The sequence below is a fragment of the Rhodanobacter sp. B2A1Ga4 genome (assembly GCF_018101315.1).
In the GTDB taxonomy this organism is placed as follows: domain Bacteria; phylum Pseudomonadota; class Gammaproteobacteria; order Xanthomonadales; family Rhodanobacteraceae; genus Rhodanobacter; species Rhodanobacter thiooxydans_A.
In genome coordinates this window covers 1,358,844-1,469,893 of sequence record NZ_JADBJR010000001.1, presented here as the reverse complement: position 1 = coordinate 1,469,893, position 111,050 = coordinate 1,358,844, and the positions used below count along the sequence as shown (strand labels likewise).

Here is a 111,050-nt window from a genome sequence, read left to right as displayed (position 1 = left end):
CATCCTGTCCGGCTATGACCTGACGAAGATGGATGCCGCCACGCGCGTGCACTACATCGTCGAGGCGATGCGCCGCGCGTTCCGCGACCACAACGACTACCTGGGCGATCCGGATTTCGTGAAGATGCCGCTGGACATGCTGCTGTCGCCGTTCTACGCCGATGGCCTGCGCCAGGGCATCCTGCCCGACAAGGCCACGCCGTCGTCGATGCTGCCGCGTGCCGAGGCACCCGAGCCGGGCATGCACACCACGCATTTCTCGATCATCGACGCCGACGGCAACATGGCCGCGGTCACCTCGACGGTGAACTACACGATGGGTTCGAGCTTCGTCGCCGCGGGCACCGGCGTGCTGTTGAACGACGAGATGGACGATTTCGCGCTGGTGCCGAACAAGCCGAACGTGTACGGCCTGCTCGGCAGCGTGGCGAATGCGCCCAAGGGCGGCAAGCGCATGCTGTCGTCGATGTCGCCCAGCATCGTGATCGGCGCCGACCGCACCGCGGTGATCGGCTCGCCCGGCGGTTCGACCATCATCACCCAGGTGCTGGAAGGCATCCTGCATTTCATCGACGGCGAGAGCGCACAGCAGATCGCCGCGCACAAGCGCTTCCACCACCAGTACCTGCCGGACGTGGTGAACGTGGAAGAGGGCACGTTCGACCCCGCCACCAGCGACGCGCTGACCAGGATGGGCTACACGCTGAAGCCGCGCGAGTCGTGGGGCTTCATGAACGTGGTGACCTGGGATCGCAAGACCAACAAGCTCGACGCCGCCAGCGACCCGCGCCGGCCGTCGGGGCTGGGCAAGGTGCAGTAGGGTCAGCCATGGAACTGTTCTCGATTCAGGGCAACTCGCAGCAACTCGATGGTGGTGCGATGTTCGGCAATGCGCCGAAGGCGCTGTGGTCGCGCTGGATCGAGCCGGATGCAGAGAACCGCATTCCGCTTGCCTGCCGCTGCCTGCTGGTGAAGGATCTGGACGGGCGCAACGTGTTGTTCGAGACCGGCATCGGCGCATTCTTCGAGCCGGCGCTGCGCGAGCGCTACGGCGTGGTCGAACCGCGGCATGTGCTGCTGGACTCGCTGGCCGAGGCCGGGCTCACCCACGAGGACATCGACGTGGTGGTGCTGTCGCACCTGCATTTCGACCATGCCGGCGGCTTGCTGGCGGCATGGGAAGAGGGCCAGCCGCCGCGGCTGCTGTTCCCGAACGCGCGTTTCGTGGTGGGTGCGGAGCACTGGCGCCGCGCCACGCATCCGCACCCGCGCGACCGCGCCTCGTTCGTGCCGGAGTTGCAGCCGTTGCTGGAAGCCAGCGGCCGGCTGGAGCTGGTCGAGGGCGAACATTCGCAGACGCTGGGCGAGTCGGTTCGCTTCTTCTTTTCGGACGGCCATACGCCGGGCCTGATGCTGGCCGAAGCCGGCGGCGTGGTGTTCTGCGCCGACCTGATCCCCGGCCGCTTCTGGGTGCATCTGCCGATCACCATGGGCTACGACCGCTGGCCGGAGAAGCTGGTCGACGAGAAGCGCGTGTTCCTGGAAGACAAGCTGGCGCGCGGTGTGCGACTGTTCTTTACCCATGACCACGAGTGCGCGCTGGCGCGGGTGACCCGCGACGAACGCGGCCGCTTCGGTACCGCCGACGAGCAGCGTGCGTTGCGCGGTGTCCCGCCGCAGCATCGGACCGGGGTGGCCTGATGGATTTTCGCAGGAGGATATCCATGCGCGGGCTGCTGCTGAACATCTTCGGCGCGCTGCTGGTGCTGGCCGGCATCGGCCTGGTGGCGATGACTTCCCGCAGCCTGCTGAACTACCGCGCGGTGGCCAGCCTGCATGGTGGCGAGGTGATCGACCTGGGGGCGAACTCGCCGCCGAGCGGCGGCCAGCACGGCGCCATGGCGCGGGTGGTCGGCACGCCGACCGTGGTGGAGGCGCCGCGCGACCCTGATTTCAACCTGCTGGCGAATACCCCGGTGCTGGTGCGCCACGTGGAGATGTTCCAGTGGCGCGAAGTGCGTGTCGGCAGCAGCGTGCACTACGAACTGGACTGGGTCGACCACCTGCTCGATGCCGGCCATTTCGAGGAGCCGCAGGGCCATGCGAACCCGGCCAGCTTCCCGCTCAGCGGCAAGCAGTTCGACGCCGGCCTGGTGCGGCTCGGCGGGTTCGGGCTGGGACCCGTGCTGCTGCATGCGTTGCCGGGCACACAGCGGGTCACGCCGGACCCTGGCGCGCTGCCGGCAAACCTCGCGGCCAGCTTCACCCGCTACCAGGATTACCTGGTGACCAGTGCGCGGCCGGGCGATCCGCGGCTGGGCGACGTGCGGGTGAGCTGGAACGAAGTGCCGCTGCAGCAGTTGACCGTGGTCGGCCGCATCGACGGCGACCGGCTGGTGGCGGCCAGCGATGCGGCCGACGGCAAGGGTTACGTCGTGCAGGTCGGCGACGTGCCGGTGCTGGACATCTTCCCGGACCTGCCGGTGCCGCCGGAATACGTGCTGAGCTGGCGGATCCTGGCCGTGCTGCTGGCGTCGCTGGGTGCGTTTGCGCTGCTCTCGGCCCAGCGCGACCGGCACGATCCGCTGCTGGCTGTTGGCCTGGGCGCGCTGGTGGTGGGCAGCGTGGCCAGCGTGCTCTGGCTTGGCAACGACACAGGGACCATGTGCGGCTGGCTGGCGCTGACGGTACTCGGCCTGTTGCTCACCGGGTGGCGGCTGCGTCGCGCGCGCGGCACAGCCACGCCTTCTTTCATGCGCTAGCCGACTTGCCGCCCGCGGAGGCGAACACCTGGTCGGCCCACTGCGTGGCGCCCAGGTAGATCGTGGCCATGCGCTGGATGCGCTGCGGTACGGCGTGTTCGCTGGTCAGCTCGCCAGCTTCCCAGGCGATGATCTGCTTCAGCAAGGGTGCGAACGGGCCACCGCGACCGGTCAGCGCGTCGCTGATCTCCGGCACCAGCCGCAGGTGGGTCAGCAGGAATTCCATCGGCGCGCACATCAGGGTGTCGAGCAGGGAGAACAGGCCCACGGTGAAGGCCATCTCCGGATAGCCGTTGGGCATGCCGGTGGCCAGCTTCTCGCACATGTGCGCGCGGATCAGTGCGGCGCGCAGCAGCTCGGGTGGGCGGTCGTCCATGCCGCACATGGACATGGTGTCGATCCAGTTGCGCATGCGCGTGACGCCGAAGAAGATCGCGGCCTGCTGCACCGACTTCAGCTGCCGCGGCAGCGCGAAGTAGGCCGAGTTGACACAGCTCAGCAGCTTGTAGCTGAGCACCGCGTCGTCGCGCACGATGTTGCCCAGTTCCACCGGGCCGGGGTTGCTTTCCTGCAGCACGCGCATCAGGCGCAGCATGCTCAGCCGGTTGGCGGTGAGCACGGGCACCGCCACCGGTTGTGGGATCAGCAGGTAGCGCCCCTGGATCGCCTCGAATGGCAACTCCAGACAGCGTTCGTAGGTGGGGTGGTCATTGACGTGGCCGGCAACCACCTGGATTCCGCGCAGGTGCAGGTGCTCGGCATGTTCCTTCAGCCGCTGCGGGGTCAGATGGCTGGCATCCAGCCGCACCAGCTGCACCATCTGCAGCAGCGTCTCGAGCGACAGGCTGCTTTCCAGGTCGACGCCGCTCGCGTCGAGCATGAACTGGCACCCGCGTTGCGCCATCTGCTGCAGGCGCTTCATCAGTGGCGCGTCGTTGGCCACGTCCGGCTGCAGTACCACGCCGAGGCGCGGCTGGTGCAGCAAGACGTCGGAATCTTCCGGCAGCAGCTCGGCCGGCATGTTGAGGAACGCGCGGTTGCCGCGCACCAGCCGGGTCAGCGCGCCGTCGGTGATGGTCGACAGCACGCACTGCAGCAGGGTCTGTTCGTCGCCTGGTTCGCGATGGAACACGACCTCGTAGGCGAACAGCTGGCGTTCGCGATCGAGCATCGGCACGCGCAGTACCGGCAGCGGCGCCGATGTCGGCATGCCGTCGTAACCTGGCGCGCCGATGGAAGGGGAGGCAGCGATGGAGGCGTTGAGGTTGCTCATGATCGGTCGTCGTGAGTTAGGGCGAGGGCATGCCGCAGGCGGCTGCTCCGCGGTCAGTGGGAAGGTCGCCTGTGTGGCCGGTGGCGCTGCCATCGCTCATCTCGGCGTCACACCGCCGCCAGTACCTGTGAGCGCAAACTGGCGTGCAGCTCGCCGGAGCGTCCGTACAGCTCGCTTTCGCCGGCATGGCCGGTCAACACCGCCAGCGCCCGGCGCGTCTGGCCCAGCCGCTGGCTGACCACGCTGCCGTTGCGCTGGTTGAGCAGGTGGCAGTACTGCAGCCGTTGCACGACCCTGCTCCAGGCCGACGTCGCTGCGGCCGCCGCGGCCGGCTGCTCGAAGGCCAGCTGCTGGCGCTCGGCGTCGAGCTGTTCCAGTTGCAGCATAAGGGTCTGCTTGCGCGTGCCGGCCTGGCCCAGGGCGTCGCTGTCGCGCGTGTCCAGCGCGGCGCGCTCGGCCTCGAGCACCCGGGCGAGCTGGTCGACCGCCTGCTGCATGTCGCCCAGCACCGCGGCGAGCGCATCGTCCAGCTCGTGCTGCAGCTGCTGGTTCATGCCTTGCCCGTGCCGCCGAGTTGCTGCTCCAGTGCGAGCATGCGGTCGGCGATGCGTCCGGCATCGACCTTGTAGCTGCCGTCGGCCAGCGCCTGGCGCAGCCGTTCCACCCGCTGCGAATCGATCACCGGCGCGTCGCCGGCGCGGGCCGCCTGCTGCAACGCAAGGGCCGAGTCGGTCAGCCTGACCTGGTCATCGGCCTTGGGCGCGGCAGCGGTGGCATCTGGCGGATTGGCGCCCGCGGTGGACGGGCCGTTGCCCGAGCTGCCGGTGGCCTGCGTGAATTTCGGCAAGCCGTTGTTGGAAATGGTCGTATTCATGGGTCCGTTCTCGCTGGGGGTGTGGCCCTGTGACTGTCAGATCGGCCGGTTTCGCGGAAACTTTAGGGGCGCCTGGAGATCAGGAACAGGTCCTCATGGCAGCGCGACCACCACGCCGGGCGCACTGACCATCGCGTCGACCACCTTGCCCGAACTTTCGTTGCGCACCCGCAGCCGGGCGCCATTGTCGCCGCTGCCCATCGCCACGCCGGCCGCGCGCACCTCGATGCCGTCGAGCCTGGCCACCATTTCCACATGGTCGCCGGCGCGCACCATGCGGCGGCCGCCCAGCGCACCGGGCGAGAGCACGCTGCCGCCGGCCAGCGTGCGGGCCAGCGTGCGGCCGGCCACCTGGTCGAGATTCTCGATGTAGCCATAGCCGAGCCGGGTGATGTCCCGTTCTTCGGCGCGCACGTCCGCGGCGCTCACACCGTCGCCGCGCTGCAGCGCCCGGCTGGCCACCAGCACGCTGCGGAACAGCTGCAGCTGCAGCGGCACCCGCACGGTCCAGCCGCCGTCCTGCGGGCACTGCACCCGCACCGTCATGCGCGAGGAAGCCGCCGCCTGGGGGGGAATCATCGCGCGCAGCGGCTCGCGGCAGGCAGCCAGGTGCAGGCGCAGGTCGAGTGGCGTGGAGCTGACCACGACGCGGCTGCCCGGCAGCGCGTAGTGCTCGCGCATGGCCTGTTCGGCCACGGCACGCACGCTGTCGGGCGATTGCGTCGCGGCCGCTGCACGATCGGCATGGGCGCTTCCGGGCCACGCTGCGGCGGACCACAGCATGGCGACCAGCAAGCCGGTGACGATGCTCCGGCGTTGCTTCATGCGTCTGCCAGCAGGGCGCCGAGTTGCCCCAGCAGGGCCTCGCGCCCGGACTCCATCTGCTGCGAAAGCGCGGTGGCCTGTTCGAGCTGGCCATCGCACAGCAGCGTGACGAAGCGGCTGCCCTGTTCGCACAGCCGGGCGCCGCCATCGTTCAGGCCGGCGCTGGCGGGATGGCCCTGGTACAGGGCACCCAGCCGGCTGGCGCTGCGGTTGATCGCATGGGTATCGAACCAGCGCCGGTCCAGCGCGCCCGGTTCCAGCAGCGCCAGTTCCGCCGCCTGACGCAGGTTCAGCGCTGCCTCGCGCAGGGTCAGGCTGAGGCTGGCCGGGTCGCGGCCGCTTTCACCCTCCAGCCAGTCCAGCCCCAGCCGGTGGGCCAGCAGGGCAGCACGATGCAGCGAGTCGGACTGGCGGCGCGCCTCGTTGCCGCGACGTTGCAGCGCGCCGAGCGCGGCCTGCGCCGCGGTGGCGCGAGCGTGTTGCACGTCGTGGTTTTGTTGCAGCTTGTGGATGCGCCCGCTGGCGGCCTGCAGGACTTCGCGGCCCTCGCGCAGGGTGGCGCCGGACTGGCCGACGCCGGCCTGCGCACGCTCGAGCTGCTGCAGGCCGTGCTGCACGTCGCCGTCCAGCTGCAGCGAAAAATCGCCGATCGAACCGGTGACGGTCTCGATTTCGGTCGTGGTGAGCGTGGTCTTTTCCGCCAGCTGCTTGACCTCGTCGGCCACCACGGCGAAGCCGCGGCCCGCCTCGCCGGCACGCGCGGCCTCGATCGCCGCGTTCAGCGCCACCAGGTTGGTCTGGTGCGCGATCTCCTGCACCACGCCGGTCAGCTTGCGGATCTGCGCGACCTGCTCAGCCAGCTTGCTCTGGTTGCGGTTCATCGCCGACAGCGCGCTGCGCAGCAGCCGCAGCTGGCCGTCGAGCTCGCTGACGCTGCGTTCGCCAGCCTGCCCGGCCTGTCCGGCCTGGTCGAGATCGGCGCCGATCTGCTGCAGTGCCGTCGAGATACCGGCGCTGCCGTCCGTCAAACGATCGACGCTGCCGCGGCCTTCGCTGGCGGCCTTCTCCAGTGCCGCCTGCTCGCGCGACAGTTGCTGCACCGCGCCGAGTACCAGGCTCTGCTGTTCCACCGTCTGCAGCGCCACGGAAGCGGGCGGGCGGCTGGCGACGCGGGCAAGCAACGGCGCCAGCGCCAGCGCCGCGCGCGGGTAGCGGCGCCGCAACGCCGCGAGCTTCACGTCGTCGCCCGCGGCAGCGGCCTCCACCAGGGCAGTGAGGTGCTGGTTCCAGATCAGGCTCATGGGGTGGAGATCACCTTGTGTATGGCGCGGGAGTGCAACCGGTGCATCGACAAAAACCTTTGGAACTTGAGGAAGCAAGTCGCATGCCATGGAGATTGCGCGGCAATGGCCGCTCAAGCGCGCCGGGTTCCGGCCGATAGCCAACGCGGACAGCCGCCATGGCGGCAACGCACCCGAGGAGTCCGCATGGGCGGCACGTTGCTGGAAAAAGTGGAACAGCACACCCGGCTGGCCGGGCACAACCGCGTGGCCATGCTGCTGTTCCGGCTCGGTGACGAACAGCTGTTCGGCATCAACGTGTTCAAGGTGCGCGAAGTGCTGCGACGTCCGCCGCTGGAGCGCATGCCGGGCGTGCATGCCTTGCTGGCCGGCAGTTGCGACTACCGCGGGCAGACCATCCCGGTGATCGACCTGGCCGCCGCGCTGGGCTATGCGCCGTTGCGCGAGGTGGAGTCGGCGCACCTGATGGTGACCGAGTTCAGCCGCTCGGTGCAGGGCTTCCTGGTGGCGGACCTGCAGCGCATGGTGCAGTGCGCGGGCGAGACGCTGGTGGCGCCGCCCGGCAACCTGGGCTTCGGCGCGCGGGTCAACGCGGTAACCCGCATCGACGGCGCGCTGATGGCGGTGGTCGACGTGGAGCACGTGCTGGCCAGCATCGACGCGGCGCCAGCCGAGCTGTCCGTGCAGATGCAGCGCGCCGCCGACACCCGCGCGCTGTCGTCGCGGCGGGTGATGGTGGTGGACGATTCGCTGATCGCCCGTCGCCGGCTGGTCGGCCTGTTCAAGCAAATGAACATCGAGTGCGTGGTGGCGACGGATGGCCGCGAGGCGCTCGAGCGCCTGCAGCAACTCGCTGCGGGCGATCCTGCCGATGGGGTCAAGCTGGTGGTATCTGACATCGAGATGCCGCGCCTGGATGGCTATGCGCTGACCCGCGCGATCCGCGAGACGCCGGGCCTGCGCCAGCTCAAGGTGGTGCTGCACAGCTCGCTCAGCGGCATCTTCAACGAGGCGATGGTGAAGGAGGTCAAGGCCGACGGCTTCGTCGCCAAGTTCCAGCCGGACCTGCTGGCGCAGGCCGTGCTGGAGCTGCTGCCGGAGCCGGCGGAAGCGCCGGCAGGCTGACTCCGGCGCAGCTCGCGCCAGGCAGCGTCAACAATCCGTCTTTTCGCCGGCGCCGCCTTCGTCACATCGCGGGCATGGCCTCGCCAGCCCAGCTGCAGCAACGCTTTCCCCCGTGGTGGCATGCAATTTGCCTCCAGCTCCGTGCGGCAACTGCACGCGGAGCGAAGCGATGTCCCTGACCCCTGACAACCTGTTCGGCATCCACACCCAGGCGCTGGATCTGTGGCAGCGCCGTACCGAAGTGCTGGCCAACAACCTGGCCAACGCCGATACACCCGGCTACCTGGCCCGCGACATCGACTTCCGCAAGGTGCTGGCCGCCGCGGGTGGCGCTTCGGACACGCTGCCGTTGCAGGCGACCGGGCCCGGCCAGATCGATGCGGCCGGGCCGGCGGCGGACGGGTTGGCGTACCGCGTGCCGACCCAGCCGAGCATGGACGGCAATACCGTCGATGCACAGGCCGAGCAGGCTGCCTTCGCCGCCAATGGCGTGCACTACCAGGCCAGCCTGTCCTTCATCACCGCGCAGATCCGCATGCTGCGCACCGCCATCAGCGGAGGCCAGGGCTGATGTCACTGTTCTCGATTTTCAACGTGGCCGGTTCCGGCATGGCGGCGCAGTCGCTGCGCCTGAACACGGTGGCCAGCAACCTCGCCAATGCCGACAGCGTGGCGACCACGCCGGAAGCGGCCTACCGCGCGCGCGAACCGCTGTTCGCCGCGGTGAAGAACCGGCTGGACGGCAGCGATGCGCCGGGCGAAGGCGTGCAGGTGCTCGGCGTCAGCGAGAGCCAGGCGGCGATCCCCAGCCGCTACGAACCCGGCAACCCGCTGGCCGACGCCGACGGCTACGTCTACAGCAGCAACGTCAACCCGGTGGACGAGCTGGTCAACATGATCTCCGCCTCGCGTTCGTACCAGAACAACGTCGAGGTGATGAATTCCACGCGCCAGCTGATGCAGAAGACGCTGGACCTGGGCAAGTGAGGCGGCGAACCATGAGGCATGCGGCATGAGCGACATGAATGTTTCCGGCGTAGGCTCCAGCGCCGCGCAGGCGGCCAGCGTGGGCAAGGAAAAGACCCTCGGCCAGGCCGACTTCCTGAGCCTGCTGGTGCAGCAGATGCGCAACCAGGACCCGACCAAGCCGATGGATTCGTCGCAGATGGTCAGCCAGCTGGCGCAGATCAGCCAGGTCTCGGCGACGCAATCGCTGCAGACCTCCTTCGACAGTCTGGGCAAATCGCTGCAGGGCAACCAGATGCTGCAGGCCAGCGGCATGGTGGGGCGCAGCGTCACCGTGCCATCGGCGGTCGGCCAGCTGCAAGCCAGTGGTCTGGATGGCGCGGTGAACGTGCCCGATGGTGGTGGCACGGTGCTGGTGCAGGTCACCGACGCGAGCGGCAACGTGCTGCGCACGCTCAACCTGGGTACGCCCACGGCAGGCCTGGTGGCGTTCCACTGGGACGGCAAGGATGAAGGCGGCACGACGCTTCCCGTCGGTGCCTACGGACTCAAGGCACAGGCCGGCAGCACCGCCGTGGCGACTTACGTGGCCGGCAGGGTCAACGGCGTGGGCATGACCGGCAGCGACGGCGTCTATCTGGATGTGGATGGTTTTGGTGGGGCCCTGCTGAGTCAGGTCGCGCAGATCAACTGATGGCCCCGCGGGGCTTCAACACAGAGGAATTACTCGGATGCCTTTCAACATTGCATTGAGCGGTCTCAACGCGGCCTCCTCGGATCTCGAGGTCACCGCCAACAACATCGCCAACACCGCCACCACCGGCTTCAAGGGTTCGCGCGCGCAATTCGCCGAGCTGTTCAATGCCGCCGGCCCCAACCTCAGCGCCACCCAGATCGGCAGCGGCGTGCGCTTGACCAACGTGGCCCAGCAATTCACCGGTGGCAGCGTGGAGACGACCAACAACAGCCTCGATTTCGCCATCAGCGGCGAAGGCTTTTTCACGTTGCATGACGGCAAGGGTTACTCCTATACCCGCGCCGGTGCATTCCAGAAGGACCAGGCCGGGTTCGTGACAAACGCCAACGGTCAGCGACTGCAGGTGTTTCCGGCGCTGTCCAATGGCACCTTCGACACCAGCACGCTGACGGACCTGCAGTTGCTCACCTCGCAGAATGCCGCCAAGGCCACCAGCACCGTGCAGATGTCGCTGAACCTGCCCTCCGATGCCGTGGCGCCCGCCACGCCGTTCGATCCGCGCAACGATCCGACCAGCTACAACCAGGCCACGCCGTTCACTGCCTACGATTCGCTCGGCGCCACCCACAGCGGCACCGTGTACTTCGTCAAGGATCCGGCCGCCAACGTGTGGAACGCGAACCTGTACATCGACGGTGCCTCGACCGGCGCATCCCAGTCCATCACGTTCAACAGCAGCGGCGCGCTGGTTGCGCCCGCCAACGGCAAGCTGAGTTTCCCGGCAGTGACGGTCAGCCCGGGCTCCAATCCCATGCAGCTGACCCTGGACATGAGCAAGGCAACCCAGTTCGGCAATACCTACGCCGCCAGTGCAATCAATACGGACGGCTATCCGACCGGCGTGCTGGCCAGCATCGATGTGTCGCGCGAGGGCGTGGTGCAGGCGAAGTATTCCAATGGCCAGACCACCGCACTGGGACAGCTGGCCATGGCGCAGTTCTCCAACGAGCAGGGCCTGCGCCAGCTGGACAACACCAACTGGGCCGCTTCCTACGATTCCGGCACGCCGGTGATGGGTGCCGCCGGCAACGGCACCTTCGGCAGCGTGCAGGCCGGCGCGCTGGAGGCCTCCAACACCGCCGACCTCACCGCGCAGCTGGTCAACATGATCAAGGCACAGCGCAACTACCAGGCCAATGCGCAGGTGATCTCCACCGACAACCAGCTGACCCAGACCATCATCAACATTCGCAATTGAGGGGATGGGAATAGGAAATGGGAAACAGGAGAAGCGGATCGCCGCACCCTGCCTGTTTCTCGTTCTCCACTGACCACGCCCGGGAATCCACATGGACAGATCGCTTTACGTAGCCATGACCGGCGCCACGCAGATGATGCGGGCGCAGTCCGAGGTGGCGCACAACCTGGCCAACGCCGACACGGTCGGCTTCAAGGCGCAGCTGTCGGCGTTCCAGCCGTTGTCGGTGCAGGGCCCGGGCATGCCCACGCGGATCAACGGCGTGGCGCAGGGCCTGGGCGTGGACATGCGCGAGGGCGGTCAGGTCGAGACCGGCCGCGAACTCGACGTGTCGGTGCAAGGGCAGGGCTGGATCGCGGTGCAGGGTGCTGACGGCAGCGAGGGCTATACCCGCGCCGGCGAGCTGCGGCTGACTCCCGACGGCCTGCTCACCGACGCCCGCGGCAACCTGGTGCTTGGCGAGGGCGGCCCGATCAGCGTGCCGCAGAGCGCGCAGATGAACATCGGCGCCGATGGCACCGTGTCGGTGGTGCCGATGGGGCAGGGACCGGAGACGATCGCCGCTGTCGGCCGCATCAAGCTGGTCAACCCGGCAACCGACCAGCTCGCGCTGGGCAGCGACGGGCTGATGCATCTGAGCGGCGGCGGCACGGCAGATGTCGACCCGGCGGTCACCCTGAAGTCCGGCGTGCTCGAATCCAGCAACGTCAACCCGTCGCAGACCCTGGTGCAGATGATCCAGCTGTCGCGCCAGTACGAATTGCAGATCCGCGCCATCCACAGCGCCGACGAAAACGCGCAGTCGGCTTCGCGCCTGCTGCAGATGACCTGATCCATACGTATTTCATAAAGACATCCAGACGTCCAGACGGAGTCCATCGACATGTTCTCATCCCTGTGGGTAGCCAAGACCGGCCTCGATGCGCAGCAGACGCGCATGGACGTGATCTCGAACAACCTCGCCAACGCCAACACCACCGGCTACAAGAGCGCGCGCGCCTCGTTCCAGGACCTGGTCTACCAGAACCTGCGCCAGCCCGGTGGGCAGACCACCGAGCAGACCCAGGCGCCGGCCGGGCTGATGCTGGGCACCGGCGTGCGCGTGGTCGGCAGCGAAAAGCTGTTCACCCAGGGCAACATCGAGCAGACCGGCAACTCGCTGGACGTGGCCGTGCAGGGCCGCGGCTTCCTGCAGGTGACGATGCCTGACGGCAGCATCGCCTATACCCGCGACGGTTCGCTGCACCTGGACCAGAACGGACAGATCGTCACTGCCAACGGCTACGCGGTGGACCCGGCCGTGAGCGTGCCGGCCAATGCGCAGAGCATCACCATCGGCAGCGACGGCACCATCAGCGTGAGCGTGCCGGGCCAGGCCGCCACGCAGCAGATCGGCACCGTGCAGCTGGCCGACTTCATCAACCCCGCCGGCTTGCAGCCGAACGGCGACAACCTCTATCTGGAAACCGCCTCCAGCGGTTCGCCACAAATCGGCCAGCCGGGTCTCAACGGCCTGGGCACGTTGGCGCAGGGCGCGCTGGAAAGCTCCAACGTCAACGTGGTGGAGCAGATGGTCGACATGATCGAAACCCAGCGCACCTACGAGATGAATTCCAAGGCGGTGTCCGCCGCCGATTCGATGCTGCAGTTCCTCACCAACAAGACCTGAGGCGCGCCATGATGTCCGTTCGTCGCTATCCCTTAGTGTTGTTCGTGCTGGCCGTGCTGGCCGTGCTGGCAGGCTGCGCCAGCGGCCCGCGCGCGCACGACGATGCCGAGTGGGCGCCGACGCCGCCGCCCGCGCCGCAGGTCGCGCCGGCGCAGGCCGACGGCTCGATCTATCACGACCAGCAGAACATGGAGCTGTTCACCGACCCGCGCGCGCACCGCGTGGGCGACATCCTCACCGTGGCGCTGGTCGAGAGCACCCAGGCCAGCAAGAAGGCCACCACCAGCACCAGCAAGACCGACAAGGCCAAGATCGCCTCGCCCACCGTGCTCGGCCAGAACCTGTCGATCGGCGGCAAGCTGGCGAACATCGGGCTGGACGGCGAGCGCAGCTTCGACGGCGCCGGCTCCAGCACGCAGAGCAACCAGCTCACCGGGCAGATCACCGTTACCGTGGCGCAGCGCCTCAGCAACGGCAACCTGCTGGTGCGCGGCGAGAAGTGGCTGACCATCAACCAGGGCCAGGAACTGGTGCGCATCTCCGGCATCGTGCGCCCGCAGGACATCGGCCAGGACAACGTGGTGCCATCCACCCGCGTCGCCGACGCGCGGATCAGCTACACCGGCCGCGGCACGCTGGCCGACGCGAACTCGCGCGGCTGGCTGTCGCGCTTCTTCAATTCCAAGTGGATGCCGTTCTGATGAGCACCATGAACGCCACGTCGCATGTTTCTGCTCCCTCCCCTGCTCGCAGGGGAGGGTTGGGGTGGGGTGCTCTTCATCTTGACGTCAAAGGCGCTACCCCCTCACCTGAAGGACTCCCCTTCGGTCGCCAGCCTCGCCCTGCAAGCAGGGGGAGGGGCATCGTCGCCGCACTGCTGGTGTTGCTGCTCGGCGTTGTTGCCCCCGCCCACGCGGTCAAGATCCGCGACCTGGTGCAGGTCGCCGGCGTGCGCAGCAACCAGCTGATCGGCTACGGTCTGGTGGTGGGCCTGGACGGTTCGGGCGACCAGACCACGCAGGCACCGTTCACCACGCAAAGCCTGGAGAACATGCTGCAGCAGTTCGGCATCACCGTGCCGGCCAGCGCGCGGCCGCAGCTGAAGAACGCCGCGGCGGTGATGGTCACGGCGGACCTGCCGCCGTTCGCCAAGCCCGGCCAGACCATCGACGTCACCGTGGCCTCGATCGGCAACGCCAAGAGCATTCGCGGCGGCCAGTTGCTGATGGCGCCGTTGCGCGGCGCGGACGGCAACGTCTACGCGGTGGCGCAGGGCAGCGTGGTGGTAGGCGGAATCAGCGCGCAGGGCAAGAGCGGCTCCAGCGTGCAGGTGAACATCTCCGCCAGCGGGCGCATCCCCAACGGCGCCTCGGTGGAACGCGTGGTGGCCTCCTCGTTCGCCGGCGGCGGTGACCTGATGCTGAACCTCAACACCGCCGACTTCACCACCGCCGCGCGCATCGCCACCGCGATCAACCATGCCTACGGGGCTGGCACCGCGCAGCCGGTGGATGGTGGGACCGTGTCGGTACGCGGCCCGCAGGACCCGGCGCAGAAAGTGGCGTGGCTGGGCGCGATCCAGAACCTCGACGTGCAGCCGGGCGACGCACCGGCGCGGATCGTGGTGAATTCGCGTACCGGCACCGTGGTGATCGGTTCGGACGTGCGGGTCAGCGCCGCCGCGGTGGCGCATGGCGCGATCCAGGTCACCATCAGCGAGCAGGCGCAGGTCAGCCAGCCCGCGCCGTTCAGCCGTGGTGGGCAGACCGCGATCGTGCCCAGCAGCAGCGTGCAGGTCAGCGAAGAAGGCGCGCATATGTTCAAGTTCGGCCCCGGCGTGAGCCTGGATACCATCGTGCGCGCGGTGAACCAGGTCGGCGCCACGCCGAGCGACCTGATCTCGATCCTGCAGGCGCTGAAGCAGGCTGGCGCGCTGCATGCCGACCTCGTGGTGATCTGACCTGAGTGACGGGACCATGACGCCGATCAACAGCCCATCGCGCGCGCTCGATACCTGGACCGAACTGTCCGGCTTCCAGCAGTTGCGTGCGCAGGCGCGCAGCGACGGCGGCAAGAGTGCGCTGCCGGCGGTGGCCAAGCAGTTCGAGGCGATCTTCACCCAGATGATGCTGAAGTCGATGCGCGACGCCAATGCCAGCATGGGCAGCGACATCGCCGGCAGCGAGCAGGTCGATTCGTATCGCGACATGTTCGACCAGCAGCTGTCGCTGAGCCTGGCCAATGGCCGCAACGGCCTCGGCATCGCGAAGATGCTGGTGCGCCAGCTCGGCGGCAAGCCGCATGTGGCCGCCGGCAATGTCCATGGCCCGTTGCCGGCACCCGTCGCCGACGTGACCAACGCCAACGTGCGCGCCCTGCTGCAGCTGGGTGCCGACGATGCTGCTGCGGACGGCGCCGACGGCACGGCTGGCAGCAGCGGCATCATGGCGAGGCCCTCGACCGCCGATGCCGGCTCGGCGTGGCGCCAGGCGCTCGACCGCATGGCGCAAGGCGCGCTCGACGTGGCCGACACCGCGGCGAAGCTGCTGCCGGGCGGTGACCCGGTGGGTTTCGTCCGCGCGCTGGCGCCGCATGCCGAGCTGGCCGCGAAGAAGCTCGGCGTGTCGGTGCGCGCGCTGTTGGCGCAGGCGGCGCTGGAAACCGGCTGGGGCGCTCACCTGCCCAGCCACGGCGACGGCAGCAGCAGCTTCAACCTGTTCGGCATCAAGGCCGGCAGCAGCTGGGACGGCGACAAGGTCAGCGTGCCCACGCTGGAATACGAGAACGGCGTGGCGGTGCGTCGACGCGACCAGTTCCGCGCCTACGACTCGCCGGCCGATTCGTTCGCCGATTACGCCCGCCTGCTGGCCGACAGTCCGCGCTACGCGCAGGCGCTGGGCCAGGGCGAGAACATCGCCGGCTTCGCGCGGGCGCTGGTACACGGCGGCTACGCGACCGACCCGTCGTACGCGGCCAAGATCACCGCGATCGCCAACAGCCCGCAGATGCGCGAGGCGCTGGCGACACTCCGCTCGTCGGGTGAATTCAAGTGAACGCCCGTGCGGCCGTTACCGTGACCACATACCGTGCCGTTCCGGCGGCGATCCAGGTGTCGAGGATGATTCATGGCTGACATGCTTTCGACTGGCGTGTCCGGGCTGCTTGCCGCGCAGATCGGGCTCAGTACGGTAAGCCACAACGTGGCCAATGCGAACACCGATGGCTATAGCCGCCAGCTGGTGTCGTTCGGCGCCCGGCTGCCCGAAGGACAGGCCAATTACTACGTTGGCACCGGCGTCAATACCGTGGCGGTGCAGCGTGCCTACAGCCAGTTCCTGAACAGCTCGCTGTGGTCGGCCACGTCCGCGCAGGGGCGCGCCAGCAGCATGGCCAGCCTCACCGGCCAGCTCAACGACCAGCTTTCCGGCAGCAGCAACCTGCAGACCTCGCTGGACAGCTTCTTCGGCGCGGTGCAGGACATGGCCAACGCGCCGTCGGACGCGGCCTCGCGGCAGGTGCTGCTGGCCCGCGCGGGCGGGCTGGCCAGCACCTTCCGCGCGCTGTCCGGCCAGTTCAACCAGCTCTCCGGCCAAGTACAACAACAGATCGGCGACGCCGTCGACGCGATCAACAGCGACAGCCGCTCGATCGCCAAATTGAACGGGCTGATCCGCTCCTCGCAGGCCACCGATGGCACCCCGCCGGCCGACCTGCTCGATCAGCGCGATGCGCTGGTGAAGAAGCTGGCTGGCCAGGTCGGCATCAGCGTGGTGCCGCAGAACGACAACACCATCAGCGTGTTCGTGGGCAACGGCCAGGCGCTAGTCACTGGCACCGAGGCGCATGCGCTGGGCACCGCAGCCAACGCCTACGACGCCACCCGCAAGGAAGTGGTGGGCGCGGACTCGGGTGCGGTGCTGAGCGGACGCATCGGCGGCGGGACCCTGGGTGCGTTGCTGGATTTTCGCGGCAACGTGCTGGATCCCGCGCAGAACCAGCTGGGTCGAAGCGCGCAGGCGTTGGCCAGCGCGTTCAATGCGCAGCATGCGCAGGGTGCAGACCTGCAGGGCAAGCTTGGCGGTGCGTTCTTCGATGTCGCCGGTCCGACCGTGCAGGCGGCCAGCAGCAACAGCGGCAGCGGCACGCTGGATGCCGCCATCGGCAACATTGGCGCGTTGACCGGCAAGGACTATGTGCTGAGCTACGACGGCAGCAACTGGAGCATGCGCGACACCAACGGCAACAGCGTCGCGCTGGCCGGCAGCGGCACCGGCGCCGATCCGTTCATCGCTGCCGGGCTGAGCCTGGTGGTGGGTGGCAGCGCTAGTGCCGGCGACAGTTTTCGCGTGCAGCCCAGCCGCGACGCCGCCGCGAGTTTCTCGGTGGCGATCGACGATCCCGACAAGATCGCCGCTGCCGCACCGCTCAAGGCCACCGCCGCGGCAGGCAACACCGGCACGGCGGCACCCGGCGTCAGCATCAGCAATGGCAGCGACGCCAACCTGTTCAACGCCAGCTCCGTGGTATTCGCCTCGACCACCAGCTACAGCATCGATGGCGGCCCGGCGCAGGCCTTCACCCCGGGCCAGCCGATCACCCACAACGGCTGGAGCATGCAGCTCAGCGGCGCACCGCAGGCCGGCGACAGCTTCGGCGTGCAGGCCAACAGCAATGCGCAGGGCGACAACAGCAACGCGCTGATGCTGGGCAAGGTCGCCAATCTGGGCGTGCTCGACGGCGGCGTCACCAGCACCGGCCGCGCCTACAGCCAGCTGGTCAGCCAGGTCGGTAGCGCCGGCGCGCTGGCCAACGACGACCTGAGCACGCAGACCGCGGTGTACCACCAGGCGATGAGTTCGCAGCAGAGCGTCTCCGGCGTGAACCTGGACGAGGAGGCCGCCAACCTGTTGCGCTACCAGCAGGCCTACCAGGCTTCCGCGCAAGTCATCAGTACCGCCAACAACATCTTCGGCGCGCTGCTCAGCGCCGTGAAGGGGTAAGCCATGCGCGTCTCTACCAGCTGGATGCAGCAGCAATCCGTCGGCAGCATGCTGGAGCGGCAGGGCGACCTGTCCGACCTCAACATCCAGTTGAGCACCGGCAAGCGCATCAATCAGCCATCCGACGATCCGGTAGGCGCAGCGCGTGCGCTGGAGCTGACCCATCTCGGCGCCGACAGTGCGCAGTACCAGCGCAACATCACCACGGCGAACGCGCGGCTGGGGCTGGAAGACCAGACCCTGTCCAACGTCAGCGGCGTGCTGGGCCGCGTGCGCACACTGCTGCTGCAGGCTGCCAACGGCTCGCAGACCGACGAGACGCGCGGCGACATCGCCGCGGAGATGGTGCAGTTGCGCCAGCAGTTGCTCGGCCAGGCCAACAGCAAGGACGGCCAGGGCGACTACCTGTTTGCCGGCAACCGCACCGGCACTGCGCCGTTCGCTTCGCAGGACGGCGTGAGCTACCTGGGCGACGACGGTCAGCGCATGGTCGCCGCCGGCCCCGGCCTGCAGGTGGCTACCGGCGATCCGGGCAGTGCGGTGTTCGCCGATATTCCCACCGGCAACGGCAAGTTCGCGATCAGCGCCAGCGCGGCGAATACGGGCAGCGCGGTAGCCGGCGCCAGCAGCGTCAGCGATCCCAATGCGAATCCCTCGGCGTGGGACGGTGGCAGCTACAGCATCGTGTTCACCGCCGCCGATGCGTATGAAGTACGCGACGGCGCCGGCACGGTGCTGGACAGCGGCAGCTATGACGCAACCGGCGGCGGCAACATCACCTTCCATGGCGCGCAGGTGGCATTCAGCGGCGAGCCCGGCGCAGGCGACACCTTCTCGCTGGGCGCGTCCGCCAAACAGGACGTATTCACCACGCTGGACAACATCATCAATACGCTGCGCCAGCCCGGCGGCGGCGCCGACATGCAGAACAGCATCAACACGCAGTTCGCGAATCTCGACCAGGCGATCGACACGATCACACGTACCCGCGGCATGGTCGGTGCGCGCATGAATGCGCTCGACCAGCAGAGTGGACTCAACGACGACCTGACCCTGCAGTACAAGAGCGCGCTGTCGAACGTGCAGGATCTGAACTACTACGACGCGATCAGCCAGCTTGGCGCGCAGACCACGGCGCTGCAGGCGGCGCAGCAGACGTTCACGAAAATCCAGGGTTCGAAATTGTTCGATTATTTGCGTTGACAAGACTCAAGTTTCGGTGTGGTGGGTCGAAACAGTTCACAAGGCGGATGCATTCAATGGTGAATCCCCGCCGGATTGTCTGAGCCGACTCACATCGGCACACCACCCCGATTCGGAGAATTCCCATGGTCATGAGCGTCATCACCAACATCAGCTCGCTGAATGCCCAGAAAAACCTGGCCACCTCGCAGAGCAAGCTCGCCACCGCGATCGAGCGTCTGTCCTCCGGCATGCGCATCAACAGCGCGAAGGACGACGCCGCCGGTCTCGCCATCTCGACCCGCTTCACCACCCAGATCAACGGCCTGAACCAGGCGGTCAGCAATGCCAACGACGGCATCTCGCTGGCGCAGACCACCGAGTCGGCGCTGAACGAGGTGACCAACAACATGCAGCGCATCCGCACCCTGGCGGTGCAGTCGGCCAACGCCACCAACTCCGACAGCGACCGCGCCGCGCTCGACGCCGAAGTGCAGCAGCGTCTGGCGGAAATCACCCGTATCTCCACCCAGACCAGCTTCAACGGCCGCCATGTGCTGGACGGCAGCTTCGGCAATGCCGCGTTCCAGGTCGGTGCCAACGTCGGTGAAACGATTTCGGTGAACCTGAGCCAGGGCGCGCGTGCCGATCAGATGGGTTCGCTTGCCACCGGAACCGGCGGCGCCGTAACGACCAGCGCGCTCGTGGCTAGCAACCTGAAAATCCAGGTGGGCACCGGTGCAGTCACCAATATCGCGGCCTCGGTGGCCGGCCCCTCGGCCGGGCAAGGCGCCGGAAGTGCGTACGCGAAAGCCGCAGCGATCAACGCGTCCAATGTTTCCGGTTTGACCGCCACGGCCAGCAACTCGGTCAGCGGCGCCTTCACCAGTACCGGTGGCGCTGCCGGCAATACCTACGCGTTGAACATCAACGGTCAGGATATCTATGCCGCAGGTACGGATACCTCGGGCGGTGCGTTGACGGGCGACAAGGTGGTCGCGCAGATCAACGCCTACTCCACCCAGACCGGAGTGACCGCCAGTGTGGACGCTGGTGGCAACATGACCCTGTCGACTGTCGATGGCCGTGATATCAACGTCACTCAGACGGTAGGCGGCGGCGCCACGGGTGGCCTGGCAGCAGGCATGGTCACGGATACCTACGGGAAGCTCACGCTGAGCGCTGCATCCGCCATCACGTTCTCGGGTTCGCAGTCGGCCGACATCGGCTTCTCGGCGAATATCGCGCTCGACACCACGAAGACTCTGGCATCGGCGAACGTGCTGACCGTGGACGGCGCCAACTCCACCATCAACCGCATCGACGCGGCGCTGGCGACAGTCAGCGGGATGCGCAGCAACCTCGGCGCGGTGCAGAACCGCTTCAGCTCCACCATCGCCAACCTGCAGACCATTTCGCAGAACCTGAGCGCGTCGCGCAGCCAGATCCAGGATGCCGACTTCGCCGCGGAAACCGCGAACATGTCCAGCGCCAACATCCTGCAGCAGGCCGGTGTCTCGGTGCTGGCGCAGGCCAACGCCTCCACCCAGAGCGTGCTGAAACTGCTCGGTTAACAGCTTGACCCGAAACGGCCGCCAGGCATGGCGGCCGTTTCCTCCATTTTGAGGAAACCCGCTCATGGCAATCACCGTTGGCTCCACCACACCGACCACGGGTTTGCTGACTTCACTGGGCGTGGGTTCCGGACTCGATGTGGCCTCGCTGGTCGACAAGCTGGTGGCCGCCAAAAAAGCGCCGCAGCAGGACCAGATCACCAACCAGGCCCAGGTTGCCAATACCCAGCTTTCCGCGCTGGGCCAGGTCGGCGCCGCGCTTTCCGCGCTGCAGTCGGCGATGGCTTCGCTTACCGACGGCAGTGCGTTCGCCAGTCGCACCGTGACCAGCAGCGACACCACGGTCCTTGGCGCCGGCAGCGACGGCACCGCCGTCAGCGGCAGCTACAACATCGCGGTAACCAGGCTGGCCAGTTCGTTGAAGGCGTCTTCCGGAGCGTTCGCCAGCGCCAGCACCGCGGTCGGTACCGGTACGCTCACCCTCGCGGTGGCGGGCAAGTCGATGAGCCTCACGCTCGACAGCACCAACAACTCGCTCGCCGCGGTGCGCGATGCGATCAACAAGGCCAGTGACAACCCTGGTGTGTCAGCGACCATCGTCACCGGCAGCGATGGTGCGCATCTGGTGCTGAGTGGTACGCAAACCGGTGCGGCGAACAGTTTCACGGTAAGCAGCAGTGGTGGCGATGGCGGCCTTGCCGCGTTGAACTACGACGCAGCTGCCACAAGTGGCAATGCGCTGAGCGTGATCAATGCGGCCAGCGACGCGAATTACACCATCGACGGACTGTCCGCCAGCAGTGCCAGCAATACCGTCAGCTCCGCTATCGACGGGCTTACGCTCAATCTCATCAAGGTCGGCAGCAGCACGCTCAGCGTGTCTAATGATTCCTCCAAGGCGACCAGCGCGCTGACCAACCTGGTCAGTACGTACAACAGCTTCGTGGGCATCTACCAGAACCTCACCAGGTACGACGCCACCAGCGGAACCGCTGGCGCGATGATCGGCGATGCCACGTTGAACAGCATCAACAGCACCTTGTCGAGCATTGTCGGCGGCACCGCGAACGGCACGACGCTGTCATCCATCGGCATCTCGCTGCAGGTGGACGGCACCCTGAAGCTGGACAGCAGCAAGCTGGCCACGGCGTTGTCCGATGGCGGCAAGACCGTCGGCAACCTGTTTGCCGGCACTGGCGGATTCGCCGCCAAGCTGAACACGTCATTGAACACCTGGGTCGGTGATTCCGGCCTGCTGGCCGGGCGCACCACCAGCCTCAGCGAACAGTTGAAGGACCTGTCGAACCAGCAGACCACACTCAATAGCCGCATGGATGATCTCACCGCACGCTACCAGGCGCAGTTCACCGCACTGGATACGTTGATGAGCAAGCTCAACAGCACCAGCACTTACCTGCAGCAGCAGTTCGACGCGCTCAACAACAGCAACAAGAAGTAAGGGAGACGATCATGGCATTCGGCTACGGCGCAGGCGCCTATCAACGGGTCCGTTCGCACGGCGGCGTGGAATCGGCGGACCCGCACGGGTTGATCACGCTGCTGATGGACGGCGCGCTGGAGCGACTGGTGAAGGCGCGTGCGCACATGCTGCGCGGCGAGGTTGCGGCGAAGGGCGAGGCGATAACGCGCTGCATCGAGATCCTCGGCGGCTTGCGCGACAGCCTCGATGCCAAGGTTGATCCGGCAATGGTCGAGCGGCTGGATTCGCTCTACGACTACATGAGCCGCCGCCTGCTGCAGGCCAACCTGCGCGACGACGCCAACCTGATCGACGAGGTCAGCAACCTGCTGCAGCCGATCCGCGACAGCTGGGTGAAGATCGCCCCCGCCGTCGTCGTCCAGCCTGGGGTTGGCGCGTGAGCACGGACGTGCTGGAACTCGCGCTGCAGCTGACCCGCAGCATGCTGACCGCCGCGCATGCGCAGGAATGGTCGCGGCTGATCGAGCTGGAGGCCGAGCGCGAGCCGTTGCTGCTGCGCCGGCATGCGTCCGACCCGGACAGCCTGGCCCGGCTGGACGAGATTCTGGCGTACGATCGCCAGCTGCAGACGATCGTCGGCAGCGCGCGGAACTCGGCGGCCGAGCAATGGCAGCGGGAAACCGATCGCGCCCGCGCGATCGCCGCCTACGCGCAGCCGTGACGGGTCGCGGCTGCTGAGTTCCATCGCCGAAAGCCGCCGGCGTGGCGGTTCGGCATCACCGCGTCGCGGAGCCACGCCATGACCTCAGACAGCACACCCTCGGGCAGTACCCCATCGGATAGCGCCGCGGCGGCCGGCTGGGACGATTTCGAGCATCGGGTCAGCTGCGAGGAGAGCCTGCATGCCGACTGCGAGCCGCTGGCCTGGCCGCCGTCGCCGGCGTTGCTGCAGCAGCTGGCCGAACGCAACGCGAACGTGCTGGCCGCGATCGCCGCGCTGGAAGAGCGTCGCGCCGACAGCGGCGAAGACGACAGCCCGCTGATGCAGGAAATGCTGCGGATGGACGCCAAGCTCACCGTGCTGGTGGAGATCGTCAACAACCTGCTGGTACCCGGCAGCGTGCTGCCACCGCGGCAACTGCTGCGCTTCAATGCGATCGGCGCGATCCTGCCCGCGGGCCTGGCGCCGGCCGGCGGCGGCCTGCTGCTGCGCATCCGTTTCGACCTGTGCCGCAGCCTGCCGCTCGAACTCGCCGCACAGGTGCAGCGTCAATTCGACGATGGTCGAGTGTTCGTGATTTTTGCGCCATTGGGCGATGCACTGAGTGACGCAATTGAGCGTCTGGTTTTCCGCCATCACCGACGCAAAGTGGCAGGGGCACGCCAGCCGGTGGTGTGAGGGGCGACCTGGTCGATGCATCAGATGTGATGCAGTTCGCAATTGCGAAACCCCGCCGGCGCTTCTCTCCACGTCGGTCACATTTGGCATGTGCGCAAGGCCATGCCGCGAACGCCGCGCAAACCATCCATGTTTCATGCAGTTAGGGAACATGGTTGCGCCTATTTGTCGATGCGGTGGTGGTGGTTTTTCCGACAGGTGACATTTTGTCACCACGCTGGCCGGAAACATTGGCCTCCTAATTGCTTATGGTTCATCAGGCCGGCAACGGAAGCCCGGCATCGATGAAAAAGCGTTCCCGCTGGAAGCATGGGGCCGCCAAATAAGCAGTGTGGTAAGGAGAAAGCAGTGCAGAAATTCGACTTCCTGGTCATCGAATCCGATGAGGCGCGTGTGGACTCCGTGCTTTCGGCACTTCACTTCCTGGGCTACCGGCCGCAACGCGGCGCCGCCTGCAGCGGGACGGATGAATCCACCCACGCATGGCGCGCCGTGTACATCGGCAGCATCGACGACGACGCCGAGGCGGAGCGCCAGTTCGCCCTGCTGGGTGCCGCGGCGTCGCACGTACCGGTGTTGCTGGCCGGCGATTCACCCTGGCTCGAGCGCTTCAGCGCGCCGGCATCGCCGTTTGCCGCACGGATGGCCACGCTGGCATTCCCGCTGCGCTACGAGAAGATGGCCGAGGCCATGCGCAACATCTATGCGCGGCTGCTCGGCGGCCAGTCCGGCGCGCTGCGCTTCGTCGGCAACGCGGCGTCGATGCTGCGCGTCAACGCGCTGATCCGCCAGGTCGCGCCGTTCGACTCCACCGTGCTGGTGCTGGGCGAGTCGGGCACCGGCAAGGAAATGGTGGCGCGGGCGATCCACGAGCATTCGCCGCGCCGCGACAAGCCCTTCGTGGCGATCAACTGCGGGGCGATTCCGGCGGAACTGCTGGAGAGTGAACTGTTCGGTCACGAGAAGGGTTCCTTCACCGGCGCGATCAGCGCACGCAAGGGCCGTTTCGAAATGGCCGAAGGCGGCACGTTGTTCCTCGACGAGGTCGGCGACATGAGCCTGCCGATGCAGGTGAAGCTGCTGCGCGTGCTGCAGGAGCGCGCCTACGAGCGGGTCGGCGGCAGCAAGACGATGCGCTGCGATGTGCGCATCATTGCTGCCACCCACCGCAACCTGGAAGAATCGATCGCCAGCGACCGCTTCCGCGAGGACCTGTTCTACCGGCTCAGCGTGTTCCCGCTCGAACTGCCGTCGCTGCGCGAGCGGCTGGACGACCTGCCGGTGCTGGTGGCCGAGTTCAACCAGCGCCTCGCCCGCCGCGGGCTGGGCGTGGTGCGCTTCAGCGCCGGCGCGATGCAGGCGCTGCGCACGCATGCCTGGCCGGGCAACGTGCGCGAGCTTTCCAACCTGGTCGAGCGCATGGCGATTTTGTTCCCGCACGGCGAGGTGCGCGGCAGCGACCTGCCGAAGAAGTACCGCGGCCAGCAGGCCGTCGACGAAGTGCATGGCGCTGCGCTGCTGGCGCTGATGGACGACGAGCTGCCGCCGCGCGAAGCCGGTCTGCAGCCGGTGGCCGAGGCGCTGCGCACGCTGCCGGAGCAGGGTCTGGACCTGAAGGATCACCTGGCCGACATCGAAGTGGGGCTGATCCGCCAGGCGCTCGACGTCACCGGCGGCGTGGTGGCGCATGCCGCGCGCCTGCTGCACATGCAACGCACCACGCTGGTGGAAAAACTGCGCAAGTACGGCTTGCAGAACAGCCTGGCGGCGTGAGCGTCGGGATTGGCTCCTGCCCTGCTTGTCCGCAAGGGAGGGGGCAACCCACGGCGCCCCCAATGGCACGCCTCGTGCAACCACTCACTTGAAATCCCGTCACGCGTCGGGAATCCGTCATGAGGACGCATCGCGATGAGCACCATCGACGTCAACAACCTGCTGTCCCAGATGCGCCAGATGACCGCGCAGGTGCGTGCGCCGGAAGCGGCGGTGAAGCCGGCGACCAGCATCGGGCAGGCCGATTTCTCCGACGTGCTCAAGCAGTCGCTGTCCGCCGTGGGCCGCAGCCAGCTGGAAGCTGGCCGCATGGCGGCGAGCTTCGAGCGTGGCGATCCCGGCGCAGACCTTGGCCGCACGATGATCGCGGTGCAGAAGGCCGATCTGTCGCTGCGCACCGTGGTCGAGGTGCGCAACAAGCTGGTCGACGCCTACAAGGAAATCATGAACATGCCGGTCTGACGCACATGCGCCGAACCGGTTCCGCCCCCTAGCCAAAGAGCAGCAGCATGGCCGACAACGCCATCGCGACGACCGCCAACAACGGTACGCGCCTGGACCCCTTCAAGCAGCTCGCCCGCAACCCGGCGACGCGGCAGCTCGTGCTGCTGGTGGCGGTGGCCGCGGCGGTGGCGCTGGGCGTGGCCGTGGTGTTGTGGTCGCGCGGCCCGAACTACGGGCTGCTGTACGCCGGGCTGGAGCAGAAGGACGCCTCGGCGATCACGCAGGAACTGCAGGCGGGCAACACGCCCTACCAGCTGAACAGCGACGGCTCGTCGATCATGGCGCCGGCCGCTGACCTGGCCGCGCTGCGACTGAAGCTGGCCGCGAAGGGCCTGCCGCAGGGCAGCGCCAGCAGCAGTGCGCTGCCAGCCACTGACTCGCCGTTCGGCATGAGCGACCTGGCCGAGCGCACGCGCTACCAGCAACTGCTGGAAGCCGACCTGGGCACCACCATCGGCGGACTGCAGTCGGTGCGCGCCGCGCGCGTGCACCTGGCGCTGCCGAAACCCTCCGCCTTCATCCGCGACAATCGCGAAGCCAGCGCCTCGGTGCTGGTCACGCTGTACCCGGGCCGCCAGCTCGACGCCGGCCAGGTGGCGGCGATCGTGCACCTGGTGGCGGCCAGCGTGCCGAACCTGGAAGCGCGCCAGGTTTCGGTGATCGACCAGCAGGGCCAGTTGCTGACCACCGACCCGGAAAGCCCGGGCGCGGTGGGCGACAACCGCCTGCGCATCGCCACGCGGATCGAGAACACCTACGCCCAGCGCATCGAGGAATTGCTGATGCCGCTGGTCGGTCCCGGCCGGGTGCACGCGCAGGTGCATGCCGACCTGGATTTCAGCCGCACCGAGAAAGCGACCGAGACGTTCGGCCACGACCACCCGGCGCTGCGCAGCGAGCAGACCAGCAGCGAGCAACACGGCGCCGATGCCGCCGGCGGCGGCGTGCCCGGCGCACTCAGCAACCAGCCGCCGGCCACGGTGGCGCAGCCCACCGCGGCCAGGCCCGATGCCGGCAAGGCCGCCACAGCGACGGCCACGGCAACCGCCGGCAACCCGGGCGAAAATTCCAGCAGCGCCACCCGCAACTACGAACTGGACCGCACCATCAGCCACGTCAGCGATCCGGCGGGGCGGCTGGCCCGGCTGACCGTGGCGGTGGTGCTGGACGACAAGCTGGCCAGTCCCGCCAGCCCGGACGCCAGTGCCGACGAACCGGCGGCGGCGCCCAAGAGCGTGCCGTTCAGCACGCAGGAACTGCAGCACCTGACCGAGCTGACCAAGAATGCGGTCGGCTTCGATGCCGCCCGCGGCGACAGCGTCAGCGTGGTGAACCAGGCGTTCCAGCGCGGCGCGGCACCGGAGGCGCTGCCGGAAACCCCGTTGTGGGGCCGGCCCGGCGTACTTGACCTGTTCAAGCAGGGCGCCGGCGTGCTGATCGCACTGCTGGTGGCGTTCGGCCTGCTGCGCCCGCTGCTGAAGGGCCTGCTGCGCGGCGAGCCGGCGACGCGCGCGCTGCCCTCGCCGATGCCGCAGATCTCGGTGCGCGTCGACGACGAGCCGGCCGCGAACGAACCGGCCCGGCTCGGCGGTGCCATGCCGACGCTTTCCTACGAGCAGCGCGTCGGCCAGGCCCGGCGGATGGTCGGCGAAAACTCCAAACAAGTGGCGCAAGTCGTGAGGAACTGGGTGAGCGAAGATGGCAACTAATCGTTCCGATGCGCCCGTCAATGGTGCACAGCGCGCGGCAATCCTGCTGCTGACGCTGGGTGAGCAGGATGCCGCCGAGGTGCTCAAGCACTTGAGTGCGCGCGACGTGCAGGCAGTCGGCACCGCGATGGCCGGGCTCACCAGCGTCTCGCGCGAGCATGTCGAGCACGCACTGGCCCGGCTCAACCAGGACATGGGCCAGCAGACCTCGCTGGGCGTCGGCACCGAGGAATACATCCGCAAGATCCTCACCAACGCGCTGGGCGAGACCAAGGCCGGCGGGTTGATCGACCGCATCCTGCTCGGGCGCTCCAGCAAGGGGCTGGAGTCGCTGAAGTGGATGGAGAGCCGCGCGATCGCCGAGATGATCAACCAGGAGCACCCGCAGATCATCGCGCTGGTGCTGGCGCACCTGGAGCCGGACCAGGCCGCCGAGGTGATCGGCTACCTGCCGCCGCGCGTGCGCTCCGACGCGGTGATGCGCATCGCCACGCTCGACGGCGTGCAGCCGCATGCGCTGAACGAGCTGGACGAGATCATGGAGCGCCAGTTCTCCGGCAACACCAAGAAACTCAAGTCCGCCAGCGTGGGCGGGCTGAAGGCCGCCGCCGACATCCTCAACGCGATGGAAACCAGCCGCGAAACCGAGCTGATGACCGCCATCCGCAGCCAGGACGATGCCCTGGGCGGGCGCATCGAAGACCTGATGTTCGTGTTCGAGGACCTCGCCGAGCTGGACGACCGCGGCATGCAGACCCTGCTGCGCGAGGTGCCGTCGGGCACCCTGATCACCGCATTGAAGGGTGCCGAGCCGGAGGTGCGCGAGAAGATCTTCGCCAACATGTCCAAGCGCGCCGCCGACATGATGCGTGACGACCTCGAAGTGAAGGGGCCGGTGCGCCTGAGCGAAGTGGACGCGGCGCAGAAGGAAGTGCTGGGCATCGCCCGCAAGCTTTCCGACGCCGGCCAGCTCAGCCTCGCTTCCGGTGGGGATGAATTCGTCTGATGGCTGCCAGCATCCACGACGTGGCGGCGGAGTTCCAGCGCTGGGAGCTGCCGAACGTGGGCACCCGGCCGACTGTGACGCCGGCAGCCAATGCGATGCCACAGCCGACCGTGCGCGAGCTGGCGGCGCTCGAGCAGCAGGCGCGCGAAGAAGGTTACGCGGCGGGCCACGCCGAAGGCGCGGCGGCGGCGCAGCAGCAGCTGCGCCAGCGCATGGCCGAGCTCAACGCGCTGTACGACGCGGCGGCGCGCCCGCTGCAGGTTCTCGACGAGCAGACCGGGCAGGAGCTGGCGCGGCTGGCCATGGTCGTGGCGCAGCGGGTGATTGCGCACGAGCTGCAGTTGTCGCCCGCGCTGGTCATCCAGGCGGTGCGCCAGGCTGCCGCCGCGTTGCCGGCCGCCACGCGCGAATTGCGCGTGCACCTGCATCCGGCCGACCTGGCCTTGCTGCGCGAATCGGGCGCAGCCGAAAGTCATTGGCAACTGCTGGCCGATCCCGCGCTGAGCCGCGGCGATTGCCGTCTGGAGAGCGAACGTTCGCGACTGGACGCGCGGGTGGAAACCCGCCTGGCGGCGATGATCGATGCCGTACTGGGCGAGGATGCCGCTGACGGAGTGGCCGGCGCATGAGTATCGACGCCGTCGCCGCTGCCCGGCAGACGCGCTGGCAACGGCAGCTGGCGCGCCGCAGCGCGCGGGCCGAAGCGCAGCGCACACTGGTGGTGGAGGGCAGCCTGCGCCGGGTGGTCGGCCTGACCCTGGAAGCGGAAGGCTGCGAGGCCGCGCTCGGCGCGCGCTGCCTGGTCGACACGGCCGACGGCGCCACGCTGGAGACCGAGGTGGTCGGCTTCGCCGACGAGCGCCTGCTGCTGATGCCGGTGGGCGACATGCACGGCGTGCTGCCGAATGCGCGGGTGCGCCCGTACGCGCGCAGCGGCGGCCTGCCGGTTGGCATGGGCTTGCTCGGCCGGGTGGTCGGCGCCGATGGCGTGCCGCTGGACGGCTTCGGTCCGCTGGAGTCGGACGAGCACGCCGCGCTCAAGCGCGAACCGATCAACCCGATGGCGCGCAAGCCGATCGACGCGCCGCTGGACGTCGGCGTGCGCGCGATCAACGCGCTGCTCACCGTCGGCCGCGGCCAGCGGCTGGGCCTGTTCGCCGGTTCCGGCGTGGGCAAGTCGACCCTGCTCGGCATGATGACCCGCTACACCAACGCCGACGTGGTGGTGGTCGGCCTGATCGGCGAGCGCGGCCGCGAAGTGAAGGAATTCGTCGAACACACGCTGGGCGAGGAAGGGCGGCGGCGCGCGGTGATCGTCGCCGCGCCGGCCGACGCGCCGCCACTCAAGCGCCTGCGCGGCGCGCAGTACGCCACGGCGATCGCCGAATGGTTCCGCGACCGCGGCCAGCGCGTGCTGCTGCTGATGGATTCGCTGACCCGCTACGCGCAGGCGCAGCGCGAGATCGCGCTGGCGATCGGCGAGCCGCCGGCGACCAAGGGTTACCCGCCATCGGTGTTCGCGATGATGCCGGCGCTGGTCGAGCGCGCCGGCAACGACGCCGACGGGCGCGGCTCGATCACCGCGTTCTATACCGTGCTGACCGAGGGTGACGATTATCGCCACGACCCGATTGCCGACGCGGCACGCGCGATCCTGGACGGCCATATCGTGCTGTCGCGCGACCTCGCCGAAGCCGGCCACTACCCGGCGATCGACATCGAGGCATCGATCAGCCGCGTGATGCCGGCGGTGGTGGCGCGCGAACACCTGCGCGCGGCGCAGCGCTTCCGCCAGGTCTATTCCGCCTACCGCCAGCAGCGCGACCTGATCGCGGTGGGCGCGTACCAGAAAGGCTCCGACCCGCAGGTCGACCAGGCGATCGAGCTGTGGCCGCAACTGCGCGCCTTCCTGCAGCAGGAAGTCGACGAGCCGATGACGCTGGAAATGGCGATCGAAACACTCGATGCCCTCGCCGGGCAGGTGGCCGGATGAGTTCGCGCGCACATCAGCTGGAGCCCGCGGTGGAGCAGGCCAGGCAGCGCAGCGAAGACGCGCTGACGCAGCTGGCGGTACAGCAGCAGGCGCTGGCCCGGGCAGAGCACCAGCTCAGCGAGCTGCACCGCTACCGGCTGGAGTACGCGGCTGCCGGCGATGGCGCGCAGAGTGTGACGGCACTGCTCAACCGACAGCAGTTCGTGGAACGGATCGACCGGGCGATCGTGCAGCAGGAGGCCGAGGTGGCCCGGCAGGACCGCCAGCTGGTGCAGGTGCGCGATCACTGGCGGCGTGCGCATGCTCGCGAAAGCGCGCTGGTCAGCGTGGTCGCACAGCACCGCGAAGAAGAACGCCGGGCCGCGGACCGCCACGAGCAGGCCGAGGTCGACGAACGCATGCAATACCGGCGACTGCGATGAAAGCTCCGCTCGCCTCGCCGCTGCCGCCCCGCCCCTGCGCTACCCTGCCGCACCTTGCGTGGCCGGCCGCACGTGCATCCATGACAGAAGGATGGCCCCCGCCATGAGCGCTCCCGTCACCGCCACCGCTACCGGACCCGTCGCCACCGCAGGGCCGCGATCCACCACCGCGGGCGAGCTGCGCGACAGTGCCGGCAACGGCGCGGCGAACGAGTTCGACAGCCAGTTGCACGTCGCGCGACAGCAGCATGACGCCAGGAACACGGACGATGCACCGGGCAACCAGGATGACGGCAAGCGCATGCCGGCAACATCGCTATCGACGGACCGGCAGCCGGTTACTGCCCGACCGGCTGATCCGGGCACGTCGCCGGCATTGCCGCCGGCAACACCCGTGAGCGTGCCGGCGGCCGGGACGGTCGCGTCGGCGACAACCGCGCACGCAGACAAGAACGAGCCGGACGGCCAGCCAGCGCCCGCCGTGGCCGCCGCCATGCTCGCCCTGCTGGGCTCGTCGGTGGCGGCTGCGCTGCAACCGGCAACCGGCCACGCCGGTGTGGGCGCCGGCTCGTCGGGGTCGGCCGGCAAAGCCGTGGCCGGCGGTGTCGGGACTGTCACCATGTTTCAGCTCGACAGCGTCGGCAGTCCGGGCGCCGCGCCTGCCGGCACGCTGCCGCTGGCAGCCAGCCTGCCAGCGATGGCAGCCACCGCCCTGCCGGCTTCGACCGCCGCCGACAAGGATTCAGCGGAGGGACGCGGCTTGCTGATGGCGATGGCGCTGCCGGCCCCACCCGCTGCCACCACGGCACCGGCGGCACCGCATCAGCTGCAACTGCCGGCGTCGCCGGGGAGTCCCTCGTTCGCCCAGGACCTGGGCCAGCAGGTGGCCTGGCTGGGCGGGCAGAGCATCAAGCAGGCGCGAATCCGCCTGCACCCCGAGGAGCTGGGCTCGCTCGACGTCAGCGTCAGCGTGAACCACGGGCGTGTCGACGTGGTGTTCAGCGCACAGCACGCGGCAGCGATCCCGGCGGTGCAGCAGAGCCTGCCGCAACTGGACCAGATGCTGGCGCGGCACGGCCTTTCGCTCGGCCATGCCGAAGTCGGCCAGCATGATCGCGGCGACCGCCGCGGCCATGCCGAAGGCGGTGGCACGGCCGCGCTGGACGAAATCACCGACGTCCACGGTGGCATGCCGTCGATGCTGGGCAAGGTCGGCCTGCTCGACGCGTTCGCCTGAGTCCCGTTCGCCCCGGTTCCCTGCACCAGCCTGACGCCCGCGCGATGGCTTCGCCGCGGCACCGGCCGGTGGATTGTCGCGTGCGGAGCGGCCCGCCGTGATCGCGTCGCGTCGATGCACCGGCGGGCGTCAAGAAAGCGCCGCGTGCGTGGCGCATCCGCCGCGGAACCAGCTGGGGCAACACTTTCCGCCGATGGCACGTGGTTTGCTTTTGATGCAAGGCACGTGCACTGCACATGCCTTTCAACTATCTGCAGATCGAGGTTTTCATGGTCGACGAGGAACAAGCTGGCGAGGTGGCCGATGCCACGCCCGAGCGCAAGAGCCGCAAGCCGCTGGTGATCGCGGTGTCGGTGCTGCTGCTGGCACTGGGCATCGGTGGCTATGCATGGCAGTCGCGCCAGTCCGTGCCGGGCAAGGCCGGCAAGTCGACGCCGAAGATTGCCCAGGCCGAACTCTACCTGCCGCTGGACCCGGCCTTCGTGGTGAATTTCCGCGACGCCGAATCGCTGCGTTACCTGCAGGTCGGGGTCACCCTGATGTCGCATGACCCCGCGGCGATCGAGGTGGCCAAGGCGGCCGACCCGGTGATCCGCGATGCGTTGGTGGCGCTGTTCAGCAACCAGGACTTCGCGATCATCGGCGATGCCGCCGGGCGCCAGAAGCTGCAGGCCGATGCGCTGACCGCCGTGCGCAAGATCGTCAAGGCGCGGCTCGGCCGGCCCGGCGTCGACGCGCTGTACTTCACCAGTTTCGTGATGCAGTGACGAAGAGGCCGCAGGCATGAGCGATCTGCTTTCCCAGGACGAGATCGACGCGCTGCTGGACGGCGTCAGCGGCGGCGCGGTAGCCACCGGCGGCGACGAGCCGCCGCCGGTCGACGCGGTGATCGCGTATGACTTCACCCAGCAGGACCGCATCGTGCGTGGGCGGCTGCCCACGCTGGAAATGGTCAACGAACGCTTTGCGCGGTTCTTCCGGCTGGGCGTGTTCAACGTGTTGCGCAAGACCTGCGAGGTCTCGGTGCTGGGCGTGAAGATGGTCAAGTTCGCCGAGTACGTGCACAGCCTGGCGGTGCCGAGCAACCTGAACCTGGTGCGCATCAAGCCGCTGCGCGGCACTGCGCTGGTGGTGTTCGAGCCGCGCTTGGTGTTCACCGTGATCGACAACTTCTTCGGTGGTGACGGGCGCTTCCACGCGCGTATCGAGGGGCGCGACTTCACCGCCACCGAGAACCGCGTGATCCAGATCATGCTGGAGGAACTGTTCGGCGCGATGACCGAGGCGTGGGCGCCGGTGCTGGGCCTGCAGTTCGAGTACCAGAACTCCGAGATCAACCCGCAGTTCGCCAACATCGTCAGCCCGACCGAGACGGTGGTGGTGTCGCGCTTCCACGTCGAACTCGACGGCGGCGGCGGCGAGATCCACCTGAGCCTGCCGTACGCGATGGTTGAACCGATCCGCACCCTGCTCGACGCCGGCGTGCAGAGCGACCGCGCCGACCGCGATGACCGCTGGGCGGAGATGCTGCAGGAGGAGGTGTTTGACGCGGAGGTGGGCCTCAGCTCGCTGCTGCTCGACCTGCAGCTCACCCTCGGCGAGTTCCTGCACCTGCGCCCGGGCGACGTGATCCCGGTGCAGTTGCCGGAGCTGGCCACCGTCTACGCCGAGGACGTGCCGGTGTTCCGTGGCCACTACGGCCAGTCCGGCGGCCGCAACGCCGTGCGTTTCCATGCCCAGGCCGGGCGCCGCGAGAAGCGCGCGGCCGGCGACAACTTCAAAGAGAAGACCCCCGCATGAACCAGTCCGCTGAAACCTTGTCCGCCACCGCCGGCGAGCGCGTCGAGTTCGATTCGCTGCACGGCCTCGCCGCCGGCAGCGGCGACGTCAACCTCGACATGATCCTGGATGTGCCGGTGACCCTGGCGATGGAAGTCGGGCGCACCCGCATCAGCATCCGCAACCTGCTGCAGCTGAACCAGGGCTCGGTGGTGGAGCTGGACCGCGCCGCCGGCGAGCCGCTGGACGTGTTCGTCAACGGCACCCTGGTGGCGCACGGCGAGGTGGTGGTGATCAACGAGAAGTTCGGCATCCGCCTGACCGACGTGATCAGTCCGGCCGAACGCGTGCGCAAGCTGCGCTGATGGGCACCCTGGCCCTCATGCTCGCCGTTGCGCCGGCGGCCACGCCGGAATTCAATGCGGCCGGCGAACTGGTGCGCGTGGTGCTGAGCCTGCTCGGCATCATCGGCCTGATCCTGGCCGCCGGCTGGCTGACCCGGCGGATGCAGCGTCGCCATGGCGTGGCCGGGCGGCGCATCCGCTGCGTGGAAACGTTCGCGGTGGGCGCGCGCGAGCGGCTGCTGCTGCTCGATGCCGACGGCAAGCGCCTGCTGATCGGCATGGGTCCGGGCGGCATGCGCACGCTGCACGTCTACGATGGCGCAGCGGCCGAGCCCGTCGTGATCGAACAACCTGCCGCTCCGCCGCTGCCCGCGTTTGGCGAGCTGCTGGCACGCTGGAAGCGCAGCGCATGAGGGCGTGGCGCTGGATCGCCGTCGCGTCGCTGCTGCTGTTGCCGCTGGCGGCGCTGGCGGCGCCACCGCCGGGCATTCCGCTGGTCAACGTGCAGAACGTGCCCGGCGGCGGGCAGAGCTGGACGCTGTCGCTGCAGGTGCTGGCGCTGATGACGGCGTTGACGCTGCTGCCGGCGATCGCGCTGATGATGACCTCGTTCACCCGCATCATCATCGTGCTCGGTTTCTTGCGCCAAGCGCTGGGCACGCAATCGACCCCGCCGAACCAGGTGCTGCTGGGGCTGGCGCTGTTCCTCACCCTGTTCGTGATGTCGCCGGTGCTCAACCGCGCCTATGCCGATGGCGTGAAACCGTACATGGACGGCCAGCTCGCTGCCGAGCAGGCGCTGCCGGCGGCGTCGGCGCCGTTCAAGCACTTCATGCTCGACCAGACGCGCGAGGCCGACCTGGCGCTGTTCACCCGGCTGGCCGGTGAAAAGCCCTATGCGAGCAAGGCCGACGTGCCGTTCAAGGTGGCGATGCCGGCGTTCCTCACCAGCGAGCTGAAGACCGCGTTCCAGATGGGCTTCCTGCTGTTCATCCCGTTCCTGATCATCGACCTGGTGGTGGCCAGCGTGCTGATGTCGATGGGCATGATGATGGTTTCGCCGATGATCATCTCGCTGCCGTTCAAGATCATGCTGTTCGTGCTGGTGGATGGGTGGACGCTGTTGCTGGGGACCCTGGCCGGGAGCTTCTACACGTGAGCGCCCGCGCCTCTGTAGGAGCCCGCTCATGGGCGATGTTCTGGTCTGTCTCCGCATTTGGAGCGAAGAGCTTTCAAAGCAGGAGCTTTCAGAGCAAAGGCTTTCGTCTGCCTGCGGCAGCCGAGTTACTTTCTCTTTGCGTGGCCAAAGAGAAAGTAACCAAAGAGAAAGGCCACCCCGCTTCCGCGCTTTCCGGGCATCCTGCCCGGAAAGTTCGCGGCCGGGCTACGGGGTTTGTCGACAGGGCATCCTGCCCTGACGACAAACTGGTTCGCATCCCTGCGAACCACCCTGCGGGCTTTCCTTCGCCCGCCCGCCGCTGCAGAGGGGCCCCGGGTAGAGCAGCGGGCCATCGTGGCCCGCACTCTTCAGAAGGGCCAAAGCAACAGCCAGAGCAGCAGCCAAGGCAACAACCGCAGCAAGGCAGCAGCAGTGTGGGACTCCGCTTTGCAGTTTATGCTTTCGCTTCCCAGCTTTATCACCGAGTGCGGGCCAGGAAGGCCCGCTGCTCTACCCGGGGTCCCTTGCGCGGCGGTGAGACGGGGACGACAGGCCGCGCAGCGGGCGTTGCCATGGATGGCAACGCCTTTTCGCGCGGGCAGGATGCCCGCTCGAAAAGCCCGGCCCCGGCTCACGGACTTGCCGGGCAGGAGCCCGGCAAGCGCCAAGCGGGGTGTCGTTTTCTCTTGGTTACTTCTCTTTTGGACAAGCAAAAGAGAAGTAACTCGGCTGCCGAAGGCAGACGAAAGCTCTTCGCTTTGAATGCAGCAAGAGCATCGCGTACGACCTTCGCCACTGCTGCGGCAAAGCACGCCACCGGAGCCCGCGCATGACCCCCGAATCCATCATGGAAATCGGCCAGCACGCGCTGTACGTGGCGATGCTGGTGGCCGCGCCGTTGCTGCTCACCGCGCTGGCAGTGGGCCTGCTGGTGGGCGTGATCCAGGCCGCCACGCAGATCAACGAGATGACCCTGAGCTTCATCCCCAAGCTGATCGCGATGGCGCTGGTGGCGCTGATCGCCGGGCCGTGGATGTTGCGCCTGCTGGTGCAGTACACCGCGCAGCTGATCGAGAGCCTGCCGGGCGCGGTCAGATGACGGCGCTGGACCTGGCGCAGTTGCCGCTGTGGCTGGGCAGCCTGTTCTGGGCGGTCGGTAGGGTGAGCGGGCTGTGCCTGGTGGCGCCGGTGTTCAGTGCAACGGTGGTGTCGGCACGTATTCGCATCGGCGTGGTGGTGGTGCTGTCACTGGTGCTGGCGCCGCTGGCGCCGGTGACGATCGACCCGCTCAGCGGCGACGGCGTGGCGACGATGGCCGGGCAGGTGTTGATCGGCGCGGCGGTGGGCTTCGTGCTGAAGCTGGTGTTCGAGGCGGTGTCGTTCGGCGGCGAACTGGTGGGGCAGAGCATGAGCCTGGGCTTCGCCGAGGTGGTCAATCCGCATGCCGGTGGCAGTTCGAACGTGCTGAGCCAGTTCTACCTGCTGCTGGTGACCTTGCTGTTCCTGGCGATGGACGGCCATTTGCGCCTGATCGCGCTGCTTGCCGACAGCTTCCGCAGCCTGCCGCCCGGCGTGCCGGCGATCGACACCAACGGCCTGCACGCGGTGGTCGGCTTCGCGGCGGAGCTGTTTTCCGGCGCCGTGCGCGTCGCCCTGCCGGCGATGACTTCGTTGCTGGTGGTGAACATCGGCTTTGCCGCGATCAGCCGCGCGGCACCATCGATGAACCTGTTCGCGGTGGGCTTCCCGATCACGGTGTCGCTGGGATTCATCGCCTTGTGGCTGTCGCTACGCAGCCTGCCGGGTGCGTTCGAGGCGCTGCAGGATGACGCCTGGTCACTGATGCGCAACCTGCTGGGGAGCTGACGGCGATGTCGGACGACAGCGACCAGGAAAAAACCGAACAACCTACCGAAAAAAAGCTGCGCGAATCGCGCGAGAAAGGGGAGGTTCCGCGATCGCGCGACCTGTCCGGCGCGCTGGTGGTGTTGGCTGGCGTGGCGGCACTGCTGAACAGCGGCGAGAGTGCGTTCCTGCATGCGCGGCGAATCTTCTCGCTGGGCCTTGGGTATTCGCGCGAGGCGCTGTTTTCCGACGCCTTGCCGGGACGCACGCTGCATGCGGCGTTGCGCGAGGCGCTCGACCTGTTCGCACCGGTGGCGGTGGCGACGATGCTGGCCACGCTGGCCGCGCCGTTGTTGCTGGGCGGGCTGAACTTCAGCGCACAGGCGCTGCAGCCGAAGTTCGAACGACTCGATCCGATCAAGGGACTGGGCAAGATTTTCGCGATGCGCGGCCTGGTCGAGCTGGGCAAGGCGCTGTTGAAGCTGCTCTTCATCGGCGCGGTGCTGGCCCTGCTGCTGCGGCACTGGCAGGGCGAGTTGCAGGCCACCGGGCGCGGCTCGGTGATGGCCGGGATCGTGCAGTCGATCGGCCTGCTCGGCCGCGCCGCGCTGTGGTTCGGCTCGATGCTGGCGCTGATCGGCGGCATCGATGCCCTCTACCAGAAGTTCGACCACGCGAAAAACCTGCGCATGACCCGGCAGGAGATCAAGGACGAGATGAAGGAGAGCGAGGGCAATCCCGAAATGAAGGGGCGCATTCGCCAGGTGCAGCAGGCACAGGCACGCCGCCGCATGATGGAGGAACTGCCCCGGGCCGACGTGGTGGTGGTCAACCCGACCCACTTCGCCGTGGCCCTGCGCTACGACGACGGCCGCATGGGCGCGCCGCGGGTGATCGCCAAGGGCGTCGACGTGCTGGCCGCGCAGATCCGCCTGGTGGCGGGCTCGCATCGCATCCCGCTGGTCGAGGCGCCGCCGTTGGCACGCGCCTTGTATGCAACCACTGAACTGGGTCGGGAAATCCCCGCCGCGCTGTACGTGGCGGTGGCCCAGGTCCTGGCCTACGTGTACCAGCTGAAGCAAGCCGCGGCGCAGGGCGAGACACCACCGGCAGCGCCAACCCCCGAGGTCGATCCCGACCTGATGGGGCCTTACCGCGAATAACCACGAGTCAAATCCATGACGGGTGCAGATGTACTAGGCAACTTCAAGCACCTGGCGCGACGGGGTATTGGCGCGCCGGTGATGATGCTGGTGATGCTGGCGATGCTGATGTTGCCGTTGCCGCCGTTCCTGCTCGACATGCTGTTCAGCTTCAACATCGCGCTGTCGCTGGTGATCCTGCTGGCTGTGGTCTACGTGATGCGGCCGCTGGAGTTCGCCGCGTTCCCCACCGTGGTGCTGATGGCGACCCTGCTGCGGCTGGCGCTGAACATCGCCTCCACCCGCGTGGTGCTGCTGCACGGCCACGACGGCCCCGGCGCCGCCGGCAAGGTGATCGAGGCGTTCGGCGAGTTCGTCATCGGCGGCAACTTCGCGGTGGGCCTGGTGGTGTTTGCGATCATCGTGGTGATCAACTTCGTGGTGATCACCAAGGGCGCCACCCGCGTGTCGGAAGTGACCGCGCGCTTCACCCTGGATGCGATGCCGGGCAAACAGATGGCGATCGACGCCGATCTCAACGCCGGCCTGCTGACCCAGGAGCAGGCCCGCGAGCGTCGCCAGGAAGTGCGCGAGGAGGCGGACTTCTACGGCTCGATGGACGGTGCCTCGAAATTCGTGCGTGGCGACGCCACCGCCGGCATCCTGATCCTGTTCATCAACATCGTCGGCGGCTTCTTCGTCGGCGTGATGCAGCACGGCCTGTCCGCCAGCGAGGCGGCCAAGACCTACACCCTGCTGACCATCGGTGATGGCCTGGTGGCGCAGGTGCCGGCACTGATGCTGTCGATCGCCGCGGCGATCATCGTCACCCGCGTGTCCAAATCGCAGGACATGGGCAAGCAGGTGATCGGCCAGGTGTTCGGCCAGCCGCGTGCGCTCGGCGTGGCGGCAGCAGTGCTGATCGTGATGGGCGTGATCCCCGGCATGCCGAACGTGGCGTTCCTGCTGCTCGGTGCCAGTTGCGGCGGGGTGGCGTGGCTGCTCCTGAAGCGCGAGCGCGAGACCCGCGCCAGGCTGGCCGAGTCGGTCGCCGAGAAACCGGTCACCACCGCGCCGGCCGAGCGTCTGGAGCTGGGTTGGGAGGACGTGGCCAGCGTCGATCCACTGGGCCTGGAAGTGGGCTACCGGCTGATTCCGCTGGTCGACGTGCACCAGGGCGGCGAGCTGATGGGGCGGATCAAGTCGGTGCGCCGCAAGCTGTCGCAGGAGCTCGGCTTCCTGGTGCCGGCGGTGCATATCCGCGACAACCTGGATCTCGGTCCGAACACCTACCGGATCACCCTGATGGGCGTGCCGATGGGCGAGGCCGAGGTGCACAACGAGCGCCTGATGGCGATCAATCCCGGCCAGGTGCACGGCACCCTGCAGGGCATCGCCACGCAGGACCCGGCATTCGGCCTGGAGGCGGTGTGGATCGAGAGCGGCCAGCGCGAGCTGGCGCAGAGCTACGGCTACACCGTGGTCGACCCGGCCACGGTGATCGCCACCCATCTGTCGCACATCCTGCAGGGCCACGCGCACGAATTGCTCAGCCACCAGGACGTGCAGCAGCTGCTGGACCGGCTGGCTGCCAATGCGCCGAAGCTGGTCGAGGACCTGGTGCCCAAGCGCATGGCGCTGGGCGTGGTGGTCAAGGTTCTGCAGAACCTGCTGGCCGAGCGGGTGCCGATCCGCAACATGCGCAGCATCGTCGAATCCTTGGCGGAGCATGCGGGGCAGAGTCAGGATCCCGGCGTTCTGACCGCCGCCGTGCGCGTGGCGCTGGGCCGGCAGATCGTGCAGGAGATCACCGGGCTGGGCACCGAGGTGCCGGTGATCACGCTGGCGCCGGAGCTCGAACAGATCCTGCTCGGCTCGCTGTCCGGCGGTGGCGGCGTGGCCGGAGCCGCGGTGGAACCGGGCCTGGCCGACCGCCTGCAGCAGAGCGTGGCCGACGCCGCGCGGCGCCAGGAATTGAGCGGTGAGCCCGCGGTTTTGCTGGTCGCGCCGCTGCTGCGGCCGTGGCTCGCACGCTTCACCCGCCACGTGGCACAAAACCTGCACGTACTCGCTTACAACGAAGTGCCCGACAACCGTCGGGTGCGACTGGTGCAGGCCTTGGGGCGATGAGAAGCCGGGAATCGGGAGCAGGCATGGTGAATAGGCAGAACAAAAAACAAAGGCGTCGCAGCTTCGCCGTGAGCCGCTCTTCCCATTCCCCATTCCCCACTCCCGAATCCCGTTTGCGGAGCAAGCATCAATGAAGATCAAGCGTTTCGTGGCGCCCGACATGCGCCAGGCCATGCGCGAAGTGCGCGAAGACCAGGGACCGGAAGCGGTGATCCTGTCGACGCGTCGGCTGGACGAAGGCATCGAGCTGATTGCAGCGATCGACTACGACGAGGCGCTGATGCGCGAAGCCGCCAGGCACGGTGCGCCAGCGCCCGAAGTGCCGTCGGTCGATGCCGAGTCCGAGTCCGCGACGGCGCCGAAACCCCGCGTGGCAACGATCGAACCCGCGCTGCGCCCGCCGGCCACCGTGGACGCACCGCCGCCCGCGCGTGCGGCGAAGGCCACGCTGGCGATGCACCCGCTGATGGAGCGCACCGCGCAGGACACCGCACAGATGCGCAGCGAACTGGGCGACCTGCGCGAGATGCTGGAAATGCAGCTGTCCAGCCTGGCCTGGAACGACATGGAGCGGCGCCAGCCGCTGCGCGCGCGGATCCTGCGCGAGATGACGCGGCTGGGCATCGAGCCCGACGTGGCGCGGGCCCTGGTGGCCGAGCTGCCCGAGCCGATCAACGCCGAGCAGGCGCGCTACCTGCCGCTGGGCATGCTCAGCCGCAGCCTGATGGTGAGCGGCCGCGACCTGTGCGGCGACGACAGCGGAGTCATCGCGCTGGTGGGGCCGACCGGCGTGGGCAAGACCACCACCATCGCCAAGCTGGCGGCACGCGCGGTGATGCGCCACGGTGCCGACCAGGTGGCGCTGGTCAGCACCGACCACTATCGCATCGGTGCCGCCGCGCAGCTGGAACACTACGGCCGGCTGCTCGGTGCGCGGGTCTACCCGGCCTACGACGCAGCGAGCCTGCGCAAGGTGCTGGAGATGCTGCACGGCAGCCATACCGTGCTGATCGATACCGCCGGCGTTGCCGGCAGCGACCCGCGGCTCAACCAGCAACTGGAAATCCTTGCCGATGCCCGCGACCTGCGCGCCTGCCTGGTATTGGCGGCGAACGCACAGTCGCAGGCGCTGGACGAGGCAGTGCGCGCCTACCTGCCGTTGAAGCCGCACGCCTGCATCCTGACCAAGCTGGATGAAGCCCCGGCCCTGGGCGGCGCGCTGTCGGTGCTGATCCGCCACCGGTTGCCGCTGGACTACACCACCGACGGCCAGCGCGTGCCCGAGGACATCGCCGCGGCGGATGCGCGCGTGCTGGTGTGCCGTGCCGCGCAGTCACTGAAGAGCCCGCCGCCCGACGACGGCCTGATGGCCGAACGCTTCGGTTTCGCGGTGGCTGGCGCATGAGCGGGGTATTGGCAATGGACCAGGCTTCCGGGCTGAAACGGATGCTGTCGGGCATGAGCGGTCGACCTGTGGCGGAGCTGCCGTCCACGCACCAGGCCAGCAGCCTGCTGGCCGCTGCGCCCGCCGCGCGCCGGCATTGCCGCACCATCGCCGTGGCCGGCGGCAAGGGCGGCGTCGGCAAGAGCACGGTGGCGGTGAACCTGGGCATGGCGCTGTCGGTGGCCGGGCGCGACGTGGTGCTGCTGGATGCCGACATGGGCCTGGCCAACGTCGACGTGATGCTCGGCCTCACGCCGTCGCGTCATATCGGCCACCTGCTCGACGGCGAGTGCACGCTGGACGAACTGATGCTGAGCGCGCCGCGCGGCCTGCGCGTGGTGCCGGCCGGCTCCGGCGCGCGCCGGCTGGCGCAACTGGACAACGGCGAGCACGCGGCGATCATCCGCGCCTTCGACGAACTGGCGCAGCCGCCCGAATACCTGCTGGTGGATACCGCCGCCGGTCTCTCCGACAACGTGACGATGTTCGCGGCCGCGGCCGCCGAGGTGATCGTGGTGGCGTGCGACGAACCGGCGTCGCTGACTGACGCCTACGGCCTGACCAAGGTGCTCAGCCGCGACTTCGGCGTACGCCGCATCCGCATGGTTGCCAACATGGTGCGCAACGAGGGCGACGCGCGCGCGCTGCACCAGAAGCTGGCGCGGGTCAGCGACCGCTTCCTCGACGTGGTGATCGAGTTCGGCGGCTGGGTACCGCATGACGAGCGCCTGCGCCAGGCCATTCGCCGGCAGTGCGCGGTGGTCGACCTGTGGCCATCGAGTCATTCCGCGCTGGCATTCAAGAATCTGGCGGGTGCGGTCGATAAGTGGGTGGAACCCGACCGCGCGGGTCTCGACCGGATTGCTTTTTTTGGTGGCCGGACAACACCGGTAGGTGGGGTGCCGAGATGAGCGTGGCTTCGGAATATCTGCAACTTTCCCGCGAGAGTGCCGACGAACTGGTGCGTCGGCACGCGCCGCTGGTCCGACGGATCGCCTATCACCTGATGGGGCGGTTGCCGGCCAGCGTCGACGTGGGCGACCTGATCCAGGCAGGAATGATCGGTTTGCTGGAGGCGGCGCGCCATTTTGCCCACGACAAGGGGGCCAGCTTCGAGACGTATGCGGGCATCCGCATCCGTGGCGCGATGCTGGACGAATTGCGCCGTACCGACTGGACCCCGCGCTCGGTGCACCGCAAGACCCGCGAAGTGGCCGAGACGATCCGCCAGATCGAGACCGAGACCGGCGCCGAGGCCGACGATGCCGAGGTGATCCGCCGGCTCGGCATCAGCGCCGAGGAGTACCACCAGGTGCTCGCCGATGCGGCCTGCGTGCGCCTGCTCAGCCTCACCGCCTCGGACGACGGCGAGGAAGGCACGGTGCTCGACGTGGCTGACGAAGGCAGCCTGGGGCCGTCGGAGAACATCGAGCGCGACGGCATGCGCGAGGCACTGGCCGAGGCGATCGGCAGCCTACCCGAGCGCGAGCAGCTGGTGATGTCGCTGTACTACGAACAGGAATTGAACCTCAAGGAAATCGGCGCCGTGCTCGGCGTGAGCGAGTCGCGCGTCTGCCAGATCCATGGGCAGGCGGTCATCCGGCTTCGCGCAAGGCTCACCGGCTGGCGCAATTGATCCAGTGAACCCCATGAATCCCCGCGGCCGGACCTCGGCCTGTACCGCACGTGGAGAAAGCGTTTGGACAAGAACATGAAAATCCTGGTGGTGGACGACTTTTCCACCATGCGGCGGATCGTCCGCAACCTGCTGGTCGAGCTGGGTTTCAGCAACCCGCTGATCCAGGAAGCCGACGACGGCGAGAACGCGCTGACGATGCTGCGCAGCCAGCCGTTCGACCTGGTGGTGACCGACTGGAACATGCCGAACATGACCGGCATCGACCTGCTGCGCGCGATCCGCGCGGAGGACTCGCTGAAAGGCCTGCCGGTGCTGATGGTCACCGCCGAGAACAACCGCGACCAGATCATCTCCGCCGCACAGGCCGGCGTGAACGGCTACATCGTCAAACCGTTCACCGCGGTCACGCTCAAGGAAAAGCTCACCAAGATCTTCGAACGGATCGCCGCCAGCGGAGTCAGCGCATGAACGTCTCTTCCCCCCTCGCCATCGACGAGACGCTGCCGCCCGAACTGCGCGACCTGCTGAACAGCCCCGACGGGCCGGCGTTCGAGCAGGCGCTGGACGTGATGGTGCGCCAGCGCGAGCAGCACCTGTTCCGCGCGCTCGGCCAGCTGGCCCGCGACCTGCACGACGCGGTGCGCCGGCTCGGTGGCGATCTGGCCCAGGACGGCGTACCGGCCATCGCCGACGCGCGCCAGCACCTGCAGGACGCACTGGAGATGAGCGCGCAGGCCGCGCATCGCAGCCTCGACTTCGCCGAACGCATGCGGCCGCAGGCCGAGTCGCTGACGCGCAATGCCGGCCAGGTGCTGGAGTGGACCAACGGCAACGACGCCGCCGCGGTGCTGGCGCGCGAGGCGGTGGCGTTCGCCGGCAGCTGCCGCGACGGCCTGGCCGACATGGTGCTGGCGCAGTCGTGGCAGGACCTCACCGGACAGCGCATCAAGAAGGTCGCCAGCTTCATCGGCACGGTCGAATCGTCGCTGCTGGAACTGGTGCGCCTGACCGGCGCCCTGGCCGGCAGCGAGGCGCCGGCCAAGGCGGCCAAGGTGTCCAGCCAGGAAGATGCCGACCGCCTGCTCAGCGAATTCGGGTTTTGACGAGCCGCCGGCCATGAATGCCGAATTCGACAGCGAGCTGCGCCAGGATTTCCTGGTCGAGGCCGGCGAACTGCTGCAGCGGCTCGACGAGCAACTGGTCGGCCTGGAAGCGGCGCCGGGTGACGGCGAGCTGCTGAATGCCGTGTTCCGCGCCTTCCACACCGTCAAGGGCGGTGCCGGGTTCCTCGCGTTCGAGCCGATGGTGGTGCTGTGCCACCACGCCGAGGACCTGCTCAACGAGGCCCGCAACGGCAAGGTGGTGCTCGGCGCCGTCCACATGGATGCGCTGCTCGAAGCGCTCGACCTGCTCAACGGCATGATGGCGGCGGTGGGCGCCGGGGCCCCGCTGGCGATGCCGCCGCCGGCGTTGCTGGAATCGCTGTTGCCGGGAGCCCGGCCGGCTGCGGTCGTGGTGCCGGCGGCTGCGCCGGCTCCGTCGGCGGACGGCGGCGCGATCGACGATAGCGAGTTCGAGGCCCTGCTGGACAGCATGTACGGCACCGCCGCGCCGGGTACCATCGCGCCGGCCGCGTTACCGATCGCGCCGATCGCGTCCGCGTCGATCGACGACGACGAGTTCGAAGCGTTGCTGGACGCCTTGCATGGCAAGGCCGGGCAGCCCGCCGCGGCAGCCGTGGTGGCGCCGGCGGTAGTGGCCGAAACGGTTGCGCCGAAACCCGCCGCGGCCACAGCGGCGCACCATGCGGCACCGGCGGAAAACAGCGTGCGGGTCGACACCGCGCGGCTGGATGCGCTGGTCAACCACGCCGGCGAACTGGTGCTGGTGCGCAACCGCCTGCTCAGCCTGGCCGCGCGCCATGACGGCGAGGCCCTGGCCGCTGCGGCCAGCGAGCTGGATCGGGTCACCGACGAATTGCAGAACGCGGTGATGGGCATGCGTATGCAGCCGGTAGGGCGGCTGTTCCAGCGCTTCCCGCGGATCGTGCGCGACCTGGCGCGCCAGCTCGGCAAGGACGTGGAACTGGTGTTGGAAGGCGAGGGCACCGACCTCGATCGCAGCCTGGTCGAGGCGCTGGCCGACCCGCTGATCCACCTGCTGCGCAACGCGCTCGACCACGGCGTGGAGCTGCCGGGCGAACGCGAGCAGGCCGGCAAGCCGCGCAAGGGGCGGGTATGCCTGTCGGCCAGCCAGCGCGGCGAGCGCATCATGATCGCGGTGCGCGACGACGGCCGCGGCATGGACCCCGACATCCTGCGCCGCAAGGCGGTGGAGAAGGGCGTGATCGATGCCGTGCAGGCCGCACGGCTGAGTGAAGGCGAGTGCTACGAATTGATCTTCCGTCCCGGCTTCAGCACTGCGGCGGTGGTGTCCGACATTTCCGGCCGCGGGGTCGGCATGGACGTGGTGAAGACGCGCGTGGCCGAACTCGGCGGCACCTTGCAGGTGCGCTCGAACCTGGGTCACGGCAGCGAGCTGGAACTCGCCGTACCGCTGACCCTGGCGGTGCTGCGCGTGCTGATGGTGCGCGTGGACACACGCCTGCTGGCGTTGCCGATGGGCAACGTGGAGGAGGTCTTCGAACTCGACGACGGCCAGGATTGCTTGCTGGACGGCCGCCTGGTCGCACGCCACCGCGGCCGTGCCCTGCCGCTGGTCAACCTGGTCGGCTGGGCCGGGGCAGCGACGACCGCGACCGCGGGCCGGCATGTGGTGGTACTGCACATCGGCCACCAGCGCCTCGGCTGCCTGGCGCACGAGGTGCTCGGCCGCGAAGACGTCATCGTCAAGCCGCTCGGGCCGCTGTTCGACGGCGTGCCGGGCGTCGCCGGGGCCACCGTCACCGGCGACGGCCGGCTGGCGCTGGTGATGGACCTGGCCGGCCTGGCCAGTGATAACGGGCAACTTTCCACCTCACTGCAACTGACTGGCTGATCAGCATGGATCTGGTAAGCATCATCGGCACCATTCTGGCCTTCGTGGTCATCATCGTCGGCACCATCCTCAAGGGTTCCACCGTGGGTGCGCTGTGGAATCCCGCGGCGTTCGTGATCGTCTTCGCCGGCACGGCCGCCGCCCTGCTGGTGCAGAACCAGGGCAAGGTGCTCAAGCAGGCGTTCAGGATGCTCTCGATGGTCTACCGGCCGCCCCGGCACCAGCCGAGCGACCTGATCAGCCGGATCGTCGGCTGGAGCGAAATCTCGCGCCGGCAGGGCTTGCTCGGGCTGGAGCCGCAGATCGAGGCGGAGGTCGACCCGTTCGTCAGCAAGGGTCTGCAATTGCTGGTCGACGGCGGCGAGCCGGAGGCGATCCGCAGCGTATTGGAAGTGGACCTGGAAACCCGCGAATCGATCGAACTGGCCGGTGCCAAGGTGTTCGAAATGGCCGGCATCTATTCGCCCACGCTGGGCATCATCGGCGCAGTGATGGGATTGATGGCGGTGATGCAGAACCTGGCCGATCCGAGCAAGCTCGGCCATGGCATCGCCGCCGCCTTCGTGGCCACCATCTATGGCGTGGCGCTGGCCAACATGTTCATGCTGCCGATGGCGGCGCGGCTGAAGGGCCTGATCAGCAAGCAGACGCAGATGCGCGAGATCCTGATCGAGGGCCTGGTGTCGATCGCGCAGGGCGACAACCCGCGGCAGATCGAGGCGCGCCTGCAGGGTTACGTGGCATGAGAAGGCACAAGCACGAGGAACACCAGAACCACGAAGCCTGGGCGATTCCCTACGCCGACCTGATGACCCTGCTGCTTGCGTTCTTCGTGGTGATGTATGCAGTCTCGGTGGTCAACGAGGGCAAGTTCCGGGTGATGTCCGAGTCGCTGATCGAGGCGTTCAACGGCTCCAGCCACGCCATTGCGCCACTGCCGCCGACGCGGATCCGGCCGCACAATATCGACCCGGCGATCGCCGCACCGGCGGGCCAGTCGGGGGCGTCGGTGGTGCCGATCGCGGTGCCGATTCCGCCGCACCCGATAGCGATGCGCGGTGGCAACGGGCGCGACGTGGCCCATCGCGCCACGTCGTCACAGCAGAACCTGGGGCGCATCGAGAGCGAGGTGCGCAAGGCGCTGCAGCCGCTGATCGACCGCAAGCTGGTCAACCTGCGCAACAAGGTGGACTGGCTGGAAATCGAGATCCGTACCGACATCCTGTTCCCCAGCGGCGTGGCCCAGTTGTCGACATCGGCGCAGGGCATCCTGCACAGCCTCGCCGGGGTGTTGGGGGAGTTCACCAACCCGGTGCGCATCGAGGGCTTCACCGACGACATGCCGATCAACACCGCGCTGTATCCATCGAACTGGGAACTCTCGGCCGCGCGCGCGGGCAGCGTGGCGCGCCTGTTCGCCGTCAACGGGGTGGCCCAGGACCGGCTTGGCATCATCGGCTGGGGCGAGATGCATCCGCTGGCCGACAACACCACCGCGGAAGGGCGCAACCAGAATCGCCGCGTACTGGTGGTGGTGATGGGCAACAGCTCGCTGCCGCCGCGCGAGCACAGCGACGCCGACGACCTCGGCCAGCATGCCGGCGTGGCCGAGGCATCGGCCCCCGGCGTGCTGCCCACCGTGCGCGCCATCGTGCCGCTGACGCCAGTGCCGCCCGGCACCGGCGCGGCAGACAGCGCGCCCGCCGCCGTACCGGCTGCCGTCGCGGCGGCGATGCCGAACGCCGGCGCTCCTCCGGACAGCCGCTCCGAACGCACCCCCCCGACCCGCTCCGTCCGATGAGCGGGCCGCACGATCGTGGAGTCATCGCATGAACGTCACTGCCGCTGACCGCGCCGCGGAGGGCCGCCACTGGCTGTCGTTCCGGATCGGCACGCAACTGTATGCCGCGCCGCTGGACGAGGTCAGTGAAGTCATCCGTGACGGCGAGCTGACGCCGGTGCCGGGCGCCGCCCCTGACCTGCTCGGCGTGCGCCACCTGCGCGGGCGCATCGTGCCGGTGATGGACGGCCGCCGGCGGCTGGGCCTGCCGGTGCTGCCGGCGGCGGAGCCGGCCACGGTGCGCGTGGTGATGCTGTCGCAGGCGGGGCAGTGGGTCGGCCTGCGCGTGGATGCCGTCGGCGAACTGCTGTGCAGCGACGGTATCGACATCGCGCCGCCGCCGCCGGGGCGGGCCAGCCGCGACGACGATCCGGTCAGCGGCGTGCTGGCCTGGCAGGGCGGCTTCGTGGCCTTGCTCGACGTGCGCCGGCTGTGCCGGGCCGACGACGGGAACGGTCATGTGGCTTGAAACCGGCGTGGGCGTCCTGCTGTTGCTGGCGCTGGCGCAATCGGCGCTGCTGTTCCACGGCTGGCGCCAACTGCGCGAGCTGCAGCGGCGGATGGCCGAACTGTCGCACGACGCAGCCCATGCCCGCACCGACGTGCCGACCTCGATGCTGGTGATGGCGCTGGGGAGGCTGGAACGCCAGCTGGGCCGGATAGAGCGGCAACCGTCGCCGACGGTGCCGCGGTCCTACGAACTGGCCCAGCAACTGGCGCGCGAAGGCGCTGACGTGGAACAACTGATCAGCCGCTGCGGCCTGTCGCGCGACGAGGCGCAGCTGGTCCTGCGGATGCATCCGGCCAGCCCCTGAAAGCGGTGCGCGGCGTGAGTCGGGTCGGTCATTCTTCCGCTGCGTCGTAGACGGCCGCCAGTACCGAGGCCGCCGCGGCGTAGAGCAGCACCGGCACATCCTCGCGCAGCCGCAGCGAGGCCAGCAGGGCGGCGATCTGCGGATCGTGATGCAGCGGCAGGCCCAGCACCTGGGCGCGCGCCAGCAAGGTGTCCAGCGACTCCGGCGGCATCGGCTTGATCTCGGTGTGGTTGCCGCTGGCCAGCCGCAGGCTGACCCGGCGCGAGGGTGGCGGCGTATTCATGCGGTGGCCTGCAGCAGTACGGCGCTGTGCCGGCCTGGCGGCTGCGGCAGGCCGACCTGGCAGCTCAGCTGGTCGAGCAGGACGCCGCAGGCAGCCAGCCGCTGGCGCAGCGGGCCAAACTGGCGTTCCAGCTGCTGCGCGGTCTGTGCCTGTTCGGCCCACAGGCGTACCGCCAGCCGTGGTTCGCGCAGTTGCAGTTCGCCCTGCACCGGGCCCAGTGCAGGCAGGTCCAGCGCGAAGCCGAGCGTCCAGCCGTGGCTGCCATCGGCGGGATCGCTGGCGAACTCCAGCTGCAACTGCAGCACGTCGCGCCCGCCCTCGCCCTGCAACGGAATCTCGATCATCCACGCCGGCAGCGGGCTGGCGCCGGCTTCCAGCTGGGCCACCTCCACCCGCGCCAGCGCTGCCTTGACGTCGCCGTGCAGGCGATCCAGCAGCGGGGCCACGTCGTCGTCGGCGGCTACCAGCGGCAGCGGCACGCGCGGCTGCGCCTGCATGCCACGTTGCAGCATCGGCGGTGCGGCATCGCTGCGGTTGGGCGCCGCCGGCGCCGGCGCACGCCGGTCGAGCAGACCGGCCAGGCGCAGCAGGGCACCTTTCCAGTCATCCTCGGCCAGCGCCGCCAGGTTGCCGTGCGGGCTGGCCAGCCGGGATTCGAAGAACAGGCCGCTGCGGCTGATCGCCTCGCGCAGGCCTTCGCCGCGGGTGACCTCGGCGGGCGTGCGCAGCGATTGTTCGAGCAGGGCCAGCGCCGTGCGCAGGTCCGGCGGCAACTGGCGCAATACCGGCCGCTGGGCTAGCGTACCCAGCGTGGCCAGCAGGGGGGCATAGCCATTTTGCTGGGGCAGGCGCTCGCGCAGCACGCGCTGGAAGGTCGGGTCGACCGGATGCGCCAGCACCTCCAGCTGCGGCTGCGCACCCAGGCTCAGCACGCGCACCTGGAACTGCGCCGGCAACTGGCTGCTGGGTAGTTCCGTCTCCACCGCCAGCGCGCCAATCTGCAGCACCAGCAGCCCCTGCGGGTTCACCCCCAGCGGCCGCGCCGACAGCACCGTGCCGATGCGCCAGCTTTGTGCGCTGGTGCCGGAAGCGGCACCGGCCCAGGTGAGGGCGGCCAGGCTGGTCGGTTGGATGATCAAGTGGGTTCCTGCACGCGGGCCGTGTGCGATCGGGTTCGTCCAGCAGGACATCGGCCGCGCGCGGGCGAACTTGAGCCGTGTTCGACCCCGGGCATGGCCGGCGATCCCTAAAGCGATCGTGGCGACGGCCGATAAGCAACTCGTCAGCGCCAACGAGCGCGCGTGGAGTGGCGGCATGGCCGGCAAACGGGCGGTGAAGCAGCAACAGGACGAGCGGCAGGCGGCACCGGACGGCGCCGCCGCGGTGGTGCTTCCGGCTGACTGCCGCATCGCCGCCCAGGCCGCGCTGAAGGCGGAACTGCTGGGTGCGCTGAAGCAGGGCGCCAGCGTGGTGCTGGATGCCAGCCAGGTGGAGCGTGTCGATACGGCGGCGCTGCAGCTGCTGGTGCTGTTGCGGCGTGAGCTGCAGACGCGCGGCGGCGCGCTGGACTGGCGCGGCGCGAGCGAGGCGTTCAACGAGGCGGCTGGCCTGCTCGGCCTGGCGCGGATTCTGGAACTGCCGGCCGCAGGGCCGGCCTGAACGAGGTGGCAGCATGGCAAAGATTCTTGCGGTAGACGATTCGGTCTCGATGCGCGGCATGGTGGCGTTCACCCTGCGCGGCGCCGGGCACGAGGTGGCCGAGGCCGAGAACGGGCAGCTGGCGCTGGACGTGGCGCGCGGCAGCGCGTTCGACCTGGTGCTGGCCGACGTCAACATGCCGGTGATGGACGGCATCGCGATGGTGCGCGAGCTGCGCACGATGGATGCCTACAAGGGCGTGCCGATCCTGATGCTGACCACCGAGTCGCATACCGAGAAAAAGATGGAAGGCAAGGCGGCCGGCGCCACCGGCTGGCTGGTCAAGCCGTTCGATCCGGAACAGCTGCTGGCCACCGTCAAGCGCGTGCTGGGCTGAAGGAAGATCCATGGGCGCCGTCGACCTGACTCAATTCCACAAGACCTTCTTCGAGGAAAGCCTGGAAGGGCTGGATGCGATGGAGGCCGCGTTGCTGGCGCTGGACTCGGGTTCGACCGATCACGAGCTGGTGCACACGATCTTCCGCGCCGCGCACTCGATCAAGGGCGGTGCGGCGACCTTCGGCTTTGCGGACGTCGCCGCGTTCACCCACGTGGCCGAATCGCTGCTGGAGGAAGTGCGCAGCGAACGCCGCGCGGTGGATGCGGAATTGATCGACCTGCTGCTGCGCTCGGTCGACTGCCTGCGCGCCATGCTGGCGCGTTCCGCCGACAGCCAGCCGGTGGCCGATGCCGACAGCGAGGCGCTGCGCGGCGAGCTGGTGCGCCTGGTCAGCGGCGAGGCGGCGCCGGCGCCGGCTGCGCCCGCATTGAATGCCGCTGCGGCGAGTGGCTGGGACATTCGTTTCGTCGCACTGCCGCACCTGCTGCAGACCGGCAACGATCCGCTGCGGCTGTTCCGCGAACTGCAGCAGTTGGGCCGGCTGGAGGTGCGGCGTGCCTTCGTCGTCGATCGGGCGCCGGCACGGCTGGCCGATCTCGATCCCGGCGAATGCCATCTCGGCTGGGAGCTGCGCCTGCATGGTGCGGTGGCGCGCGGTGACGTCGATGCCGTGTTCGACTGGCTAGACGGCGACTGCGAGCTGGCCATCGCGGCGCTGGCCGAGGAAGCGCCGGCGGCTGCGGCTGCACCGGTGGCGGTTGCCGCCCCCGCCCCTGCGCCCGTGGCGACGGCGCCCATGCCCGCCGCCGCGCCGCTGCCGCGCGAGGCGGTCGCCTCCGCCGAGGGCAGCTCGATCCGCGTGGGCATCGACAAGGTCGACGCGCTGATCAACATGATGGGTGAGCTGGTGATCACCCAGTCGATGCTCAGCGACATCGGCGAGAACTTCCAGCCCTCGCAGCTGGAGCGCCTGCGCGAAGGCCTGCTGCAGCTCGAACGCGCCACGCGCGAGCTGCAGGAGAGCGTGATGCGCATTCGCATGCTGCCGATCGGTTCGGTGTTCAACCGCTTCCCGCGGCTGGTCCGCGATCTGGAGCGCAAGCTCGGCAAGCAGGTCAGGCTCGAGCTGCACGGCGAACATACCGAGCTGGACAAGACGGTACTGGAGAAAATCGGCGACCCGCTGGTGCACCTGGTGCGCAACGCGATCGACCACGGCCTGGAAATGCCGGCTCTGCGCAAGGCCGCCGGCAAGCCGGAGACCGGCCTGCTCAGGCTCGATGCCCACCACGAAGGCGGCAACATCGTGGTACGGATCAGCGACGACGGCGCCGGGCTCAATCATGCCGCGATCGTGGCCAAGGCGCAGCAGCGCGGCCTGATCGCTGCGGGCCAGGAACTCGGCGACGCCGAGGTGGCCGAGCTGATCTTCCAGCCGGGCTTCTCCACCGCCGCGCAGGCCACCGACCTGTCCGGCCGTGGCGTGGGCATGGACGTCGTGCGGCGCAACGTGCGCGATCTGGGCGGCAGCGTCGGCGTGCGCAGCGTGTCCGGCAAGGGCAGCACGTTCACCATCACCTTGCCGCTGACCCTGGCGATCATCGACGGCCTGGTCACGGCCGTGGGCCACGAGCGCTACATCGTGCCGCTGACCTCGATCGTCGAGTCGCTGCGGCTCGACGCCGTGGCGGTGCGGCGGATCGCCGGCGGTGGCGAGGTGTTCCAGTTCCGCGGCGAATACCTGCCGCTGATGCGGCTGCACCGCGCCTTCGACTGCGCCGACGCAATCACCGAGGTCGAGCGCGGCATCGTGGTAGTGATCGAGGACGACAGCCGCCGCGTGGGCCTGCTGGTGGACGACCTGCTGGGCCAGCAGCAAGCGGTGATCAAGTCGCTGGAGAAGCACTACCAGCGGGTGCAGGGCGTGTCTGGCGCGACCATCCTCAGTGACGGCTCGGTGGCGCTGATCGTCGACGTGGGTGGCGTGGTGCGGCTGGGACAGCGCAGCAAGGCAGCCTGAGGCGCGTCGTTGCCGCGGCGGCTGCGGCGCAATGAAGGGCGCGAACGGAGCGGGTGCTTCCGCTGGCGATGGGTTTTGGCGTCTTTGCGCGCCACCCCGCATGGCTGTCATGGCCGGCGGGTTTCTTTTCCGAAGTCGAGGTTTGCGACATGTTGTCCGTGATACGTGGGTTCTTCGATCGGCTCAGCCTCAATGCGCGGCTGGTCATGGTGGTGACGGTGGTCGTGCTGGGGCTGTTCGGCCTGACCGTGGTGAATGCGTTGCAGAGCCGCGCCAGCCAGATGGAAGGTCTCGAACGCCTGCTGCGCAGCGAGATCGAGTCGGCAGTTTCGGTGGCCAGCGGCTTCCACGAGCGTGCGACCAGGGGCGAGTTCGGCGAGGCCGAGGCGCAGAAACGGGCACTGGCGCAGATCCACGACATGCAGTGGGACAAGGGCGCCGGCTACGTGTTTGCGTTCGATGACAGTTACGTGCTGACCGAGCACCCGGTGATGCTGGACAAGCTGGGCACCAGCGTGCGCGACATGACCGACCAGAACGGCAAGCCGATCTTCCAGGCGATGCACGACGTCAACATGAAAGACGGCCGCGGCGTCACCTACTACGACTGGCTCAAGCCAGGCAGCAAGAAGGTCGTGGGCAAGGTCACCTACAGCGAGCGCTACCAGCCATGGGGCATGCACTTCGGCGCCGGCGCCTATTTCGACGACATCGATGCACAGTTTCGCCACACGTTGACGGCGAACCTGGCCAAGGCAGGCCTGCTGGGCCTGCTGGTGATCGCTCTGGTGTGGGTATCGATGCGCAGCATCCGCCGCAGCATCGGCGGCGAGCCGGCTTTCGCGGTGGCGATGGCCACGCGCATCGCCGACGGCGACCTCGGCAACGATGACGACGGCGGCGGCAGGCGTTTCGCCGTCGGCAGCCTGCTGGCTGAGCTGGTGCGCATGCGCGACAAGCTGACCGGCATCGTGGGCGAAGTGCAGCACGGTTCGCAGGCGGTGAGCAGCGCCGCGCAGCAGATCGCCAAGGGCAACGACGACCTCAGCCAGCGCACGCAGGAACAGGCGTCGAGCCTGGAGGAAACCGCCGCCTCGATGGAGGAGATGACCTCCACCGTGAAGCAGAACGCGGAGAACGCCGGCTACGCCAACCAGCTCGCCAGCGGTGCGCGCGAGCAGGCCGAGCGCGGCGGCGAAGTGGCGGCGCAGGCGGTGGCGGCGATGAGCGAGATCAACGCCTCCAGCCGCAAGATCGCTGACATCGTGGGGCTGATCGACGAGATCGCGTTCCAGACCAACCTGCTGTCGCTCAATGCGGCGGTGGAGGCGGCGCGCGCGGGCGAGCAGGGCCGCGGTTTCGCCGTGGTGGCCAGCGAGGTGCGCAGCCTGTCCCAGCGCAGCGCGGCGGCGGCGAAGGAGATCAAGGGGTTGATCAACGAGAGCGTGCAGCGGGTGCAGGCCGGCAGCGCGCTGGTCGACCAGTCCGGTGCGGCGCTGACCGGCATCGTCGAGAGCGTCAAGAAAGTCACCGACATCGTGGCCGAGATCGCCGCGGCCAGCCAGGAGCAGTCCGCCGGCATCGACCAGGTGAACCGCGCGGTGATGCAGATGGACGAAGTGACCCAGCAAAACGCGGCGCTGGTGGAAGAGGCTGCGGCGGCGGCGCGCGCGATGCAGGAGCAGGCCGGCGAACTGCAGCGGCAAATGAAGTTCTTCCGGCTTGACGGCGCGACGGCAGAGCACGCGGCAGCACCGGCGCCGGCTCCGGCGCGCGTGGTGGCGTTGTCGCGCAAGTCGGCAACCCGCACGGCCGAACCGGCCCGGGCGGTCGTGGCGGCCGGCGGCTGGACCGAGTTCTGAGAGCGCTTCTTTGCCGTGAGGCGCCCGCGGCAGCTCCGCCCGGCGGCGGTGGCGTACTCAAGTCCTCCCCGGCAAGGCCGATACAGGCATCGAGGCCGGGCGTCCGCAGGCGCCCATCACGAGGTAGACGATTCATGTACGAAGACAACGCGGCCACGGCGCCCACCGTCCAGCAGCTGACGTTCGGCCTGGCCGGCGAGGAATACGGCGTCGACATCCTGTCGGTGCGCGAGATCCGCGGCTGGTCGCGGGTCACCCGCATCCCGCAGACCCCCGACTACCTGCTGGGTGTGCTCAACCTGCGTGGCGCGATCGTGCCGATCATGGACCTGCGCCTGCGCTTCGGCCTGGCGCGCGAAAGCTACGGCGACAGCACCGTGGTGATCATCGTGGCGGTCGCCGAGCGCTTGTTCGGCATCGTGGTGGACGCGGTGTCCGACGTGGTCGACATCGAGCCGGCGGCGATCAAGCCGGTGCCCGACATGGGCGCGATCGTCGACACGCGCTACCTGAAGGGCCTGGCCACCCACGTCGAGCGCATGGTGATGCTGCTGGACGTGGAGAAGCTGATGCGTCCGGAAGACGTTGAAACGCTGGATGCCGCGCTGACGGACGTCCGGAATATCGAAGTTGCCGCCTGATCCGATCCGGGAATCACGATGAACATCAAGAAATTCATGACACGTTTCACCAGGTTGCCGACCCTGTCCGTCAAGGCGCGCCTGATCGGCGTGTTCACGCTGCTCGGGCTGATGCTGGCGGCCGGTGCGGCGGTCGGCCTTGGCATGATGTCCTGGCAGAACGAGGGCATGCGGCGCAGCTACGAGGAGGCGATGGTGCCGGCGCAGCTGATCGGCAGCCTGCGCGCCAAGTCGCTGACCAACTTCATCGTGCTCGGCGAAGCGGCCGGGGCGATCGGCAAGCCCGACCAGGTGAAGCAGAAGGTCGCCGAGTCCGAGCGCCTGCAGAAGGAGATCGCCGAGACCAACAAGACGCTGTCGGCGATGCCGATGAGCGCGGACATCACCGCGAAGTACAAGGCCTATCGCGCCACCGACGAGGAATACCAGGGCGACCTCAAGGACATCTACGACGCGCTGGCGCAAAACGATGGAGGCACCGGCGACCTGCTGGAAATGCAGGTGCGTCCGGAGCTGATGCTGCGCGTGGACACCATCAACAAGCTGATGCAGGCGCAGAGCGACGAGGTGAGGCAGATCTATCAGGCTCAGGTCAGCCGCTACAAGCTGGTGCGCAACCTGGTGCTGTTCGCGTTGCTTGGCGGCCTGCTGTTCGCGCTGCTGGTGTCGACCCTGCTGGTGCGCTCGATCAGCGGCACGCTGGCGCATCTGGTGAAGGTGGCACATGCCATCGCCGAGGGCCGGCTGGGTCATGACATCAGGGTCAAGCGGCACGACGAGCTAGGCCGGCTGCTGGACGCCTTCCGCAGCATGGACGAGCGCCTCGGCGCGATCGTGGGCGAGGTGCGTCAGGGCTCCGATGCGGTGTCGAGCGCGGCGCAGCAGATCGCGCGCGGCAACGACGACTTGAGCCAGCGCACGCAGGAACAGGCTTCCAGCCTGGAGGAAACCGCCTCGTCGATGGAGGAGATGACCTCCACCGTGAAGCAGAACGCGGAGAACGCCAGCCACGCCAACCAGCTGGCCCGCGGCGCCCGCGAGCAGGCCGAGCGCGGCGGCGAAGTGGCGGGCAAGGCGATTGTCGCGATGGGCGAGATCGACGCCTCCAGCCGCAAGATCGGCGACATCGTGGGGCTGATCCAGGAGATCGCGTTCCAGACCAACCTGCTGGCGCTGAACGCGGCGGTGGAAGCGGCGCGCGCCGGCGAACAGGGCCGTGGTTTCGCGGTGGTGGCCAGCGAGGTGCGCAGCCTGGCGCAGCGCAGCGCCGGCGCGGCGAAGGAGATCAAGGGCCTGATCGCCGAGAGCGAGGAGAAGGTGCGCTGCGGCTCGGAACTGGTCAACCAGTCCGGCAAGGCACTGGCCGAGATCGTCGAGAGCGTGAAGAAGGTCACCGACATCGTGGCCGAGATCGCCGCGGCCAGCCAGGAGCAGTCCGCCGGCATCGACCAGGTCAACAACGCCGTGATGCAGATGGACGAGATGACCCAGCAGAATGCCGCGCTGGTGGAAGAGGCCTCGGCCGCTGCCCGCGCCATGCAGGAGCAGGCTGGCGACCTGTCCAGCCAGGTGGGCTTCTTCCGCCTGGCCGACGACGACGCGGCATCGCAGGCGGCACCGCCGGAGCGCGCGAAGGATGTGGTTCGTGCCACCGAGGCGGTGTTCGCCGCGGTGCGCAAGGCGCCGCCACGCGCCGCCGCCGTCGAGGCAGCGGATGCCGGTGCCTGGAAGGAGTTCTGAGCGTGAGCACCGCGGCCGGCATGGTTCAAGGCGATGCCGTGCCGGCGGATGGTGGCGGGGTCGCTCTTGGCGATGCCGAGTTCCGCTTCCTGCGCGACTTCGTCTACGAGCATTGCGGCATCGCGCTGGGCGAACACAAACGCCAGCTGGTGCAGGGGCGCCTGGCGCGACGCCTGCGCGCGCTGGGCCTGCGCCACTTCGGCGCGTACTGCGAGCTGCTGCGGCGCGACCCGCAGAGCGAGCTGGACAACCTCGCCAGCGCGATCAGCACCAACGTCACTTCGTTCTTCCGCGAGTCGCACCATTACGACCTGCTGGTCGACGAACTGCTGCCGCAGTGGCTGCAGCAGAAGCGCCGCGGCGGCGACCGTCTGCGGATCTGGTCGGCCGGCTGCTCCACCGGCGAGGAGCCGTACGCGCTGGCGATGGTGCTGGCCGAGGCCCTGGAGCGGCATGGCGCGGCAGGCATCGACGCGAAGATCCTCGCCACCGACCTGTCGCCGCAGGCGCTGGAAACGGCGCGCAATGGTGTGTATCCACTGGACAAGCTTGAGGGCATCAGCGAGGAACGCCGGCGCCGCTGGCTGTTGCGCGGCGACGGCGAGTACGCGGGCTACGCCTGTGTGCATCCGCGCCTGCGCGAGCTGGTGACCGTACAGCCGCTGAACCTGCTGCACGAGTGGCCCATGCGCGGTCCGTTCGACGCGATCTTCTGCCGCAACGTGGTGATCTACTTCGACCAGCCGACCAAGCAGCGGCTGTTCCGCCGCTACGCCGCGCTGCTGCCGGCCGGCGGCCACCTGTTCCTCGGCCACTCCGAGTCGCTGCACGGCATCAACGACGATTTCGAACTGATCGGCCGCACCGTCTACCGGAAGCTCGGATGATGCCGGTAGTGACGGCCGAGCGCCGCAGCGCCACGCTGCCCGAGGCCATGCCCGGTTTCGAGCACCTGCGCCGGTTCTGGGACCCGGCCCAGGGTCGCATGGTGGTGCGGGTGCTGCCGGGCGAGTTCTACGTGAGCGGTAGCGACGAGCTGGTCAGCACCGTGCTCGGTTCGTGCGTGTCGGCCTGCATCCACGACGCCGAACGCGGCGTCGGCGGCATGAACCACTTCATGCTGCCCGAGCCGATGGGCGAGCGCGACAGCTGGTCGCCGGCCATCGGGCGCGCCGCGCGCTACGGCAGCGACGCGATGGAGCAGCTGATCAACGCGATCCTGAAGGCCGGCGGCCAGCGCGCGAACCTGCGCGTCAAGGTGTTCGGCGGTGGCCGCGTGCTGGCCCAGCTGAGCGACGTGGGCCAACGCAACATCGACTTCGTGCATCGCTACATCGAGGCCGAGCGGCTGCAGTTGGCGGCCGAGGACCTGGGCGACGTCTACCCGCGCCAGGTGCAGTTCTTCCCGCACAGCGGCCGGGTCCGCGTGCGCCAGCTGCGCCGCAGCGACGACGTGGCGCTGGTGGCCGACGAGCGCGGCTACCTCAAGCGTTTGGCAAACGATCCGATAAAGGGTGAGGTCGAGCTGTTCTAGCGCCGTGGTTCCGGCGTGGCAATCGATCGGGCCACCGTCGCGGGCGACGGGGCCGTGGCTGCATGGCAAGGTGAGCAATGGATAGAGTGCGTGTTCTGGTAGTCGATGATTCCGCATTGGTGCGCAAGCTGATGTCGACCATGCTTGCCTGCGATCCGGACATCGAGGTCGTCGGCACGGCGGCGGATCCGCTGATCGCCCGCGACAAGATCAAGCAGCTCAACCCCGACGTGCTGACCCTGGACGTCGAGATGCCGCGCATGGACGGGCTGACCTTCCTGGAAAACCTGATGCGGCTGCGGCCGATGCCGGTGGTGATGGTGTCGTCGCTGACCACCCAGGGTGCCGAAGTGACGCTGCGCGCGCTGGAACTGGGCGCGGTGGATTTCCTGGCCAAGCCGAGCAGCGACCTGGCCAGCAGTTTCGGCGAACACACGCTGGAGATCTGCGCCAAGGTGAAGCAGGCAGCGCAGGCGAAGCCGCGCGCGCGCACCACGGTGCGCAAACTGGACGTGGCGCCGCGGCTGTCGGCCGATGCGGTGCTGCCGCGCGCGCAGACCGCAGGTACGCGCGGCGGCAGCCCGATCATCGCGATCGGCGCCTCCACCGGCGGCACCGAGGCGGTGCGCGTGGTGCTGGAGGCAATGCCGCCGGACGCGCCGCCGATCCTGGTGACCCAGCACATTCCTGCCGCCTTCAGCGGCCCGTTCGCTGCGCGTATGGATCGCTGCTCGGCGATGCGCGTGTGCGAGGCGCAGGACGGCCAGCCGATCCAGTCCGGCCATGCCTACATCGCGCCCGGCAGCCACCACCTGCTGGTGATGTGGGACGGCGCCAAATACGTGTGCCGCCTGCACGACGGTCCGCCGGTGAACCGGCACCGCCCCAGCGTCGACGTGCTGTTCCGCTCGCTGGCGGCCAGCGCCGGCGCCGCCACCATCGCCACGCTGCTTACCGGCATGGGCGGCGACGGTGCGCGCGGCCTGCTGGAACTGCGCCAGGCTGGCGCCGCCACGGTGGTGCAGGACGAGGCCAGTTCGGTGGTGTGGGGCATGCCCGGCGCCGCCTGGAAGCTCGACGCCGCGAGCGAAATGCAGTCGATCGAACACATGGCGGCGCGCCTGCTGGTGCTGGCCCGTCACCCCCATACCGGCGCTGCCAGCGCCTGACTCGCGGATACAGGATCATGTCATTCACTCCCGCTCTGTGGTTCCGACGCCAACCGGCCGGCTGGGTCGCCAGTGCCGTCGCCCTGCTGCTGGCGCTGGCCTGGCACCCGGCCTGGCTGGCGCCACTGCTGGTGGTTGCCCTGACCGCGACCTGGGCCATGCTGGAACGACCCGCCGCGACGCCAGTCGCGCAGACCCTTGCCGGCGCCCGCGCCGAACCGGTGCGCGAGGCGCTGGAGGATGTGCGCGGCGCGCTGGTCGACGAGCTCGGCCACGCCACCCGCGAGCTGCACCAGGGCCTGGACCTGCTGCGCGACGCGGTATCCGAGCTGGGCGGCGGCTTTGACGGCCTGTCCAGCAAGACCGCGCTGCAGCAGTCGTTGCTCAAGCAGATCATCGAGGTGCAGGACGGTGGCGTGTCGGTGCAGGATTTCGCCGCGCGTACCGGCGACCTGCTGGAGCACTTCGTCGGCATGATCGTGCAGATGTCGCGCGAGAGCCTGCGCATCGTCTACCGCATCGACGGCATGGCGAAGGAAATGGACGCGGTGTTCGGCCTGCTCAGGAACGTCAACACCATCGCCGAGGAAACCAACCTGCTGGCGCTGAACGCCGCGATCGAGGCGGCGCGCGCGGGCGAGTCCGGCCGCGGCTTCGCAGTGGTGGCCGGCGAGATCCGCAACCTGGCCAGCAACTCCAACCAGCTCAACGAGCAGATCGGTGGCCACGTCGAGCGTGCCCGCGCCGCGATGGAGCAGCTGCGCGGACTGATCGGCGCGATGGCCTCGCAGGATCTCAACGTGGCGCTGTCGGCCAAGGGCGGCATCGACGCGATGACGGCCCACGTCACCGAGACCGATGCGCGCACCAGCGTGGTGGCCGACCAGGCGGTCGAGATCAATCGCGGCCTCGGCAGCGACGTCTCCACCACCATCCGTTCGCTGCAGTTCGAGGACATCCTCGGCCAGCTGCTACGGCAGACCCGTACCCGGCTGGTCGAGCTGCAGGAGGTCGTGGGCGAATGCACGCGCGACATCGAGGAGCTGGCCTGTGGCCCGGTCGACGCCGACACGCTGGCGGCGCACGCCCAGCGGGTGCGCAGCCGGCTGGCGATCCAGCGCGAGAAGGCACGCCTGCGGTCCCGCGGCCCGGCGCTGCAGAGCTCGATGGACGCCGGCGAAATCGAACTTTTCTGAGGATTGCCCCATGATCGTCCACCACGACAGCGAACTGGATTGCCTCACCCTGCAACTGGGCGAACGCTTCGACTTCAGTATCCACCGCGATTTCCACGATGCCTGCCTGGGCAGCGGCAAGCCCGCGCGCAGCTACGTGATCGACCTGGGCGAGGTCACCGGGATGGACAGCTCGGCGCTCGGCATGCTGCTACTGCTGCGCGAGCACGCCGGCACCGACCGCTCCGACATCCGCATCGTCAATGCCTCCGGCGAGCTGCGCGGTACGTTGCGCGTGGCCGGTTTCGACAAGCTGTTCGTGCTGCACTGACTGCCTGCCGGCGCGGACGTGCGCGCCGCGGCGCCAGATACGACGAAGGCTCCTTGCGGAGCCTTCGTCGCGTCACGCTGCCGGATGCCTCACCAGGTGCGCACGTCGACCACGCTGACCGTGTAGCTGTCTATTTCCGACTGGTAGCGGAACATGCGACCCAGGTCGAAGTGCACGGTATCGCCGGGAGCGATGTTGGCGGTGCCGGCCGGCCAGCCCTGCTTGCTCTGCAGCACCTTGCCGGCGGCGTCCTTCACCTCGATGCGGACCTGCGCGGCCGAGGCCGCCGCGCAGTTGTTGACCAGCTCGCCGCGCAGGCTGAGGCGCGACGCCGCGACGCCGGGCTTGAAATCCTTGACCGCGAAATCGCCAGGCGCGCAGGCAGCCTGGGCGGCCAGCGGAGCGAACAGCAACACGGCGGAAACAACGAGAGCCTTCATGGGGAAACTCCATCGAACAGTGGGGGACCGCAATGCGGGGGACGGGACCACCCTCTATCGACGTCAGCGCGAAGAACTTTAGCGACGGGTGGCTGGCTCTCTGCGGCCGCTGCGCCGGGTGCGACCGACTAAAGAATTCCATCGGCATGCCGATGATTTTCCATGCCCGCATCGAAGGCATGCCTCGGGATGGCCCAAACCTCATGAAGACGCTGATCATTTCCGCCGTACTCCTGTTCGCCCCGCTGGCCGCCCAGGCCGACTGCAATCCGAAGGACTTCGCCATCAAGGATTTCAAGCCCGCAATCAACAACACGGGAACGGTCGCCCGCATGAGCCTGCGTGGCGAGCTGGTCAACAACTGCGCGGCGGCCTCGGCGGCACAGATCCGCATCGAGGTGAAGGACGCCGGCGGCAAGGTGTTGCAGAGCAAGCAGGGCTGGCCGGCTGGCACCGCCAACATCGCTCCCGGCGACACCGTGCACTTCGACCTGGGCCGCATGTTCCGCTACCAGTCGGAAATAGACAGCTACACGGTCAGCGTGGTCGACGTGCGCACCTGGTGAGCAGTCCGCTGCCGCGGTACGGCAGGCTGGGCCCGGAATCCTGCCGCGCGTTCATCCGCCGGCGTGCTCGATGAACCACAGCCCGGCGAACAGTTTCGGGTCGATCGAGTAGCCTTCGGCGGCGCGCGCGAACAGCCAGGCGCCTGCTTCGCGGCGCGGCACCTCGTGCACCACGATGTTCTCGGTGTCGTCGCCGCCGCCGGGGCCGACCTTTTGCAGATCCCATGCGCGTACGAAGGTGATCATCTCGGTGCTCATGCCGGATGAGGACGGTCCGCGATGGACGAACTCCACCCGCTGGCAGCGCCAGCCGGTTTCCTCCTCCAGTTCGCGCCGGGCCGCCAGCAGGGCGGTTTCGTCGGCCTGGCCGGCCAGGTCGCCGACCAGGCCGGCCGGCATCTCGATGGTGTTCTGCAGGATCGACACGCGGTACTGCTCGACGAACAGCACCTTGTCCGCAGGCGTCACCGCCAGGATGATTACCGCGCCGCCGGGGTTGTTGCGCTCGGCGTACTCCCAGCGACCGCGCTTGCGCAGGCTCAGCCAACGACCTTCATGCAGGGTTTCCACCGGAGCGTCGGCATCGGCGGGGATGTGGCTGGTGGAGTCGTTCATGGGTCATCGCGTGCGGAGCCAGGGTCAGTCGGCATCTTGAACGGTCCATGGTGCAGCGACAACCGTCCGGCGCGCTACAGCCACTTTGCGCGCTTGAGCCCCAGGTAGATGCCGCTGACCACGCCGGCCACCACCACGATGATGGCGGGGTAGGCCCAGGGGCGGCTGAGCTCGGGCATGTGGGTGAAGTTCATGCCATACCAGCTGGTCAGCAGGGTCGGCGCGGCGAGCATGGCGGCCCAGCCGGCGAGCTTTTTCATCACCTCGTTCTGGCGCAGGCTGACCAGCGACAGGTTGACGTTGATCGCGGCGGTGAGCATCTCGCGCATCGCGCCGATCGCCTCGTTGACGCGGAAGGCGTGGTCATAGACGTCGCGGAAGTACGCGTGCAGCACCTCGGGGATCAGGTTCGGGTGCAGCCGGATCAGCTGGTTGATGATGTCCTGCAGCGGCGCCACCGCCAGGCGCAGCGTCATCAGGTCGCGCTGCATGTCGTACAGGCGGCGTATCGTGCTGCTCTTGAACGTCTCGCCGAAGATGTCGTGCTCGAGCTGCTGCACTTCCTCGCGGAAGTCGCGCACGATCGGCAGCAGGTTGTCGACGATGAAGTCGAGCACGCCGTACAGCCCGTAACTGGGGCCGTTCGCCAGCAGTTCCGGCGCGTGTTCGCAGGTGCGCCGTGCCGGCGCGTAGGACTGCGAGGCGCCGTGGCGCACGGTGACCAGGTAGCGCGGGCCGAAGAAGATGTGCGTTTCGCCGAACGCCAGTTCGCCGTTGATCAGCTGCGCGGTCTGCACCACCAGGAACAGCGAGTCGCCGTAGGTTTCCAGCTTGGTGCGCTGGTGCGCGGCGTGCGCGTCCTCGATCGCCAGGTCGTGCAGGCCGAATTCGTCCTGGATCTTTTCCAGCAGCGCCTCGTCCGGCTCGTACAGGCCGACCCAGACGAAGGTATCCGGTTCGGCCAGCACGTCGCTGATTGCGTCGAGGGTAACGTCGCCGATGCGGCTGCCGTCCTTGCGGTAGGCGATGCAGTTGACCACCATGGGCTGGCTGCTGGTCGACGGTGCATTCGGCGGCGTGATCGGATTCATGCCCGCATCATGCCCCGCGCCCGATGGCGGGGCAATTGGATTACCGGCGGTGGCGGCGCAGGCTCCACGCCAGCACCAGCCAGCACGGCAGGGCGAACAGCAGCCACGGCTGGTTCTGCTGCATGGTGCCGGGCAGCAGGTGCAGCAGCACGGCGGCCATGCAGGCGAGCAGCTGCAGCGCGATCACGCCGTCGATGAAGCGCGAGGCGGCGAGGCCGCGGCGCGAGCGCCACAGCGTCGGCAGCAGCGCGAAGGCCAGCGGGTTGAACAGCAGCAGGTTCGCGTTGGCCCAGGCCGAGTGGTGGGTGGTCAGCGTCCACAGCGTCAGCAACAGCAGGCCGACCAGACCGGCTGCCAGCAGGTAGACAGTACCGAGCAGGGCGTAGCCGGTCGGCCACCAGCGGCGGGCGAGCACGAGCAGCGCGGCCAGCAGCAGGCCGGCCAGGGCCAGCGGCAGGCGCAGGTCGGGCGCGGTCGGTGGCGGCACGTCGAGCCGGTTCGGCGAGGTGAGTTGCTCGTCCTGCACCAGCGGCTGCAGGTTGCCGTGGCCGTCGTCGACGCGCACCTCGCGCAGCTGCGCCTGCAGCACTTCAGGCAGGAAGCTTTCCTGCCAGGCGTTCAGCGGCTGGTCGGCATACGGCCCCAGACCCAGGTCCAGCAGCAGCATCAGCCACGGCTGCGCGCTCATCAATCGCACGGTCTGCTGGCGGTAGGTCATGCCGCCGGGGCGCGCCTTCAGACGGGCTGCCAGCACGCCGCCGAGCGCCTTGTCCAGCGCGTCGCGCACGCGGGTGGTGCAGTTGTCGACGTAGTAGTCGTAGGCGTAGCCGGCATTTTCCGGGCGCAGGTTCCACAACAGGAAGTCGCGCAGCGCGGTTGCCTGTTCGGCCGTCATCACCAGCCGCTGGCGGGTGATCGAGCGGCCGGCCTCGACGTAGTAGCGCTCGTCCTGGTCGCTCGGCGCCGCGTCCATCAGGTAGTGCATGCGGCCGCGGGCGAAGTTCAGCAGGAAGTTCTTCTCGTTGAAATCGAACACGCCGTAGTTGAAGTTGACGGCCTCGCCCGAAACCGTGTCGCGCAGCTCGATCGCGTCGTGGCCGAAGCGCTCCCAGTAGGTTTCGCCCGGGCCGTAGGTGACCAGCGACACTTCGAGGTTGGCACCGGGCGCATTGGCGACGCTGGCGTGAGCCAGGGAGGTTGTCAGCCACAGGGTGATGAATAAAAAAGCGAAACCGATCTGTCGCATGAATCCAGCCTTGTCGTGGTGCACATCAATCCTGTGGAGCGGTTGGCTTGGCAGCCTGGGTGGGCCCGGTTTCGTCATCAGCTGGACTGGCCTAGCGCCTTCGGGCGTCGAAGCGCCGGCGCTGGCGAGATGGCTTCCGCGGCAAGCGCGGAGGGTGAGGCCATGTGCAAGGTTACGATGATCGCGACCGGAGCGGGTATCCCGGTCGACCGCAGCGGTTGACCGTGGAGGCGAGTCCACAGCTGGAGCGTGTCCGTCCGGCGGGTACGCATCAGCCCAGCAGCAGGGCGGTGTTGTCCGCGTCCGGCACAACCAGCCGGTCGAGGCCGAGGCTGATGAAGCGGCGCGCGGCCGCGGCCGGTCGCCGGTCGCCGCGATGGTTTGACCAGCTGGCCTGGCGTGCCAGCAACGCCGCCGCGGCGCAGCGCGCCAGGGTGAAGGCGAGGCCGCGTGCGCCGGCTTCCAGCGTGTCGCGTGCGTCCGCCTGCTGGTCGAGCCAGCGCGCCGCGGCGTCCAGCGTCTGCCGGATCGCGCTGGCCGCGTGCATGTCGTCGTTGCTGGCCAGCCAGCCGACACAGGCCGTGCGCAACGCGTCGAGGCCGTCGCCGGCCAGTGCGCGCAGGCTGTCCAGCGACAGCACGTTGGTGGTGCCTTCCCAGATCGCGTAGACCTGCGCGTCGCGCAGCAGCTGCGGCAGGCCGGTATCCTCGATGTAGCCGGCGCCGCCGAAACATTCGATCGCTTCCGAGCAGATCTGCACCGCCAGCTTGCCGGTCCACAGCTTGGCCAGCGGCGTGAGCAGACGCAGCAGCGCCGCCTCGTGCGCCGCCGCCGCGCCCTGTTCGACGCGACCGAGCAGATGGGCGACCTCGAATGCCAGCGCGAACGCGCCCTCGAACTCCGCCTGCATGTCGGCCAGCGTCTGCGCGTGCAGCGGCTGCTCGACCAACGGACGGCCAAACGCGCGGCGGCGTTCGGCGAAGTCGCGCGCCAGGGCGATCGCGCGGGCCATGCTGGCGACCGCGCAGATCGCGTTCCAGGTGCGCGTGATGTTGAGCATCGGCGCTACCTGGCGCACGCCGTGGGCCAGTTCGCCCAGCGGCCACGCGGGCAGGCCGTCCAGGTGGATCTCCGCGGTGGGCAGTTCCTGCGTGCCGAGCTTGTCCTTCAAGCGGTCGATCACCAGCTCCGGCTTGCGCCGCGCGCCGTCCATCGTCTCGACGTAGAACAGCGCCAGCGACGTGGTGCCCGCAGCAGTCGCGCCTTCGGGCCGCGCCAGCGCCAGCGCCGCCTCGCCAACCACCGCCGAGCTGAACCACTTGCGCCCGTACAGACGCCACTGGCCGTTCGCATCCTGCCGAGCGATGGTTTCGGTGTGGCCGACATCAGAACCGCCGACGTTCTCGGTCATCCATTGCCCGCTGAGCCAGAACGTGGCCACATCACGGCTGAGGAAACGCGGCAACGCGCGCTCGATCAGCTCGTGGTTGCCGGACGCCTTGATCGCGGTGGCGGCGCCGTCGGTCATCGCCAGCGGGCAGGTATAGAACTCGCTGGCGAGGTGGTAGAGGTAGACGCGGGCAAACTCTTCCAGCCGCGCATGCTCGCTGTCTGCATGGCCGGCGGCGAGCACCGCGTGTCGCGTCGTCATCGCTGCGCCTTCATGCCACGCCGGCGTCAGCTCGATGCGGTCGATGCGGCGTCCCCATGCATCCCATTGCGTCAGCACCGGTTTGCGCCGCGTCGTGGTGCATGCGCGCTGCCACGCCATCTGCGCATAGTCGCCCAGCGCGTCGAGGTCGGCGTCCAGCGCGGCGAGGCGCTCGGCGGGCAGCGCGCGATCGAGCAGGGCTAGCAGAACGCGGTCGCTGCGATACGGATGGGGAAGTTGCGGCGGATCCTGCAGGAAGGCCATGGCGCGCTCCGTCCAGAGTCGAGGTGTCGAGTATAGGCATGCGGGCATTCGGCGCGTGGCGCTGGCATCATCGAAAGCCCTTCCCCGGTGCAGGCGTCACCCATGCGATTTTCCGAAGCGATGCAGACCGTCACCCGCCACGGCAACGGCTGGCAGGCCACGGTGAGCGAAGACTGGCTGCAGGGGCGAAGCGCGTTCGGCGGCCTGCAGGCAGCGCTGGCGCTGCGCGCCATGCGCGAGCTGGTGCCGGCGGACATGCCCCTGCGCAGCCTGCAGACCACTTTCGTGGCGCCGGTGCCGGCCGGCACGGTGAGCCTCCGCGCGCAATGCTTGCGCGCAGGCCGCAGCGCGATCCAGATCGAGGCCAGCCTGTGCGACGGCGAGCAGACTCTGTGCCGGCTGCTCGGCGTATTCGGCAGCGCGCGGCCGTCGGTACTGGATTTCCAGCCCGTGCAATCACCCGTGGAGCATGCAGCAGCACCGCAGCTGCGCTACGTCGAAGGCCGCATGCCCGCCTTCACCCAGCACTTCCGCGCCCGCTGGCTGCGCGGCGACCTGCCGTTCAGCGGCGGCCACCAGCGCAAAAGCGTGTTGCAGCTTTCGCTGTGCGACGAAGGCCCCGTCGACGAAACCCACGTGCTCGCCTTCGCCGACTTCATCCCGCCCATCGCCCTGTCGATGTTCCCCACCCCCACCCCCGGCAGCTCGCTCACCTGGATGCTCGAACTGCTGCGCGACCGCTACGACGATCTCGGGATGGACGATTGGCGCGTGGATGCCGAGCTCATCGCTGCACGCGATGGCTATACCAACCAGAGCGTGATGCTGTGGGGGCCGGGTGGGGAGCCGGTGGCGTTGAGTCGACAGAGCATGGTGGTGTTTGGATGAGCGGCTGCGCTGCCCCTTATCCGGAAGGTTGTCGGGCACTGACACCCCCATCGCCCCTACGGCTCCACTACGGCGATAAAGCTGGATCCGGCATCCGTGCACAACAACGGACAGCTTATCCACAGACTTCTTGTCTCGAGTGATGAGGCACAGGCGCGTACCATTCACTCATGGCCATCAAACACATCAGTGAGACGCTTGCGCGGCTAGAAGTCATCCGGTACGCGTATGAGAGTCCACCGGAGGAATCGCTAGGCGAGCGAATTGCGGGCTCCTTGGCTGCTGGCGTGACATTCAGCACGCAGGCGTGGGTGGACACAGCTGCCGGGCCCTTCCGCCTCGACATGCTGCTCGTACATCCATCGGGCCGACGCATTGCCATAGAGGTCGACGGCCGCGACTTCCACGACATCAATCGTGATCGGTGGCGCACGGTCTTCGTCCTCTGCACCGGCAAGGCGCACGTCGTTTATCGCGTTGCTGCTTCGCTGATCTACACGAACCTAGTTGGCGTCCTTGCTGGACTGGCAAACATAGAGCCTCGATTCTTCGATCCGGCTCACGCCGCACGATGGAAGGATGTTTCAGGGGATTGCTGGGAGTTAGCCAGTGCGGAAGATGATTCGCTCGACCATGATGGCGATGCCGTACGTGATGGCTGGTCGGCCAGGGACGGCTGGCAGTCGTCATCGCGCGTCTTTACGGTGAACTTCCAGTTCGACATGGACAACTGCTCTTACGCGAGGGTCATGCCCTATGTGGAGTTCGCCAAAGAGACCGGACTGCGGGACGTCGACCAGCTGACCGCGGCATGGACGGAACGCAATCGCGAGCGTGAGAAGGTACGGTCGCCGGCTCCAAGGGACACGGTGAGCGAGATCTTCGCCAGCATCTCCGCAGGAGATTTCGCCGAAGAGGCCTGGTGAGGTACGCAGCAAACGGGGTCCAGCAAACCGGGTCAGGTTCTCTTTCCAAGTGTCAGGCAGTATCCCCGCCTCGGGGCTTGCGCTTCACCCCAGCCCCCAACGCCCCGATCAACAACACCGTCAACACAATCTCCGCCACCGCCAGCCAGCGCTCCCCGGCCGAGCTCCACGCCTCGGCCACGCCGTGGCTGAAGTAGAACAGGCTGAGGATGCCGACCCAGAGCAGGGCGCGGCGTACGTTGCGCAGGGCGAACAGGGGCAACAGCAGCGGGACGACGGTGATCGCGAGTACCAGAAGCAGCGGCAGGCTCTGCGGCGGTACCAGCCAGGCGTGCCAGACGAGCTGTAGCACGACGAGCAAGGCCCAGGCGGCCAGGCCGACGCGATAGACCGGCAGGATGGGGGCGCGCGTAGCGGCGCTCATGGCGTGGCCGCCAGGCGGCGGGCCACGTCGGCGAGGCGGCGGCCCAGCGCGCGGGCCAGCTCGCGTTCGTGTTCGCTGATCGGGTTGTCGCCCTTGGCGCCGGCGACGTGGCTGGCGCCATACGGGGTGCCGCCGCTCTGCGTGCTGGTCAATGCCGGCTCGGTGTACGGCACGCCGAGCAGCAGCATGCCGTGATGCAGCAGCGGCAGCGCCATTGACAGCAGGGTGGATTCCTGGCCGCCGTGCATGGTGCTGGTGGAGGTGAACAGCACGGCCGGCTTGCCGACCAGCGCGCCGCTGGCCCACTCGGCGCCGGTGGTGTCGAGGAAGTGTTTCAGCGGCGCGGCCATGTTGCCGAAGCGGGTGGGGCTGCCCATGGCGAGCCCGATGCAGTCGAGCAGGTCCTGCTTGGCGGCGTACGGCGCGCCGTCCTCGGGTTCGGGCGGTTGCGCGATCTCGGTCACCGGCGCCACCGGCGGCACCTGGCGCAGGCGTGCGCGCATGCCGGGCACTTCCTCGATGCCGCGAGCGATCAGGCGCGCCAGCTGGGCGGTGTGGCCGCTGCGGCTGTAGTACAGGACCAGGATTTCGTGATTCATGCGGCGTCGACTCGCGCGTTTGAGGCATTCACAGCCAATACGCTAGTGTACCGGCCGGTACCCACGATGTTGGCGGTCCGCCCGGCCGCCAGCGAAAGGACAGCGATGATCCGGCGTTTCAACCACGAGCGCACGAAGAGTTTCAGCCGCTTCATCTGGCAGCGCTTCGTCGACGACAAGTGCTTCGAGACGGCGGGTGCGTTGTCGTACACCACCCTGGTCTCGCTGGTGCCACTGACGGTGGCGATGTTCGCGATGTTCTCGGCGTTTCCGGTGTTCCAGCCGGCGCGCGACACGCTGATCAATTTCGTGTTCAACAATTTCGTGCCGTCGACCGGCGAGGCGGTGCAGGCGACCATGCTGGGCTTCGCGGCGAACGCCAGCAAGCTCACCGGCATCAGCATCCTGGTGATGCTGTTCAGCGCGCTGTCGATGATGATCAGCATCGAGGATCGGCTGAACCGGATCTGGCGTGTGCACCAGCCGCGCAGCTGGAGTTCCCGCCTGCTGTTGTACTGGGCGGCGCTGACGCTGGGGCCGATCCTGGTGGTCGGCGGCATCGCGGTGACTTCCTACGTGACCGCGGCGCCGCTTCTGCACAGCGCCGCCGATCAGCTCGGCGGCGTCGCGCAAGGCCTGTTGAGCACGTTGCCGTTCGTGGTGACCTTCTTCACGCTGTGGCTGATGTACTCGGTGATCCCGAACTGCAGGGTGTCGCGCCGCGACGCGGCGATCGGTGCGCTGCTCGGCGCGGTGCTGTTCGAGATCGCGCGCTGGGGCTTCGGCCAGTTCGTGCAGCAGGCGCAGACCTACCAGCAGATCTACGGCGTGCTGGCGGCGATCCCGATCTTCCTGCTGTGGGTCTACCTGTCGTGGGTGATCGTGATCCTGGCCGCGTCGATCGCCGCGTCGGCGTCCGCGTTCGAGTACCACGCGCCGATGCAGACGCTGCCCGAAGGCAGCGAATTCCTCGGCCTGCTGGTGGTACTGGGGCACTTCGTCGAGGCGCAGCGCAGCGGTGGCAGCGTGGACCTGGCCGACCTGCGCGTGCGCGAACCGTACCTGCGCAGCGCGCTGATCGCCGATTACTTCGACGACCTGCAGCGGGCCGAACTGATCCGGCGCGGCGAAACCGGCGGCTGGCTGCTGTGCCGCAGCCTGGACAGCACGGACCTGCTGCGCGTGTACCGGCACACCGACTACCGCCTGCCGCTGCAGCCGCAGGAAGAGGCCGTCGCGCTGGGCATCGCGCTGCCGCCGGAGCTGCTGGCGCTGCTGGCCGAACTGGCCGCCGCGCTGCAGGCGAAGCTGGGTGCCCGGCTCGACCAGATCTATCCCCCTGCCGCCGACCCGGCGGCTGACACCGAGGAACTTCCCGCATGACCTTGCTCTCTTTCCTGTCCCGCCCGGCGGCCGTGCTGGCCGTGGCGCTCGCGTTTGCCGCGCCCGCACAGGCGGCGATGCCGGCGCAGCCGACCCTGCACGTCACCACGCTGGACGGCAAGACCTTCGACCTGGCCGCGCAGCGCGGCAAGTGGGTGATCGTCAACTACTGGGCGACCTGGTGCGTGCCGTGCATCAAGGAGATGCCGGACATCTCGCGTTTCGTCGCCGCGCACAAGAACGTCGCCGCGATCGGGCTGGCCTACGAAGACAGCGAGCCAGCCGACATCAAGGCGTTCCTGACCAAGCACCCGGTGGTGTACCCGATCGCCCAGGTCACCATGGACCAGCCGCCGAAGGATTTCGACGAGCCGCGCGGGCTGCCCACCACCTACCTGATCAGCCCCGATGGCAAGGTGGCCAAACACATCGTGGGACCGGTGACCGAGGCGTCGCTGGAAGGGCTGATCGGAGGCAAGTGATGCCCACCGCGCGCTTCATCGTCAGCGGCCGGGTGCAGGGCGTGTGCTATCGCGCCAGCACCCGCGAGCAGGCGCTGGCGCACGGGCTGGCCGGACACGCGAGGAATCGTGCCGACGGCAGCGTTGAGGTATTGGCGTGCGGTACGGCCGCGGCGCTCGACGCGCTGGAATGCTGGCTGCGGCAGGGGCCGCCGGCGGCGCGGGTCGAGATGGTCAGCCGCGAGGACTTGCCGGAGCAGGATCTGCACGGCTTCCACACCGGCTAGAACGTATCGGGTACCCACAGCGCCTGGTTGGTGACGTGCTCGGCCTTCGGCTTGCCTTTGAGCTTCGGCAGCTTCACCGCAGGCACGGCTTCCTCGTGCAGCGGCACTTGCTGCAGCAGGTGACGGATCAGGTTGATCCGGCCGCGCTTCTGATCGTTGAAATCCACCACGAACCACGGTGCGTGCTCGGCATGCGTGCGCTCGATCATCACGTCGCGCAACCGGCCCATCTCGGCGTACTTCTGGCGCGCGACCAGGTCCACCGGCGAGAGCTTCCAGCGTTTCAGCGGATCGTCGGCGCGCTCGGCGAAGCGCTGCTCCTGCTCGGCCTGGTCCACCGCCAGCCAGTACTTGATGAGGATGATGCCGTCGTCGGCGAGCAGCTTCTCGAACGCCGGCACGGCGTCAAGGAAGGCCTCGTACTGCGTGCTGCTGCAGAAGCCCATCGCCGGCTCCACCACCGCGCGGTTGTACCAACTGCGGTCGAACAGCACGAATTCGCCGGCGCTGGGCAGGTGGGCGACGTAGCGCTGGAAGTACCACTGGGTGGCTTCGGTCTCGCTGGGCTTGCCGAGTGCGGCAATGCGGTAGCCACGGGTGTCCAGGCTCTCGGTGATGGCCTTGATGGTGCCGCCCTTGCCGGCGGCGTCGCGGCCTTCGAAGATCACCAGCAGGCGCTTGCCGCTGCTGCGCAGGCCGTGTTGCAGCCGGATCAGGTCGAGCTGCAGTGTCTCGATCGCCTTGCGGTAGTGCTTGCTCATGGGTATTCAGCCTCGAAACTTCTCAACCTCGTCATTCCGGCGAAGGCCGGAATCGCACTTGCGGTGTACGAAAGGCAGATGTGATTCCGGCCTTCGCCGGAATGACGACGGGGGCAAGGGGTGACTGCAGGGTAATCCAGCACGCCGTGACGGCAAGGTTCAGGTGCCGCCGAGTGCCTGCAACTGGTCGGCCTGGTGCTCGCGGGTCAGCGTGTCGATCAGTTCGCCCAGCTCGCCCTGCATGATCTCGGGCAGGCGGTACAGGGTGAGGTTGATGCGGTGGTCGGTGATCCGGCCCTGCGGATAGTTGTAGGTGCGGATGCGCTGGCTGCGGTCGCCGGAGCCGACCTGCAGGCGGCGTTCCTGCGCCTGCGCCGCGCTCTGCTTGCCCTGTGCCTCGTCGAGCAGGCGCGCCTTGAGCAGGCTCATCGCGCGGGCGCGGTTCTTGTGCTGGCTGCGTTCGTCCTGGCACTCCACCACGGTGCCGGTGGGCAGGTGGGTGATGCGGATCGCCGAGTCGGTCTTGTTGACGTGCTGGCCGCCCGCTCCCGACGCACGAAACGTGTCGACCTTGAGGTCGGCCGGGTTGATCTCGATCTCGTCGATCTCGTCCAGTTCCGGCAGGATCGCCACGGTCGCGGCCGAGGTGTGGATGCGCCCCTGCGACTCGGTTTCCGGCACGCGCTGCACGCGGTGCGTGCCGGATTCGAACTTCAGCCGCGAGTACGCGCCCTTGCCCTCGACGCGCGCCACGACCTCCTTGTAACCGCCGTGCTCGCCGGCGTGCTCGCTGAGGATCTCGACGTGCCAGCGGCGGCTTTCGGCGTAGCGCAGGTACATGCGCAGCAGGTCGCCGGCGAAGATCGCCGCCTCGTCGCCGCCGGTGCCGGCGCGCACCTCGAGATACAGGTTGGCCTCGTCGCGCGGGTCCTTCGGCAGCAGCAGGAGCTGCAGCTCGCCGTCGAGGTCGAGCAGGCGCTGTTCCAGCCGGCGCACGTCGTCGCCGGCCATTTCGCGCAGCTCGGGGTCGTCCAGCATCGCGCGGGTTTCGGCCAGTTCGCGCTCGGCCCGGTCGTGCTCGCGCAGCGAGGCGGCGACCGGTTCGAGCTGGGCGTACTCCTGCGACAGCTCGCGGAAGCGCGTGTTGTCGGCGAGCACCTCGGGCTGCGACAGCAGCAGGCCGATTTCCTCATGGCGCTCGGCCAGTGCTTCGAGCTTGCGGCGGATCGATGGGGTCATGGGCTGCAGGGTGATGGAAGAGGGACGGGCGATGAAGCGGGCGCGGCTTCATCGTTGCGGACATGCGCGGCAGGCGGCAGCAAGCCGCCCTCGCTATTCGTCCCGCGTCCCGGCCTGTTCGTCGTCCAGCCCGTACAGTCGGCCCGCTGCATGCAGCAGGTCGAGGTCGCCGGAGAGTGCAGCCTCGCGCAGGCGCGCGCTGGGGTGGTGCAGCAGCTTGTTGGTCAGCGTGTTGGCGAGGAAGGCCAGCGCCTCGTCCGGCGACTTGCCGTGGGCCAGCATGGCGCGGGCCTTGCCCAGCACTTCGTCGCGGTAGACCTCGGCATGCTGGCGCATGTCCAGCGCAGGGTTCTTCAGGGTCAGCGCGCGGCGCCAGCCCATGTAACGTTCCACCTGCAGGTCGATGATCGCCTCGGCCTCCTGCGCGGCGGCGGCGCGCGAGCGCAGGTTGTCGTCGATCACCTGGCGCAGGTCGTCGATGCCGTAGAGGTAGACGTCGGGCAACTCGCCCACGCCGGCCTCGATGTCGCGCGGCACCGCGATGTCGACCATGAACATCGGCTTGCGTTTGCGCGCGGCCATCGCCTGCTCGACCATCGCGCGGGTCACGATCGGCTGCCGCGCGGCGGTGGAGGAGATCACGATGTCGGCTTCGGCCAGGTGCTGCGGCAGGTCGGCCAGCGCGATCGCGTAGCCGCCGTGGCGGCCGGCCAGTTCCTGCGCGGTCTCCGGCGTGCGGTTGGCGACGATCAGGCGGCGCACCTGCTTCTCGGCCAGGTGCCGCGCGGCAAGTTCGATGGTGTCGCCAGCGCCGATCAGCAGCACGCAGGCGTGCTTCAGGTCGGTGAACACCTGCTCGGCCAGGCGCACCGCGGTGAATGCGACCGACACCGTGTGCGCGCCGATGCGGGTGTCGGTGCGCACACGCTTGGCGACGGCGAAGGTGTGCTGCAGCAGGCGGTCCATCGGCGCCTTCAGCGACTGCGCGTCGCGCGCGAGCTGGTAGGCGTCCTTCACCTGGCCGAGGATCTGCGGCTCGCCCAGCACCATTGAATCCAGCCCGGTGGCGACGCGGAACATGTGGCGCACCGCGTCGTCCTCGTCGTGCCGGTACAGGAACTCATCCAGCTTGCCGGGGGTCAGATGGTGATGACGATTCAGCCATGCCTGCGGGATGTCCTCCGCGCCTGCCGCGACGCCAACATACAGTTCGGTGCGATTGCAGGTGGACAGGATCATCGCCTCCTCCACGCCGGGCTCGCGCGCCAGTTCGTGCAGGGCCTCGCCGGCGGCGTCCGCATCGAACGCCACCTGCTCGCGCAGGCTGACCGGCGCGGTGAGGTGATTGAGCCCGAGGGCGATCAGCGGCATGGTGGTCGGAACATCTCGGCGGCAGGGGGCTGGCGACGTAGGCTAAGCTTGGCGCGACGTCGCCAGGCGGTGACCAGAGCAGGCATGTGGATGGACGGTAGTGTGCGGAGCGGGGCAGGCAAGTTCAAGCAACTGCGGCATTTTACGGCAGTAACGACGCTGGTGCTGGGCCTGGCCGGCTGCGCCGCCGCGCCACTGCGTTCCGCCCCGAAAACGGTCTCCACGCCGCAGCCGCTGGCGCACCTGACGGTGGTCACCCCGGACGCCGACCACGACGTGCTGGCGCAGTTGCTGGCCGGCGAGATGGCGCTGACCCGCACCGACCTGAAGGCCGCCTCCGGCCATTACGACAAGGCGATGGCCTTGAGCAACGACCCGCAGGTGGCCGAGCGCGCCGCCGGGCTGGCAATTGCCGTGCATGACGACGCTGCCGCCCGGCGCGCACTGGATCGCTGGCAGGCGCTGGGCGCCAGGCCCGCCGCGATGGCCCAGGCGCGGGCCCAGCTGGCGCTGGACCGCGGCGATACGACCGAGGCGCGGCGCCAGCTGGAACTCCTGATCGGCAGCGGCGACAAGGACGCCTGGCGCCAGTTCGGCCGCGTGCTGGTGGGTGCCCGCGACCAGGCCCAGGCGGCTCGCCTGCTGGAGGCGCTGGCCACGCCGCAGCGTTTGCCGGGTGACGCGCAGGCGTGGCTGGCGATGAGCGAGCTGGGCGACCGGCTCGGCCGGCATACCTATGCCGTGCAGATTGCCGACGCCGCGATGCAACGGTTCAAGAGCGCCGAGACCTACGCGTGGGCGGCGCAGATGAAGTTCAAGGACGGCGACCACGACGGCGCCCGTGCACTGCTGCAGAAAGCGCTGGCGAAGGAGCCGCAGAACATCCAGCTGCGCCTGGCTTACGCCGGCATGCTCGGCCAGGCCGGCGACTACGCCGGCGCCAGCCGGCTGCTGGCGCATGGTCCGCAGAACGCCGACGTCTTCGCCATGCGCGCCGGACTGGCCGCGCACGAACAGGACGGCAAGGCGCTGGCGGCGCTGTACCAGGAATTGCAGAAGGCACCGCCCGAGGTCCGCGAAAGCAGCGCCTACCTGCTTGGCCAGCTGGCCGAGATGCAGCATCGCGAAGCCGAGGCGCTGGCCTGGTACGACCAGGTCAGCGACACCGACGAGCACGCGTTCGACGCCGACCTGCGCAGCGCGATGATCCTGCACACGCAGGGCAAGCGTGCCGAGGCGCACGAATTGCTGGGGCAGCTGCAACTGGCCTATCTCGACCAGCCTGCGCAGTTGCGCCAGGCCTGGCAGGCCGACGCCGAGCTGTATCTGCGCGAACAGAACTATGCGAAGGCCGAGGCTGCGTTCAGCCACGCGCTGCAAGTCGTGCCGGACGATCCCGGGTTGCTGTACGGCCGCGGCCTGGCCTATGCGGAAGCCGGCCAGATCGACCAGGCAGTGCAGGACTTCCAGCACCTGCTGAAGCTCAAGCCGGGTGACGTCGATGCCAGCAACGCGCTGGGCTTCACCCTCGCCGATGCGAACCGCGACCTGCCCGAGGCCGAGCGACTGATCCGCGCCGCCCGCGCCGCGAAGCCGGACGACCCGGCGATTGCCGATTCCTGGGGCTGGCTGCAGTACCGCCTGGGCCACCTGGACCAGGCCGCGCAGACCCTGCGCGGCGCCTGGCTGGCGCGCAAGGACGCCGACGTCGGCGTGCACCTTGGCGAGGTGCTGTGGAAGCAGGGTCGCCAGCAGGATGCGCGGCGGGTCTTCGACGAAGTGCGCAAGCTCGACCCGCACAACACCTCCTTGCAGGAAACCCTGAAGCGGTTGCATCCATGAGGCGGTGGCTGTGTTTCGCCGCCGTGGTCCTGCCGCTGCTGCTTGCCGCCTGCGTGCCGCAGGCGGTGCGTGTGAAGGGCGACGCCGGCCTGCTTGGTGCGCAGCTCGCGCGCGAACGGGCGCTGACGCAGGCCGATCATTGGGTGCTGCAGGGCCGGCTCGGCGTTTCCAACGGCAAGGACGGCGGCAGCGGCAGCTTCAGCTGGACCCAGGACGGCGAGCAGTACGAGTTCGTGCTGCGCGGGCCGGCGATCAGCGGCATGAACTTCCGCCTCAGCGGCGGTCCGGACGGCGCCCTGCTGGAAGGCATGGCGCACGGCCCGTTGCGTGGCCCCGATGCCGAGGCGCTGATGCGCAAGGCACTGGGCTGGGAAGTGCCGCTGCGCGACCTGCGTGCCTGGGTGCTCGGCCTGCGCGCGGACAGCGGTCCGGCCGAACTGAGCTTCGGCGAGAACCGCTTGCCCTCGCTGCTGCAGCAGGATGGCTGGGTGGTCGACTATCGCGAATGGGACGACGCGCGCCAGCCGCCGCTGCCGACGAAGGTGTTCGCCGCGAAAGCGCCGTACAAGGTGAAGCTGTCGATCGAGTCCTGGCAGTTTCAGTAAGCCCGCCCGATTGGGTTAGGCTTTGCGCCCTCTGCTGGCCGCGCGGCCGCTTGGCGAATTCCGGAACTCGCATGTCCTTCCCGATCGAACGTGCCGACCCCAGCCAGGTCGAGGCCTTGTGCGCGATCGAGCGCAAGGCCGTGCAGCTGTTCCGTGGCCACCCGGCGTGGCCCAGTTATGCGGCCGTGTCGATCCCGCCGGAACTGCTGCGCCAGGCGATCGGCCGCGGCCTGGTGTGGGTGGCGCGGGACGGAACGGGCGCGCCGGTCGGCTTCGTCTGGCTGGATACGGAGCTGGCCGATGGCGCGATCGGCATTGCCGAGATCGACGTAGTGCCGGAATACGGCCGGCGCGGCATCGGCGCCGCCCTGGTGGAGTACGCCTGTGCCTGGGCGCGCGAGGCCGGCTACCGGCGGATGGACCTGGGCACGCTGGCCGAGGTGCCATGGAATGCGCCGTTCTATGCGAAGCACGGTTTTGCCACGGTCGACAAGAACGATCCGACGTTTGCGTTCGCACGTGAGCGCGATCGCGAGAACGGCTTTCCCGACGACCTGCGCGTGTTCATGAGTCGATCGTTGTCGCCGCCTGCGCCGGACGAGTGGACGGTGTGGCCGGCGCCGGCCAAGTTGAACCTGTTCCTGCGCATCACCGGCCGGCGGCCGGACGGCTACCACGAGCTGCAGACGGTGTTCCGCCTGCTCGACTGGGGCGACGAGGTGCGCCTGCGCGTGCGCGACGACGGCCTGGTCCGGCGCACGCGCGAGGTGCCGGGCGTGCCCGAGTCCACCGACCTGGTGGTGCGGGCGGCGCGGCTGTTGCAGGAACGCACCGGCACGCCGCTGGGCGCCGACATCGAAGTGGACAAGCGCATCCCGCTGGGTGGCGGCCTGGGCGGTGGCAGTTCCGACGCGGCCACCGTGCTGGTGGCGCTGAACCAGCAGTGGCGGCTGGGCCTGGACGAGGATGCGCTGGCGGAACTGGGGCGCCAGCTCGGTGCCGACGTGCCGGTGTTCGTGCGCGGCCGTTCGGCGTGGGCCGAAGGCGTCGGCGAGCAGCTCACTCCGCTGGCGCTGCCGCCGCGTCATTACGTGGTGCTTGACCCGCACGAACCGGTGCCGACCGCCGCGTTGTTTCAAGCGCCTGAATTGACACGAAATGCGCCGCGGGCGACAATTTCGTCCTTTGCTTCCGGTGAAACGACGGAAAACGCCTTCGCGCCGGTGGTGCGCGCGCGGCACCCGCGGGTGGCCGCGGCGCAGGACTGGCTGGGCGGTTTCGGTCAGGCGCGGCTTTCCGGCAGCGGCGGTTGCGTGTTCCTGGAGTTGCGTTCGCTGGAGCGGGCGCAGGCGGTGGCCCGGCAATGTCCGGCGGCATTCACGGCGCATGTGGCCAGCGGTGTCGACATGTCGCCCCTGCACGAGGCAGTGGCGCGCCATCGGGGCGCGGCTTAACGGTTGGCGGCAGGGTCGGATCAGGTACGGCAGATACACAAATATCACTGGGGCGTCGCCAAGCTGGTTAAGGCACGGGATTTTGATTCCCGCATTCGCAGGTTCGAATCCTGCCGCCCCAGCCATTTCATGATGGCCAAGTTTTCGAGGTAACCACTGTGGACACGTCCACCCCGATGATGCTGTTTACCGGGAACGCGCATCGCGCCCTGGCCGAGGACGTCGCCCATCGCCTGGGCGTGCCGCTGGGCAAGGCGCTGGTCGGCACGTTCAGCGACGGCGAAGTGCAGATCGAGATCGAGGAAAACGTCCGCAAGCAGGAAGTGTTCGTGATCCAGCCGACCGGCGCGCCGAGCGCGGTCAACCTGTTCGAGCTGCTGGCGCTGACCGATGCGCTGAAGCGCGCCTCGGCGGCCAGCGTCACCGCGGTGATCCCGTACTTCGGCTATGCCCGGCAGGATCGCCGGCCGCGCTCGGCGCGGGTGCCGATCACCGCCAAACTGGCCGCCAGGATGATCGGCGCCGCCGGCGTCGACCGGGTGCTGACGGTCGACCTGCACGCCGACCAGATCCAGGGCTTCTTCGACATCCCGGTCGACAACGTCTACGCCTCGCCGGTGCTGCTGGCCGATATCTGGCGCAACCACAGCATGGACGACCTGATCGTGGTCAGCCCGGACGTGGGTGGCGTGGTGCGCGCACGCGCGATCGCCAAGCGGCTGGACGATGCCGACCTGGCGATCATCGACAAGCGTCGGCCGCGCGCGAACGTCTCCACCGTGATGAACATCATCGGTGACGTGGACGGCAAGACCTGCGTGATGGTCGACGACATCGTCGATACCGCCGGCACCCTGTGCGCGGCTGCCGCTGCGTTGAAGGATCGCGGCGCGCGCAAGGTGGTCGCCTACTGCGTGCACCCGGTGCTGTCCGGCCCGGCGATCAGCAACCTCGAGAATTCGCATCTCGACCAGCTGGTGGTCACCAATACTTTGCCGCTGCGCCCGGAAGTGCGGGCCTGTGCCAAGATCCGCCAGCTCTCGGTCGCCGAGCTGCTGGCCGAAACCATTCGCCGCATCGCCTTCGGCGAGTCGGTGAGTTCGCTGTACGTGGATTGAGAATTTGAAAGTCCGCCCAGGATGGGCGGTCTTGATACTCAGCTTTTCGCGGCATGGATGCCGCGTGGAAGTAACCGGCTTTTCTGGTCGCGGAAAAGTCACGAAATCGCCGCGAGGCGGTTCTTCAAAAACCAAGGTAGTAACGAAATGTCCAAGACTCATGAAATCAAGGCGCAAAGCCGCAAGGACGAGGGGAAAGGTGCGAGCCGCCGCCTGCGTCATGCGAGCTTCGTGCCGGCCGTCGTCTACGGTGCCGGCCAGGCGCCGGAAAGCATCCAGATCGAGCACAACACCATCCTGCTCGCCGCCAAGAACGAGTGGTTCTTCTCCTCGGTGCTCGACCTGAACGTCGACGGCAAGGTACAGAAGGTGCTGGTGCGCGACTGGCAGAAGCATCCGTTCAAGCAGCTGATGATGCACATGGACTTCCTGCGCGTGAACGAGAAGGAAGCGATCCGCGTCAGCGTGCCGCTGCACTTCCTGAACAAGGAGAAGTCCGCGGCCGCGAAGACCTCCGGCGTGGTGATCTCGCATAACCTGACGGAAGTGGAAATCACCTGCCTGCCGAAGGATCTGCCCGAGTCCATCGAACTGGACCTGGCCGACCTGAAGCCCGGCGACATCATCCACCTGTCGCAGCTGAAGCTGCCGAAGAACGTCGAGCTGGTCGCGCTGCATGGCGGCGAAGGCCACGACACCGCGGTGGTCACGGCCAACACGGTGCAGGAAGAGGTCGAGGAAGCGCCGGCTGCCGAGGCTGCCGCGCCGGCAGCGGCTCCGGCCGCCGCCGCGCCGGCCAAGAAGGACGACAAGAAGTAAGCCGCGTCGACCCGCGCTCCGCTGGAGCGCGGGTCGTCACTGCTGCTTGTCCGCATGGCTGGTTTGCGACTCATCGTCGGGCTGGGCAACCCCGGTGCCGAATACCTCCGAACCCGGCACAACGCCGGGTTCTGGCTAGTTGATGCCCTCGCCAGCGGGCAGGGCGAACGTTTCGCCTTCGACGGCAAGCTGCACGGCGAAGCCTGCCGCGTGCGCCTCGGCGGCGAACCGGTGTGGCTGCTGAAGCCGGCCACCTTCATGAACAAGAGCGGCATCGCCGTGGTCTCGGCGCTGCGCTACTACAAGATCGAGCCGGAGCAGTGCCTGGTTGCGCATGACGACCTGGACCTGCCGCCCGGCACCGTGCGCCTGAAGTTCGACGGCGGCCACGGCGGCCAGAACGGCCTGCGCGACATCATGGCCCACCTCGGCCACGGCAGGTTCCATCGCCTGCGCGTGGGTATCGGCCATCCCGGCCACCGCGACCAGGTCACGCCGTGGGTGCTGGGCCGGCCTTCGGCTGCGGACGAGGATGCGATCCTCGATGGCATCGCCCGCGCGCTGGACGTGCTGCCGCTGGCGGTGGACGGCCAGTTCGACAAGGCGATGCAACAACTACATACAGCGTCTGGAACGTAGCGGCCGTCATTCCCGCGCAAGCGGGAACCCATTTTGCTCGGGGCATGCAGCAGCTCAATGATTCCCGCTTTTGTGGGAATGACGCCCGGAACAGCACATACCTCGGAGTTATCCATGGGCATCAAATGCGGCATCGTCGGACTGCCCAACGTCGGCAAGTCCACCCTGTTCAACGCGCTGACCAAGGCGGGCATCGCCGCGGCGAATTTCCCGTTCTGCACGATCGAGCCGAACGTCGGCGTGGTGCCGGTGCCGGATCCGCGACTCAACGCGCTGGCGGCCATCGTCAATCCGCAAAAAGTGGTGCCGACTGCGGTGGAGTTCGTCGACATTGCCGGCCTGGTCGCCGGCGCCTCGAAGGGCGAAGGCCTGGGCAACAAGTTTCTGGCGCACATCCGCGAGGTGGACGCGATCGCCCACGTGGTGCGCTGCTTCGAGGGCGACGTGATCCACGTGGCCGGCAAGGTCGACCCGATCTCCGACATCGAGACGATCGACACCGAGCTGGCGCTGGCCGACCTGGAGTCGGTGGACAAGGCGCTGAACCGTGCCGAGCGCGCGGCCAAGGCGAACGACAAGGAAGCGCTGGCACGCAAGCCGGTGCTGCAGAAATTGTCCGCCGGCCTCAACGAGGGCAGGTCGGCGCGCAGCCTGGGTCTGGACGAGGAAGAGAAGGCGCTGGTGCGCGATCTGTTCCTGCTCACCCTGAAGCCGCTGATGTACATCGCCAACGTCGCCGACGACGGCTTCGAGAACAATCCGCTGCTCGACGTCGTGCGCGCACGCGCCGTTGCCGAGGGGGCCGAGGTGGTGCCGGTGTGTGCGGCGATCGAGGAGGAACTGGCGCAGCTCGACGAGGCCGACCGCGACGAGTTCCTGAAGGACATGGGCCTGGACGAGCCGGGCCTGAACCGGGTGATCCGCGCCGGCTACAAGCTGCTCGACCTGCAGACCTATTTCACCGCCGGCGTGAAGGAAGTGCGTGCGTGGCAGCTGCGCCGCGGCTCCAGCGCGCCGCAGGCGGCGGGTGTGATCCACAGCGATTTCGAGAAGGGTTTCATCCGCGCCGAGACGATCGGCTACGACGACTTCATCCAGTACAAGGGCGAAGCCGGCGCCGCCGCGGCCGGCCGGCTGCGCAAGGAAGGCAAGGAATACATCGTCAAGGACGGCGATGTGCTGCATTTCCTGTTCAACGTCTGAGCGACCTCGCCGCGACTGGTGCCGGCGGTTTCGGAGCAGGGCGCTGGCGGCATCGGGCGGGGCCTGACGCGCCGGCGTGGATCGCCTTCCGGGTCAGGGCATAATGCGAACCCGACATCTCGTCGACAGGTGCCAGCCGATGCCCGGAAAACAGCACGAAGTGACGTTCCGCTTCCTCGCCCAGCCCACCGATGTCAACTTCGGCGGCAAGGTGCATGGCGGCATGGCGATGAAGTGGATCGACCAGGCCGGTTATGCCTGCGCGGTGGGCTGGAGCGGGGCGTATTGCGTCACCGCCTCGGTCAGCGGCATCCAGTTCGTGGCGCCGATCCTGATCGGCGACCTGGTCACGGTGCGGGCGCGCCTGATCCATACCGGCACCAGCAGCATGCACCTGGCGGTCGACGTGCTGGCGCGCGACCTGCGCAAGGACGAGCAGCGCCTGGCGACCAGTTGCGTGATGGTCTTCGTGGCGCTGGACAGCCCGGACGGCAAACCCACCCCGGTGCCGCGCTGGGAGCCGCGCGACGACAACGAGCGACGGCTGCAGGCGCAGGCGAAACAGCTGCTGGAATTGTCCAAGGGCATTGAGCAACTGGTCGACTTGCGTGCAGCTTCGCTGGACTGACGATATCTGCGGAAACATCGCTCGCTGGGGTGGAATCGCTGCCGCAAGGTGTTGACAGTTCGGGGTCCGATCCACACAATACGCGTTCTTTGTTGGACAGATATCCAAGCGGCCAACGTGGCAGGCTGTAAATCTGCCGGCTTGTGCCTCTGGTGGTTCGACAAATTCGTCTGGAACGAATTTGAACAGCCCGCAGGGCTGGCCCCGAAGAGACGAAGGGCAGGATGCCCGGAGTCATCCACCTCCCGGACGCAGGCATCACGCGACAAGTAAAGTTCGAAAAAGATTCTGGAGGGATACCCAAGCGGCCAACGGGGGCAGACTGTAAATCTGCTGGCTTACGCCTTCGGTGGTTCGAATCCACCTCCCTCCACCAGCATTTCAAGTGACACCCGCGACGCGAAAGTGGCGCGACCAGGAGCAGGAGTTCCGCGCAGGGCGGGAGTAGTTCAATGGTAGAACATCAGTTTTCCAAACTGATTACGCGGGTTCGATTCCCGCCTTCCGCTCCATTGCGCTACAAGTGTCCAGTGCCATCGATCGAAGCAGTCGTTGCATAGATCGACGCTTTTTTGAATTGTCCAGCATGGATGCTGGTTTGTTCTTTGCCATCATGGAGGATGGCTAAAACTTTGCTCATGTAGCTCAGTCGGTAGAGCACTTCCTTGGTAAGGAAGAGGTCACAGGTTCGATTCCTGTCATGAGCACCACTCATTCGGCCGTCATGGCCGGCCCTGAAACGGGCGTTTTCTCAATTCATTGACTCCATCGGGGTTTAGCGCGCATGGCAAAGGGTAAATTCGAACGCACCAAGCCGCATGTCAACGTCGGCACGATTGGTCACGTGGATCACGGCAAGACGACGCTGACGGCAGCGCTGACGAAGGTCGGCGCGGAGCGCTTCGGTGGCGAGTTCAAGGATTACAGCGCGATCGACGCGGCGCCGGAAGAGAAGGCGCGCGGCATCACGATCTCGACGGCGCACGTGGAATACGAGTCGCCGATCCGCCACTACGCGCACGTGGACTGCCCGGGCCATGCCGACTACGTGAAGAACATGATCACCGGTGCGGCGCAGATGGACGGCGCGATCCTGGTGTGCTCGGCCGCCGATGGCCCGATGCCGCAGACGCGCGAGCACATCCTGCTGAGCCGTCAGGTCGGCGTGCCGTACATCGTGGTGTTCCTGAACAAGGCGGACATGGTCGACGACGCCGAGCTGCTCGAGCTGGTCGAGATGGAAGTGCGCGAGTTGCTCAGCAAGTACGACTTCCCGGGCGACGACACGCCGATCATCCACGGTTCGGCGCTGAAGGCGCTGGAAGGTGATCAGAGCGAGATCGGCGTGCCGGCGATCATCAAGCTGGTGGACGCGCTGGACAGCTACATCCCGGAGCCGGTACGTGCGATCGACAAGCCGTTCCTGATGCCGGTGGAAGACGTGTTCTCGATCTCGGGCCGCGGTACCGTGGTGACCGGTCGTATCGAGCGCGGAATCATCAAGGTCGGTGACGAAATCGAAGTGGTCGGCATCCGCGACACGCAGAAGACGACCGTGACCGGCGTGGAAATGTTCCGCAAGCTGCTGGACCAGGGTCAGGCGGGCGACAATGCCGGTCTGCTGCTGCGCGGCCTGAAGCGTGACGACGTGGAGCGTGGCCAGGTGCTGGCCAAGCCGGGCACGATCACCCCGCACACCGATTTCGAAGCCGAAGTCTACGTGCTGTCGAAGGACGAGGGTGGCCGTCATACGCCGTTCTTCAAGGGTTACCGTCCGCAGTTCTATTTCCGCACGACCGACGTGACCGGCGCCTGCCAGCTGCCGGAAGGCGTGGAAATGGTGATGCCGGGCGACAACGTGAAGATGGTGGTGAGCCTGATCCACCCGATCGCGATGGACGAAGGCCTGCGTTTCGCCATCCGCGAAGGCGGCCGCACCGTCGGCGCCGGCGTGGTGGCCAAGGTCATCAAGTAATACACCGGGAATAGAGAGTCGGGAATCGGGAATCGCTGGAGCGAAGCACGACACGCTCCAGATCGGTTACCATTCCCGATTCTCTATTCCCAATTTCCGTTTTACGCCAGTAGCTCAATTGGCAGAGCAGCGGTCTCCAAAACCGCAGGTTGGGGGTTCAAGTCCCTCCTGGCGTGCCACTTCCCCGAGGACCGAGACGGGTGACGATGGCAGGGCCGGCCGCAAGGCACGGCATGCTGCTGACACCGAGTCGCTAGTACATGAATACCAAGGCAGAACAGCCCAAGGGCACGAACGCCGCCGACATCGGCAAGCTGGTACTGGCGGGTCTGGTGCTGGCTGCCGGTATCTTCGCCTATTCCTGGTTCGGTCGGGACGGCAGCATTTCCTCGTCGGTACGCCTGCTGGGCGTGCTGGCCGCATTTGTGGTGGCGCTGGCGATCGCCGCGTTCACCGCGCTGGGCCGGCGGGTGCGGAATTTCATCGCCGAGTCGCAGTTCGAGATGCGCAAGGTGGTCTGGCCGACTCGCGACGAGACGATCAAGACGACCGGCATCATCATCCTGGTGGTGATCGTGCTGTCGTTGCTGCTAGGTCTTATCGACCTGATCCTGAAGTCGGTCATTCTCGACTGGCTGCTGAAGCTGGGTAGCTGAGGTGAGCATGAGCAAGCGCTGGTACGTGGTGCACGCCTATTCGGGCTTCGAGAACCAGGTGAAGCGTTCCCTCGAGGAGCGCGTCAAGCGTGCCGCGATGGAAGAGAAGTTCGGCGAAGTGCTGGTGCCGACCGAGGAAGTGATCGAGATGCGCGGTGGCCAGAAGCGCCGCAGCGATCGCAAGTTCTTCCCTGGCTACGTGCTGGTGCAGATCGAGACGAACACCGAGGGCAAGTCGCCCCGGATCGACGACGAATGCTGGCATCTGATCAAGGAAACCCCGAAGGTGATGGGGTTCATCGGCGGCACCGCCGACCGCCCGCTGCCAATCAAGGACAGCGAGGCCGACGCCATCCTCAGTCGCGTGCGCGAGGGTGTCGAGAAACCCAAGCCCAAGGTGCTGTTCGAGCCGGGTGAGATGGTGCGCGTCACCGAGGGCCCGTTCAACGATTTCAACGGCGTGGTCGAGGAAGTCAACTACGAGAAGAGTCGCCTGCGCGTGGCGGTACTGATCTTCGGCCGCTCCACCCCGGTAGAACTGGAGTTCGGCCAGGTCGAAAAGGCCTGAGTCCAGGGAGAAGGTTGCCCGAAGCGAACCCGCTCGGCACCTTCGCCCTTCCCCGCCTGCGGGGGAGAGTGGACTCCGACCAACCCGATCCGCTCCGCTTTTGATTTCCCCCAGGTGCCGCAACTGGCACGGGGCTTGCTGATGATCCGGTAAATCTCTATACTGCGCGGTTCACGCGGGGTCTTTTTGGCCCGGCGTGCCTGCGTTTCGGATCTGCACGAGGCAGATCTTCCTTCCATCCACGGAACGGTGAACAGCGAGGAGCCGCAAGGCGCCTGAACTCGCGAGGAAAATCCCATGGCAAAGAAAGTTGTCGGTTACATCAAACTGCAGGTCAAGGCCGGTCAGGCCAACCCGTCGCCGCCGGTGGGCCCCGCCCTCGGCCAGCGCGGCCTGAACATCATGGAGTTCTGCAAGGCGTTCAATGCCGCCACGCAGAAGCTGGAGCCGGGTCTGCCGATTCCGACCATCATCACCGCGTACTCCGACCGCAGCTTCACCTTCATCACCAAGACCCCGCCCGCCACGATCCTTCTGAAGAAGGCCACCGGCGTCGCCAAGGGTTCGCAGAAGCCGAACACCGACAAGGTGGGCAAGGTCACCCGCAAGCAGCTGGAAGACATTGCCAAGCAGAAGGAGCCGGATCTGACGGCTGCCGATCTCGACGCCGCGGTGCGCACCATTGCCGGTAGCGCCCGCAGCATGGGCCTTGTGGTGGAGGGTTAAGACATGGCAAAGCTCACGAAACGTATGAAGTCGGCGCAGGCCGCGGTGCAGCCGGGCAAGTTCTATGGCCTGGAAGAAGCCCTGAAGATCGTCAAGGACAACGCCAAGGCGAAGTTCGCCGAGTCGGTGGACGTGGCCGTGCGTCTGGGCATCGACGCGAAGAAGTCCGACCAGGGCGTGCGCGGTTCCTCGCTGCTGCCGCATGGCACCGGCAAGACCGTCAAGGTGGCCGTGTTCTGCCCGCCGGGCGAGAAGGCCGAGGCAGCCAAGGCTGCCGGCGCCGATGCTGTCGGCATGGACGACCTAGCCGAGCGCATGCAGGGCGGTGATCTCGACTTCGGTCGCGTGATCGCCACGCCGGACGCGATGCGCGTGGTCGGCAAGCTGGGCCAGCTGCTCGGCCCGCGCGGCCTGATGCCGAACCCGAAGGATGGCTCGGTCACCGCCGACGTCGCTACCGCGGTGAAGAACGCCAAGGCCGGCCAGGTGAAGTTCCGCAACGACAAGGCGGGCATCATCCACGCCACCATCGGCAAGGCCAGCTTCGAGGCCGCCCAGCTGGCGGACAACCTCAACACGCTGATCGCCGACCTGCTGAAGGCCAAGCCGGCCACCGCGAAGGGCCAGTTCCTGCAGAAAGTGGCGTTGTCCAGCACGATGGGCGTCGGCGTTGCCGTTGATACCTCGTCGCTGGCCATCTCCGCGAAGTAAGAATCAAGTCCCGTACTGGCCTGGTGCCGGTGCGGGCAGTTTTTGAGGGCAGTTCCGACCTTCGCAGGAAAGTCGGGACCGCTGTCAAAGACCGCAGGCGCGATCAACGCGCGACGACGACGGGCAGGGAGCTCGGTTTTGGCATGGAATCGCCGCGTCGCCAACGGGATCGCTTAATCGGGTTTCTCGCAAATCCGGCCTGCGCAGATGGTGCTGCCCCTTCTGGAATCGTTCGATTTGTTCTGGAAAGGCCAACACCCGGGACGCGTAGCGTCCCCGACGTCACGGATGGCGTCGCCCAGGACCGCAAGCGGCAGGAGCCGCAAGCGGAGTTCATTTGGAGGAGTGCAATGGCTCTCAATCTGTCTCAGAAGCAAGAAGTAGTCGCAGAACTGGCAGAAGTTGCCGCGAAGGCTCACTCCCTGGTCGCTGCCGAGTATGCGGGCACCACGGTCGCTCAGATGACCGCGATGCGCAAGAAGGCCCGCGAATCCGGTGTGTACTTGCGAGTTGTCAAGAACACGCTGGCGTCGCGCGCCGTGGCTGGTACCGAATTCGAGGTCGTCAAGGACGCCCTGGTCGGTCCGCTGCTGTACGCATTCTCGACGGAAGAACCCGGTGCCGCCGGGCGTCTGATCAAGGAATTCGCCAAGGGCAACGACAAGCTGAAGGCGAAGCTCGTCTCGGTGGAAGGCAAGCTGCTTCCGGCCGAGCACGTCGACGTGCTGGCCTCGCTGCCGACCCGCGAACAGGCGCTGGCCATGCTGGCCCGTGTGCTGGCCGAGCCGGCCACGATGTTCGCCCGCGTGATCAAGGCCGTGGCCGATCAGCAGGGTGGTGGCGAAGTCGCTGCCGAAGCACCGGCCGAAGCCGAGCCCGCCTGAGTTCTTTCGTCTTACAAACCGAATCCATTTCCAGAGGTAAAACAAAATGTCCCTGACCAACGAACAGATCGTTGAAGCCGTCGCCGCCAAGTCGCTGATGGAAGTGATGGACCTGGTGAAGGCCATCGAAGAGAAGTTTGGCGTGACCGCCGCCGCTCCGGTTGCCGTGGCCGGCCCGGCCGCTGCTGCCCCGGTTGCCGAAGCGCAGACCGAGTTCGACGTCATCCTGAAGACCGCCGGCGCCAAGAAGGTCGACGTGATCAAGGCTGTCCGCGCGATCACCGGCCTGGGCCTGAAGGAAGCCAAGGACCTCACCGAGGCCGGTGGCGTCCTGAAGGAAGCCGTGTCGAAGGAAGACGCCGAGAAGTTCAAGAAGGACCTCGAAGCTGCCGGCGCCACGGTCGAACTGAAGTAATCGGCGCCCTTGCGCGCCGTCAGTTTGATCTAGCGTCAAGCAAGCCTGGGGGCGAAAGCCCCCGGGCTTTGCCCGTTTGAACGGGAATGGGGAATGGAGAATAGGGAATCGTCAGCAGCACCGGCCTTCGGGCTTTGCCGATTCCCTATTCTCGATTCCCGCATCCCCGCCCGGATGGCCTTGGCCATCCGGCAAATACAGTTTTTTCATTCAGCCGGTGCGTGCACCACCGGCGTCACTGCGAACCGAGGCGCTACCGATCATGGCCTACTCGTTTACCGAGAAGAAACGCATCCGCAAGGATTTTGGCAAGCGTCCGCCCGTACTGGGCGTGCCGAACCTGCTGACCATCCAGACTGATTCCTACCGGGAGTTTCTGCAGGAGCATGTCGCGCCGAAACAGCGCGGCGACAAGGGTTTGCATGCCGCGTTGAAGTCGGTGTTCCCGATCTCCAGCTATTCGGGCAATGCCGCACTCGAGTACGTCGACTACCGCCTGGGCGAGCCGGCGTTCGACGAGCGCGAATGCCGCAATCGAGGCATGACCTACGGTGCGCCGCTGCGCACCACCGTGCGCCTGGTGATCTACGACAAGGACAGCCCGGCCTCGAAGAAGGTGGTGAAGTACATCAAGGAGCAGGAGGTCTACATGGGCGAGATTCCGCTCATGACCGACACCGGCACCTTCATCATCAACGGCACCGAGCGCGTGATCGTCTCGCAGCTGCATCGTTCGCCTGGCGTGTTCTTCGACCACGACCGCGGCAAGACGCACAGCTCGGGCAAGTTGCTGTTCTCCGCCCGCGTGATTCCTTACCGTGGTTCGTGGCTGGACTTCGAGTTTGACCCGAAGGACGCGCTGTTCACCCGCATCGACCGTCGCCGCAAGCTGCCGGTGACCGTGCTGCTGCGCGCGCTCGGCTACAACAACGAGGAGATGCTGGGCATCTTCTTCGAGCACAACGTGTTCCACCTGGGCAAGAAGGGCGGCACCACGCTGGAGCTGGTCGCCGAGCGCCTGCGCGGCGAAACGCTCTCCTTCGACCTGGCCATCGGTGGCAAGGTGCTGGTGGAAGCCGGCAAGCGCATCACCGCGCGCCACGTGCGCCAGCTCGCTGCGGAGAACATCACTGCGCTGGAAGTGCCGGACGACTACCCGGTCGGCCGCATCGTGGCGACCGACATCGTCGATGCCAAGACCGGCGAGCTGCTGGCCTCGGCCAACGACGAGATCACCGCCGAGCAGCTGGAGAACTTCCGCAAGGCCGGCATCGAAGTCGTGCCCACGCTGTACGTCAACGACCTCGACCGTGGCGCCTATATCTCGCACACCCTGCGCATCGACAACACCAAGACGCCGCTGGAGGCGCTGGTGGAGATCTACCGCATGATGCGCCCGGGCGAGCCGCCGACCAAGGACGCTGCGCAGAATTTGTTCTTCAACCTGTTCTTCACCTTCGACCGTTACGACCTGTCGGCGGTCGGCCGGATGAAGTTCAACCGCCGCGTGGGCCGCAAGGAAATCCTCGGCCCGGGCGTGCTGTACGACCACAAGTACTTCAGCGAGCGCAAGGAAGAGGAGTCGCAGCGGCTGGTCAAGGAGCAGGGCGAATCGTCCGATATCCTCGACGTGCTGAAGGTGCTGATCGACATCAAGAACGGTCATGGCACCGTCGACGACATCGACCACCTGGGCAACCGCCGCGTGCGTTCGGTCGGCGAGATGGCCGAGAACACCTTCCGCATCGGCCTGGTGCGCGTCGAGCGTGCGGTGCGCGAGCGCCTGTCGCTGGCCGAGGCCGACGGCCTGACCCCGCAGGACCTGATCAACGCCAAGCCGGTCGCGGCGGCGGTGAAGGAGTTCTTCGGCTCGTCGCAGCTGTCGCAGTTCATGGACCAGAACAACCCGCTGTCCGAAGTGACGCACAAGCGCCGCGTTTCCGCGCTGGGGCCAGGCGGCCTGACCCGCGAGCGCGCCGGCTTCGAAGTGCGTGACGTGCATCCGACCCACTACGGCCGCGTGTGCACCATCGAGACGCCGGAAGGTCCGAACATCGGCCTGATCAACTCGCTGGCCGTGTACGCCCGCACCAACGCCTACGGCTTCCTCGAGACGCCGTACCGCAAGGTCGCCAACAGCAAGGTCACCGACAAGGTCGACTACCTCTCGGCCATCGAGGAAGGCGACCACGTGATCGCCCAGGCGAACTCGCCGCTGGACAAGCACGGCGCGTTCCTGGAGGACTTCGTGTCCTGCCGTTTCCGCGGCGAATCCGAGCTGCGTCCGGCCGCCGAGGTCGACTACATGGACGTCTCGCCGATGCAGACCGTGTCGGTCGCCGCGGCGCTGGTGCCGTTCCTGGAGCACGATGACGCGAACCGCGCGCTGATGGGCGCGAACATGCAGCGTCAGGCCGTGCCGACGCTGCGTTCGCAGACCCCGCTGGTGGGCACCGGCATCGAGCGCGCGGTGGCGCGTGACTCGGGCGTCATCGTCTCCGCCAAGCGCGGCGGCGTGATCGACCAGGTCGATGCGGCACGTATCGTGGTGCGCGTGAACGAGGAAGAGGTCGGCGACAACGACGCCGGCGTCGACATCTACACGCTGACCAAGTACACCCGCTCCAACCAGAACACCAACCTCAACCAGCGTCCGCTGGTGAACGTGGGCGACGTGGTGGCGAAGGGCGACACGCTGGCCGACGGTTCGTCGACCGACCTGGGCGAGCTCGCGCTCGGCCAGAACATGCTGATCGCGTTCATGCCGTGGAACGGCTACAACTTCGAAGACTCGATCCTGCTCTCCGAGCGCGTCGTGCAGGAAGACCGCTACACCTCGATCCACATCGAGGAGCTGTCCTGCATCGCGCGCGACACCAAGCTGGGCGCCGAGGAAATCACCGCCGACATCCCGAACGTGGGCGAACAGGCGCTGGCGCGTCTGGATGAATCCGGCATCGTCTACATCGGTGCGGAAGTGAAGGCCGGCGATATCATGGTCGGCAAGGTCACGCCGAAGGGCGAGAGCCAGCTGACCCCGGAAGAGAAGCTGCTGCGCGCGATCTTCGGCGAGAAGGCGTCCGACGTGAAGGACTCGTCCTTGCGCGTGCCGCCGGGCATGGACGGCACCGTCATCGACGTGCAGGTCTTTACCCGCGACGGCATCGAGAAGGACAAGCGCGCCAAGCAGATCGAGGAAACCGAGGTCAAGCGGGTCCGCAAGGATCTGGACGACCAGTTCCGCATCCTCGAAGGCGCGATCTACAGCCGCATGCGCACCCAGCTGGTCGGCAAGTCCGCGATGAGCGGCCCGGGCGGCCTGAAGCGCGGCGCCGAGATTACCGACGCCTACCTCGACGGCCTGAAGAAGGACGACTGGTTCAAGATCAACGTCAAGGACGAGGACGTCACCGAGTTCCTCGAGCGCGCCGCCGACCAGATCAAGCGCCACAAGGAAGAGTTCGACAAGCGCTTCAAGGAGAAGCAGGGCAAGATCACCCAGGGCGACGACCTCGCGCCGGGCGTGCTGAAGATGGTCAAGGTGTTCCTGGCCGTGAAGCGCCGCATCCAGCCGGGCGACAAGATGGCCGGCCGCCACGGCAACAAGGGCGTGGTGTCGAACGTGGTGCCGGTGGAGGACATGCCGTACTCCGCCGACGGTGTGCCGGTCGACATCGTGCTGAACCCGCTGGGCGTGCCGTCGCGCATGAACATCGGGCAGATCCTGGAAGTGCATCTGGGCTGGGCCGCCAAGGGCCTAGGCAAGAAGATCCAGAAGATGCTCGAGGCGCAGGAGAAGGTGGCCAAGATCCGCGAGTTCCTCGACCAGATCTACAACACCCATGTGGCCGGTGCCGTGCAGCACGTCGACCTGAAGTCGCTCACCGACAAGGAGATCTTCGCGCTCGCCACCAACTTGCAGGAAGGCGTGCCGATGGCGACGCCGGTGTTCGACGGTGCCGAAGAGACCGAGATCAAGGCGATGCTGAAGCTGGCTGATCTGCCGGAATCCGGTCAGACCATGCTGTTCGACGGTCGCACCGGCGAGGCGTTCGATCGACCGGTCACCGTCGGCTACATGCATTACCTGAAGCTCAACCACCTGGTCGACGACAAGATGCACGCGCGCTCCACCGGCCCGTACTCGCTGGTCACCCAGCAGCCGCTGGGCGGCAAGGCGCAGTTTGGCGGCCAGCGTTTCGGCGAGATGGAAGTGTGGGCGCTGGAAGCCTACGGCGCGGCCTACACCCTGCAGGAAATGCTGACGGTGAAGTCCGACGACGTGCAGGGCCGCAACCAGATGTACAAGAACATTGTCGACGGCAATCACGAAATGTCCGCGGGCATGCCGGAGTCCTTCAACGTGCTGGTGAAGGAAATCCGCTCGCTCGCCATCGACATCGATCTGGAAGAGATCAAGTGATCGACGGGATTCGGGCCTCGGGATTCGGGATCTGCAACAGCAGGTCCCGAATCCCGGTCCGGATCCCTCAAGCCTGATCCTGTTCGAACCGCGGACCTCGACCCAAGAATTTGCTCCGACCGGAGACTCAAATGAAAGACCTGCTCAATCTGTTCAACCAGCAGCGCGCGACGCCGGATTTCGACGCGATCAAGATCGCGCTCGCGTCGCCGGAGCTGATCCGCTCGTGGTCGTACGGCGAAGTGAAGAAGCCGGAAACCATCAACTACCGTACCTTCAAGCCGGAGCGTGACGGCCTGTTCTGCGCCGCGATCTTCGGGCCGGTGAAGGACTACGAGTGCCTGTGCGGCAAGTACAAGCGCATGAAGCATCGCGGCGTGGTCTGCGAAAAGTGCGGCACCGAGGTCACCCTGGCCAAGGTGCGCCGCGAGCGCATGGGCCACATCGAGCTGGCCAGCCCGACCGCGCACATCTGGTTCCTCAAGTCGCTGCCTTCGCGCATCGGCCTGATGCTGGACATGACCCTGCGCGACATCGAGCGGATCCTGTACTTCGAGGCCTTCGTGGTGATCGATCCGGGCATGACCGCGCTGGAGCGCGGCCAGCTGCTCAGCGAAGACCAGTACCTGGAAGCGACCGAAGAGCACGGCGACGAGTTCGATGCCCGCATGGGTGCCGAGGCGGTGTTTCACCTTCTGAAGTCGCTCGACCTGCCGGGCGAAGTCATCCGCCTGAAGGAAGAGATCACCTCCACCAATTCCGAGACCAAGCTGAAGCGCCTCACCAAGCGCGTCAAGCTGATCGAGGCGTTCCTGGAATCCGGCAACAAGCCGGAGTGGATGGTGCTGACCGTGCTGCCCGTGCTGCCGCCGGACCTGCGTCCGCTGGTGCCGCTGGACGGCGGCCGCTTCGCGACCTCCGACCTGAACGACCTGTACCGTCGCGTCATCAACCGCAACAACCGCCTGAAGCGTCTGCTCGAACTCAACGCGCCCGACATCATCGTGCGCAACGAGAAGCGCATGCTGCAGGAATCGGTCGATGCGCTGCTCGACAACGGTCGTCGCGGCCGTGCCATCACCGGCACCAACAAGCGCGCGCTGAAGTCGCTCGCCGACATGATCAAGGGCAAGCAGGGCCGCTTCCGCCAGAACCTGCTCGGCAAGCGCGTGGACTACTCCGGTCGTTCGGTGATCGTGGTCGGCCCGACCCTGCGCCTGCACCAGTGCGGCCTGCCCAAGAAGATGGCGCTGGAGCTGTTCAAGCCGTTCATCTTCGCCAAGCTGCAGGCACGCGGCGAAGCCACCACCATCAAGGCGGCGAAGAAGCTGGTCGAGCGCGAAGAAGGCCAGGTGTGGGACATCCTCGAAGAGGTGATCCGCGAGCATCCGGTGCTGCTGAACCGCGCGCCGACCCTGCATCGCCTCGGCATCCAGGCGTTCGAGCCGAAGCTGATCGAAGGCAAGGCGATCCAGCTGCATCCGCTGGTCTGCACGGCGTTCAACGCCGACTTCGACGGTGACCAGATGGCCGTCCACGTGCCGCTGTCGATCGAGGCGCAGCTGGAAGCGCGCACCTTGATGATGTCGTCCAACAACATCCTGTCGCCCGCCAACGGCGAGCCGATCATCGTGCCGACCCAGGACGTGGTGCTGGGCCTGTACTACATGACCCGCGAGCTGATCAACGTCAAGGGCACCGGCATGGTGTTCTCCGGCATTTCCGAGGCCCGTCGTGCCTATGACAACCGTGCAGTCGAGCTGCACGCCAAGGTCAAGGTGCGCCTGAAGCTGGTGCACATCGCTGAGGACGGCACCCGTACCAGCGAGACCAAGCTGGTCGAGACCACGGTGGGTCGTGCCCTGCTGGCCGAGATCCTGCCGGAAGGTCTGCCGTTCGCGCTGGCCAATACCGAGCTGACCAAGAAGAACATCTCGCGGCTGATCAACTCCAGCTATCGCCTGCTGGGCCTGAAAGAGACCGTGGTGTTCGCCGACAAGCTGATGTACACCGGCTATCGGTTCGCCACGCGCGCGGGCATCTCGATCGGCATCGACGACATGCTGATCCCGGCCGAGAAGAAGACCATCCTCGACGAGGCCGAGAAGGAAGTCGTCGAAATCCAGCAGCAGTATCAATCGGGTCTGGTCACCGCCGGCGAGCGCTACAACAAGGTGGTCGACATCTGGTCGCGCACCAGCGAGCAGGTGGCCAAGGCGATGATCGACGGCATCGGCACCGAGAAGGTGGTCGACGCCGAAGGCAAGACGGTCAGCCAGAAGTCGATGAACTCGCTGTACATCATGGCCGACTCCGGCGCGCGCGGCTCGGTGGCGCAGATTCGCCAGCTGGCCGGCATGCGTGGCCTGATGGCACGTCCGGACGGCTCGATCATCGAGACGCCGATCAAGGCCAACTTCCGTGAAGGCCTGAACGTGCTGCAGTACTTCAACTCGACCCACGGCGCCCGCAAGGGCCTGGCGGATACCGCGTTGAAGACCGCCAACTCCGGCTACCTGACCCGCCGCCTGGTCGACGTGGCGCAGGACGTGGTCATCACCATGGACGACTGCGGCACCGAGGACGGCGTCACCATGCAGCCGATCGTCGAAGGCGGCGACGTGGTCGAGCCGTTGCGCGAACGCGTGCTGGGCCGCGTGGTGGTCGAGGACGTCTACGCCCCCGGCGATGACGACCGGCCGATCGTTACCCGCGACACCCTGCTCAACGAGGCGCTGGTCGAGAAGCTCGACAAGGCCGGCGTGCAGATCATCAAGGTGCGTTCGCCGATCACCTGCGAGGCCGTTCACGGTGTGTGCAAGCTGTGCTACGGCCGCGATCTGGCCCGTGGCCACCTGGTCAACATGGGCGAGGCCGTCGGTGTGGTCGCCGCGCAGTCGATCGGTGAGCCGGGCACCCAGCTGACCATGCGTACGTTCCACATCGGCGGCGCGGCTTCGCGTGCGGCAGCGGTGGACAACGTGACGGTGAAGACCACCGGCTCGCTGAAGTTCAACAACCTGAAATCAGTGCAGCACAAGCAGGGCCACCTGGTCGCGGTGTCGCGTTCGGGCGAGCTGAGCGTGATCGACTCCAGCGGTCGCGAGCGCGAGCGCTACAAGGTTCCCTACGGCGCCGTCATCGCGGTCAAGGACGGCGCGCCAGTCAAGCCGGGCCAGACCGTGGCGAACTGGGATCCGCATACCCATCCGATCGTCACCGAGGTGGCCGGCGTGGTGCGCTTCATCGATTTCCTCGATGGCGTCACCGTGCAGAGCCAGACCGACGAGCTGACCGGCCTGGAGTCGGCCGTGGTCACTGATCCGAAGCGTCGCGGTGCGCAGGCGAAGGACCTGCGTCCGATCGTGCGCCTGGAAGACGCCAAGGGCCGTGAGCTCAAGCTGCCGGGTACCGACATCGCCGCGCAGTACTTCCTGCCGGCCGGTGCGATCGTGTCGATCCAGAACGGTGCCGAAGTGGGCGTGGGCGACGTGGTCGCGCGTATCCCGCAGGAAACCTCCAAGACCCGCGACATCACCGGTGGTCTGCCGCGCGTGGCCGACCTGTTCGAGGCACGCAAGCCGAAGGAACCGGCGATCCTCGCCGAGCGCTCAGGCATCATCAGCTTCGGCAAGGACACCAAGGGCAAGCAGCGTCTGATCATCAAGGACGTCGACGGCAACGAGCACGAGGAGCTGATTCCGAAGTGGCGTCAGGTCATCGTGTTCGAGGGCGAGCACGTGGAGAAGGGCGAAACCGTCGTCGACGGCGAGCCGAGTCCGCATGACATCCTGCGCCTGCTCGGTGTGGAGCCGCTGGCCACGTACCTGGTCAAGGAAATCCAGGACGTGTATCGCCTGCAGGGCGTGAAGATCAACGACAAGCACATCGAGGCGATCATTCGCCAGATGCTGCGCAAGGTCGAGATCGTCGAGCCGGGCGAAAGCCATTATCTGCGCGGTGAGCAGGTCGAGCGCGTGCGGATCAACGGCGAGAACGAGCGTGCGCTGGCCAAGGGCGAACGTCCGGCGGAATACCAGTCGGTGCTGCTGGGCATCACCAAGGCGTCGCTGGCGACTGAGTCGTTCATCTCGGCGGCCTCGTTCCAGGAAACCACCCGCGTCCTCACCGAGGCGGCAGTTCGCGGAACGCGTGACAGCTTGCGTGGCCTGAAGGAAAATGTTATTGTCGGCCGTCTTATTCCGGCAGGCACGGGTCTGGCGTACCACGCATCGCGTCGTCGCCAGGGTGGTTTGACCGCCACGGAACTGGAGACTCTTTCCGGTTCCACGCCTGCAGCCTCGTTTGCCGAGGCTCCGGCCGGTAGTGAAAACGGTGTCGAGTAAACCCGTTCGGGGCATTGCTCGCTGACATACGAAATGAGGTGCAGGGATGCATCTCGTGTTCGGGTCCAGGACGGCTGAGCGTTGGCTTGCCTATGGCGGGCTGCTCATGTTAAATTCCCGCTTCTTGGCAGACCGAGCTTATTCGGGCTGCCTTTAATGTTTTTAGAATCAGGTTTTCAGGAACAGCTTCGCATGACGACAGTCAACCAGTTGGTGCGCAAAAACCGCAGCCCCAAGACCTACAAGAGTGGGTCGCCCGCCCTGCAGAGCAGCCCGCAGCGTCGTGGCGTCTGCACGCGCGTCTACACGACCACCCCGAAGAAGCCGAACTCGGCCCTGCGCAAGGTGGCCAAGGTGCGCCTGACCAATGGCTTCGAGGTCATCAGCTATATCGGTGGCGAAGGGCACAATCTGCAGGAGCACTCGGTGGTGCTGATCCGCGGTGGCCGCGTCAAGGATCTGCCCGGCGTGCGTTACCACACGGTGCGCGGCAGCCTCGACTGCGCCGGCGTTACCAAGCGTCGCCAGTCGCGCTCGAAGTACGGCGCCAAGCGCCCGAAAAAGTAATCTCAATTGAAGAGTGCGGCCAGGGTGGCCGTTTTTCCGACGGGCAGGAATGCCCGCAAAAATAACGGACGAAAAACATGTCGCGTAAAGGTTCACATCCCGCCCGTCTGGTCCTGCCGGATCCCAAGCATGGCAGCCAGCTGATCGCCCGCTTCATCAACATGGTGATGAAGAGCGGCAAGAAGTCGGTCGCCGAGAGCATCGTCTACGGTGCGCTGCAGCACATTGGCGAGAAGAATGCCGAGCCGGTGGCCTTGGTCGAGAAGGCACTCAACAACATCGCTCCGGCAGTCGAGGTGAAATCCCGCCGCGTCGGTGGCGCCACCTATCAGGTGCCGGTCGAAGTGCGTCCGGGTCGCCGCATGGCGCTGGCGATGCGCTGGGTCATCGACGCTGCCCGCAAGCGTGGCGAGACCTCGATGCCGCGCAAGCTGGCCGCCGAGTTGCTGGAGGCTTCCGAGAGCCGCGGTGGCGCCGCCAAGAAGCGCGAAGAGACGCATCGCATGGCGGAAGCCAACAAGGCCTTCTCGCACTACCGCTGGTAATGGTTTTTGTCTTTGTCGTCGTTCCTGACGGCGAAGAACAAACCAGCAGTATTCATGCCGCCGTCCAGGCGGCAAAGAAGAACCCGGCACCCATGCCGGACTTTTCATAAATGCAGCAGCCCGGACGGCTGCGTGAATCCAGGGCAGGCAGCCCGGCACAGGTAAACACCATGGCACGCACCACTCCCATCGAGCGCTATCGCAACTTCGGCATCATGGCTCACATCGATGCCGGCAAGACCACCACCACGGAGCGCATCCTGTTTTACACCGGCGTCAGCCACAAGATTGGCGAGGTGCACGACGGTGCGGCCACGATGGACTGGATGGAGCAGGAGCAGGAGCGCGGCATCACCATCACGTCGGCAGCAACGACGGCGTTCTGGAGCGGCATGGATCGCTCCATGCCGCAGCATCGCTTCAACATCATCGATACCCCGGGACACGTTGACTTCACCATCGAGGTGGAGCGTTCGCTGCGCGTGCTCGACGGCGCGGTATTCGTGCTGTGTGCGGTCGGTGGCGTGCAGCCGCAATCCGAGACCGTATGGCGCCAGGCCAACAAGTACAAGGTTCCGCGTCTTGCATTCGTCAACAAGATGGATCGCACCGGTGCCAACTTCGACAAGGTGGTCGACCAGCTGAAGGCTCGTCTTGGCGCTCATCCGGTGCCGATGCAGGTGCCGATCGGCGCCGAAGACAACTTTGAGGGCGTGGTCGACCTGCTCAAGATGAAGGCGATCACCTGGGACATGGAATCCCAGGGCATGAAGTTCGAGTACCAGGACATTCCTGCGAATCTGGCCGACAAGGCTGCAGAAGCGCACAGCTTCATGGTGGAGTCGGCCGCCGAGGCCACCGAAGAGCTGATGAACAAGTACCTCGAGGGCGGCGACCTCAGCGAGGGTGAGATCATCGCCGGCCTACGTCAGCGCACGCTGGCGAACGAGATCATCCCGGTATTCTGCGGCACCGCGTTCAAGAACAAGGGCGTCCAGGCGATGCTCGACGCGGTGGTCCAGCTGCTGCCGTCGCCCGCCGATCGCCCGCCGGTCGCCGGCATCGACGAGAACGATCACGACGCCACGCGCAAGGCCGACGATGCCGCGCCGTTCTCCGCGCTCGCGTTCAAGATCATGACCGACCCGTTCGTCGGCTCGCTGACGTTCTTCCGTGTCTACTCGGGCACGTTGAACTCCGGCGACGCCGTGTACAACCCGGTCAAGAGCAAGAAGGAGCGCATTGGCCGCATCCTGCAGATGCACGCGAACGAGCGTCAGGAACTGAAGGAAGTCCGTGCCGGTGACATCGCCGCCGCGGTCGGCCTGAAGGACGTGACGACCGGCGACACGCTGTGCGCGCAGGATCACGTCATCACCCTGGAGCGCATGACGTTCCCGGAGCCGGTGATCTCGATGGCGGTCGAGCCGAAAACCAAGTCGGACCAGGAAAAGATGGGCATCGCCCTCGGCCGTCTGGCCGCGGAGGATCCGTCGTTCCGCGTGCGCACGGACGAAGAGTCGGGCCAGACCATCATCTCGGGCATGGGCGAGCTGCACCTGGACATCCTGGTCGATCGCATGCGTCGCGAGTTCAACGTCGAGGCGAACGTCGGCAAGCCGCAGGTGGCCTACCGCGAGACGATCCGTTCGTCGGACGTCAAGTCGGACTACAAGCACGCCAAGCAGTCGGGCGGCAAGGGTCAGTACGGTCACGTCGTGATCGAGCTGTCGCCGATGACGGAAGAGGATCGCAAGAACCCGGCCGTGAAGGACGACTTCCTCTTCATCAACGACATCACCGGTGGCGTGATTCCGAAGGAATTCATCCCGTCGGTCGAAAAGGGCCTGCGCGAGACCATCACCAGTGGTCCGCTGGCCGGCTTCCCGGTGGTGGGCGTAAAGGTCAAACTCGTGTTCGGTTCGTACCACGACGTCGACTCGTCGGAAATGGCGTTCAAGCTGGCCGCCTCGATGGCGTTCAAGCAAGGCTTCGCGAAGGCGAGCCCGGTGCTGCTTGAGCCGATCATGAAGGTCGAGGTCGTGACCCCGGAAGAGTATGTGGGTGACGTGATGGGTGACATGAGTCGTCGTCGCGGCCTGCTCCAGGGCCAGGACGACACGCCGTCGGGCAAGACCATCGACGCGATGGTTCCGCTGGGCGAGATGTTCGGCTATGCGACCACGATTCGCTCGCTGACCCAGGGGCGTGCCACCTTCACGATGGAATTCGACCATTACGCCGAGGCGCCGAACAACATCGCCGAGCAGGTCATGAAGAAGGCCTGACAGGGCCAGCTTTTCCACGCTTAATTAGTGCGATCGGTTCCTGGATCGCGTAGATCAAAAAGCGGCCTTTCATGGCCGCACTAATTAACCAAGTTCTTTCTAGAGGTCAGGGTCATGGCAAAGGGTAAATTCGAACGCACCAAGCCGCATGTCAACGTCGGCACGATTGGTCACGTGGATCACGGCAAGACGACGCTGACGGCAGCGCTGACGAAGGTCGGCGCGGAGCGCTTCGGTGGCGAGTTCAAGGATTACAGCGCGATCGACGCGGCGCCGGAAGAGAAGGCGCGCGGCATCACGATCTCGACGGCGCACGTGGAATACGAGTCGCCGATCCGCCACTACGCGCACGTGGACTGCCCGGGCCATGCCGACTACGTGAAGAACATGATCACCGGTGCGGCGCAGATGGACGGCGCGATCCTGGTGTGCTCGGCCGCCGATGGCCCGATGCCGCAGACGCGCGAGCACATCCTGCTGAGCCGTCAGGTCGGCGTGCCGTACATCGTGGTGTTCCTGAACAAGGCGGACATGGTCGACGACGCCGAGCTGCTCGAGCTGGTCGAGATGGAAGTGCGCGAGTTGCTCAGCAAGTACGACTTCCCGGGCGACGACACGCCGATCATCCACGGTTCGGCGCTGAAGGCGCTGGAAGGTGATCAGAGCGAGATCGGCGTGCCGGCGATCATCAAGCTGGTGGACGCGCTGGACAGCTACATCCCGGAGCCGGTACGTGCGATCGACAAGCCGTTCCTGATGCCGGTGGAAGACGTGTTCTCGATCTCGGGCCGCGGTACCGTGGTGACCGGTCGTATCGAGCGCGGAATCATCAAGGTCGGTGACGAAATCGAAGTGGTCGGCATCCGCGACACGCAGAAGACGACCGTGACCGGCGTGGAAATGTTCCGCAAGCTGCTGGACCAGGGTCAGGCGGGCGACAATGCCGGTCTGCTGCTGCGCGGCCTGAAGCGTGACGACGTGGAGCGTGGCCAGGTGCTGGCCAAGCCGGGCACGATCACCCCGCACACCGATTTCGAAGCCGAAGTCTACGTGCTGTCGAAGGACGAGGGTGGCCGTCATACGCCGTTCTTCAAGGGTTACCGTCCGCAGTTCTATTTCCGCACGACCGACGTGACCGGCGCCTGCCAGCTGCCGGAAGGCGTGGAAATGGTGATGCCGGGCGACAACGTGAAGATGGTGGTGAGCCTGATCCACCCGATCGCGATGGACGAAGGCCTGCGTTTCGCCATTCGCGAAGGCGGCCGCACCGTCGGCGCCGGCGTAGTGGCCAAGGTCATCAAGTAAAAGGTTATTGCGGCACTTCGTGCCGCAATAATTCCCGCCGTTGAACCGAGTGCTGCCGCACCGGTCAACGTCGGGTCGGGCCAGGGACGGCTCTGCTGAACGAAACGGTTTGGCAGGGTGCGTTTATACCCCCTTCACTAATTGAAGTTTTGTCGGTACACTTGGCAGCTCACTCGTCGGCCAGACATGTTTTGGCCGACCTACCGCGAAATGAGGCGCAGGATGTGCTTCGAGTTCGCTGGCCGAGGATAGGCCCTCGCAAGTTGACGTGATCACAGGGCAAGCCCTGTCGACACGTCGTTTTGCGCGAGATTCCGGATTGTGCCAGGCGAGCGTACCGTTGCTCGCCTGGCGTTTTTCAGAGGGGTCACGCAGTTCACCGCGCGGCGCCGATGCAGTGGCAAAAGGTAGTGCGGGGCGGTGAGAAGCCGCTTCGTTTCACATGACGTTCTTTAGACAACAGGACACGGTTATGGCGAACCAGAAGATTCGGATTCGGCTGAAAGCGTACGATCATCGACTGATCGACCGCTCTGCCAGCGAGATCGTCGAGACGGCAAAGCGCACGGGTGCCACGGTACTCGGCCCGATTCCGCTTCCGACCAAGATCGAGCGTTACACCATTCTGACGTCGCCGCACGTCGACAAGGATGCACGCGACCAGTACGAGACCCGTACCCACAAGCGTGTGCTCGATATCGTCGACCCGAACGACAAGACCGTGGACGCGCTCATGAAGCTTGATCTCGCCGCTGGCGTCGATGTTCAGATCAAGCTCGGTTGAGCGACAGACAGGATACGAAGATGAGTATCGGATTGGTTGGCCGCAAATGCGGCATGAGCCGACTCTTCACTGAAGATGGCCGCTCGATTCCGGTGACGCTGATTGAAGCGACGCCGAACCGCGTGACCCAGGTGAAGACGGATGATAATGATGGCTACAGCGCCGTCCAGGTTTCCGCGGGCAGCAAGCGCGCGAATCTGCTGACGCAGCCGCTGAAGGGCCACTACGCGAAGGCCAAGGTTGAGCCGGGTCGTGGTCTGTGGGAATTCCGCGTGGCTGCCGAGGATCTCGGCAAGTACGAAGTGGGCGCCGAGATCAAGGCAGACGACGTGTTCTCCGTCGGCCAGATCGTCGATGTCGCCGGCGTGTCCAAGGGCAAGGGCTTCCAGGGCACCATCAAGCGCTGGAACTTCAAGATGGGTGACGCCACCCACGGTAACTCGCTGTCGCATCGCGCACCGGGCTCCATCGGTCAGCGCCAGACGCCGGGTCGCGTGTTTCCGGGCAAGAAGATGGCCGGTCACATGGGTGCCGTGCGCCGTTCGGCGCAAGGGCTGGAAGTGGTCAAGGTCGACGCCGAGCGTCACCTGATTGCGGTGAAGGGCGCGGTGCCGGGTGCAACCGGTGGCGACGTCATCATCCGCCCGACGACCAAGGGTTGAGGAGAGTCGCCATGGAATTGAATGTCATTGGCGCCAAGCCGCTCAGCGTGTCGGACGAAGTGTTCGGCGGCGAGTACAAGAAGGCCCTGGTTCATCAGGTTGTGGTTGCCTACCAGGCGGCCGGTCGCGCCGGTACCAAGGCGCAGCTGTCGCGTGGCGAGATGTCCGGCACCACCAAGAAGTTCAAGAAGCAGAAGGGTGGTGGCGCCCGTCACGGTGACTACCGTGCGCCGATCTTCGTCGGCGGTGGTGTCACGTTTGCCGCCAAGCCGCGCAGCTACGAGCAGAAGGTCAACCGCAAGGCATACCGCGTCGCGATCCGCTCGATCTTCTCCGAGCTGGCCCGCCAGGGCCGCCTGAAGGTGGTCGAGAGCTTCGGCATCGAGTCGCCGAAGACCTCCGCGATGGTGGCCAAGCTGGCCGAGCTGGACGTTTCCGGTCGCGTGCTGCTGGTGTCGGAAGACGCCTCCGAGGCGGTGTTCCTGGCTGCCCGCAACATCCCGTATATCCATGTGCTGGACGTGATGGCGCTGAACCCGGTCAGCCTGGTCGGTTCCGACCATGTGGTGATGACGGTTGACGCCGTGAAGAAGGTCGAGGAGTGGCTGGCATGAACAACGAACGCATTCTCGACACGCTGCGCGCACCGCACATCTCCGAGAAATCGGCGCGCTTGGCCGAGCATAACCAGTATGTATTCGTGGTCGCCCCTGCAGCGACCAAGGCCGATGTCCGCGCTGCCGTGGAGAAGCTGTTCGACGTCAAGGTCGAACAGGTGAACCTCGTCAACACCAAAGGCAAGGTCAAAGCCTTCCGTCAACGCGCTGGCAGCCGCCAGGGCAAGCGCAAGGCCTATGTGCGCCTCGCCGATGGTCAGACCATCGACGTGTCCGCCAAGGCCTGAGCCAGGAGTTCTGAGAGATGGCACTAATCAACCACAAGCCGACCTCGCCGGGTCGTCGCGACGCAGTCAGCGTCAAGACGGAAGGCCTGTACAAGGGCGCGCCGTACGCGGCGTTGACCGAGTCGCAGTCCCGTACCGGTGGTCGCAATCACCACGGTCGCATCACCGTGCGTCATCGCGGTGGCGGTCACAAGCAGCATTACCGCATCATCGATTTCAAGCGCGACAAGGAAGGCATTGCCGCCCGCGTCGAGCGCATCGAATACGATCCGAACCGCACTGCGCACATCGCGCTGCTGTGCTACGCCGACGGTGAGCGTCGTTACATCATCGCGCCGAAGGGCGTGCAGGTGGACGATCGTCTGGTATCCGGCCGCGATGCGCCGATCAAGGCCGGCAACTGCCTGCAGCTGCGCAACATTCCGATGGGCAGCACGATCCATTGCATCGAGCTGCGCCCCGGCAAGGGCGCGCAGATCGCCCGCAGCGCTGGTGCCTCGGTGCAGCTGGTCGCCCGCGAGTCCGGTTACGCCACGCTGCGTCTGCGCTCCGGCGAGATGCGCCGCGTCTCGGTCGATTGCCGCGCCACCATCGGCGAAGTCGGCAACGGCGAGCACAGCCTGAAGAAGCTGGGCAAGGCCGGCGCCAAGCGCTGGGTAGGCATTCGCCCGACCGTTCGCGGCGTGGTGATGAACCCGGTCGACCACCCGCACGGTGGTGGTGAAGGCAAGACTTCTGGCGGTCGTCATCCGGTCAGCCCGTGGGGCACGCCGGCCAAGGGTTACAAGACCCGTAACAACAAGCGCACGCAGCAGTTCATCGTGCGTCGTCGTACCAAGTAACAGGAAGCCGACATGCCGCGTTCTCTGAAGAAAGGTCCGTTCGTCGACCTTCACCTCGCGAAGAAGGTGGAAGCTGCGGTTTCCGCCAACAACAAGCGCCCGATCAAGACCTGGTCGCGCCGCTCGATGATCCTGCCGGAAATGGTCGGCTTGACCATCGCCATCCACAACGGCCGCCAGCACGTGCCCGTCCTGATCAACGAGAACATGGTCGGGCACAAGCTCGGCGAGTTCGCGGTGACCCGTACGTTCAAAGGCCATGTCGGCGACAAGAAGGGCAAGTGATGAGCACTGAAGCCAAAGCGATCCTGCGCGGCGCCCGCATCTCGGCGCAAAAGGCACGCCTGGTGGCTGATCTGGTCCGCGGTCTTCCCGTGGGCCGGGCCAGCGACGTGCTCACCTACACCAACAAGAAGGCCGCGCACCTTGTCCGCAAGGTGCTGCTGTCGGCCGTCGCCAACGCCGAGAACAATCTCGGCGCGGATGTCGACGAGCTGAAGGTGGCCAGCATCTTCGTCGACGAAGGTCCGGCGATGAAGCGCATGTATGCCCGCGCCAAAGGCCGCGGTTCGCGCATTCTCAAGCGCACCAGCCACATCACTGTGGTTGTTGGTAACTGACCGGGGACATAGACGATGGGTCATAAAGTTCATCCCACCGGTATCCGCCTCGGCATTGCCAAGGACTGGAACTCGAAGTGGTTCGCCAACAAGGGCGATTACGCCAAGTATCTCGTGGCCGATATCAAGGTCCGCGACATGCTGAAGAAGAAGCTGGCTGCCGCCGGCATCTCGAAGATCCAGATCGAGCGCCCGGCCAAGACCGCGCGCGTGACGATCCACACTGCCCGCCCGGGCGTGGTGATCGGCAAGAAGGGCGAGGATATCGAGAAGCTGCGCAAGGAAGTCAGCGACATGATGGGCGTCCCGACGCACATCAACGTCAACGAAGTGCGCAAGCCGGAGATTGACGCGCAGCTGGTGGCCGAGTCGATCGCGCAGCAGCTGGAGCGCCGCATCATGTTCCGTCGCGCGATGAAGCGCTCGGTCGGCAACGCGATGCGCCTGGGCGCGCTGGGCATCAAGATCAACGTGTCCGGCCGCCTGAACGGCGCCGAGATCGCCCGTTCCGAGTGGGCCCGCGAAGGTCGCGTGCCGCTGCACACGCTGCGTGCCGACATCGACTACGGTTTTGCCGAGGCGAGCACCACCTACGGCATCATCGGCATCAAGGTGTGGGTCAACAAGGGCGAGATCTTCGACCTGACCCAGATTGGCCAGGAGTCGAAGGACGAGTCGCCGGCGCCGTCGCGCCGCGAGGGTGGCGAAGGCCGTCGTGATCGTGAACCGCGTCGTGATGGCGAAGGCCGTCGCGAGCGGTCGGCGAAGTAAGGAGAGTTGCCATGTTGCAACCCAAGCGAACCAAGTACCGCAAGCAGTTCAAGGGCCGTAACGATGGCCTGGCCCAGTGCTCCAACCTCGTCAGCTTTGGCGAGTACGGCCTGAAGGCGACCACGCATGGTGCGCTCACCGCGCGCCAGATCGAGGCGGCCCGTCGTTGCATCACCCGCTTCGTCAAGCGTGGCGGCAAGTTGTGGATCCGCGTGTTCCCGGACAAGCCGATCACCAAGAAGCCGATCGAAGTCCGCATGGGCGCGGGCAAGGGCGGCGTCGAGTTCTGGGTCGCTCCGATCCAGCCCGGCCGCATGCTCTATGAAATCGAGGGCGTCGACGAGCCGACGGCGCGCGAGGCGTTCCGCCTGGCCGCCGCCAAGCTCTCGGTGCAGACCCAGTTCGTGACCCGGGCGGTGATGTGATGGCCAGCAAAGATATCAACAACCAGTCGGCCGAAGAGCTGCAGCAGCACCTGCTGGACCTGCGCAAGGAGCAGTTCAACCTGCGCATGCAAAAGGGTTCCGGCCAGCTCACTCAGCCGCACCAGCTCCGCCGCGTTCGGCGTGACATCGCCCGCACGAAGTTCGTGCTCGGCGGCAAGAAGTAAGGGACGGCCGACATGAGCGACAACAAGAAGCAGACGCGCACCCTCGAGGGCCGCGTCACCAGCAACAAGATGGACAAGACGGTCACCGTCCTGGTCGAGCGCCAGGAGCAGCACTGGCTGCTCGGCAAGATCATCCGCCGGTCGACCAAGCTGCATGCGCAGGACGACCTGGGTGCCAACGAGGGCGACCTCGTGCGTATCGCGGAGTGCCGTCCGTTGTCCAAGACCAAACATCACCGCGTGGTTGAAATCATCACGCGCGCCAACGTCTAAGGGAGGGTGCAGACATGATCCAGATGCAAAGCACGCTTTCCGCAGCAGACAACAGCGGCGCGAAGGAACTGATGTGCATCAAGGTGCTCGGCGGCTCCAAGCGCCGTTACGCCGCGATCGGTGACGTGATCAAGGTCACCGTGAAGGATGCGATTCCCCGCGGCAAGGTGAAGAAGGGCGAGGTTTACAACGCCGTGGTGGTACGTACCGCCAAGGGTGTGCGTCGTCCCGATGGCTCGCTGATCCGTTTCGACGGCAATGCAGCGGTGCTCCTCAACAACAAGCTCGAGCCGATCGGCACCCGTATTTTCGGGCCGGTTACCCGCGAGCTGCGCAGCGAGAAGTTCATGAAGATCGTCTCGCTTGCGCCCGAAGTGCTCTGAGCGGAGTCAAGACAATGAACCGTATCCGCAAGGGTGATCAGGTCCTCGTGATCACCGGCAAGAACAAGGGTCAGCGCGGCGATGTGCTGCGTGTTGCAGGCGAGCGCGTGTTCGTCTCCAACGTGAATCTGGTCAAGCGCCACACCAAGCCGAACCCCCAGGCCAACCAGGCTGGCGGCATCGTCGAGCGTGAAGCCTCGATCCATCTCTCCAATGTGCAGCTGTTCAACCCCGCCACGAACAAGGGTGAACGCGTCGGCACCAAAACGCTCGCTGATGGGCGCAAGGTCCGCGTGTTCCGTTCGACTGGCGAGGTCGTGGACGCGTAAGGAATCACGATCATGACCCGCCTTGAAAATTTCTACAAAGAGCAGGTAGTGCCGAAGCTCACCGAGCAGTTCGGCTACCAGAACGTGATGCAGGTTCCCCGCATCACCAAGATCACGCTGAACATGGGCGTGGGTGAAGCTGCGGGCAACAAAAAGGTGCTCGAGAACGCCGTGGCCGACATGGCCAAGATCTCCGGCCAGAAGCCGATCACGACCAAGGCCCGCGTCTCCGTGGCCTCGTTCAAGATCCGCGACGGCTGGCCGATCGGCTGCAAGGTCACCCTGCGCCGTGCACAGATGTTCGAGTTCCTCGATCGCCTGATCAACATCTCGCTGCCGCGCGTGCGCGACTTCCGCGGTGTTTCGGGCAAGGCCTTCGACGGCCGTGGCAACTACAACTTCGGTATCAAGGAACAGATCATTTTCCCTGAGATCGACTTCGACCAGGTCGATGCGTTGCGTGGCATGGATATCTCCATCACCACCACCGCCAAGACCGACGAAGAAGCGAAGGCCCTGCTGGCCGCGTTCAGCTTCCCGTTCCGCAACTGATAGACGCGAGAGATACCCATGGCAAAGACCTCGATGGTCAACCGCGACATCAAGCGGACCAAACTCGTCCAGAAGTTCGCCACCAGGCGTGCCGAGCTGAAGGCGATCGTGCTGAGCCCCAGCGCCTCCTACGAGGAGAAGATGGCCGCCCAGTCCAAACTGCAGAAGTTGCCGCGCGATGCCAGCCCGGTGCGCCAGCGCACCCGCTGCGCGTTGACCGGTCGCCCGCGTGCCGTCTACGCCAAGTTCGGCCTGGGTCGCAACAAGCTGCGTGAAGCGACCATGCGCGGCGACGTGCCGGGTCTGCGCAAGGCAAGCTGGTAATTACCCAAGCCGGAGTTGTTTCGAGGCACGCATGTGCCGCGAGCGACTCACCGAGCTGCCGCCAGGCAGCCGCTGATGCGACTTATCGCATCGAAATTCGCTAAAACCTGAAATTGCTGATATAGTCAGCGGTCTGCGCAAGGCAGGCTG

The 111,050-nt window shown here is 67.1% G+C and carries 117 protein-coding genes and 5 tRNA genes (1 of these 122 only partly in view); 105 read left to right on the top strand and 17 right to left on the bottom strand.

Features of this window, described 5'->3' with window-relative positions; genetic code table 11:
- The 3 genes in view from ggt to IMW82_RS06975 are tightly spaced (at most 8 nt apart) and all read left to right on the top strand, a layout consistent with a single transcriptional unit that may run on beyond the window.
- Nucleotides 1–820: the 3' portion of a gamma-glutamyltransferase gene (ggt, locus tag IMW82_RS06985; protein WP_211004098.1), read on the top strand. The gene continues 920 nt to the left of window position 1, outside the view; only the last 820 of its 1,740 coding nucleotides appear in the window; its start codon lies off the left edge, out of view; it ends in the stop codon at nt 818–820.
- Between the two features lie 8 nt (nt 821–828).
- Entirely contained in the window at nt 829–1,701 is an 873-nt protein-coding gene (locus tag IMW82_RS06980) for an MBL fold metallo-hydrolase (RefSeq protein ID WP_211004097.1), read from the top strand.
- On the top strand, nt 1,701–2,762 hold the full coding sequence (locus IMW82_RS06975; protein ID WP_108470755.1) for a TMEM43 family protein: 1,062 nt from the start codon (nt 1,701–1,703) through the stop codon (nt 2,760–2,762). The genes IMW82_RS06980 and IMW82_RS06975 overlap by 1 nt, the downstream gene beginning before the upstream one ends.
- Here the strand turns inward: IMW82_RS06975 and IMW82_RS06970 are convergent.
- From IMW82_RS06970 to IMW82_RS06950, 5 genes are all read right to left on the bottom strand, one after another.
- The gene (locus IMW82_RS06970; protein ID WP_211004096.1) at nt 2,752–4,035 is read right to left on the bottom strand and encodes an HDOD domain-containing protein; all 1,284 of its coding nucleotides are present in this window, start codon (nt 4,033–4,035) and stop codon (nt 2,752–2,754) included. The two genes, IMW82_RS06975 and IMW82_RS06970, sit on opposite strands and share 11 nt — an antisense overlap.
- Before the next feature lie 107 nt (nt 4,036–4,142).
- Nucleotides 4,143–4,589 (bottom strand): flagellar protein FlgN, encoded by a 447-nt coding sequence (locus IMW82_RS06965; protein WP_211004095.1) that lies wholly within the window; start codon nt 4,587–4,589, stop codon nt 4,143–4,145.
- Nucleotides 4,586–4,909, bottom strand: coding sequence for a flagellar biosynthesis anti-sigma factor FlgM (gene flgM, locus IMW82_RS06960; RefSeq protein ID WP_211004094.1), 324 nt, complete (start codon nt 4,907–4,909; stop codon nt 4,586–4,588). The genes IMW82_RS06965 and flgM overlap by 4 nt, the downstream gene beginning before the upstream one ends.
- 93 nt (nt 4,910–5,002) lie before the next feature.
- On the bottom strand, nt 5,003–5,734 hold the full coding sequence (gene flgA / locus IMW82_RS06955; RefSeq protein ID WP_211004093.1) for a flagellar basal body P-ring formation chaperone FlgA: 732 nt from the start codon (nt 5,732–5,734) through the stop codon (nt 5,003–5,005).
- Nucleotides 5,731–7,035: a methyl-accepting chemotaxis protein gene (locus IMW82_RS06950; RefSeq protein WP_108470750.1), complete on the bottom strand. Its 1,305-nt coding sequence runs from the start codon at nt 7,033–7,035 to the stop codon at nt 5,731–5,733. Before IMW82_RS06950 ends, flgA begins: the two co-directional genes overlap by 4 nt.
- Nucleotides 7,036–7,221: 186 nt before the next feature.
- Between IMW82_RS06950 and IMW82_RS06945 the strand changes: the two genes are divergently transcribed.
- The 44 genes from IMW82_RS06945 to IMW82_RS06730 all read left to right on the top strand — a co-directional run bounded on the left by IMW82_RS06945 (nt 7,222) and on the right by IMW82_RS06730 (nt 49,124).
- The gene (locus IMW82_RS06945; protein WP_211004092.1) at nt 7,222–8,160 is read left to right on the top strand and encodes a chemotaxis protein; all 939 of its coding nucleotides are present in this window, start codon (nt 7,222–7,224) and stop codon (nt 8,158–8,160) included.
- Nucleotides 8,161–8,329: 169 nt separating this feature from the next.
- The gene (flgB, locus tag IMW82_RS06940) at nt 8,330–8,731 is read left to right on the top strand and encodes a flagellar basal body rod protein FlgB (protein WP_108470748.1); all 402 of its coding nucleotides are present in this window, start codon (nt 8,330–8,332) and stop codon (nt 8,729–8,731) included.
- Nucleotides 8,731–9,147, top strand: coding sequence for a flagellar basal body rod protein FlgC (flgC, locus tag IMW82_RS06935; RefSeq protein ID WP_108470747.1), 417 nt, complete (start codon nt 8,731–8,733; stop codon nt 9,145–9,147). The genes flgB and flgC overlap by 1 nt, the downstream gene beginning before the upstream one ends.
- 25 nt (nt 9,148–9,172) lie before the next feature.
- The gene (locus IMW82_RS06930; protein WP_108470746.1) at nt 9,173–9,820 is read left to right on the top strand and encodes a flagellar hook capping FlgD N-terminal domain-containing protein; all 648 of its coding nucleotides are present in this window, start codon (nt 9,173–9,175) and stop codon (nt 9,818–9,820) included.
- A 37-nt stretch (nt 9,821–9,857) separates the two neighbouring features.
- A complete protein-coding gene (gene flgE, locus IMW82_RS06925; RefSeq protein ID WP_108470745.1) occupies nt 9,858–11,081 on the top strand; it encodes a flagellar hook protein FlgE in 1,224 nt (407 codons plus the stop codon).
- A gap of 91 nt (nt 11,082–11,172) precedes the next feature.
- Nucleotides 11,173–11,913 (top strand): flagellar basal-body rod protein FlgF, encoded by a 741-nt coding sequence (flgF, locus tag IMW82_RS06920; protein WP_108470744.1) that lies wholly within the window; start codon nt 11,173–11,175, stop codon nt 11,911–11,913.
- A 51-nt stretch (nt 11,914–11,964) separates the two neighbouring features.
- Nucleotides 11,965–12,750, top strand: coding sequence for a flagellar basal-body rod protein FlgG (flgG, locus tag IMW82_RS06915; RefSeq protein ID WP_108470743.1), 786 nt, complete (start codon nt 11,965–11,967; stop codon nt 12,748–12,750).
- A gap of 11 nt (nt 12,751–12,761) precedes the next feature.
- Nucleotides 12,762–13,451: a flagellar basal body L-ring protein FlgH gene (gene flgH / locus IMW82_RS06910; protein WP_108470959.1), complete on the top strand. Its 690-nt coding sequence runs from the start codon at nt 12,762–12,764 to the stop codon at nt 13,449–13,451.
- Between the two features lie 182 nt (nt 13,452–13,633).
- Entirely contained in the window at nt 13,634–14,710 is a 1,077-nt protein-coding gene (locus tag IMW82_RS06905) for a flagellar basal body P-ring protein FlgI (protein ID WP_244754244.1), read from the top strand.
- Between the two features lie 16 nt (nt 14,711–14,726).
- A complete protein-coding gene (gene flgJ / locus IMW82_RS06900) occupies nt 14,727–15,803 on the top strand; it encodes a flagellar assembly peptidoglycan hydrolase FlgJ (RefSeq protein WP_108470742.1) in 1,077 nt (358 codons plus the stop codon).
- Between the two features lie 72 nt (nt 15,804–15,875).
- A complete protein-coding gene (gene flgK / locus IMW82_RS06895) occupies nt 15,876–17,750 on the top strand; it encodes a flagellar hook-associated protein FlgK (RefSeq protein WP_108470741.1) in 1,875 nt (624 codons plus the stop codon).
- A 3-nt stretch (nt 17,751–17,753) separates the two neighbouring features.
- Nucleotides 17,754–18,953 carry a flagellar hook-associated protein FlgL gene (flgL, locus tag IMW82_RS06890; RefSeq protein ID WP_108470740.1) on the top strand — a complete coding sequence of 400 codons (1,200 nt, stop codon included), beginning with the start codon at nt 17,754–17,756 and terminating at the stop codon, nt 18,951–18,953.
- A gap of 125 nt (nt 18,954–19,078) precedes the next feature.
- On the top strand, nt 19,079–20,506 hold the full coding sequence (locus IMW82_RS06885) for a flagellin (protein WP_108470739.1): 1,428 nt from the start codon (nt 19,079–19,081) through the stop codon (nt 20,504–20,506).
- A gap of 64 nt (nt 20,507–20,570) precedes the next feature.
- On the top strand, nt 20,571–21,965 hold the full coding sequence (fliD, locus tag IMW82_RS06880; RefSeq protein ID WP_108470738.1) for a flagellar filament capping protein FliD: 1,395 nt from the start codon (nt 20,571–20,573) through the stop codon (nt 21,963–21,965).
- A gap of 11 nt (nt 21,966–21,976) precedes the next feature.
- Nucleotides 21,977–22,387: a flagellar export chaperone FliS gene (fliS, locus tag IMW82_RS06875; RefSeq protein WP_211004091.1), complete on the top strand. Its 411-nt coding sequence runs from the start codon at nt 21,977–21,979 to the stop codon at nt 22,385–22,387.
- Nucleotides 22,384–22,668 (top strand): flagellar protein FliT, encoded by a 285-nt coding sequence (locus IMW82_RS06870; protein ID WP_234411263.1) that lies wholly within the window; start codon nt 22,384–22,386, stop codon nt 22,666–22,668. Before fliS ends, IMW82_RS06870 begins: the two co-directional genes overlap by 4 nt.
- Nucleotides 22,669–22,746: 78 nt before the next feature.
- Nucleotides 22,747–23,346 (top strand): PilZ domain-containing protein, encoded by a 600-nt coding sequence (locus IMW82_RS06865; protein WP_108470736.1) that lies wholly within the window; start codon nt 22,747–22,749, stop codon nt 23,344–23,346.
- A 348-nt stretch (nt 23,347–23,694) separates the two neighbouring features.
- Nucleotides 23,695–25,119, top strand: a complete 1,425-nt coding sequence (locus IMW82_RS06860; protein WP_345777118.1) for a sigma-54-dependent Fis family transcriptional regulator — start codon at nt 23,695–23,697, stop codon at nt 25,117–25,119.
- Nucleotides 25,120–25,254: 135 nt separating this feature from the next.
- A complete protein-coding gene (gene fliE, locus IMW82_RS06855; protein WP_211004089.1) occupies nt 25,255–25,581 on the top strand; it encodes a flagellar hook-basal body complex protein FliE in 327 nt (108 codons plus the stop codon).
- Between the two features lie 47 nt (nt 25,582–25,628).
- A complete protein-coding gene (fliF, locus tag IMW82_RS06850; RefSeq protein ID WP_108470733.1) occupies nt 25,629–27,332 on the top strand; it encodes a flagellar basal-body MS-ring/collar protein FliF in 1,704 nt (567 codons plus the stop codon).
- Complete coding sequence (fliG, locus tag IMW82_RS06845; RefSeq protein WP_108470732.1) at nt 27,322–28,338, top strand: flagellar motor switch protein FliG; 1,017 nt, start codon at nt 27,322–27,324, stop codon at nt 28,336–28,338. The genes fliF and fliG overlap by 11 nt, the downstream gene beginning before the upstream one ends.
- On the top strand, nt 28,338–28,967 hold the full coding sequence (locus tag IMW82_RS06840; RefSeq protein ID WP_108470731.1) for a flagellar assembly protein FliH: 630 nt from the start codon (nt 28,338–28,340) through the stop codon (nt 28,965–28,967). The genes fliG and IMW82_RS06840 overlap by 1 nt, the downstream gene beginning before the upstream one ends.
- Nucleotides 28,964–30,331: a flagellar protein export ATPase FliI gene (fliI, locus tag IMW82_RS06835; RefSeq protein WP_108470730.1), complete on the top strand. Its 1,368-nt coding sequence runs from the start codon at nt 28,964–28,966 to the stop codon at nt 30,329–30,331. Before IMW82_RS06840 ends, fliI begins: the two co-directional genes overlap by 4 nt.
- The gene (gene fliJ / locus IMW82_RS06830; protein WP_108470729.1) at nt 30,328–30,753 is read left to right on the top strand and encodes a flagellar export protein FliJ; all 426 of its coding nucleotides are present in this window, start codon (nt 30,328–30,330) and stop codon (nt 30,751–30,753) included. The genes fliI and fliJ overlap by 4 nt, the downstream gene beginning before the upstream one ends.
- Nucleotides 30,754–30,856: 103 nt before the next feature.
- Nucleotides 30,857–31,990 (top strand): flagellar hook-length control protein FliK, encoded by a 1,134-nt coding sequence (locus tag IMW82_RS06825; protein WP_211004088.1) that lies wholly within the window; start codon nt 30,857–30,859, stop codon nt 31,988–31,990.
- Between the two features lie 269 nt (nt 31,991–32,259).
- A complete protein-coding gene (locus IMW82_RS06820) occupies nt 32,260–32,757 on the top strand; it encodes a flagellar basal body-associated FliL family protein (protein WP_211004313.1) in 498 nt (165 codons plus the stop codon).
- A gap of 16 nt (nt 32,758–32,773) precedes the next feature.
- Nucleotides 32,774–33,790 (top strand): flagellar motor switch protein FliM, encoded by a 1,017-nt coding sequence (gene fliM, locus IMW82_RS06815; protein ID WP_211004087.1) that lies wholly within the window; start codon nt 32,774–32,776, stop codon nt 33,788–33,790.
- Nucleotides 33,787–34,134: a flagellar motor switch protein FliN gene (fliN, locus tag IMW82_RS06810; protein WP_108470726.1), complete on the top strand. Its 348-nt coding sequence runs from the start codon at nt 33,787–33,789 to the stop codon at nt 34,132–34,134. Before fliM ends, fliN begins: the two co-directional genes overlap by 4 nt.
- Nucleotides 34,134–34,526 carry a flagellar biosynthetic protein FliO gene (locus IMW82_RS06805; protein WP_211004086.1) on the top strand — a complete coding sequence of 131 codons (393 nt, stop codon included), beginning with the start codon at nt 34,134–34,136 and terminating at the stop codon, nt 34,524–34,526. Before fliN ends, IMW82_RS06805 begins: the two co-directional genes overlap by 1 nt.
- Nucleotides 34,523–35,272 (top strand): flagellar type III secretion system pore protein FliP, encoded by a 750-nt coding sequence (gene fliP / locus IMW82_RS06800; RefSeq protein ID WP_211004085.1) that lies wholly within the window; start codon nt 34,523–34,525, stop codon nt 35,270–35,272. The genes IMW82_RS06805 and fliP overlap by 4 nt, the downstream gene beginning before the upstream one ends.
- 829 nt (nt 35,273–36,101) lie before the next feature.
- Complete coding sequence (gene fliQ, locus IMW82_RS06795) at nt 36,102–36,371, top strand: flagellar biosynthesis protein FliQ (protein ID WP_108470723.1); 270 nt, start codon at nt 36,102–36,104, stop codon at nt 36,369–36,371.
- Nucleotides 36,368–37,138 carry a flagellar biosynthetic protein FliR gene (gene fliR / locus IMW82_RS06790; RefSeq protein WP_108470722.1) on the top strand — a complete coding sequence of 257 codons (771 nt, stop codon included), beginning with the start codon at nt 36,368–36,370 and terminating at the stop codon, nt 37,136–37,138. The genes fliQ and fliR overlap by 4 nt, the downstream gene beginning before the upstream one ends.
- 5 nt (nt 37,139–37,143) lie before the next feature.
- Entirely contained in the window at nt 37,144–38,280 is a 1,137-nt protein-coding gene (flhB, locus tag IMW82_RS06785; protein ID WP_108470721.1) for a flagellar biosynthesis protein FlhB, read from the top strand.
- Between the two features lie 15 nt (nt 38,281–38,295).
- Entirely contained in the window at nt 38,296–40,389 is a 2,094-nt protein-coding gene (gene flhA / locus IMW82_RS06780) for a flagellar biosynthesis protein FlhA (protein WP_211004084.1), read from the top strand.
- 130 nt (nt 40,390–40,519) lie between these two features.
- Nucleotides 40,520–41,794 (top strand): flagellar biosynthesis protein FlhF, encoded by a 1,275-nt coding sequence (gene flhF, locus IMW82_RS06775; RefSeq protein WP_211004083.1) that lies wholly within the window; start codon nt 40,520–40,522, stop codon nt 41,792–41,794.
- A 14-nt stretch (nt 41,795–41,808) separates the two neighbouring features.
- Nucleotides 41,809–42,744 carry a P-loop NTPase gene (locus IMW82_RS06770; RefSeq protein ID WP_211004312.1) on the top strand — a complete coding sequence of 312 codons (936 nt, stop codon included), beginning with the start codon at nt 41,809–41,811 and terminating at the stop codon, nt 42,742–42,744.
- The gene (locus tag IMW82_RS06765) at nt 42,741–43,469 is read left to right on the top strand and encodes an RNA polymerase sigma factor FliA (protein ID WP_108470717.1); all 729 of its coding nucleotides are present in this window, start codon (nt 42,741–42,743) and stop codon (nt 43,467–43,469) included. The genes IMW82_RS06770 and IMW82_RS06765 overlap by 4 nt, the downstream gene beginning before the upstream one ends.
- Nucleotides 43,470–43,532: 63 nt before the next feature.
- Nucleotides 43,533–43,940 carry a chemotaxis response regulator CheY gene (locus tag IMW82_RS06760; RefSeq protein WP_211004082.1) on the top strand — a complete coding sequence of 136 codons (408 nt, stop codon included), beginning with the start codon at nt 43,533–43,535 and terminating at the stop codon, nt 43,938–43,940.
- Nucleotides 43,937–44,575 (top strand): protein phosphatase CheZ, encoded by a 639-nt coding sequence (locus IMW82_RS06755; RefSeq protein ID WP_108470715.1) that lies wholly within the window; start codon nt 43,937–43,939, stop codon nt 44,573–44,575. Before IMW82_RS06760 ends, IMW82_RS06755 begins: the two co-directional genes overlap by 4 nt.
- Before the next feature lie 13 nt (nt 44,576–44,588).
- Nucleotides 44,589–46,469, top strand: coding sequence for a chemotaxis protein CheA (locus IMW82_RS06750; RefSeq protein WP_211004081.1), 1,881 nt, complete (start codon nt 44,589–44,591; stop codon nt 46,467–46,469).
- 5 nt (nt 46,470–46,474) lie between these two features.
- Nucleotides 46,475–47,215 carry a flagellar motor protein gene (locus tag IMW82_RS06745; RefSeq protein ID WP_211004080.1) on the top strand — a complete coding sequence of 247 codons (741 nt, stop codon included), beginning with the start codon at nt 46,475–46,477 and terminating at the stop codon, nt 47,213–47,215.
- Nucleotides 47,212–48,270, top strand: coding sequence for a flagellar motor protein MotD (gene motD, locus IMW82_RS06740; protein ID WP_211004079.1), 1,059 nt, complete (start codon nt 47,212–47,214; stop codon nt 48,268–48,270). Before IMW82_RS06745 ends, motD begins: the two co-directional genes overlap by 4 nt.
- A 28-nt stretch (nt 48,271–48,298) precedes the next feature.
- Nucleotides 48,299–48,778, top strand: a complete 480-nt coding sequence (locus tag IMW82_RS06735; RefSeq protein WP_108470711.1) for a chemotaxis protein CheW — start codon at nt 48,299–48,301, stop codon at nt 48,776–48,778.
- Entirely contained in the window at nt 48,768–49,124 is a 357-nt protein-coding gene (locus tag IMW82_RS06730; protein ID WP_211004078.1) for a DUF2802 domain-containing protein, read from the top strand. The genes IMW82_RS06735 and IMW82_RS06730 overlap by 11 nt, the downstream gene beginning before the upstream one ends.
- A gap of 28 nt (nt 49,125–49,152) precedes the next feature.
- Here IMW82_RS06730 and IMW82_RS06725 read toward each other — a convergent pair whose 3' ends face one another.
- Together IMW82_RS06725 and IMW82_RS06720 are read right to left on the bottom strand one after the other, a co-directional pair.
- Nucleotides 49,153–49,407, bottom strand: coding sequence for a flagellar biosynthesis protein (locus IMW82_RS06725; RefSeq protein ID WP_211004077.1), 255 nt, complete (start codon nt 49,405–49,407; stop codon nt 49,153–49,155).
- Entirely contained in the window at nt 49,404–50,546 is a 1,143-nt protein-coding gene (locus IMW82_RS06720; protein WP_211004076.1) for a flagellar hook-length control protein FliK, read from the bottom strand. Before IMW82_RS06720 ends, IMW82_RS06725 begins: the two co-directional genes overlap by 4 nt.
- 118 nt (nt 50,547–50,664) lie before the next feature.
- Between IMW82_RS06720 and IMW82_RS06715 the strand changes: the two genes are divergently transcribed.
- The 11 genes from IMW82_RS06715 (at nt 50,665) to IMW82_RS06665 (ending at nt 61,917) form a co-directional block, all read left to right on the top strand.
- Nucleotides 50,665–51,066 carry an STAS domain-containing protein gene (locus tag IMW82_RS06715; RefSeq protein ID WP_345777117.1) on the top strand — a complete coding sequence of 134 codons (402 nt, stop codon included), beginning with the start codon at nt 50,665–50,667 and terminating at the stop codon, nt 51,064–51,066.
- 13 nt (nt 51,067–51,079) lie between these two features.
- A complete protein-coding gene (locus tag IMW82_RS06710; RefSeq protein ID WP_015448487.1) occupies nt 51,080–51,442 on the top strand; it encodes a response regulator in 363 nt (120 codons plus the stop codon).
- A gap of 10 nt (nt 51,443–51,452) precedes the next feature.
- The gene (locus tag IMW82_RS06705) at nt 51,453–53,465 is read left to right on the top strand and encodes a chemotaxis protein CheA (protein ID WP_211004075.1); all 2,013 of its coding nucleotides are present in this window, start codon (nt 51,453–51,455) and stop codon (nt 53,463–53,465) included.
- Between the two features lie 149 nt (nt 53,466–53,614).
- On the top strand, nt 53,615–55,327 hold the full coding sequence (locus IMW82_RS06700) for a methyl-accepting chemotaxis protein (RefSeq protein WP_211004074.1): 1,713 nt from the start codon (nt 53,615–53,617) through the stop codon (nt 55,325–55,327).
- 134 nt (nt 55,328–55,461) lie between these two features.
- Complete coding sequence (locus tag IMW82_RS06695; RefSeq protein ID WP_211004073.1) at nt 55,462–55,968, top strand: chemotaxis protein CheW; 507 nt, start codon at nt 55,462–55,464, stop codon at nt 55,966–55,968.
- Between the two features lie 18 nt (nt 55,969–55,986).
- Entirely contained in the window at nt 55,987–57,708 is a 1,722-nt protein-coding gene (locus tag IMW82_RS06690) for a methyl-accepting chemotaxis protein (protein ID WP_211004072.1), read from the top strand.
- Nucleotides 57,709–57,710: 2 nt separating this feature from the next.
- Nucleotides 57,711–58,595, top strand: a complete 885-nt coding sequence (locus IMW82_RS06685) for a protein-glutamate O-methyltransferase (RefSeq protein ID WP_211004071.1) — start codon at nt 57,711–57,713, stop codon at nt 58,593–58,595.
- Nucleotides 58,592–59,242, top strand: a complete 651-nt coding sequence (cheD, locus tag IMW82_RS06680) for a chemoreceptor glutamine deamidase CheD (protein ID WP_211004070.1) — start codon at nt 58,592–58,594, stop codon at nt 59,240–59,242. The genes IMW82_RS06685 and cheD overlap by 4 nt, the downstream gene beginning before the upstream one ends.
- Nucleotides 59,243–59,319: 77 nt before the next feature.
- The gene (locus IMW82_RS06675; protein ID WP_211004069.1) at nt 59,320–60,411 is read left to right on the top strand and encodes a chemotaxis response regulator protein-glutamate methylesterase; all 1,092 of its coding nucleotides are present in this window, start codon (nt 59,320–59,322) and stop codon (nt 60,409–60,411) included.
- 17 nt (nt 60,412–60,428) lie between these two features.
- Nucleotides 60,429–61,607: a methyl-accepting chemotaxis protein gene (locus IMW82_RS06670; protein ID WP_211004068.1), complete on the top strand. Its 1,179-nt coding sequence runs from the start codon at nt 60,429–60,431 to the stop codon at nt 61,605–61,607.
- A 10-nt stretch (nt 61,608–61,617) separates the two neighbouring features.
- Complete coding sequence (locus IMW82_RS06665) at nt 61,618–61,917, top strand: STAS domain-containing protein (protein WP_108470700.1); 300 nt, start codon at nt 61,618–61,620, stop codon at nt 61,915–61,917.
- A gap of 89 nt (nt 61,918–62,006) precedes the next feature.
- Here IMW82_RS06665 and IMW82_RS06660 read toward each other — a convergent pair whose 3' ends face one another.
- Nucleotides 62,007–62,357: a hypothetical protein gene (locus IMW82_RS06660; protein ID WP_108470699.1), complete on the bottom strand. Its 351-nt coding sequence runs from the start codon at nt 62,355–62,357 to the stop codon at nt 62,007–62,009.
- A 203-nt stretch (nt 62,358–62,560) separates the two neighbouring features.
- On the opposite strand from IMW82_RS06660, the gene IMW82_RS06655 reads away from it, so the two are divergent.
- Entirely contained in the window at nt 62,561–62,923 is a 363-nt protein-coding gene (locus tag IMW82_RS06655) for a hypothetical protein (protein ID WP_108470698.1), read from the top strand.
- A 51-nt stretch (nt 62,924–62,974) separates the two neighbouring features.
- Here IMW82_RS06655 and IMW82_RS06650 read toward each other — a convergent pair whose 3' ends face one another.
- The 4 genes from IMW82_RS06650 to IMW82_RS06635 form a co-directional block, all read right to left on the bottom strand.
- Nucleotides 62,975–63,538: an NUDIX hydrolase gene (locus tag IMW82_RS06650; RefSeq protein ID WP_211004067.1), complete on the bottom strand. Its 564-nt coding sequence runs from the start codon at nt 63,536–63,538 to the stop codon at nt 62,975–62,977.
- A gap of 74 nt (nt 63,539–63,612) precedes the next feature.
- On the bottom strand, nt 63,613–64,629 hold the full coding sequence (locus IMW82_RS06645; protein WP_108470696.1) for a magnesium and cobalt transport protein CorA: 1,017 nt from the start codon (nt 64,627–64,629) through the stop codon (nt 63,613–63,615).
- A 40-nt stretch (nt 64,630–64,669) separates the two neighbouring features.
- Complete coding sequence (locus IMW82_RS06640) at nt 64,670–65,875, bottom strand: DUF4105 domain-containing protein (protein WP_211004066.1); 1,206 nt, start codon at nt 65,873–65,875, stop codon at nt 64,670–64,672.
- Nucleotides 65,876–66,146: 271 nt separating this feature from the next.
- Nucleotides 66,147–67,790, bottom strand: coding sequence for an acyl-CoA dehydrogenase family protein (locus tag IMW82_RS06635; protein ID WP_211004065.1), 1,644 nt, complete (start codon nt 67,788–67,790; stop codon nt 66,147–66,149).
- A gap of 102 nt (nt 67,791–67,892) precedes the next feature.
- On the opposite strand from IMW82_RS06635, the gene IMW82_RS06630 reads away from it, so the two are divergent.
- Together IMW82_RS06630 and IMW82_RS06625 are read left to right on the top strand one after the other, a co-directional pair.
- Entirely contained in the window at nt 67,893–68,678 is a 786-nt protein-coding gene (locus IMW82_RS06630; protein ID WP_211004064.1) for a thioesterase family protein, read from the top strand.
- A gap of 170 nt (nt 68,679–68,848) precedes the next feature.
- Complete coding sequence (locus tag IMW82_RS06625) at nt 68,849–69,604, top strand: hypothetical protein (RefSeq protein WP_211004063.1); 756 nt, start codon at nt 68,849–68,851, stop codon at nt 69,602–69,604.
- A gap of 52 nt (nt 69,605–69,656) precedes the next feature.
- On the opposite strand, the gene IMW82_RS06620 is transcribed toward IMW82_RS06625, so the two are convergent.
- Entirely contained in the window at nt 69,657–70,028 is a 372-nt protein-coding gene (locus IMW82_RS06620) for a DUF2069 domain-containing protein (protein WP_211004062.1), read from the bottom strand.
- Nucleotides 70,025–70,627, bottom strand: coding sequence for an NAD(P)H:quinone oxidoreductase (gene wrbA, locus IMW82_RS06615; RefSeq protein ID WP_211004061.1), 603 nt, complete (start codon nt 70,625–70,627; stop codon nt 70,025–70,027). Before wrbA ends, IMW82_RS06620 begins: the two co-directional genes overlap by 4 nt.
- A gap of 105 nt (nt 70,628–70,732) precedes the next feature.
- Between wrbA and IMW82_RS06610 the strand changes: the two genes are divergently transcribed.
- The 3 genes from IMW82_RS06610 to IMW82_RS06600 are packed head-to-tail and all read left to right on the top strand — an operon-like array spanning nt 70,733 to nt 72,758.
- Entirely contained in the window at nt 70,733–72,010 is a 1,278-nt protein-coding gene (locus IMW82_RS06610; RefSeq protein ID WP_211004060.1) for a YihY family inner membrane protein, read from the top strand.
- Nucleotides 72,007–72,492, top strand: coding sequence for a TlpA disulfide reductase family protein (locus tag IMW82_RS06605; protein ID WP_211004059.1), 486 nt, complete (start codon nt 72,007–72,009; stop codon nt 72,490–72,492). The genes IMW82_RS06610 and IMW82_RS06605 overlap by 4 nt, the downstream gene beginning before the upstream one ends.
- Nucleotides 72,492–72,758: an acylphosphatase gene (locus IMW82_RS06600; RefSeq protein ID WP_211004058.1), complete on the top strand. Its 267-nt coding sequence runs from the start codon at nt 72,492–72,494 to the stop codon at nt 72,756–72,758. The genes IMW82_RS06605 and IMW82_RS06600 overlap by 1 nt, the downstream gene beginning before the upstream one ends.
- Here the strand turns inward: IMW82_RS06600 and ppk2 are convergent.
- The 3 genes from ppk2 to hemA form a co-directional block, all read right to left on the bottom strand.
- Nucleotides 72,755–73,519 carry a polyphosphate kinase 2 gene (gene ppk2 / locus IMW82_RS06595; RefSeq protein WP_211004057.1) on the bottom strand — a complete coding sequence of 255 codons (765 nt, stop codon included), beginning with the start codon at nt 73,517–73,519 and terminating at the stop codon, nt 72,755–72,757. The genes IMW82_RS06600 and ppk2 overlap by 4 nt on opposite strands.
- 159 nt (nt 73,520–73,678) lie before the next feature.
- The gene (prfA, locus tag IMW82_RS06590) at nt 73,679–74,758 is read right to left on the bottom strand and encodes a peptide chain release factor 1 (RefSeq protein WP_211004056.1); all 1,080 of its coding nucleotides are present in this window, start codon (nt 74,756–74,758) and stop codon (nt 73,679–73,681) included.
- A 93-nt stretch (nt 74,759–74,851) separates the two neighbouring features.
- On the bottom strand, nt 74,852–76,129 hold the full coding sequence (gene hemA / locus IMW82_RS06585; RefSeq protein ID WP_211004055.1) for a glutamyl-tRNA reductase: 1,278 nt from the start codon (nt 76,127–76,129) through the stop codon (nt 74,852–74,854).
- An 84-nt stretch (nt 76,130–76,213) separates the two neighbouring features.
- Here hemA and IMW82_RS06580 point away from each other — a divergent pair, with 84 nt between their 5' ends.
- The 41 genes from IMW82_RS06580 to rpsN all read left to right on the top strand — a co-directional run bounded on the left by IMW82_RS06580 (nt 76,214) and on the right by rpsN (nt 110,900).
- Nucleotides 76,214–77,971 (top strand): tetratricopeptide repeat protein, encoded by a 1,758-nt coding sequence (locus IMW82_RS06580; RefSeq protein ID WP_244754242.1) that lies wholly within the window; start codon nt 76,214–76,216, stop codon nt 77,969–77,971.
- Nucleotides 77,968–78,576 carry a lipoprotein insertase outer membrane protein LolB gene (lolB, locus tag IMW82_RS06575; protein WP_211004054.1) on the top strand — a complete coding sequence of 203 codons (609 nt, stop codon included), beginning with the start codon at nt 77,968–77,970 and terminating at the stop codon, nt 78,574–78,576. The genes IMW82_RS06580 and lolB overlap by 4 nt, the downstream gene beginning before the upstream one ends.
- Nucleotides 78,577–78,647: 71 nt before the next feature.
- Nucleotides 78,648–80,030 carry a 4-(cytidine 5'-diphospho)-2-C-methyl-D-erythritol kinase gene (ispE, locus tag IMW82_RS06570; protein WP_211004053.1) on the top strand — a complete coding sequence of 461 codons (1,383 nt, stop codon included), beginning with the start codon at nt 78,648–78,650 and terminating at the stop codon, nt 80,028–80,030.
- Nucleotides 80,031–80,078: 48 nt separating this feature from the next.
- A tRNA-Gln gene (locus IMW82_RS06565) sits at nt 80,079–80,155 on the top strand.
- Between the two features lie 51 nt (nt 80,156–80,206).
- Nucleotides 80,207–81,148 (top strand): ribose-phosphate diphosphokinase, encoded by a 942-nt coding sequence (locus tag IMW82_RS06560; protein WP_199909806.1) that lies wholly within the window; start codon nt 80,207–80,209, stop codon nt 81,146–81,148.
- Between the two features lie 147 nt (nt 81,149–81,295).
- A complete protein-coding gene (locus IMW82_RS06555; RefSeq protein ID WP_211004052.1) occupies nt 81,296–81,967 on the top strand; it encodes a 50S ribosomal protein L25/general stress protein Ctc in 672 nt (223 codons plus the stop codon).
- A gap of 54 nt (nt 81,968–82,021) precedes the next feature.
- On the top strand, nt 82,022–82,606 hold the full coding sequence (gene pth / locus IMW82_RS06550) for an aminoacyl-tRNA hydrolase (RefSeq protein WP_108470679.1): 585 nt from the start codon (nt 82,022–82,024) through the stop codon (nt 82,604–82,606).
- A gap of 114 nt (nt 82,607–82,720) precedes the next feature.
- Nucleotides 82,721–83,809, top strand: a complete 1,089-nt coding sequence (ychF, locus tag IMW82_RS06545; RefSeq protein ID WP_108470678.1) for a redox-regulated ATPase YchF — start codon at nt 82,721–82,723, stop codon at nt 83,807–83,809.
- A gap of 139 nt (nt 83,810–83,948) precedes the next feature.
- The gene (locus tag IMW82_RS06540) at nt 83,949–84,437 is read left to right on the top strand and encodes an acyl-CoA thioesterase (protein WP_108470677.1); all 489 of its coding nucleotides are present in this window, start codon (nt 83,949–83,951) and stop codon (nt 84,435–84,437) included.
- Between the two features lie 290 nt (nt 84,438–84,727).
- Nucleotides 84,728–84,813 (top strand) — tRNA-Tyr (locus tag IMW82_RS06535).
- 62 nt (nt 84,814–84,875) lie between these two features.
- A tRNA-Gly gene (locus IMW82_RS06530) sits at nt 84,876–84,949 on the top strand.
- Nucleotides 84,950–85,071: 122 nt separating this feature from the next.
- Nucleotides 85,072–85,147, top strand: a tRNA-Thr gene (locus IMW82_RS06525).
- A gap of 74 nt (nt 85,148–85,221) precedes the next feature.
- Nucleotides 85,222–86,412 carry an elongation factor Tu gene (tuf, locus tag IMW82_RS06520; RefSeq protein ID WP_108473169.1) on the top strand — a complete coding sequence of 397 codons (1,191 nt, stop codon included), beginning with the start codon at nt 85,222–85,224 and terminating at the stop codon, nt 86,410–86,412.
- Nucleotides 86,413–86,515: 103 nt separating this feature from the next.
- Nucleotides 86,516–86,591: transfer RNA gene (locus tag IMW82_RS06515), tRNA-Trp, on the top strand.
- Between the two features lie 81 nt (nt 86,592–86,672).
- The gene (gene secE / locus IMW82_RS06510) at nt 86,673–87,068 is read left to right on the top strand and encodes a preprotein translocase subunit SecE (protein ID WP_108473250.1); all 396 of its coding nucleotides are present in this window, start codon (nt 86,673–86,675) and stop codon (nt 87,066–87,068) included.
- A 7-nt stretch (nt 87,069–87,075) separates the two neighbouring features.
- On the top strand, nt 87,076–87,636 hold the full coding sequence (gene nusG, locus IMW82_RS06505) for a transcription termination/antitermination protein NusG (protein ID WP_108473252.1): 561 nt from the start codon (nt 87,076–87,078) through the stop codon (nt 87,634–87,636).
- 297 nt (nt 87,637–87,933) lie between these two features.
- Nucleotides 87,934–88,362: a 50S ribosomal protein L11 gene (gene rplK, locus IMW82_RS06500; RefSeq protein WP_027491701.1), complete on the top strand. Its 429-nt coding sequence runs from the start codon at nt 87,934–87,936 to the stop codon at nt 88,360–88,362.
- A gap of 3 nt (nt 88,363–88,365) precedes the next feature.
- Nucleotides 88,366–89,073, top strand: coding sequence for a 50S ribosomal protein L1 (rplA, locus tag IMW82_RS06495; RefSeq protein WP_108473249.1), 708 nt, complete (start codon nt 88,366–88,368; stop codon nt 89,071–89,073).
- A gap of 350 nt (nt 89,074–89,423) precedes the next feature.
- Nucleotides 89,424–89,957, top strand: coding sequence for a 50S ribosomal protein L10 (gene rplJ, locus IMW82_RS06490; protein WP_108473248.1), 534 nt, complete (start codon nt 89,424–89,426; stop codon nt 89,955–89,957).
- A gap of 46 nt (nt 89,958–90,003) precedes the next feature.
- The gene (rplL, locus tag IMW82_RS06485; RefSeq protein ID WP_056386853.1) at nt 90,004–90,372 is read left to right on the top strand and encodes a 50S ribosomal protein L7/L12; all 369 of its coding nucleotides are present in this window, start codon (nt 90,004–90,006) and stop codon (nt 90,370–90,372) included.
- Nucleotides 90,373–90,634: 262 nt separating this feature from the next.
- Nucleotides 90,635–94,795, top strand: coding sequence for a DNA-directed RNA polymerase subunit beta (gene rpoB, locus IMW82_RS06480; protein WP_108473251.1), 4,161 nt, complete (start codon nt 90,635–90,637; stop codon nt 94,793–94,795).
- Nucleotides 94,796–94,926: 131 nt separating this feature from the next.
- Nucleotides 94,927–99,141: a DNA-directed RNA polymerase subunit beta' gene (rpoC, locus tag IMW82_RS06475; protein ID WP_108473247.1), complete on the top strand. Its 4,215-nt coding sequence runs from the start codon at nt 94,927–94,929 to the stop codon at nt 99,139–99,141.
- A 192-nt stretch (nt 99,142–99,333) separates the two neighbouring features.
- Nucleotides 99,334–99,708: a 30S ribosomal protein S12 gene (gene rpsL / locus IMW82_RS06470; protein ID WP_007083021.1), complete on the top strand. Its 375-nt coding sequence runs from the start codon at nt 99,334–99,336 to the stop codon at nt 99,706–99,708.
- Between the two features lie 77 nt (nt 99,709–99,785).
- A complete protein-coding gene (gene rpsG / locus IMW82_RS06465; protein ID WP_007514548.1) occupies nt 99,786–100,253 on the top strand; it encodes a 30S ribosomal protein S7 in 468 nt (155 codons plus the stop codon).
- A 170-nt stretch (nt 100,254–100,423) separates the two neighbouring features.
- Nucleotides 100,424–102,541 carry an elongation factor G gene (gene fusA / locus IMW82_RS06460; protein WP_108473246.1) on the top strand — a complete coding sequence of 706 codons (2,118 nt, stop codon included), beginning with the start codon at nt 100,424–100,426 and terminating at the stop codon, nt 102,539–102,541.
- Nucleotides 102,542–102,655: 114 nt separating this feature from the next.
- Entirely contained in the window at nt 102,656–103,846 is a 1,191-nt protein-coding gene (gene tuf, locus IMW82_RS06455) for an elongation factor Tu (protein ID WP_108473169.1), read from the top strand.
- Nucleotides 103,847–104,318: 472 nt separating this feature from the next.
- Nucleotides 104,319–104,630: a 30S ribosomal protein S10 gene (gene rpsJ, locus IMW82_RS06450; protein WP_007082173.1), complete on the top strand. Its 312-nt coding sequence runs from the start codon at nt 104,319–104,321 to the stop codon at nt 104,628–104,630.
- Nucleotides 104,631–104,650: 20 nt separating this feature from the next.
- On the top strand, nt 104,651–105,292 hold the full coding sequence (gene rplC, locus IMW82_RS06445; RefSeq protein WP_108473253.1) for a 50S ribosomal protein L3: 642 nt from the start codon (nt 104,651–104,653) through the stop codon (nt 105,290–105,292).
- 11 nt (nt 105,293–105,303) lie between these two features.
- Nucleotides 105,304–105,906: a 50S ribosomal protein L4 gene (rplD, locus tag IMW82_RS06440; RefSeq protein ID WP_108473254.1), complete on the top strand. Its 603-nt coding sequence runs from the start codon at nt 105,304–105,306 to the stop codon at nt 105,904–105,906.
- Nucleotides 105,903–106,196 (top strand): 50S ribosomal protein L23, encoded by a 294-nt coding sequence (gene rplW / locus IMW82_RS06435; protein WP_056386840.1) that lies wholly within the window; start codon nt 105,903–105,905, stop codon nt 106,194–106,196. The genes rplD and rplW overlap by 4 nt, the downstream gene beginning before the upstream one ends.
- 17 nt (nt 106,197–106,213) lie before the next feature.
- Nucleotides 106,214–107,038: a 50S ribosomal protein L2 gene (gene rplB / locus IMW82_RS06430; protein ID WP_108473255.1), complete on the top strand. Its 825-nt coding sequence runs from the start codon at nt 106,214–106,216 to the stop codon at nt 107,036–107,038.
- Nucleotides 107,039–107,050: 12 nt separating this feature from the next.
- Nucleotides 107,051–107,323, top strand: coding sequence for a 30S ribosomal protein S19 (gene rpsS, locus IMW82_RS06425; protein WP_108473256.1), 273 nt, complete (start codon nt 107,051–107,053; stop codon nt 107,321–107,323).
- On the top strand, nt 107,323–107,658 hold the full coding sequence (gene rplV, locus IMW82_RS06420; RefSeq protein ID WP_007513348.1) for a 50S ribosomal protein L22: 336 nt from the start codon (nt 107,323–107,325) through the stop codon (nt 107,656–107,658). The genes rpsS and rplV overlap by 1 nt, the downstream gene beginning before the upstream one ends.
- A 15-nt stretch (nt 107,659–107,673) precedes the next feature.
- Nucleotides 107,674–108,429, top strand: coding sequence for a 30S ribosomal protein S3 (rpsC, locus tag IMW82_RS06415; RefSeq protein ID WP_108473257.1), 756 nt, complete (start codon nt 107,674–107,676; stop codon nt 108,427–108,429).
- An 11-nt stretch (nt 108,430–108,440) separates the two neighbouring features.
- Complete coding sequence (gene rplP, locus IMW82_RS06410; protein WP_108473258.1) at nt 108,441–108,854, top strand: 50S ribosomal protein L16; 414 nt, start codon at nt 108,441–108,443, stop codon at nt 108,852–108,854.
- On the top strand, nt 108,854–109,039 hold the full coding sequence (gene rpmC / locus IMW82_RS06405) for a 50S ribosomal protein L29 (RefSeq protein WP_007513354.1): 186 nt from the start codon (nt 108,854–108,856) through the stop codon (nt 109,037–109,039). Before rplP ends, rpmC begins: the two co-directional genes overlap by 1 nt.
- 12 nt (nt 109,040–109,051) lie before the next feature.
- Entirely contained in the window at nt 109,052–109,312 is a 261-nt protein-coding gene (rpsQ, locus tag IMW82_RS06400; protein WP_108473259.1) for a 30S ribosomal protein S17, read from the top strand.
- Nucleotides 109,313–109,326: 14 nt separating this feature from the next.
- Nucleotides 109,327–109,695 carry a 50S ribosomal protein L14 gene (gene rplN, locus IMW82_RS06395; protein WP_007513359.1) on the top strand — a complete coding sequence of 123 codons (369 nt, stop codon included), beginning with the start codon at nt 109,327–109,329 and terminating at the stop codon, nt 109,693–109,695.
- 14 nt (nt 109,696–109,709) lie between these two features.
- The gene (rplX, locus tag IMW82_RS06390) at nt 109,710–110,024 is read left to right on the top strand and encodes a 50S ribosomal protein L24 (RefSeq protein WP_108473260.1); all 315 of its coding nucleotides are present in this window, start codon (nt 109,710–109,712) and stop codon (nt 110,022–110,024) included.
- A gap of 9 nt (nt 110,025–110,033) precedes the next feature.
- Nucleotides 110,034–110,576, top strand: coding sequence for a 50S ribosomal protein L5 (rplE, locus tag IMW82_RS06385; protein WP_174315863.1), 543 nt, complete (start codon nt 110,034–110,036; stop codon nt 110,574–110,576).
- A gap of 18 nt (nt 110,577–110,594) precedes the next feature.
- On the top strand, nt 110,595–110,900 hold the full coding sequence (gene rpsN / locus IMW82_RS06380; protein ID WP_108473261.1) for a 30S ribosomal protein S14: 306 nt from the start codon (nt 110,595–110,597) through the stop codon (nt 110,898–110,900).
- The last annotated feature ends 150 nt before the right edge of the window (nt 110,901–111,050 follow it).

Coding starts and splice junctions, on each gene's coding strand:
- rpsC (WP_108473257.1), top strand. CDS start 107,674: ATGGGTCATAAAGTTCATCCCACCGGTATCCGCCTCGGCATTGCCAAG.
- fliI (WP_108470730.1), top strand. CDS start 28,964: ATGAGTATCGACGCCGTCGCCGCTGCCCGGCAGACGCGCTGGCAACGG.
- IMW82_RS06645 (WP_108470696.1), bottom strand. CDS start 64,629: ATGAATCCGATCACGCCGCCGAATGCACCGTCGACCAGCAGCCAGCCC.
- fliG (WP_108470732.1), top strand. CDS start 27,322: ATGGCAACTAATCGTTCCGATGCGCCCGTCAATGGTGCACAGCGCGCG.
- fliQ (WP_108470723.1), top strand. CDS start 36,102: ATGACCCCCGAATCCATCATGGAAATCGGCCAGCACGCGCTGTACGTG.
- ispE (WP_211004053.1), top strand. CDS start 78,648: ATGTCCTTCCCGATCGAACGTGCCGACCCCAGCCAGGTCGAGGCCTTG.
- IMW82_RS06630 (WP_211004064.1), top strand. CDS start 67,893: ATGCGATTTTCCGAAGCGATGCAGACCGTCACCCGCCACGGCAACGGC.
- rplV (WP_007513348.1), top strand. CDS start 107,323: ATGAGCACTGAAGCCAAAGCGATCCTGCGCGGCGCCCGCATCTCGGCG.
- motD (WP_211004079.1), top strand. CDS start 47,212: ATGAGAAGGCACAAGCACGAGGAACACCAGAACCACGAAGCCTGGGCG.
- rplP (WP_108473258.1), top strand. CDS start 108,441: ATGTTGCAACCCAAGCGAACCAAGTACCGCAAGCAGTTCAAGGGCCGT.
- IMW82_RS06555 (WP_211004052.1), top strand. CDS start 81,296: ATGTCCAAGACTCATGAAATCAAGGCGCAAAGCCGCAAGGACGAGGGG.
- fliF (WP_108470733.1), top strand. CDS start 25,629: ATGGCCGACAACGCCATCGCGACGACCGCCAACAACGGTACGCGCCTG.
- cheD (WP_211004070.1), top strand. CDS start 58,592: ATGATGCCGGTAGTGACGGCCGAGCGCCGCAGCGCCACGCTGCCCGAG.
- rplX (WP_108473260.1), top strand. CDS start 109,710: ATGAACCGTATCCGCAAGGGTGATCAGGTCCTCGTGATCACCGGCAAG.
- IMW82_RS06980 (WP_211004097.1), top strand. CDS start 829: ATGGAACTGTTCTCGATTCAGGGCAACTCGCAGCAACTCGATGGTGGT.
- rplA (WP_108473249.1), top strand. CDS start 88,366: ATGGCAAAGCTCACGAAACGTATGAAGTCGGCGCAGGCCGCGGTGCAG.
- IMW82_RS06745 (WP_211004080.1), top strand. CDS start 46,475: ATGGATCTGGTAAGCATCATCGGCACCATTCTGGCCTTCGTGGTCATC.
- IMW82_RS06885 (WP_108470739.1), top strand. CDS start 19,079: ATGGTCATGAGCGTCATCACCAACATCAGCTCGCTGAATGCCCAGAAA.
- IMW82_RS06540 (WP_108470677.1), top strand. CDS start 83,949: ATGCCCGGAAAACAGCACGAAGTGACGTTCCGCTTCCTCGCCCAGCCC.
- rpsN (WP_108473261.1), top strand. CDS start 110,595: ATGGCAAAGACCTCGATGGTCAACCGCGACATCAAGCGGACCAAACTC.
- IMW82_RS06750 (WP_211004081.1), top strand. CDS start 44,589: ATGAATGCCGAATTCGACAGCGAGCTGCGCCAGGATTTCCTGGTCGAG.
- fliM (WP_211004087.1), top strand. CDS start 32,774: ATGAGCGATCTGCTTTCCCAGGACGAGATCGACGCGCTGCTGGACGGC.
- IMW82_RS06660 (WP_108470699.1), bottom strand. CDS start 62,357: ATGAAGGCTCTCGTTGTTTCCGCCGTGTTGCTGTTCGCTCCGCTGGCC.
- flgL (WP_108470740.1), top strand. CDS start 17,754: ATGCGCGTCTCTACCAGCTGGATGCAGCAGCAATCCGTCGGCAGCATG.
- IMW82_RS06690 (WP_211004072.1), top strand. CDS start 55,987: ATGAACATCAAGAAATTCATGACACGTTTCACCAGGTTGCCGACCCTG.
- flgB (WP_108470748.1), top strand. CDS start 8,330: ATGTCCCTGACCCCTGACAACCTGTTCGGCATCCACACCCAGGCGCTG.
- flhA (WP_211004084.1), top strand. CDS start 38,296: ATGACGGGTGCAGATGTACTAGGCAACTTCAAGCACCTGGCGCGACGG.
- flgM (WP_211004094.1), bottom strand. CDS start 4,909: ATGAATACGACCATTTCCAACAACGGCTTGCCGAAATTCACGCAGGCC.
- IMW82_RS06635 (WP_211004065.1), bottom strand. CDS start 67,790: ATGGCCTTCCTGCAGGATCCGCCGCAACTTCCCCATCCGTATCGCAGC.
- IMW82_RS06755 (WP_108470715.1), top strand. CDS start 43,937: ATGAACGTCTCTTCCCCCCTCGCCATCGACGAGACGCTGCCGCCCGAA.
- rplB (WP_108473255.1), top strand. CDS start 106,214: ATGGCACTAATCAACCACAAGCCGACCTCGCCGGGTCGTCGCGACGCA.
- IMW82_RS06950 (WP_108470750.1), bottom strand. CDS start 7,035: ATGAGCCTGATCTGGAACCAGCACCTCACTGCCCTGGTGGAGGCCGCT.
- IMW82_RS06705 (WP_211004075.1), top strand. CDS start 51,453: ATGGGCGCCGTCGACCTGACTCAATTCCACAAGACCTTCTTCGAGGAA.
- IMW82_RS06580 (WP_244754242.1), top strand. CDS start 76,214: ATGTGGATGGACGGTAGTGTGCGGAGCGGGGCAGGCAAGTTCAAGCAA.
- fliE (WP_211004089.1), top strand. CDS start 25,255: ATGAGCACCATCGACGTCAACAACCTGCTGTCCCAGATGCGCCAGATG.
- IMW82_RS06965 (WP_211004095.1), bottom strand. CDS start 4,589: ATGAACCAGCAGCTGCAGCACGAGCTGGACGATGCGCTCGCCGCGGTG.
- fliD (WP_108470738.1), top strand. CDS start 20,571: ATGGCAATCACCGTTGGCTCCACCACACCGACCACGGGTTTGCTGACT.
- flgF (WP_108470744.1), top strand. CDS start 11,173: ATGGACAGATCGCTTTACGTAGCCATGACCGGCGCCACGCAGATGATG.
- nusG (WP_108473252.1), top strand. CDS start 87,076: ATGAGCAAGCGCTGGTACGTGGTGCACGCCTATTCGGGCTTCGAGAAC.
- hemA (WP_211004055.1), bottom strand. CDS start 76,129: ATGCCGCTGATCGCCCTCGGGCTCAATCACCTCACCGCGCCGGTCAGC.
- rpoC (WP_108473247.1), top strand. CDS start 94,927: ATGAAAGACCTGCTCAATCTGTTCAACCAGCAGCGCGCGACGCCGGAT.
- flgG (WP_108470743.1), top strand. CDS start 11,965: ATGTTCTCATCCCTGTGGGTAGCCAAGACCGGCCTCGATGCGCAGCAG.
- IMW82_RS06730 (WP_211004078.1), top strand. CDS start 48,768: ATGTGGCTTGAAACCGGCGTGGGCGTCCTGCTGTTGCTGGCGCTGGCG.
- flhB (WP_108470721.1), top strand. CDS start 37,144: ATGTCGGACGACAGCGACCAGGAAAAAACCGAACAACCTACCGAAAAA.
- IMW82_RS06710 (WP_015448487.1), top strand. CDS start 51,080: ATGGCAAAGATTCTTGCGGTAGACGATTCGGTCTCGATGCGCGGCATG.
- flgC (WP_108470747.1), top strand. CDS start 8,731: ATGTCACTGTTCTCGATTTTCAACGTGGCCGGTTCCGGCATGGCGGCG.
- IMW82_RS06560 (WP_199909806.1), top strand. CDS start 80,207: ATGATGCTGTTTACCGGGAACGCGCATCGCGCCCTGGCCGAGGACGTC.
- IMW82_RS06695 (WP_211004073.1), top strand. CDS start 55,462: ATGTACGAAGACAACGCGGCCACGGCGCCCACCGTCCAGCAGCTGACG.
- rplN (WP_007513359.1), top strand. CDS start 109,327: ATGATCCAGATGCAAAGCACGCTTTCCGCAGCAGACAACAGCGGCGCG.
- wrbA (WP_211004061.1), bottom strand. CDS start 70,627: ATGAATCACGAAATCCTGGTCCTGTACTACAGCCGCAGCGGCCACACC.
- IMW82_RS06735 (WP_108470711.1), top strand. CDS start 48,299: ATGAACGTCACTGCCGCTGACCGCGCCGCGGAGGGCCGCCACTGGCTG.
- rplD (WP_108473254.1), top strand. CDS start 105,304: ATGGAATTGAATGTCATTGGCGCCAAGCCGCTCAGCGTGTCGGACGAA.
- rplL (WP_056386853.1), top strand. CDS start 90,004: ATGTCCCTGACCAACGAACAGATCGTTGAAGCCGTCGCCGCCAAGTCG.
- IMW82_RS06605 (WP_211004059.1), top strand. CDS start 72,007: ATGACCTTGCTCTCTTTCCTGTCCCGCCCGGCGGCCGTGCTGGCCGTG.
- prfA (WP_211004056.1), bottom strand. CDS start 74,758: ATGACCCCATCGATCCGCCGCAAGCTCGAAGCACTGGCCGAGCGCCAT.
- secE (WP_108473250.1), top strand. CDS start 86,673: ATGAATACCAAGGCAGAACAGCCCAAGGGCACGAACGCCGCCGACATC.
- IMW82_RS06930 (WP_108470746.1), top strand. CDS start 9,173: ATGAGCGACATGAATGTTTCCGGCGTAGGCTCCAGCGCCGCGCAGGCG.
- fliS (WP_211004091.1), top strand. CDS start 21,977: ATGGCATTCGGCTACGGCGCAGGCGCCTATCAACGGGTCCGTTCGCAC.
- IMW82_RS06700 (WP_211004074.1), top strand. CDS start 53,615: ATGTTGTCCGTGATACGTGGGTTCTTCGATCGGCTCAGCCTCAATGCG.
- rplC (WP_108473253.1), top strand. CDS start 104,651: ATGAGTATCGGATTGGTTGGCCGCAAATGCGGCATGAGCCGACTCTTC.
- rplW (WP_056386840.1), top strand. CDS start 105,903: ATGAACAACGAACGCATTCTCGACACGCTGCGCGCACCGCACATCTCC.
- IMW82_RS06620 (WP_211004062.1), bottom strand. CDS start 70,028: ATGAGCGCCGCTACGCGCGCCCCCATCCTGCCGGTCTATCGCGTCGGC.
- pth (WP_108470679.1), top strand. CDS start 82,022: ATGGCTGGTTTGCGACTCATCGTCGGGCTGGGCAACCCCGGTGCCGAA.
- rpsQ (WP_108473259.1), top strand. CDS start 109,052: ATGAGCGACAACAAGAAGCAGACGCGCACCCTCGAGGGCCGCGTCACC.
- IMW82_RS06675 (WP_211004069.1), top strand. CDS start 59,320: ATGGATAGAGTGCGTGTTCTGGTAGTCGATGATTCCGCATTGGTGCGC.
- rpmC (WP_007513354.1), top strand. CDS start 108,854: ATGGCCAGCAAAGATATCAACAACCAGTCGGCCGAAGAGCTGCAGCAG.
- IMW82_RS06945 (WP_211004092.1), top strand. CDS start 7,222: ATGGGCGGCACGTTGCTGGAAAAAGTGGAACAGCACACCCGGCTGGCC.
- flgK (WP_108470741.1), top strand. CDS start 15,876: ATGGCTGACATGCTTTCGACTGGCGTGTCCGGGCTGCTTGCCGCGCAG.
- IMW82_RS06975 (WP_108470755.1), top strand. CDS start 1,701: ATGGATTTTCGCAGGAGGATATCCATGCGCGGGCTGCTGCTGAACATC.
- rpsJ (WP_007082173.1), top strand. CDS start 104,319: ATGGCGAACCAGAAGATTCGGATTCGGCTGAAAGCGTACGATCATCGA.
- IMW82_RS06825 (WP_211004088.1), top strand. CDS start 30,857: ATGAGCGCTCCCGTCACCGCCACCGCTACCGGACCCGTCGCCACCGCA.
- flgH (WP_108470959.1), top strand. CDS start 12,762: ATGTCCGTTCGTCGCTATCCCTTAGTGTTGTTCGTGCTGGCCGTGCTG.
- fliP (WP_211004085.1), top strand. CDS start 34,523: ATGAGGGCGTGGCGCTGGATCGCCGTCGCGTCGCTGCTGCTGTTGCCG.
- IMW82_RS06650 (WP_211004067.1), bottom strand. CDS start 63,538: ATGAACGACTCCACCAGCCACATCCCCGCCGATGCCGACGCTCCGGTG.
- IMW82_RS06640 (WP_211004066.1), bottom strand. CDS start 65,875: ATGCGACAGATCGGTTTCGCTTTTTTATTCATCACCCTGTGGCTGACA.
- flhF (WP_211004083.1), top strand. CDS start 40,520: ATGAAGATCAAGCGTTTCGTGGCGCCCGACATGCGCCAGGCCATGCGC.
- IMW82_RS06805 (WP_211004086.1), top strand. CDS start 34,134: ATGGGCACCCTGGCCCTCATGCTCGCCGTTGCGCCGGCGGCCACGCCG.
- IMW82_RS06765 (WP_108470717.1), top strand. CDS start 42,741: ATGAGCGTGGCTTCGGAATATCTGCAACTTTCCCGCGAGAGTGCCGAC.
- tuf (WP_108473169.1), top strand. CDS start 102,656: ATGGCAAAGGGTAAATTCGAACGCACCAAGCCGCATGTCAACGTCGGC.
- rpsG (WP_007514548.1), top strand. CDS start 99,786: ATGTCGCGTAAAGGTTCACATCCCGCCCGTCTGGTCCTGCCGGATCCC.
- rpsS (WP_108473256.1), top strand. CDS start 107,051: ATGCCGCGTTCTCTGAAGAAAGGTCCGTTCGTCGACCTTCACCTCGCG.
- IMW82_RS06865 (WP_108470736.1), top strand. CDS start 22,747: ATGACCTCAGACAGCACACCCTCGGGCAGTACCCCATCGGATAGCGCC.
- rplK (WP_027491701.1), top strand. CDS start 87,934: ATGGCAAAGAAAGTTGTCGGTTACATCAAACTGCAGGTCAAGGCCGGT.
- rplJ (WP_108473248.1), top strand. CDS start 89,424: ATGGCTCTCAATCTGTCTCAGAAGCAAGAAGTAGTCGCAGAACTGGCA.
- rpsL (WP_007083021.1), top strand. CDS start 99,334: ATGACGACAGTCAACCAGTTGGTGCGCAAAAACCGCAGCCCCAAGACC.
- lolB (WP_211004054.1), top strand. CDS start 77,968: ATGAGGCGGTGGCTGTGTTTCGCCGCCGTGGTCCTGCCGCTGCTGCTT.
- flgJ (WP_108470742.1), top strand. CDS start 14,727: ATGACGCCGATCAACAGCCCATCGCGCGCGCTCGATACCTGGACCGAA.
- IMW82_RS06970 (WP_211004096.1), bottom strand. CDS start 4,035: ATGAGCAACCTCAACGCCTCCATCGCTGCCTCCCCTTCCATCGGCGCG.
- IMW82_RS06625 (WP_211004063.1), top strand. CDS start 68,849: ATGGCCATCAAACACATCAGTGAGACGCTTGCGCGGCTAGAAGTCATC.
- IMW82_RS06840 (WP_108470731.1), top strand. CDS start 28,338: ATGGCTGCCAGCATCCACGACGTGGCGGCGGAGTTCCAGCGCTGGGAG.
- fliN (WP_108470726.1), top strand. CDS start 33,787: ATGAACCAGTCCGCTGAAACCTTGTCCGCCACCGCCGGCGAGCGCGTC.
- flgA (WP_211004093.1), bottom strand. CDS start 5,734: ATGAAGCAACGCCGGAGCATCGTCACCGGCTTGCTGGTCGCCATGCTG.
- IMW82_RS06665 (WP_108470700.1), top strand. CDS start 61,618: ATGATCGTCCACCACGACAGCGAACTGGATTGCCTCACCCTGCAACTG.
- fusA (WP_108473246.1), top strand. CDS start 100,424: ATGGCACGCACCACTCCCATCGAGCGCTATCGCAACTTCGGCATCATG.
- IMW82_RS06770 (WP_211004312.1), top strand. CDS start 41,809: ATGGACCAGGCTTCCGGGCTGAAACGGATGCTGTCGGGCATGAGCGGT.
- IMW82_RS06725 (WP_211004077.1), bottom strand. CDS start 49,407: ATGAATACGCCGCCACCCTCGCGCCGGGTCAGCCTGCGGCTGGCCAGC.
- tuf (WP_108473169.1), top strand. CDS start 85,222: ATGGCAAAGGGTAAATTCGAACGCACCAAGCCGCATGTCAACGTCGGC.
- ychF (WP_108470678.1), top strand. CDS start 82,721: ATGGGCATCAAATGCGGCATCGTCGGACTGCCCAACGTCGGCAAGTCC.
- IMW82_RS06820 (WP_211004313.1), top strand. CDS start 32,260: ATGGTCGACGAGGAACAAGCTGGCGAGGTGGCCGATGCCACGCCCGAG.
- rpoB (WP_108473251.1), top strand. CDS start 90,635: ATGGCCTACTCGTTTACCGAGAAGAAACGCATCCGCAAGGATTTTGGC.
- IMW82_RS06600 (WP_211004058.1), top strand. CDS start 72,492: ATGCCCACCGCGCGCTTCATCGTCAGCGGCCGGGTGCAGGGCGTGTGC.
- IMW82_RS06610 (WP_211004060.1), top strand. CDS start 70,733: ATGATCCGGCGTTTCAACCACGAGCGCACGAAGAGTTTCAGCCGCTTC.
- ppk2 (WP_211004057.1), bottom strand. CDS start 73,519: ATGAGCAAGCACTACCGCAAGGCGATCGAGACACTGCAGCTCGACCTG.
- flgE (WP_108470745.1), top strand. CDS start 9,858: ATGCCTTTCAACATTGCATTGAGCGGTCTCAACGCGGCCTCCTCGGAT.
- IMW82_RS06670 (WP_211004068.1), top strand. CDS start 60,429: ATGTCATTCACTCCCGCTCTGTGGTTCCGACGCCAACCGGCCGGCTGG.
- fliR (WP_108470722.1), top strand. CDS start 36,368: ATGACGGCGCTGGACCTGGCGCAGTTGCCGCTGTGGCTGGGCAGCCTG.
- IMW82_RS06655 (WP_108470698.1), top strand. CDS start 62,561: ATGAAGACGCTGATCATTTCCGCCGTACTCCTGTTCGCCCCGCTGGCC.
- fliJ (WP_108470729.1), top strand. CDS start 30,328: ATGAGTTCGCGCGCACATCAGCTGGAGCCCGCGGTGGAGCAGGCCAGG.